At 64.1% G+C, this 112,919-nt stretch carries 107 protein-coding genes, 4 tRNA genes and 1 pseudogene (2 of these 112 only partly in view); 84 read left to right on the forward strand and 28 right to left on the reverse strand.

Going from position 1 to position 112,919, the window contains the following annotated elements; all coding sequences use genetic code 11:
• Both JN302_RS22445 and JN302_RS22450 read right to left on the reverse strand, forming a co-directional pair.
• Window positions 1-59 carry the 5' end (the start) of a DsbA family protein gene (locus JN302_RS22445; protein WP_202329231.1) on the reverse strand. It extends 748 nt beyond the left edge of the window, so the window shows 59 of its 807 coding nt (coding positions 1-59); its start codon is at window positions 57-59; its stop codon lies beyond the left edge, outside the window.
• 49 nt (window positions 60-108) lie between these two features.
• On the reverse strand, window positions 109-1,512 hold the full coding sequence (locus JN302_RS22450) for a M48 family metalloprotease (protein WP_202329232.1): 1,404 nt from the start codon (window positions 1,510-1,512) through the stop codon (window positions 109-111).
• A gap of 132 nt (window positions 1,513-1,644) precedes the next feature.
• On the opposite strand from JN302_RS22450, the gene JN302_RS22455 reads away from it, so the two are divergent.
• Window positions 1,645-2,796 (forward strand): pyridoxal phosphate-dependent aminotransferase, encoded by a 1,152-nt coding sequence (locus JN302_RS22455; RefSeq protein WP_202329233.1) that lies wholly within the window; start codon window positions 1,645-1,647, stop codon window positions 2,794-2,796.
• 89 nt (window positions 2,797-2,885) lie between these two features.
• Here the strand turns inward: JN302_RS22455 and JN302_RS22460 are convergent, their stop codons facing one another.
• Complete coding sequence (locus JN302_RS22460) at window positions 2,886-5,825, reverse strand: Rne/Rng family ribonuclease (protein ID WP_202329234.1); 2,940 nt, start codon at window positions 5,823-5,825, stop codon at window positions 2,886-2,888.
• Window positions 5,826-6,479: 654 nt separating this feature from the next.
• Between JN302_RS22460 and JN302_RS22465 the strand changes: the two genes are divergently transcribed.
• The 4 genes from JN302_RS22465 to prfB all read left to right on the forward strand — a co-directional run bounded on the left by JN302_RS22465 (window position 6,480) and on the right by prfB (window position 12,463).
• Window positions 6,480-7,697: an N-acetylmuramoyl-L-alanine amidase gene (locus JN302_RS22465; protein ID WP_244845826.1), complete on the forward strand. Its 1,218-nt coding sequence runs from the start codon at window positions 6,480-6,482 to the stop codon at window positions 7,695-7,697.
• Window positions 7,698-7,942: 245 nt separating this feature from the next.
• Entirely contained in the window at window positions 7,943-10,402 is a 2,460-nt protein-coding gene (locus JN302_RS22470) for a penicillin-binding protein 1A (RefSeq protein WP_202305225.1), read from the forward strand.
• Window positions 10,403-10,633: 231 nt separating this feature from the next.
• On the forward strand, window positions 10,634-11,104 hold the full coding sequence (locus JN302_RS22475; protein ID WP_202305227.1) for a VOC family protein: 471 nt from the start codon (window positions 10,634-10,636) through the stop codon (window positions 11,102-11,104).
• 227 nt (window positions 11,105-11,331) lie between these two features.
• A protein-coding gene (gene prfB, locus JN302_RS22480) for a peptide chain release factor 2 (protein WP_202305229.1) occupies window positions 11,332-12,463 on the forward strand; the annotation gives its coding sequence in 2 pieces (ribosomal slippage) (window positions 11,332-11,397 and window positions 11,399-12,463; 1,131 coding nt in all).
• Between the two features lie 285 nt (window positions 12,464-12,748).
• Here prfB and JN302_RS22485 read toward each other — a convergent pair.
• Complete coding sequence (locus JN302_RS22485) at window positions 12,749-14,014, reverse strand: M23 family metallopeptidase (RefSeq protein ID WP_244845828.1); 1,266 nt, start codon at window positions 14,012-14,014, stop codon at window positions 12,749-12,751.
• A gap of 531 nt (window positions 14,015-14,545) precedes the next feature.
• Here JN302_RS22485 and JN302_RS22490 point away from each other — a divergent pair.
• On the forward strand, window positions 14,546-16,870 hold the full coding sequence (locus JN302_RS22490) for a Tex family protein (protein WP_202329236.1): 2,325 nt from the start codon (window positions 14,546-14,548) through the stop codon (window positions 16,868-16,870).
• A gap of 113 nt (window positions 16,871-16,983) precedes the next feature.
• Here JN302_RS22490 and JN302_RS22495 read toward each other — a convergent pair whose 3' ends face one another.
• Window positions 16,984-17,448, reverse strand: coding sequence for a MerR family transcriptional regulator (locus JN302_RS22495; protein WP_202329237.1), 465 nt, complete (start codon window positions 17,446-17,448; stop codon window positions 16,984-16,986).
• Between the two features lie 107 nt (window positions 17,449-17,555).
• On the opposite strand from JN302_RS22495, the gene JN302_RS22500 reads away from it, so the two are divergent.
• The 6 genes from JN302_RS22500 to merB are packed head-to-tail and all read left to right on the forward strand — an operon-like array spanning window position 17,556 to window position 21,692.
• Window positions 17,556-17,951, forward strand: a complete 396-nt coding sequence (locus JN302_RS22500) for a mercuric transporter MerT family protein (RefSeq protein ID WP_244741894.1) — start codon at window positions 17,556-17,558, stop codon at window positions 17,949-17,951.
• Between the two features lie 16 nt (window positions 17,952-17,967).
• Window positions 17,968-18,264 (forward strand): heavy-metal-associated domain-containing protein, encoded by a 297-nt coding sequence (locus JN302_RS22505; RefSeq protein WP_202329238.1) that lies wholly within the window; start codon window positions 17,968-17,970, stop codon window positions 18,262-18,264.
• Between the two features lies 1 nt (window position 18,265).
• On the forward strand, window positions 18,266-18,481 hold the full coding sequence (locus tag JN302_RS22510) for a mercury transport protein (protein ID WP_202329239.1): 216 nt from the start codon (window positions 18,266-18,268) through the stop codon (window positions 18,479-18,481).
• A gap of 26 nt (window positions 18,482-18,507) precedes the next feature.
• Window positions 18,508-19,986 (forward strand): mercury(II) reductase, encoded by a 1,479-nt coding sequence (gene merA, locus JN302_RS22515; protein ID WP_202329240.1) that lies wholly within the window; start codon window positions 18,508-18,510, stop codon window positions 19,984-19,986.
• Window positions 19,971-20,834, forward strand: coding sequence for an AraC-like ligand-binding domain-containing protein (locus JN302_RS40000; RefSeq protein WP_446720673.1), 864 nt, complete (start codon window positions 19,971-19,973; stop codon window positions 20,832-20,834). The genes merA and JN302_RS40000 overlap by 16 nt, the downstream gene beginning before the upstream one ends.
• Before the next feature lie 54 nt (window positions 20,835-20,888).
• On the forward strand, window positions 20,889-21,692 hold the full coding sequence (gene merB, locus JN302_RS22525) for an organomercurial lyase (RefSeq protein ID WP_202329242.1): 804 nt from the start codon (window positions 20,889-20,891) through the stop codon (window positions 21,690-21,692).
• Window positions 21,693-21,936: 244 nt separating this feature from the next.
• On the opposite strand, the gene JN302_RS22530 is transcribed toward merB, so the two are convergent.
• Complete coding sequence (locus JN302_RS22530; protein WP_202305240.1) at window positions 21,937-22,404, reverse strand: peroxiredoxin; 468 nt, start codon at window positions 22,402-22,404, stop codon at window positions 21,937-21,939.
• A gap of 86 nt (window positions 22,405-22,490) precedes the next feature.
• Between JN302_RS22530 and JN302_RS22535 the strand changes: the two genes are divergently transcribed.
• Complete coding sequence (locus JN302_RS22535) at window positions 22,491-25,919, forward strand: YhdP family protein (protein ID WP_202329243.1); 3,429 nt, start codon at window positions 22,491-22,493, stop codon at window positions 25,917-25,919.
• Between the two features lie 44 nt (window positions 25,920-25,963).
• Here JN302_RS22535 and tyrS read toward each other — a convergent pair whose 3' ends face one another.
• Window positions 25,964-27,217, reverse strand: a complete 1,254-nt coding sequence (gene tyrS, locus JN302_RS22540; RefSeq protein ID WP_202329244.1) for a tyrosine--tRNA ligase — start codon at window positions 27,215-27,217, stop codon at window positions 25,964-25,966.
• A gap of 106 nt (window positions 27,218-27,323) precedes the next feature.
• On the opposite strand from tyrS, the gene JN302_RS22545 reads away from it, so the two are divergent.
• Entirely contained in the window at window positions 27,324-28,442 is a 1,119-nt protein-coding gene (locus JN302_RS22545) for an anhydro-N-acetylmuramic acid kinase (RefSeq protein ID WP_202329245.1), read from the forward strand.
• Window positions 28,443-29,059: 617 nt separating this feature from the next.
• Here the strand turns inward: JN302_RS22545 and JN302_RS39810 are convergent.
• A pseudogene (locus JN302_RS39810) lies at window positions 29,060-29,239 on the reverse strand (YegP family protein); the annotation flags it as partial.
• A 365-nt stretch (window positions 29,240-29,604) separates the two neighbouring features.
• On the opposite strand from JN302_RS39810, the gene JN302_RS22555 reads away from it, so the two are divergent.
• A complete protein-coding gene (locus JN302_RS22555) occupies window positions 29,605-30,960 on the forward strand; it encodes an esterase-like activity of phytase family protein (protein WP_202329247.1) in 1,356 nt (451 codons plus the stop codon).
• A gap of 193 nt (window positions 30,961-31,153) precedes the next feature.
• Here JN302_RS22555 and JN302_RS22560 read toward each other — a convergent pair whose 3' ends face one another.
• A complete protein-coding gene (locus JN302_RS22560) occupies window positions 31,154-31,828 on the reverse strand; it encodes an alpha/beta hydrolase (protein ID WP_202305252.1) in 675 nt (224 codons plus the stop codon).
• 228 nt (window positions 31,829-32,056) lie between these two features.
• Here JN302_RS22560 and JN302_RS22565 point away from each other — a divergent pair, with 228 nt between their 5' ends.
• From JN302_RS22565 to sufA, 7 genes are all read left to right on the forward strand, one after another.
• A complete protein-coding gene (locus JN302_RS22565) occupies window positions 32,057-33,220 on the forward strand; it encodes a cysteine desulfurase family protein (RefSeq protein WP_202329248.1) in 1,164 nt (387 codons plus the stop codon).
• 173 nt (window positions 33,221-33,393) lie between these two features.
• Window positions 33,394-34,911 carry a Fe-S cluster assembly protein SufB gene (gene sufB / locus JN302_RS22570; RefSeq protein WP_202329249.1) on the forward strand — a complete coding sequence of 506 codons (1,518 nt, stop codon included), beginning with the start codon at window positions 33,394-33,396 and terminating at the stop codon, window positions 34,909-34,911.
• Between the two features lie 92 nt (window positions 34,912-35,003).
• Entirely contained in the window at window positions 35,004-35,759 is a 756-nt protein-coding gene (sufC, locus tag JN302_RS22575) for a Fe-S cluster assembly ATPase SufC (RefSeq protein ID WP_202305258.1), read from the forward strand.
• A 10-nt stretch (window positions 35,760-35,769) separates the two neighbouring features.
• Window positions 35,770-37,038 carry a Fe-S cluster assembly protein SufD gene (sufD, locus tag JN302_RS22580; protein ID WP_202329250.1) on the forward strand — a complete coding sequence of 423 codons (1,269 nt, stop codon included), beginning with the start codon at window positions 35,770-35,772 and terminating at the stop codon, window positions 37,036-37,038.
• 4 nt (window positions 37,039-37,042) lie between these two features.
• Window positions 37,043-38,287: a cysteine desulfurase gene (locus tag JN302_RS22585; protein WP_202329251.1), complete on the forward strand. Its 1,245-nt coding sequence runs from the start codon at window positions 37,043-37,045 to the stop codon at window positions 38,285-38,287.
• 2 nt (window positions 38,288-38,289) lie between these two features.
• A complete protein-coding gene (locus JN302_RS22590; RefSeq protein ID WP_446720765.1) occupies window positions 38,290-38,682 on the forward strand; it encodes an SUF system Fe-S cluster assembly protein in 393 nt (130 codons plus the stop codon).
• 212 nt (window positions 38,683-38,894) lie between these two features.
• Window positions 38,895-39,284, forward strand: a complete 390-nt coding sequence (gene sufA, locus JN302_RS22595) for a Fe-S cluster assembly scaffold SufA (RefSeq protein WP_202305264.1) — start codon at window positions 38,895-38,897, stop codon at window positions 39,282-39,284.
• Between the two features lie 7 nt (window positions 39,285-39,291).
• Here the strand turns inward: sufA and JN302_RS22600 are convergent, their stop codons facing one another.
• The gene (locus JN302_RS22600) at window positions 39,292-39,783 is read right to left on the reverse strand and encodes a GFA family protein (RefSeq protein ID WP_202305265.1); all 492 of its coding nucleotides are present in this window, start codon (window positions 39,781-39,783) and stop codon (window positions 39,292-39,294) included.
• Window positions 39,784-39,963: 180 nt separating this feature from the next.
• On the opposite strand from JN302_RS22600, the gene JN302_RS22605 reads away from it, so the two are divergent.
• On the forward strand, window positions 39,964-40,287 hold the full coding sequence (locus JN302_RS22605; protein WP_202329252.1) for a TfoX/Sxy family protein: 324 nt from the start codon (window positions 39,964-39,966) through the stop codon (window positions 40,285-40,287).
• Window positions 40,288-40,338: 51 nt separating this feature from the next.
• Here the strand turns inward: JN302_RS22605 and JN302_RS22610 are convergent, their stop codons facing one another.
• The 3 genes from JN302_RS22610 to JN302_RS22620 all read right to left on the reverse strand — a co-directional run bounded on the left by JN302_RS22610 (window position 40,339) and on the right by JN302_RS22620 (window position 43,218).
• Window positions 40,339-41,844 carry a DEAD/DEAH box helicase gene (locus JN302_RS22610; protein WP_202329253.1) on the reverse strand — a complete coding sequence of 502 codons (1,506 nt, stop codon included), beginning with the start codon at window positions 41,842-41,844 and terminating at the stop codon, window positions 40,339-40,341.
• Between the two features lie 206 nt (window positions 41,845-42,050).
• Window positions 42,051-42,284, reverse strand: a complete 234-nt coding sequence (locus JN302_RS22615; RefSeq protein WP_202329254.1) for a hypothetical protein — start codon at window positions 42,282-42,284, stop codon at window positions 42,051-42,053.
• 160 nt (window positions 42,285-42,444) lie between these two features.
• The gene (locus tag JN302_RS22620; RefSeq protein WP_202305269.1) at window positions 42,445-43,218 is read right to left on the reverse strand and encodes an NAD kinase; all 774 of its coding nucleotides are present in this window, start codon (window positions 43,216-43,218) and stop codon (window positions 42,445-42,447) included.
• Window positions 43,219-43,356: 138 nt separating this feature from the next.
• Between JN302_RS22620 and JN302_RS22625 the strand changes: the two genes are divergently transcribed.
• The gene (locus JN302_RS22625) at window positions 43,357-43,761 is read left to right on the forward strand and encodes a GFA family protein (RefSeq protein WP_202329255.1); all 405 of its coding nucleotides are present in this window, start codon (window positions 43,357-43,359) and stop codon (window positions 43,759-43,761) included.
• A 61-nt stretch (window positions 43,762-43,822) separates the two neighbouring features.
• Window positions 43,823-43,898, forward strand: a tRNA-Thr gene (locus JN302_RS22630).
• A 366-nt stretch (window positions 43,899-44,264) separates the two neighbouring features.
• Here JN302_RS22630 and JN302_RS22635 read toward each other — a convergent pair.
• The gene (locus JN302_RS22635; RefSeq protein WP_202305272.1) at window positions 44,265-45,005 is read right to left on the reverse strand and encodes an IclR family transcriptional regulator; all 741 of its coding nucleotides are present in this window, start codon (window positions 45,003-45,005) and stop codon (window positions 44,265-44,267) included.
• 165 nt (window positions 45,006-45,170) lie between these two features.
• Here JN302_RS22635 and JN302_RS22640 point away from each other — a divergent pair, with 165 nt between their 5' ends.
• From JN302_RS22640 to JN302_RS22660, 5 genes are all read left to right on the forward strand, one after another.
• Window positions 45,171-45,926 (forward strand): ABC transporter ATP-binding protein, encoded by a 756-nt coding sequence (locus JN302_RS22640; RefSeq protein ID WP_202305274.1) that lies wholly within the window; start codon window positions 45,171-45,173, stop codon window positions 45,924-45,926.
• A gap of 19 nt (window positions 45,927-45,945) precedes the next feature.
• Window positions 45,946-46,662 carry an ABC transporter ATP-binding protein gene (locus tag JN302_RS22645; protein WP_446720766.1) on the forward strand — a complete coding sequence of 239 codons (717 nt, stop codon included), beginning with the start codon at window positions 45,946-45,948 and terminating at the stop codon, window positions 46,660-46,662.
• A 47-nt stretch (window positions 46,663-46,709) separates the two neighbouring features.
• A complete protein-coding gene (locus tag JN302_RS22650; RefSeq protein ID WP_202305278.1) occupies window positions 46,710-47,915 on the forward strand; it encodes an ABC transporter substrate-binding protein in 1,206 nt (401 codons plus the stop codon).
• A gap of 109 nt (window positions 47,916-48,024) precedes the next feature.
• The gene (locus tag JN302_RS22655; protein ID WP_202305280.1) at window positions 48,025-48,912 is read left to right on the forward strand and encodes a branched-chain amino acid ABC transporter permease; all 888 of its coding nucleotides are present in this window, start codon (window positions 48,025-48,027) and stop codon (window positions 48,910-48,912) included.
• Between the two features lies 1 nt (window position 48,913).
• Complete coding sequence (locus JN302_RS22660) at window positions 48,914-49,897, forward strand: branched-chain amino acid ABC transporter permease (protein WP_202305282.1); 984 nt, start codon at window positions 48,914-48,916, stop codon at window positions 49,895-49,897.
• A gap of 136 nt (window positions 49,898-50,033) precedes the next feature.
• On the opposite strand, the gene JN302_RS22665 is transcribed toward JN302_RS22660, so the two are convergent.
• Together JN302_RS22665 and JN302_RS22670 are read right to left on the reverse strand one after the other, a co-directional pair.
• A complete protein-coding gene (locus JN302_RS22665) occupies window positions 50,034-51,353 on the reverse strand; it encodes a glucoamylase family protein (RefSeq protein WP_202329256.1) in 1,320 nt (439 codons plus the stop codon).
• Window positions 51,354-51,416: 63 nt separating this feature from the next.
• Window positions 51,417-53,876, reverse strand: a complete 2,460-nt coding sequence (locus JN302_RS22670) for a phosphoketolase family protein (RefSeq protein ID WP_202329257.1) — start codon at window positions 53,874-53,876, stop codon at window positions 51,417-51,419.
• A 623-nt stretch (window positions 53,877-54,499) separates the two neighbouring features.
• On the opposite strand from JN302_RS22670, the gene JN302_RS22675 reads away from it, so the two are divergent.
• Both JN302_RS22675 and JN302_RS22680 read left to right on the forward strand, forming a co-directional pair.
• A complete protein-coding gene (locus JN302_RS22675; RefSeq protein WP_244741898.1) occupies window positions 54,500-55,090 on the forward strand; it encodes an ankyrin repeat domain-containing protein in 591 nt (196 codons plus the stop codon).
• A 42-nt stretch (window positions 55,091-55,132) separates the two neighbouring features.
• The gene (locus JN302_RS22680) at window positions 55,133-55,639 is read left to right on the forward strand and encodes a YHS domain-containing (seleno)protein (protein ID WP_202329258.1); all 507 of its coding nucleotides are present in this window, start codon (window positions 55,133-55,135) and stop codon (window positions 55,637-55,639) included.
• A 32-nt stretch (window positions 55,640-55,671) separates the two neighbouring features.
• Here JN302_RS22680 and JN302_RS22685 read toward each other — a convergent pair whose 3' ends face one another.
• Together JN302_RS22685 and JN302_RS22690 are read right to left on the reverse strand one after the other, a co-directional pair.
• Window positions 55,672-57,921, reverse strand: a complete 2,250-nt coding sequence (locus JN302_RS22685; protein ID WP_202329259.1) for an adenylate/guanylate cyclase domain-containing protein — start codon at window positions 57,919-57,921, stop codon at window positions 55,672-55,674.
• Window positions 57,922-58,040: 119 nt separating this feature from the next.
• On the reverse strand, window positions 58,041-59,681 hold the full coding sequence (locus JN302_RS22690; protein WP_202329260.1) for an EAL domain-containing protein: 1,641 nt from the start codon (window positions 59,679-59,681) through the stop codon (window positions 58,041-58,043).
• A 98-nt stretch (window positions 59,682-59,779) separates the two neighbouring features.
• Between JN302_RS22690 and JN302_RS22695 the strand changes: the two genes are divergently transcribed.
• Window positions 59,780-60,019: a hypothetical protein gene (locus tag JN302_RS22695; RefSeq protein WP_202334596.1), complete on the forward strand. Its 240-nt coding sequence runs from the start codon at window positions 59,780-59,782 to the stop codon at window positions 60,017-60,019.
• 21 nt (window positions 60,020-60,040) lie between these two features.
• On the opposite strand, the gene bhcR is transcribed toward JN302_RS22695, so the two are convergent.
• Window positions 60,041-60,868, reverse strand: a complete 828-nt coding sequence (bhcR, locus tag JN302_RS22700) for an HTH-type transcriptional regulator BhcR (RefSeq protein ID WP_202329261.1) — start codon at window positions 60,866-60,868, stop codon at window positions 60,041-60,043.
• Window positions 60,869-61,053: 185 nt separating this feature from the next.
• On the opposite strand from bhcR, the gene gcl reads away from it, so the two are divergent.
• The 3 genes from gcl (at window position 61,054) to JN302_RS22715 (ending at window position 64,979) form a co-directional block, all read left to right on the forward strand.
• Window positions 61,054-62,835, forward strand: coding sequence for a glyoxylate carboligase (gene gcl / locus JN302_RS22705; protein ID WP_202329262.1), 1,782 nt, complete (start codon window positions 61,054-61,056; stop codon window positions 62,833-62,835).
• A 179-nt stretch (window positions 62,836-63,014) separates the two neighbouring features.
• The gene (gene otnI / locus JN302_RS22710; RefSeq protein ID WP_202305298.1) at window positions 63,015-63,812 is read left to right on the forward strand and encodes a 2-oxo-tetronate isomerase; all 798 of its coding nucleotides are present in this window, start codon (window positions 63,015-63,017) and stop codon (window positions 63,810-63,812) included.
• Between the two features lie 279 nt (window positions 63,813-64,091).
• The gene (locus tag JN302_RS22715; protein WP_202329263.1) at window positions 64,092-64,979 is read left to right on the forward strand and encodes a 2-hydroxy-3-oxopropionate reductase; all 888 of its coding nucleotides are present in this window, start codon (window positions 64,092-64,094) and stop codon (window positions 64,977-64,979) included.
• Between the two features lie 85 nt (window positions 64,980-65,064).
• Here JN302_RS22715 and JN302_RS22720 read toward each other — a convergent pair whose 3' ends face one another.
• Entirely contained in the window at window positions 65,065-65,916 is an 852-nt protein-coding gene (locus JN302_RS22720; protein ID WP_202305303.1) for a TrmH family RNA methyltransferase, read from the reverse strand.
• Between the two features lie 200 nt (window positions 65,917-66,116).
• Here JN302_RS22720 and JN302_RS22725 point away from each other — a divergent pair.
• Together JN302_RS22725 and JN302_RS22730 are read left to right on the forward strand one after the other, a co-directional pair.
• A tRNA-Tyr gene (locus tag JN302_RS22725) sits at window positions 66,117-66,201 on the forward strand.
• 29 nt (window positions 66,202-66,230) lie between these two features.
• A tRNA-Gly gene (locus tag JN302_RS22730) sits at window positions 66,231-66,304 on the forward strand.
• A gap of 134 nt (window positions 66,305-66,438) precedes the next feature.
• Here the strand turns inward: JN302_RS22730 and JN302_RS22735 are convergent.
• Complete coding sequence (locus JN302_RS22735) at window positions 66,439-66,783, reverse strand: hypothetical protein (protein WP_202329264.1); 345 nt, start codon at window positions 66,781-66,783, stop codon at window positions 66,439-66,441.
• Window positions 66,784-67,088: 305 nt separating this feature from the next.
• Here JN302_RS22735 and ilvD point away from each other — a divergent pair, with 305 nt between their 5' ends.
• The 4 genes from ilvD (at window position 67,089) to JN302_RS22755 (ending at window position 71,287) form a co-directional block, all read left to right on the forward strand.
• Window positions 67,089-68,924, forward strand: coding sequence for a dihydroxy-acid dehydratase (gene ilvD, locus JN302_RS22740; RefSeq protein WP_202329265.1), 1,836 nt, complete (start codon window positions 67,089-67,091; stop codon window positions 68,922-68,924).
• Between the two features lie 324 nt (window positions 68,925-69,248).
• Window positions 69,249-70,424, forward strand: coding sequence for an elongation factor Tu (gene tuf, locus JN302_RS22745; RefSeq protein ID WP_202305309.1), 1,176 nt, complete (start codon window positions 69,249-69,251; stop codon window positions 70,422-70,424).
• Window positions 70,425-70,626: 202 nt separating this feature from the next.
• Window positions 70,627-71,103, forward strand: coding sequence for a group II truncated hemoglobin (locus tag JN302_RS22750; RefSeq protein ID WP_202329266.1), 477 nt, complete (start codon window positions 70,627-70,629; stop codon window positions 71,101-71,103).
• 108 nt (window positions 71,104-71,211) lie between these two features.
• Window positions 71,212-71,287, forward strand: a tRNA-Trp gene (locus JN302_RS22755).
• A 32-nt stretch (window positions 71,288-71,319) separates the two neighbouring features.
• Here the strand turns inward: JN302_RS22755 and JN302_RS22760 are convergent.
• The 5 genes from JN302_RS22760 to JN302_RS22780 form a co-directional block, all read right to left on the reverse strand.
• Complete coding sequence (locus tag JN302_RS22760) at window positions 71,320-72,849, reverse strand: malonate--CoA ligase (protein WP_202329267.1); 1,530 nt, start codon at window positions 72,847-72,849, stop codon at window positions 71,320-71,322.
• Window positions 72,846-74,279, reverse strand: a complete 1,434-nt coding sequence (locus JN302_RS22765; protein ID WP_202329268.1) for a malonyl-CoA decarboxylase — start codon at window positions 74,277-74,279, stop codon at window positions 72,846-72,848. Before JN302_RS22765 ends, JN302_RS22760 begins: the two co-directional genes overlap by 4 nt.
• Window positions 74,276-75,592, reverse strand: coding sequence for a TRAP transporter large permease (locus JN302_RS22770; RefSeq protein ID WP_202329269.1), 1,317 nt, complete (start codon window positions 75,590-75,592; stop codon window positions 74,276-74,278). The genes JN302_RS22765 and JN302_RS22770 overlap by 4 nt, the downstream gene beginning before the upstream one ends.
• Window positions 75,589-76,164, reverse strand: a complete 576-nt coding sequence (locus JN302_RS22775; RefSeq protein ID WP_202329270.1) for a TRAP transporter small permease subunit — start codon at window positions 76,162-76,164, stop codon at window positions 75,589-75,591. Before JN302_RS22775 ends, JN302_RS22770 begins: the two co-directional genes overlap by 4 nt.
• Window positions 76,165-76,237: 73 nt before the next feature.
• The gene (locus JN302_RS22780; protein ID WP_202314979.1) at window positions 76,238-77,203 is read right to left on the reverse strand and encodes a TRAP transporter substrate-binding protein; all 966 of its coding nucleotides are present in this window, start codon (window positions 77,201-77,203) and stop codon (window positions 76,238-76,240) included.
• Window positions 77,204-77,388: 185 nt separating this feature from the next.
• Between JN302_RS22780 and JN302_RS22785 the strand changes: the two genes are divergently transcribed.
• From JN302_RS22785 to rpoC, 9 genes are all read left to right on the forward strand, one after another.
• A complete protein-coding gene (locus tag JN302_RS22785) occupies window positions 77,389-78,051 on the forward strand; it encodes a GntR family transcriptional regulator (protein ID WP_202329271.1) in 663 nt (220 codons plus the stop codon).
• 407 nt (window positions 78,052-78,458) lie between these two features.
• On the forward strand, window positions 78,459-78,662 hold the full coding sequence (gene secE, locus JN302_RS22790; protein WP_202305317.1) for a preprotein translocase subunit SecE: 204 nt from the start codon (window positions 78,459-78,461) through the stop codon (window positions 78,660-78,662).
• Window positions 78,663-78,687: 25 nt separating this feature from the next.
• Window positions 78,688-79,215 (forward strand): transcription termination/antitermination protein NusG, encoded by a 528-nt coding sequence (gene nusG / locus JN302_RS22795; RefSeq protein ID WP_202305319.1) that lies wholly within the window; start codon window positions 78,688-78,690, stop codon window positions 79,213-79,215.
• Between the two features lie 152 nt (window positions 79,216-79,367).
• A complete protein-coding gene (gene rplK, locus JN302_RS22800; protein WP_202305321.1) occupies window positions 79,368-79,796 on the forward strand; it encodes a 50S ribosomal protein L11 in 429 nt (142 codons plus the stop codon).
• A gap of 4 nt (window positions 79,797-79,800) precedes the next feature.
• Window positions 79,801-80,499 (forward strand): 50S ribosomal protein L1, encoded by a 699-nt coding sequence (gene rplA, locus JN302_RS22805; protein WP_202305323.1) that lies wholly within the window; start codon window positions 79,801-79,803, stop codon window positions 80,497-80,499.
• 377 nt (window positions 80,500-80,876) lie between these two features.
• A complete protein-coding gene (gene rplJ, locus JN302_RS22810) occupies window positions 80,877-81,395 on the forward strand; it encodes a 50S ribosomal protein L10 (protein ID WP_202305325.1) in 519 nt (172 codons plus the stop codon).
• Between the two features lie 53 nt (window positions 81,396-81,448).
• Window positions 81,449-81,829, forward strand: coding sequence for a 50S ribosomal protein L7/L12 (gene rplL, locus JN302_RS22815; RefSeq protein ID WP_202305327.1), 381 nt, complete (start codon window positions 81,449-81,451; stop codon window positions 81,827-81,829).
• Window positions 81,830-82,081: 252 nt separating this feature from the next.
• Window positions 82,082-86,218, forward strand: coding sequence for a DNA-directed RNA polymerase subunit beta (gene rpoB, locus JN302_RS22820; RefSeq protein WP_202305329.1), 4,137 nt, complete (start codon window positions 82,082-82,084; stop codon window positions 86,216-86,218).
• 177 nt (window positions 86,219-86,395) lie between these two features.
• Entirely contained in the window at window positions 86,396-90,592 is a 4,197-nt protein-coding gene (rpoC, locus tag JN302_RS22825; RefSeq protein ID WP_202305331.1) for a DNA-directed RNA polymerase subunit beta', read from the forward strand.
• A gap of 138 nt (window positions 90,593-90,730) precedes the next feature.
• On the opposite strand, the gene JN302_RS22830 is transcribed toward rpoC, so the two are convergent.
• Entirely contained in the window at window positions 90,731-91,573 is an 843-nt protein-coding gene (locus JN302_RS22830; RefSeq protein ID WP_202329272.1) for a LytTR family DNA-binding domain-containing protein, read from the reverse strand.
• A 192-nt stretch (window positions 91,574-91,765) separates the two neighbouring features.
• Between JN302_RS22830 and JN302_RS22835 the strand changes: the two genes are divergently transcribed.
• Window positions 91,766-93,010: an acyltransferase family protein gene (locus tag JN302_RS22835; protein WP_210382564.1), complete on the forward strand. Its 1,245-nt coding sequence runs from the start codon at window positions 91,766-91,768 to the stop codon at window positions 93,008-93,010.
• Window positions 93,011-93,139: 129 nt separating this feature from the next.
• Here the strand turns inward: JN302_RS22835 and JN302_RS22840 are convergent, their stop codons facing one another.
• Window positions 93,140-93,421, reverse strand: a complete 282-nt coding sequence (locus tag JN302_RS22840; RefSeq protein ID WP_202305337.1) for a transcriptional regulator — start codon at window positions 93,419-93,421, stop codon at window positions 93,140-93,142.
• 480 nt (window positions 93,422-93,901) lie between these two features.
• On the opposite strand from JN302_RS22840, the gene rpsL reads away from it, so the two are divergent.
• The 32 genes from rpsL to JN302_RS23000 all read left to right on the forward strand — a co-directional run.
• Window positions 93,902-94,273 carry a 30S ribosomal protein S12 gene (gene rpsL, locus JN302_RS22845; protein ID WP_008837709.1) on the forward strand — a complete coding sequence of 124 codons (372 nt, stop codon included), beginning with the start codon at window positions 93,902-93,904 and terminating at the stop codon, window positions 94,271-94,273.
• 64 nt (window positions 94,274-94,337) lie between these two features.
• A complete protein-coding gene (gene rpsG / locus JN302_RS22850; protein WP_202305346.1) occupies window positions 94,338-94,808 on the forward strand; it encodes a 30S ribosomal protein S7 in 471 nt (156 codons plus the stop codon).
• A 30-nt stretch (window positions 94,809-94,838) separates the two neighbouring features.
• Window positions 94,839-96,929 (forward strand): elongation factor G, encoded by a 2,091-nt coding sequence (gene fusA / locus JN302_RS22855; RefSeq protein ID WP_202305348.1) that lies wholly within the window; start codon window positions 94,839-94,841, stop codon window positions 96,927-96,929.
• Window positions 96,930-96,993: 64 nt separating this feature from the next.
• Window positions 96,994-98,169, forward strand: a complete 1,176-nt coding sequence (gene tuf, locus JN302_RS22860; protein WP_202305309.1) for an elongation factor Tu — start codon at window positions 96,994-96,996, stop codon at window positions 98,167-98,169.
• A 70-nt stretch (window positions 98,170-98,239) separates the two neighbouring features.
• Entirely contained in the window at window positions 98,240-98,548 is a 309-nt protein-coding gene (rpsJ, locus tag JN302_RS22865) for a 30S ribosomal protein S10 (protein WP_007066362.1), read from the forward strand.
• Window positions 98,549-98,568: 20 nt separating this feature from the next.
• The gene (gene rplC / locus JN302_RS22870) at window positions 98,569-99,282 is read left to right on the forward strand and encodes a 50S ribosomal protein L3 (RefSeq protein WP_202329274.1); all 714 of its coding nucleotides are present in this window, start codon (window positions 98,569-98,571) and stop codon (window positions 99,280-99,282) included.
• Complete coding sequence (gene rplD, locus JN302_RS22875) at window positions 99,282-99,902, forward strand: 50S ribosomal protein L4 (protein WP_202329275.1); 621 nt, start codon at window positions 99,282-99,284, stop codon at window positions 99,900-99,902. Before rplC ends, rplD begins: the two co-directional genes overlap by 1 nt.
• Window positions 99,899-100,192 carry a 50S ribosomal protein L23 gene (locus JN302_RS22880; RefSeq protein WP_202305355.1) on the forward strand — a complete coding sequence of 98 codons (294 nt, stop codon included), beginning with the start codon at window positions 99,899-99,901 and terminating at the stop codon, window positions 100,190-100,192. Before rplD ends, JN302_RS22880 begins: the two co-directional genes overlap by 4 nt.
• A gap of 22 nt (window positions 100,193-100,214) precedes the next feature.
• Entirely contained in the window at window positions 100,215-101,048 is an 834-nt protein-coding gene (rplB, locus tag JN302_RS22885) for a 50S ribosomal protein L2 (protein WP_202305357.1), read from the forward strand.
• A 16-nt stretch (window positions 101,049-101,064) separates the two neighbouring features.
• Window positions 101,065-101,343 carry a 30S ribosomal protein S19 gene (gene rpsS / locus JN302_RS22890; protein WP_202305359.1) on the forward strand — a complete coding sequence of 93 codons (279 nt, stop codon included), beginning with the start codon at window positions 101,065-101,067 and terminating at the stop codon, window positions 101,341-101,343.
• 2 nt (window positions 101,344-101,345) lie between these two features.
• Window positions 101,346-101,735 (forward strand): 50S ribosomal protein L22, encoded by a 390-nt coding sequence (gene rplV, locus JN302_RS22895; protein ID WP_202305369.1) that lies wholly within the window; start codon window positions 101,346-101,348, stop codon window positions 101,733-101,735.
• Complete coding sequence (gene rpsC, locus JN302_RS22900; protein ID WP_202305371.1) at window positions 101,735-102,457, forward strand: 30S ribosomal protein S3; 723 nt, start codon at window positions 101,735-101,737, stop codon at window positions 102,455-102,457. Before rplV ends, rpsC begins: the two co-directional genes overlap by 1 nt.
• 28 nt (window positions 102,458-102,485) lie before the next feature.
• Window positions 102,486-102,899, forward strand: a complete 414-nt coding sequence (rplP, locus tag JN302_RS22905) for a 50S ribosomal protein L16 (protein WP_202305383.1) — start codon at window positions 102,486-102,488, stop codon at window positions 102,897-102,899.
• Between the two features lie 13 nt (window positions 102,900-102,912).
• A complete protein-coding gene (gene rpmC, locus JN302_RS22910) occupies window positions 102,913-103,113 on the forward strand; it encodes a 50S ribosomal protein L29 (protein ID WP_202305385.1) in 201 nt (66 codons plus the stop codon).
• A gap of 11 nt (window positions 103,114-103,124) precedes the next feature.
• Window positions 103,125-103,367, forward strand: coding sequence for a 30S ribosomal protein S17 (gene rpsQ / locus JN302_RS22915; protein WP_202305387.1), 243 nt, complete (start codon window positions 103,125-103,127; stop codon window positions 103,365-103,367).
• Window positions 103,368-103,430: 63 nt separating this feature from the next.
• Window positions 103,431-103,799 carry a 50S ribosomal protein L14 gene (rplN, locus tag JN302_RS22920; RefSeq protein WP_006205457.1) on the forward strand — a complete coding sequence of 123 codons (369 nt, stop codon included), beginning with the start codon at window positions 103,431-103,433 and terminating at the stop codon, window positions 103,797-103,799.
• Window positions 103,800-103,810: 11 nt separating this feature from the next.
• On the forward strand, window positions 103,811-104,125 hold the full coding sequence (gene rplX / locus JN302_RS22925) for a 50S ribosomal protein L24 (RefSeq protein WP_202305389.1): 315 nt from the start codon (window positions 103,811-103,813) through the stop codon (window positions 104,123-104,125).
• Entirely contained in the window at window positions 104,118-104,678 is a 561-nt protein-coding gene (gene rplE, locus JN302_RS22930) for a 50S ribosomal protein L5 (protein ID WP_202305397.1), read from the forward strand. The genes rplX and rplE overlap by 8 nt, the downstream gene beginning before the upstream one ends.
• 27 nt (window positions 104,679-104,705) lie before the next feature.
• On the forward strand, window positions 104,706-105,011 hold the full coding sequence (gene rpsN / locus JN302_RS22935; protein WP_202305402.1) for a 30S ribosomal protein S14: 306 nt from the start codon (window positions 104,706-104,708) through the stop codon (window positions 105,009-105,011).
• Window positions 105,012-105,023: 12 nt separating this feature from the next.
• The gene (rpsH, locus tag JN302_RS22940; RefSeq protein WP_202305406.1) at window positions 105,024-105,422 is read left to right on the forward strand and encodes a 30S ribosomal protein S8; all 399 of its coding nucleotides are present in this window, start codon (window positions 105,024-105,026) and stop codon (window positions 105,420-105,422) included.
• 37 nt (window positions 105,423-105,459) lie between these two features.
• Entirely contained in the window at window positions 105,460-105,993 is a 534-nt protein-coding gene (rplF, locus tag JN302_RS22945) for a 50S ribosomal protein L6 (protein ID WP_202329276.1), read from the forward strand.
• A gap of 93 nt (window positions 105,994-106,086) precedes the next feature.
• On the forward strand, window positions 106,087-106,446 hold the full coding sequence (gene rplR, locus JN302_RS22950; protein WP_202305409.1) for a 50S ribosomal protein L18: 360 nt from the start codon (window positions 106,087-106,089) through the stop codon (window positions 106,444-106,446).
• A gap of 79 nt (window positions 106,447-106,525) precedes the next feature.
• A complete protein-coding gene (gene rpsE / locus JN302_RS22955) occupies window positions 106,526-107,092 on the forward strand; it encodes a 30S ribosomal protein S5 (RefSeq protein ID WP_202305415.1) in 567 nt (188 codons plus the stop codon).
• A gap of 26 nt (window positions 107,093-107,118) precedes the next feature.
• On the forward strand, window positions 107,119-107,316 hold the full coding sequence (gene rpmD, locus JN302_RS22960) for a 50S ribosomal protein L30 (RefSeq protein WP_202305416.1): 198 nt from the start codon (window positions 107,119-107,121) through the stop codon (window positions 107,314-107,316).
• A gap of 22 nt (window positions 107,317-107,338) precedes the next feature.
• Window positions 107,339-107,815, forward strand: coding sequence for a 50S ribosomal protein L15 (rplO, locus tag JN302_RS22965; protein ID WP_202305417.1), 477 nt, complete (start codon window positions 107,339-107,341; stop codon window positions 107,813-107,815).
• 127 nt (window positions 107,816-107,942) lie between these two features.
• Window positions 107,943-109,283, forward strand: coding sequence for a preprotein translocase subunit SecY (gene secY / locus JN302_RS22970; RefSeq protein WP_202305418.1), 1,341 nt, complete (start codon window positions 107,943-107,945; stop codon window positions 109,281-109,283).
• On the forward strand, window positions 109,280-109,873 hold the full coding sequence (locus JN302_RS22975) for an adenylate kinase (RefSeq protein ID WP_202329277.1): 594 nt from the start codon (window positions 109,280-109,282) through the stop codon (window positions 109,871-109,873). The genes secY and JN302_RS22975 overlap by 4 nt, the downstream gene beginning before the upstream one ends.
• A 186-nt stretch (window positions 109,874-110,059) precedes the next feature.
• Entirely contained in the window at window positions 110,060-110,428 is a 369-nt protein-coding gene (rpsM, locus tag JN302_RS22980; RefSeq protein ID WP_202305422.1) for a 30S ribosomal protein S13, read from the forward strand.
• 138 nt (window positions 110,429-110,566) lie between these two features.
• Complete coding sequence (rpsK, locus tag JN302_RS22985) at window positions 110,567-110,956, forward strand: 30S ribosomal protein S11 (protein ID WP_202305431.1); 390 nt, start codon at window positions 110,567-110,569, stop codon at window positions 110,954-110,956.
• Window positions 110,957-111,055: 99 nt separating this feature from the next.
• Window positions 111,056-112,066: a DNA-directed RNA polymerase subunit alpha gene (locus JN302_RS22990; RefSeq protein ID WP_202305433.1), complete on the forward strand. Its 1,011-nt coding sequence runs from the start codon at window positions 111,056-111,058 to the stop codon at window positions 112,064-112,066.
• A 152-nt stretch (window positions 112,067-112,218) separates the two neighbouring features.
• Window positions 112,219-112,650: a 50S ribosomal protein L17 gene (rplQ, locus tag JN302_RS22995; protein WP_202305435.1), complete on the forward strand. Its 432-nt coding sequence runs from the start codon at window positions 112,219-112,221 to the stop codon at window positions 112,648-112,650.
• A gap of 198 nt (window positions 112,651-112,848) precedes the next feature.
• Window positions 112,849-112,919: the 5' portion of a 2OG-Fe(II) oxygenase gene (locus JN302_RS23000; RefSeq protein ID WP_202305437.1), read on the forward strand. It continues 1,054 nt past the right edge of the window; the window shows 71 of its 1,125 coding nt (coding positions 1-71); its start codon is at window positions 112,849-112,851; its stop codon lies off the right edge, out of view.

Raw genomic sequence — 112,919 nt, forward strand, 5'->3', positions numbered from 1 at the left:
GCCAGCATGGCGAAAGCGAGCGCGATGCCGCTCGCTCCCAACACTATCGCCCTTGTCATGTCAGTTCGTCCTTGTTCCTGCCGGAGAATGGCGACCGCGTCCGCGCGGTCAGCCTTTCTTCTTGCCGGGCTGCTTGTAATTGATGATGTCCTGCGCGCGCACCCAGGCCGGCGATCCGCGCTTCATCTTCATCTGGGCGCGGGCGGCGAAAACCTTCGCCTCCTTGTAGACGCCGCTGTAGAAATAGCCTTCGGCCGTGGCGAGTTCCGCCTCCGCGACCTGGCCGAGCTGGCCGTAGGCCTGGGCGAGGTAACGATAGGCGCTGATGTTCTCACGGTCGCGCTCGAGGCCCTTGTTGATCTCGTCGACCGCCTTTTCGATGGATTCCTGCTTGCCGGTGGCGAGCAGGGCCTGGCCATAGGCGACCCGCAGGATGCCGGATTTCGCAGGGTCGAGCTTGACGGCGCTCGCATAGGCCTGCGCCGCTTCGGCCGGACGGTTCGCCTTGACCAGTATGTCTCCGCGCAGCTCGTGGAAATAGGGGTTCTTCGGGTTCGCCTTGACCAGCGCGTCCGCCTTCTGGAGCGCGCTCCTGGGATTTCCGTAGAGATAGGTCGCGATGGCGTCGCCATATTGCGCGGCGAGTCCGCCGCTGCCCTTGCGGAAAATGCGCGCGGCCGCCCCCTGGCCCTGCGTATAGACGGCTATCTTCACACGCATCATGTCGTGGCGAAGCTGCAGCGCCTCGGGATCCGTCTTGTTGAAATAGGGGCTGGCCTCGGCCAGCGTCTGCAGGTTGGCGATGCGCTCGCGCGGCATCGGATGGCTGACCTGATAGGGATCGACACGCGCGCCCGAAAGGGACAGCGCGCTGGCGAAACGCTTGAAGGTGATCAGCATGCCCCTGGCCGACTGCCCGGTCGCCTCGAGATAATCGAGCGCGGAACGGTCGGCCGTGACCTCCTCGGTGCGCTGATAGCCCAGCAGCCCGCGCCGCGCCATTTCTGCGCCGCCCATGGCGAGGCCGCCGCCGGCCTGAGCGACGCCGCCGACGCCGCCGGCCGCGCCGGCCACGGCTGCACCCATGCCGAGCAGCGTGGCGACGATTGCCATGGTCTGGGCGCGGGCGAGCTGCTGGCGCAGCCGCTCCTGATGTCCGCCGGCGATGTGGCCCGCTTCGTGGGCGATGACGCCGATGATCTCGTTCGGCGTCTCGGAGGTCACCAACGCCCCGGTGTTGATGAACATGCGGCGACCGGCGACGAAGGCGTTGAAGCTCTGATCATTGACCAGGACGATGTTGATGTTGGAGCTGCCGAGCCCTGCCGCCTTCAGGATCGGGCGCGCATAGTCGCGGACCAGCGCCTCGATCTCCGCGTCGCGCACCACGGGCAGGCTCTGCGCGAGCGCCTGGCCGGCGGTGGAGACGGCGAGGCACAACGCCACGAGGCCGGCCGTCAGGCCGCGTCCGCAGCGGGCGAGCTTTGCCGAAAGAGGCGATCGTGTCTGCATGGTTGGCCGCACTGGTAGCCCACCATGGATGCAATGAAAAGGCGGAGGCAACATGAACTTGTGATCCGCACAGCAATCGGGCATTTGTGCGGCCACAGTTGAGACCGGTTCGCGCGGGAAGGCTTTACATCCATGGCTGTATCGATATCGAGGCGCGGCGACGTCGAGCCGTTTCACGCCATGGACGTCCTGGCCGAGGCCAACCGGCTGAAAAGCCTGGGACATCCGGTGATCTCCATGGCTGTCGGCCAGCCCTCCGACCCCGTGCCGGAGCCGGTGCGCGAGGCGGCGCGGCGGGCGCTGGCGGACGGCCGCATCGGATACACGGATGCGCTCGGGCTCGCCGGCCTGCGCGAGGCGATCGCCGCGCATTATCTGGATCACTATGGCGTTACCGTCGCGCCCGAGCGCGTCGTCGTGACGACGGGCTCTTCGGCAGCCTTCAACCTGGCCTTCCTCGCCATGTTCGACGTCGGCGACCGGGTGGCGGTCGCTGCGCCGGGCTATCCTGCCTATCGCAATATACTGGCCGCCCTCGGCGTCGAGATCGTCGAGATCGAGCTCGGCGGCGCCGGCTATCTGACGGCCGATCATCTGGCGATCGCGCACCGGCAGAAGCCCGTCAAGGGCGTGTTGTTCGCAAGCCCCGCCAATCCGACGGGCGCGATCATTCCGCACGATGCCCTGGCCGAACTGATCGAGACGGCCGAGCGGCTCGGTATTTCGGTGATCTCGGACGAGATCTATCACCGGCTGGCCTATTCGGCGCCCGACGTCACGGCGCTGGAACTCTCGACCGATGCCGTCGTGATCAACTCCTTCTCGAAATATTACTGCATGACCGGGTGGCGCGTCGGCTGGATGGTGTTGCCGGACGCCCTGGTGCGTCCGGTCGAGCGCATCCAGCAGAGCCTCTACATTTCCGCGCCGGAGCTTTCCCAACTCGCGGCGATCGAGGCGTTCTCGGTGAGCGACGCCCTTGATCTGGTCAAGGCGCGCTACGAGGTCAACCGTGCATTGCTGATGCGCCGGCTGCCGGAACTGGGCTTTCGCATCGCCGCGCCCATGGACGGCGCGTTCTACGCCTTCTGCGATGTCTCCGGGCTCACCAACGACAGCATGGATTTCGCGCGGCGCATGCTGGCCGAGGCCCATGTCGCCGCCACGCCGGGCCGCGACTTCGACCCGTTTGCCGGCCAGCGCTACATGCGTTTCTCCTATGCCGGCAGCAGCGAAGACATGGCGGCCGCCCTGGACCGGATCGGCCGCTGGCTCGGCAGGTAGGCGCCGGATCTACAGGGCAGGGTGTCGGCAGGACATGAAAAAGCCGGGGCAAACCCCGGCTTTTTCTGTCCCTTTCAGGATGACTCGGCTCAGAAGAAGCCCTTGCGCTGCCACCAGCCGGCCTTCTTCGGCTTTGCTTCCTCGGCAGGTATCTCGGCAACTTCGGCGACGGTGGAGGAAACCACGACGGCTTCGGCAGGCGCGGCTTCGGCCTCGGGCTTGCGCCGCGTGGCTCGGGTCCGCCGCTTCGCGGGCTCGGGCGCCGGCTCCTCCGCAACCGTTTCCGCCGGAGCCGTCTCGGCCCCGGTCGCCCCAGCCGCTGCTTCGGCCTCGGCCGCCGCGGCGGCTTCGGCTTCCGCCTTCTTGGCCTTGGCCGACTTGCGCGGCTTCCGCTTCGGCTTTTCGGGTTCCGCGACCGCCTCGGCGACGGGTTCGGCGGGGGTCTCGACAGCCTCGGCCGCGGCTTCAGCGACGCTCTCGGCAGGAGGGGCGGATTCGGCCGCCAACTCGGCGGCGTCGGCTTCAACGGCCTCTACGACGGGCTCGGACGTTTCAGGCACCTCGCCCTCGGCGGCCTCCGTCGCGGCAGTCGGCTCGCCGTCCTCCTGGCGATGGCGTCGTCCACCGCGCCGGCCGCGCCGGCGCTTCTTGCGATCGGCTGCGCCGTCGGCCTCGGCTGCCACCGTCTCCTCGCCCTCGACGTCTTCGACGTCGCCGTCCTCGGGGCTTTCGGACGTGGCGGCGACACTTTCCGCGTCGGCAGCGCGCCTGTGCTCATCGCTCGCGTCACGGTCGCGATCCTTGCCGCGCCGCCGCCGGCGCTTGCGCCGCTTGCGGTCGCCGTCTTCGCGGCGTTCGCCATGGGACGACTGCTCAGCGGCGGCCGTCTCCTCGACGTCCTCCTCCTCGACGATCTCCTCTTCAGGCTCTTCCGGCTCGACATAGGCGAGTTGCGCCGGCAGCGCCTCGGTGACGGCGGACTTCTCCGCCACCGCTCCGCGGAAGATCGCATAGTGCTGCGAGGCGACCGAATCGTCCGCTTCGAGGGTGATCGTCAGGCCAAAACGCCGCTCGAGATCAACCAGCATGGAACGCTTGTGGTTGAGCACATAGAGCGCCGTCGCCATGGGCGTGCGCACCGTGATGTGGTGGCGCGAATCCTTGAGCAGGAACTCCTCGATGGCGCGCACGACGAGCAGCGCGGTCGAGGAGTCCGAACGGACATGCCCCGTGCCGCCGCAATGCGGACAGGGCTTCATCGTCGATTCCAGCACGCTGGCGCGGATGCGCTGGCGCGACATCTCGAGAAGGCCGAAATGCGAGATGCGCCCGACCTGGATGCGGGCCCGGTCGTTCTTCAGGCAATCCTTGAGCTTCTTCTCGACCGCCCGGTTGTTCCGGTTCTCCTCCATGTCGATGAAATCGATCACGATGAGGCCGGCCAGGTCGCGCAGGCGCAGTTGCCGGGCGACTTCCTCCGCCGCCTCCAGATTGGTCTGGAGCGCGGTGTCCTCGATCGAATGCTCCCTGGTCGAGCGCCCGGAGTTGACGTCGATCGAGACGAGAGCCTCGGTCTGGTTGATGATGATGTAGCCACCGGATTTCAGCGTCACCTGAGGCTGCAGCATCCGGTCGAGCTGCGCCTCGATGCCGCTGCGCGCGAAGATCGGCGTGGTGTCGCGGAACGGCTGAACCACCTTGGCGTGGCTGGGCATCAGCATCCGCATGAAGTCCTTGGCTTCGCGGTAGCCTTCCTCGCCGGAGACGAGGATCTCGTCGATATCCTTGTTGTAGAGGTCGCGCACCGAACGCTTGATCAGGCTGCCTTCCTCATAGACGAGGGCAGGGGCAGTCGACTCGAGCGTCAGGCTGCGGACATTCTCCCACAGCCGCATGAGATATTCGTAGTCGCGCTTGATCTCGGCCTTGGTACGGCTTTCTCCCGCCGTTCGCAGGATGACGCCCATGCCTTCCGGCACGTCGAGGTCCTGCACGACCTCCTTCAGGCGCTTGCGGTCCTGGGCGTTGGTGATCTTGCGGGAGATGCCGCCGCCGCGTGCGGTATTCGGCATCAGCACCGAATAGCGTCCGGCGAGCGACAGATAGGTGGTGAGAGCCGCGCCCTTGTTGCCGCGCTCTTCCTTGACCACCTGCACCAGCAGGATCTGGCGGCGCTTGATCACTTCCTGGATCTTGTAGTGGCGCCGCATCGGCTTGCGACGATTGCGGATCTCCTCCAGCGCGTCCTCCGCGCCGACGGATTCGACCTCGCTCTCGTCGCCCTGCGCGCCGCTGATCTCCTCGACGGTGCCGCGATCCTCGTTGGCGTCGGGCGCCTCGGACACGGCGACCGGCTCGGAAACGACGTCGGCCTCGATGGAGGCGGCGATCGACGTCACCTCGCCGGACGCCGGCGCAGCTTCGCCGTCGCCGGCGTCAACGGCCGTACTCTCCTCGGTCGGCGCTTCGGCATGGTCGGCGGGGGCGTCTTGCGTTGCGGCGGGCTGATCGTCCACCAAGGCAGGCTGCTCGCTCTCCGCCGGGACGGGATCGTTCGCCTCGACATCGCCGTCGCCCTCGGTGTCCGCGACCGCCTGGGCTTCAGCTTCATCAGACGCCTCGGCGGCATCGCGACGCTCCTGGTCGCGACCGCGATGACGTCCGCCGCGGCGGCGACGCCGGTTGCGACCGCGATCGGAACGGTCGTCGCCTTCGGCGTCCTCCTCGTCGTCGACATCGTCGGCTTCGGCCTCGGCGCGCAACAGCGCCTGCCGGTCGGCGACCGGGATCTGATAGTAATCGGGATGGATTTCGCTGAAGGCCAGGAAGCCGTGGCGGTTCCCGCCATATTCGACGAAGGCGGCCTGAAGGGACGGTTCGACCCGCGTCACGCGGGCGAGATAGATATTCCCCTTGAGTTGTTTCTTGTCCTGGGATTCGAAATCGAATTCTTCGATGCGGTTACCGCGAACGACGACGACCCGCGTTTCCTCCGGGTGGGAGGCGTCTATTAGCATTTTGTTGGGCATTATGTCTTGTCTCCCCGGCAGCCGTCAGCCGAGGCTTGCGGGCTCGAAAACCCTGCCTTGAACCTGTGGGGGCGGCGATGCCGGATAATGTGCGATCCGCAGGCAACGGGCTTGACGCGACAGACAAGCGGGCCGCCGCCGGTATGGCGCGGGATTTCCCGGTCTTGTCCACAGTTGCGTCTAACGCCATCCTGCCGCCTTGCGGAACCATTTGAACCAGGCCCGGAAACCGGACCAGCTATTATGCTCTTGCCAGAGCCGGCGCGGGACGTGCCGTCCCGACCGTTTTTCCTGCTCAGGGCGTCCGCCTCGGCATCGGCCCTGAAGAAACTCGACGGATCCGCCTTTGCTCCGCCGCGAGCGGTCGGAACCGATTTTCCCGGGCCTGAGCTGCCGAAGCGGCCGGAAGAACCCGGTCCCGAGCATTGCGATGATCCGGTGTCGCTTTTATGATTTGGAGCGGGTCATGGCAACCCCGGATTTCGATGCCGGCTAGGGGAGTTCCGCAACGGCACGTCGTGTCGAAAGGCTTGATTAACCATAAGCGTCTACCAGTCGGGGATGCTTCGTGCCGGGACGGGCGAACGGGTATGGTACGGATTCCAGCGGGGACGGTAAGGCTTCATGGATAGATGGGCGGCGAGAGGGTGCGGCATGGCGATCGCCCGGTCGCTGCGCGCGTTTCTTTCGCTCGCCCTGGCCGCATGGCTCGTCGCATCGGCGTCGACCGTCGCGACCGCCGAGCCGTTGAGGGCGACCGAATACAAGATGGCGGGGGATGCGGCGCGCATGCGCCTGGTGGTCCGCTTCGATCGCGAGCCGGAGCCGAACTGGTTCCTCCTTCGCGGACCGCATCGCCTGGTCATCGACCTGCCCGAGACGAATTTCGCGATCGAGCCGCGCGAACTGAAGGCGCGCGGCCTGATCAAGGGTGTGCGTTACGGCCTGATCGGCGAGGGCAGGTCGCGGCTCATTCTGACCAGCAAGGGACCGTTCGAGGTCGAAAAGCTCGATGTCGTCCGCAATGAGAACGAGCCGGGCTACCGCCTCGTCGCCGACATCGTGGCAAGTTCGGAGAGGCGTTTCGAGGAGGCGCTCGCCGCGCAGGTGGAGACCACCGGCTCGACTCATTCCGCGCCGAAGGGCGACCGGCTGGGCACCGCCGAGGCGAGGCAGGGCAAACGCTTCACGGTTGTCGTCGACCCCGGCCACGGCGGCATCGACGGCGGCGCGGAGGGGCCGAACGGAACGGTCGAGAAGACCATCACGCTGGCCTTCGCGCTCGAGTTGAGGGCCAAGCTCGCGGCAACGGGCCGCTATGACGTCTACATGACGCGGGAGAAGGATGACTTCCTTCGGCTCGACGAGCGCGTGCGCATCGCCCGGCAGCACGAGGCCGACCTGCTGATCTCGATCCATGCCGATACGATTCGCCTGAAGGGAATCCGCGGCGCCACGGTCTACACCGTTTCCGACAAGGCCTCGGACGCCGAGGCGCAGGCCCTGGCGGATCGCGAGAACCTTTCCGACCAACTCGCCGGGATCTCCATCGAGGAGCAGGATCACGAGGTCTCCGACATATTGGTCGATCTCATCCGGCGCGAGACCCACAATTTCTCCATCCGTTTCGCGCGCTCGCTGGTCGGTGAACTGTCCGACAACATCGAGATGATCAACAATCCGCACCGTTCGGCCGGCTTCCGGGTGCTGAAGGCGCCCGACGTGCCCTCCGTGCTGGTCGAGCTCGGCTATCTCTCCAACCCGCAGGACGAAAAGCAGCTTCGCGACGCCGCGTGGCGCGGCAAAGCCATCGACGGCATCATGTCGGCGGTCTCGCTCTTTGCCGAAGCCAAGATGGGTGCGGGCGGCTGACCGCCGCGGCGACAACCGCCGCGAGTGGCAAAACGTTGCAGCGGCGTCACAGTCCGTCATATAATCGACGTCAACCGATGGGGTTTCTTGAAGCTGCCGCATTTTGCCCACAACGGCGCGACAAGAGTTGACCACCACGGACCGGGGCGGTTACGGCGCAGATCGGCTGCGAACGGATTCTTCCAGGCCGTCGTGGTCCGGGAGTCTGTCGCGACTTTGGACGGGCTCTGGAAGGTGGAGCGGGCATGATACGTCTCATCGGATATTTCTTCGGCATCGGCGTGATGCTGGCGCTGGTCGCCGCGGCTGGCGTAGGCATCTATGTCGGCGGCTTGACCAAGGATTTGCCGGACTACGAGGTGCTGGCCAAGTACGAGCCGCCGGTGACCACGCGCGTCCACGCCTCGGACGGTGCGCTTATGGGCGAATTCGCGCGCGAGAGGCGGCTCTATCTGCCGATCCAGGCGGTGCCGGACCGCGTCAAGGCCGCGTTCCTTTCCGCCGAGGACAAGAATTTCTACAACCATCCCGGCATCGACGTGACCGGGCTTGCCCGTGCCGTCGTCACCAATTTCCAGAATCTCGGATCGGGTCGCCGGCCGGTCGGCGCCTCGACCATCACCCAGCAGGTCGCCAAGAACTTCCTGCTCTCGTCGGACCAGACGGTCGACCGCAAGATCCGCGAGATGATCCTGGCCTTCCGCATCGAGCAGGCCTATTCGAAGGACCGCATCCTCGAGCTTTATCTCAACGAGATCAATTTCGGCATGGGCGCCTACGGCATCGCCGGTGCCGCGCTCACCTATTTCGACAAGTCGGTCAACGAACTGACCGTCGCCGAGGTCGCCTATCTCGCCGCGCTGCCCAAGGCGCCGTCGAACTATCACCCGTTCCGCCACACGGAGCGCGCCATCGAGCGCCGCAACTGGGTCATCGACCAGATGGTCGAGAATGGCTATGTCGAGCGCGCCGAAGGCGACAAGGCCAAAGCCGAGCCGCTCGGCGTATCGCCGCGCCGCAAGGGCACGTACCTGTTCGCCGGCGAATATTTCACCGAGGAGGTTCGCCGCGAGATCATCGCCCGCTATGGCGAGAACGCGCTCTACGAAGGCGGGCTTTCGGTGCGCACCACGCTCGACCCGAAGCTGCAGCTCATGGCGCGCAAGTCGCTGCAGAACGGCCTGATCAAGTTCGACAGGCTGCGCGGCTATCGGGGCCCGAAAGAGAAGATCGACATATCGGGCGACTGGGGCGAGGCCCTGGGCAAGGTCAAGGGCCTGGACGACGTGCCGGAATGGCGTCTGGCCGTGGTGCTGGAGAGTTCCGGCGAAGGTGTCACGGTCGGCCTGCAGCCCAAGCGTGAGGTGTCGGGCGCGCTCGAACCGGCGCGCGAGACCGGCACCATCGCCGAGGCCGACATGAGCTGGGCCATGCGCCACCTCGTCGACGGCAAGCGCGTGAAGGCCAAGTCGCCGGCCGAAGTGCTGAAGCCCGGCGACGTCGTCTTCGTCGAGAAGAAGGGCGATTCCGGCTCGGCTTACGAACTGCGGCAGCCGCCGGAGGTGTCGGGCGGCATGGTGGCGATGGACCCGCATACGGGCCGCGTTCTGGCCATGGTCGGCGGCTTCTCCTTCGCGGAATCGGAATTCAACCGCGCGACACAGGCCTATCGCCAGCCGGGCTCCTCGTTCAAGCCGATCGTCTACGCGGCCGCGCTCGACAATGGCTACACGCCTGCCTCGGTGATCATGGATGGTCCGATCACGATCACGGTCGGCACGACTGTCTGGTCGCCGAAGAACTATGACGGAAAGGCCGCCGGCCCGTCGACGCTGCGCATGGGAATCGAGCGCTCGCGCAACCTGATGACGGTGCGGCTGGCAAACGACATGGGCATGAAGCTCGTGGCCGAATATGCGGAGCGCTTCGGCGTCTATGACAAGTTGAGCCCTGTCATCGCCATGTCGCTGGGATCGGGCGAGACGACGGTCATGCGCATGGTTTCGGCCTATGCGGTGATGGCCAATGGCGGCCGGCAGATCAAGCCGTCGCTCATAGACCGCATCCAGGACCGCTATGGCAAGACAGTGTTCAAGCATGACGAGCGCGGCTGTGAAGGCTGCGTGGCGACGAGCTGGGAGAACCAGCCCGAGCCGGAGCTGATCGACAATGCCGAGCAGGTGCTCGATCCGATGACCGCATATCAGATCACCTCGATGATGGAAGGCGTGGTCACCCGAGGCACGGCGGTGACGGTGTCGGAGCTCGGGCGCCCGATGGCCGGCAAGACCGGAACGACCAACGATGAGAAGGACGCCTGGTTCATCGGCTACACGCCGAACCTCGTCGTCGGCCTCTATATGGGCTACGACAAGCCGCAAGGGCTCGGCAAGGGCTCGACGGGCGGCGGCCTCGCTGCGCCGATCTTCAAGGAATTCATGGGCGAGGCGCTCAAGGACACGCCTATCGTGGACTTCAAGGTGCCAGACGGCATGAAGATGATCGCGATCAACCGCAAGACCGGCATGCAGGCTGCCGAAGGTGCTCAAGGCACGATCATGGAAGCCTTCAAGCCGGGCACCGGTCCCGCGGACAGCTACTGGGTCATCGGCATGGGCGAGGACGGCTCGAACGGTTCCGGCGAGGCGCTTTCGCCGCAGGCCGCCAAGGCTATCCGCGACAATTCCGGCGGCGGGCTCTATTAGCAGGCGTCTCGAACTTTCGATGTGACAATCGAGAACAGCGCCGCTCTGCCGGCGCTGTTTTTGCGTGCGCCAGGCGCTCGCCGTGCATGCCCGCGCTTGACGGCTGCTTGTCCTTATTGCATAACCATTTGGTTTTAGAACTCATTGGTTATCGAATAGGCTGTCGGCGCCTCGGTGAATTGAGGTCCGCGCGCCGCGCGCAGCAAGACATCCACCATCGGGAGAGGTGACATGCAGAAAATTACTCCGTTCTTGTGGTTCGACGGTCAGGCCGAGGAGGCGATGAAGTTCTACACATCGATCTTCAGGAACGCGAAAGTCGGCAATGTCAGCCGTTACGGCGAGGGCGGCCCCGGGCCGGCCGGCAGCGTGCTGACGGCGTCGTTCGAACTCGAAGGCCTGGAATTCACGGCGCTGAACGGCGGTGCGTTCCACAAGTTCAATGAAGCCGTGTCGTTCAATGTCAGTTGCGACGACCAAGAGGAGGTCGACTACTTCTGGGACCGCCTTTCAGAAGGCGGGCAGATCCAGCAATGCGGGTGGCTCAAGGACAAGTTCGGGCTGTCCTGGCAGATCGTGCCGACGGCCTTGCCGCGGTTGCTCGGCAATCCGGATCGCGAGAAAGCCAGCCGGGTCATGCAGGCCATGCTCCAGATGAAGAAGATCGACATTGCCGCCCTGGAGCAGGCATCCGCCGTCTGACCAGACTATTGCCGTGGCCGGAGCGTGCCGACGATGAAACCGTATCGCGATGGGCGGATGAACGCCGTCCGCCCATTTCGCTTTACAGGCGGCGGACCCATCCCTATGGTCCGCGCCACTTCAACGGCCCCGGCGTCGCGTCCTGCCCGACTTTGCTGAAGCCCCGATCCGGGGTGTCGGCGATTCGGGTTGCACGACGCAGGGACAAAACCAAGAACGGGCACGCTATGCGTACGGAAACCCAAATCCTGGTCGACGAGATCAAGCAGGCCATAAGCTTGCTGAGGAGGCATCTTTGACTGGGACCAGGCAATCAAGAGACTGGACTATCTGAACAATCGCGCCGAGGACCCCAGCCTCTGGAACGATCCCCAGGAAGCGCAGAAGCTGATGCGCGAGCGTCAGCAGCTCGATGACGGCATCAAGGCGATTGGCGGGCTCGGCCAGGCGCTCGAAGACAATATCGGCCTGATCGAGCTCGGCGAGGAAGAGGGCGATTCCGGCGTCGTCGCCGAGGCGGAAGCGGCGATCCGTTCCCTGTCCGGCGAGATCAAGGCGCGCCAGATCGAGACGCTGCTGTCGGGCGAGGCCGACGCCAACGACACCTATCTCGAAGTGCATGCCGGCGCCGGCGGCACGGAGAGCCAGGACTGGGCCTCGATGCTGATGCGCATGTATACGCGCTGGGCCGAGCGGCGCGGCTTCAAGGTCGAACTGCTGGAGATCCATGACGGCGAAGAGGCAGGCATCAAGTCGGCCACGCTGCTCGTCAAGGGTCACAACGCCTATGGCTGGCTGAAGACGGAATCGGGCGTGCATCGCCTCGTCCGCATTTCGCCCTACGACAGCAATGCGCGGCGGCATACATCCTTCGCCAGCGTCTGGGTCTATCCGGTCATCGACGACACGATCGATATCGCTGTCTCCGAAGCGGATGTCCGGATAGATACCTATCGGGCGTCGGGCGCCGGCGGCCAGCACGTCAACACGACCGATTCGGCGGTGCGCATCACGCATCTTGCAACCGGCATCGTGGTGGCCTGCCAACAGGAACGCTCACAGCACAAGAACCGGGCCACGGCTTGGTCGATGCTGCGTGCGCGCCTCTACGAGCTGGAACTGCAGAAACGCGAGGAGAAGGCCAATGCCGAGGCGGCCTCCAAGACCGACATCGGCTGGGGCCACCAGATCCGTTCCTATGTGCTGCAGCCCTATCAGCTCGTGAAGGACCTGCGCACCGGCGTGGAAAGCACCAGCCCGCAGGACGTGCTCGACGGTGATCTCGATTCCTTCATGGAAGCGTCGCTGTCGCAGCGCATCGAGGGCGGCGCCGGACAGCCGATCGCCGACATCGACTGATATCAACGAACTGGATGTTGATACATCCAGTGGGGTGGATGCTGCGGCATCCACCCGGCCTCAGTCGCCGGCGCTGCCCTCCAGACCGCTTGGCTTTCACGCCACCGGATCGGCCCGAAAATCGTATTCGATTTTCGGAAAGCACGATGCGGCACCTAATAGTGGCAGAGCATCCTTCTCGCGTCCAAGTGGACGTGCGGCGCTCTGACTGGCGCGGACCACGCGGTCGCGCACTCCAACGGTCGATTTCATCGACGATCGGTATGGTCGGAAGCCGGTCGAGTATCAGAGGTACCGGCCGAGCTTTCGGCCGGTCTTCAGGAAGCGGACCGGATCGAGCGCGTCGCCATCCTTGCGGATCTCGTAATGGAGATGCGGACCGGTCGAGCGACCGCTCGAGCCGACATCACCGACGATGTCGCCGGTGGCCATCGCCTGACCGACCTTGACGCGCACCTTGGACAGATGCGCGTAGCGCGTCGAGAAACCGTTGCCGTGGTCGATCTCGACCATGCGGCCATATCCGCCGTTCCAACCCGCCTTGACTACCGTGCCGGGCGCGGCCGCCCGCGCCGGCGCTCCAGCAGGGGCGCGGAAATCCAGCCCCGAATGCATGGCCGGCATGCCGATGATCGGATCGCGGCGCACGCCGAAGCCGCTCGACACGCCCTGGCCGGGTGCCGGGTTGGCGAGCGGGAAGCGCCGGGCTTCCTTCTTCATCGCGTCGAGATGGTCGAGCGCCTCGTCCAGCTCCTTCACCCTGGTGTCGAACATGGTCGCGCTGCCGGCCGCGATCAGCGGACCGCCCACGCCCTGCTTGCCATATTCGGAATCGACCGGCAGGCCCGCGCTTTCGAGCGCTTCGGCGATGGTATCGGCGGTCTGTGAAGCATCTTGCGCGAGCGAGGTGATGCGGGCGAGCTGCTCGCTTTCGATGGCGCGCAGCGACTGGTTTATGGCCACGAACAGCCGGTCGGCATGGTCGGCGGCGGAACTGTCGTTTGCCGATCCGGTGCGCGGCGACCACAGCGCGAAAGGCGACGGCGCGGTCGTTGCAGCGGCGGCATAGGCGAGGGCGTCGGGCGCATCGAGCGTGGCTCTAAGATCGGGCTTGTCGGAAGGCACCGGAGGGGACGCATCCTTGCCCATGGACCTGGCGCGTTCCAGGATCGGGCCGATGCGGCCGTGCCGCTGGCTGAGCTGCGTCTGACGCTCCAGCAGCTCCGATACCTTGTTCTCCATCACCTGCTGGTCGAGCAACTGGCGGCTGGTGATGCGGTCGACCTGGGCACGAAGCGAGGAGATCCTGTCCTCGTAGGCCTGCTGCATGCGCGCCTGGCGCGCCGCGGCCGCGCCGATCAGATCGTCTCGCAGCACCAGATAGGATGTCGCCAGCAGATAGCCGATGGCGGCAGCGGAAAGCACGGAACCGGCAAGGGCGGCGACCCAGGGCCTGACGGTGAAGTGCCTGATCACGTCGCCATGCGCGATGATGACGGTGTGCGGCTCCTTGCGCTTGCCGAAGACGGCTGACTGACCTGGGGCTTTCACGGGACTCGACGCTTCTCAATCGTTGCGGTGACAGCGCGTCGATTACACATTGTTAGGGTTAACAAAGGCTTTTCGGCCAGAGGCCAAACGCAGCCGCGAAGCGATCCCGTGAGGCGGGGAAGCCCGCCCTTCCGGACGGGCTTCGATTTTCAGGTCGTCAGTCGAGGAACAGCCAGAGCAGAATGATGATTGGAATCGGGATGCCGAGCATCCAGAGCAGGATCGAACGAAACATGGGTTTCTCCTCGGTCAAGATATCGTCCCGCGGGCGCATCGACTGACGACGCGGCCGCGCTATCTCATTGTTCAGGCAAGGGAATCGTCCCTGAAACAGCTTCGGGCTCCAGACCCTATGCCCAAGCCAAACGCCGAAGGTTGGCCATGGTTCCGGTCTGGAAACATCGTCTTGCGCTCGAGGACGGACGAGGAGCGCTTTCCTGTGGAGGGAGATTCCGGCGCACCTCCCCACAAATGGCATTTTTGCGCGATTGAACCTATGGTCGCCGCCCGATTGTGGAACGTGGGACCGACATGGCAGCAGATATCAAACGCATCGCCGCGCTGATTGCCGGCGAGATCGGCGCGAAGCCCGACCAGGCCGCCGCGGCGATCGGCCTCCTCGATGAAGGCGCGACCGTGCCCTTCATCGCGCGCTACCGCAAGGAGGTGACCGGCGGGCTCGACGACAGCCAGTTGCGACTGCTCGCCGAGCGGCTGATCTATATGCGCGAGCTCGACGCCCGGCGGGACACGATCCTCGAATCGATCCGCGGCCAGGGCAAGCTGACCGACGAGCTTGCCGAGAAAATCGCCGCGGTGGCGACCAAGTCGGAGCTCGAGGACATCTATCTGCCTTACAAGCCGAAGCGCCGCACGCGCGCCGAGATCGCCCGCGAGCGCGGCCTCGGGCCGCTGGCCGAAGCAATCCTCGCAGACCGCAGCGCGGTGCCGGCCGAACTGGCCGCCGGCTATCTCACCGACGACGTGCCGGATGTGAAGACAGCGCTCGACGGCGCGCGCGATATCATTGCCGAATCCTTCGCCGAGAACGCCGAGTTGCTCGGTCGCCTTCGCAACTACATGAAGGACAAGGCCTTTCTGCGCGCCAGGGTGATCGACGGCAAGCAGGAGGCGGGCGCCAAGTTCTCCGACTATTTCGACCATGTCGAGCGCTGGGCAACGGTGCCGAGCCACCGCGCGCTGGCGATGCTGCGCGGCCGCAACGAGGACGTGCTGACGCTCGACATCGAGGTCGACGCCGACGACGCCTCGGCGGTCAAGCCGGTGGAGCGGATGATCCGCGAGACCTATGCGATCGGCAAGCAGGGCGCCGGCGACGAATGGCTGGCCGAGGTGGTCGGCTGGACCTGGCGGGTGAAGCTCACGCTGTCACTGTCCCTCGATCTCATGCGCGAATTGCGCGAACGCGCCGAGGACGAGGCGATCCGGGTTTTCGCGCGCAACCTGAAGGACCTGCTGCTGGCGGCACCCGCCGGCTCCCGCGCCACGATGGGTCTCGATCCCGGAATCCGCACCGGCGTGAAAGTCGCTGTCGTCGACCAGACGGGCAAGCTGCTCGACACTACCACGGTCTATCCATTTCCGCCGCGAAACGACGTTCGCGGCACCCAGGCCGAGCTAGCGACCCTGATCGTCAAGCACAGGATCGAACTGATCGCGATCGGGAACGGCACCGGCAGTCGCGAGACGGAGCGGCTGGTCGCCGACATGCTGTCGCAAATGCCGTCGCCGAAGCCGTTGAAGGTGATTGTCAGTGAGGCCGGTGCGTCCGTCTATTCCGCCTCGGAGACGGCGGCGGCCGAATTCCCGAATCTCGACGTGTCACTGCGCGGCGCCGTATCCATCGCGCGCCGGCTCCAGGACCCGCTCGCCGAGCTGGTGAAGATCGAACCGAAGTCGATCGGAGTAGGCCAGTACCAGCACGATGTCGACCAGTATCGCCTCGGCCGTTCGCTGGAGGGCGTCGTCGAGGACGCCGTGAACGCGGTGGGCGTCGATCTCAACACGGCTTCGGCCGCGCTGCTCGCTCGCGTCTCGGGCCTCGGCTCATCGCTCGCCGAGGCGATCGTGGCGCATCGCGATGCGACCGGACCCTTCGCCAGCCGCCAGGAACTGCTGAAGGTGAGCCGGCTCGGCCAGCGCACCTTCGAGCAATGCGCCGGATTCCTGCGCATCCCGAACGGCAGCGAGCCGCTCGATGCTTCAGCGGTGCACCCGGAGGCCTACGGCGTCGCCAAGAAGATCGTCGCCGCCTGCGGCCGCGACGTCCGCTCGCTGATGGGAGACAGTGCCGCGCTCAAGGGGCTCGATCCGCGCCTTTTCGTCGACGATCGCTTCGGACTGCCGACCGTGCGCGACATAATCGCCGAGTTGGACAAGCCCGGGCGCGACCCGCGGCCGGAATTCAAGACCGCGACCTTCGCCGAGGGGGTCGACGACATCAAGGATCTGAAACCGGGCATGGTCCTGGAGGGCACGGTCACCAATGTCGCGGCCTTCGGCGCCTTCGTCGACATCGGCGTGCACCAGGACGGGCTCGTCCATGTCTCGCAACTCGCTGACAGGTTCGTCAGGCATGCGCATGAGGTGGTGAAGGCCGGCGACGTCGTGAAGGTGCGCGTCGTCGAGGTCGACATCAAGCGCAAGCGCATCGGCCTCACGATGCGCAAGCACGATGACGGCGGGGCGGGCAGGCCGGAACAGAGAGGCGACAGGTCGCAGCCGCGCATGTCGCCTGGCCGGCCACCGCAGCGCTCCGACGGGGGCCGCGGGAGAGAGCAGCAGCAAGGTGCCTTCGGTGCGGCTTTCGCCGAGGCGCTCAAGCGCAAGCGGTAGGAACCCCCAGTGGTTCATGCCGGTCGCGGGCAGGGAGCCCGCGACCGCGCCGGAGCGATCACACGCCAAGGTTGCAAGTGGCGCGCGTGCTCGGCCGCATGCAATTTGCCAGTTCATCCATGAAGGCCGGGCCGACGCGGCCTTTCGCGCGAGATTGCCGACTGCTCCTGGAACAGCGCCTCGATGAGTGGACACTCCGGTCGCGCGCCGTCGTCGCATTGCGCGACCATTTCCTCGAGCACCCTCTCCATGCGCTTGAGATCGGCAATCTTCGCGCAAACGTCCGCGAGGTGGTCGGCGGCCAGGGTGCGCGCTTCCGCGCAAGGCTGATCGCGCTCATCGACGAGACGCAGCAACTCGCGGACTTCGTCGATGGAGAAGCCGAGGTCGCGCGCCCGCAGCACGAAGCGCAAGCGTCGCTCGTGCCCCGTGTCGTAGCTCCGATAACCGGCCGCCGTGCGCGGCGGCTCCGGCAGTAGGCCAATCTTCTCGTAATAGCGCACGGTCTCCAGATTGCAGCCCGTCCGCCGGGCGAGCTCGGCCCGGCGCAGGCCCTTCACCACGGCGTGATCATCCATTCGCGAAATCCCTCTTGACCCTGTAGTTGCTACAGACCGCATGGTACGGCACGGACAGGATTTCGGCAAGGAAAGCGAGATCGGACATGGATACATCGAGACCCGGAATGGCGACTATGACAACCACCGACGCGCCCGCGACGGGGCGGGACGAGGTCACACGGCAGCGCCTGGTTGCCGTCGGCGGCATTGTCGGTGCGATCGCGGCCTCGTCCTGCTGCGTTATCCCGCTCGTCCTGTTCAGCATCGGCATCGGCGGCGCCTGGATCGCCAATCTGACGGCGCTCGCACCCTACAAGCCCTTCTTCGTCGCCGGAACGGCGGGCATTCTCGGCTACGGTTTGTATCTCGTCTACTGGAAGCCGCGGCGGGCCTGCGCCGATGGCGCCTGCGTGCGCCCGGCCCGCAATCGCCTCGTGCAAGTCGCGCTGTGGTTTGCGGCGGCCCTCGTCGCGGCCGCCTTTGCCTTCGACTATGTCGCACCGCGTCTGCTCGGTGCCTGAGACCAGGGAGCCCCCTATGAAAAAGAGTTTGCATGCTCTTGCCTTGATCGCGTCGGTAGCGGCCGCGCCGTCCGCCTTCGCTGCCGAGCGCACCGTCATCTTCGCCGTCGACAACATGACCTGCGCCTCCTGCCCCTACATCGTGAAGACCTCAATGGCGGCGGTCCCCGGAGTGACGAAGGTGGCCGTCTCGTTCGAGGCGAAGACCGCGACCGTGACCTTCGACGATGCCAAGACGACCCCTGATGCCATCGCCGCAGCCAGCATGAATTCCGGCTATCCGGCACGCCCGACGCAGCAGCAAGGCAGCTGACATGAATGACCGTGACCTGATCCGCACCGGCATTGCCAGCGGCTCGGTCGCTGAGATCTGCTGCGCGAAGCTGGTCCTTGTCGTGCTTCCACCGCTTGTCGGTCCGAGCACCTGGCTTGCCCGTGCTGATTGGATGGCGCTTCCGACGGCCGTGAGCCTCGGGCTCATCGCCTGGGGCCTTTACCGGCGCCACAGCCAAGCCGCCTGCTGCGAGTAAGAGATTCACGAGGAGAGCCTGAAGCCATGAACGATTGTTGTGCATCCTCTTTTTCTCACGACAACGTAACGGCTTCCGAACCCGCGACGCTGCCGAATGGCCGAAACCATGGCTCCTACGACCTTGTGGTGATCGGCGCCGGCTCCGCCGGCTTCTCCGCCGCGATCACGGCCGCAGATCAGGGCGCCCAGGTGGCGCTGATCGGCAGCGGCACCATCGGCGGTACCTGCGTCAATATCGGCTGCGTGCCCTCGAAGACGCTGATCCGCGCCGCCGAGACGCTGCACAATGCTCGGGCCGCGGCACGTTTCGCCGGTATCACGGCCGAGGCCGACCTGAACGACTGGCGGGGAACCGTTCGGCAGAAGGACGCGCTCATTTCCGAGCTGCGTCAGGCCAAGTATGTGGACCTGCTGCCGGCCCATGACGGCATCGCCTACCGCGAAGGGCCGGCCCGGCTGGTCGATGGCGGTGTCGTGGTGAACGGCACGCGCATTCCCGCCGGTAAGATCATCATCGCGACCGGTGCCCGGCCGGCGGTTCCCGCCATCCCCGGCATCGAGACGGTGCCGTATCTCACCAGCACGTCGGCGCTCGACCTCGGGGAGCTTTCTCGATCGCTGATCGTCATCGGCGGCGGCTATGTCGGGGCTGAACTCGCCCAGCTGTTCGCTCGCGCCGGAGTCAAGGTGACGCTCGGCTGTCGCTCCAGCCTGCTGCCGCAGGCCGAGCCCGATATCGGCGCCGCGCTGGCGAGGTACTTCGCCGACGAGGGCATTAATGTCGTCTCGGGCATCGCGTACCGCGCGATCCGCAAGACCGAGAACGGCGTTTCCCTCGCGGTCGCACGGGACGGCCGGGAGACGACGATCGACGCCGATCAGGTGCTGATCGCCACCGGCCGCTCGCCCAACATCGAAGGCCTTGGCCTCGCCGAGCACGGGATCGCTCTCTCGCCGCAGGGCGGTATCATCGTCGACGACCACATGCGCACGTCCAAGTCCGGCATCTATGCTGCCGGCGACGTCACTGGCCGGGACCAGTTCGTCTATATGGCCGCCTATGGCGCCAAGCTTGCGGCAAAGAACGCCCTCAACGGCGACAGCCTCCGCTACGACAACAGCGCCATGCCGGCCATCGTCTTCACCGATCCGCAGGTGGCGAGCGTCGGGTTGACTGAGGCCGCAGCGCGCGCGGCTGGGCATGCCGTCCGTGTCTCGACGATCGGTCTCGACCAGGTGCCGCGCGGGCTCGCCGCCCGCGACACCCGCGGGCTTATCAAGCTCGTCGCCGACGCCGGCAGCGGCCGGCTGCTCGGCGCGCATGTGCTTGCGCCAGAGGGGGCGGACAGCATCCAGACGGCCGCACTGGCGATCCGGCAGGGCCTCGCTGTCGACGATCTCGCCAATATGATCTTTCCGTATCTGACCACTGTCGAGGGCCTCAAACTCGCCGCCCTGGCCTTCGAGAAGGACATGGCGAGGCTTTCATGCTGCGCCGGCTAGACCGTTGGTCCGGCGACCTGAACGGCCACGGCTGTGCGCGGTCGCTGAACGCCCTCGACGGACCGGGATTTGCGGTTCGCGAGGCCGCTTATCGTGCGGCCACCACCGTTCCGGTCGAACCGCTCCAATGGCTGGGGCTGTGCCTCACGCTCGACGGGAGCTACCAGGTGGGCTGGGGGCGAAGGCGGCTCAACTCCGGTCCGGCATCACTCATCTTCCTTCCGGCCGGCCAGGCATATGCCGCTCACATCTCGCACGAAGGCAGCCACTGCCTGACGGCGGCTATCGACCCGGCGCTGCTCCGGAACGCGTGCGACACCACCCTTGATGTCGAGCTCTTGAACACGGCACGTCGGGCGCCGCCACACTGGCTCGCCTTTCAACTGCGCCGGGAGATGGAACTGGCAGACGATCTGTCGCCTGCCTCGGTTGCGCATACGCTTGTCGCACTCCTCTCTGAACTCTTCGAGCGTCCTGGTCTCGAAGCGCGGGGCGCACCACCGCCGTGGCTGGAACGCGTGCAGGAGCAGATCCACGACGAGTTCCATCGGCACCACACGCTGGAGAGCCTGGCGCGCGCAGCCGGTGTCCGCCACGTACACCTTGCCCGCGAGTTCGGCGACGCTTCGGATGCACGATCGGCCACTACGTCCGCCAGCGACGCGTTGAGTTCGGCTGCCATCGTCTCGCGGCTTCGCTGGACCCGCTCTCCGAGATCGCTCTCGATGCCGGCTTTGCCGACCAGAGCCATTTCACCAACACGTTTCGGCGCCTGGTCGGCATGTCGCCGGGCGTGTTCCGCTCGCGCTTCTTCGAGCCTCCACGGTGGCCGAGGATGTAGGTGTTAATCCGCTTCAAGACGGGTCGCCACCACTGGGGTTAGATCCCAGCCACGCGAGGCGATGCACCGCGATTGCAAGCTCGCCGGACCGCCGGTCACCAGGCCGACGGTCATCCCGAGGCCGGTGGATTGCCCGGACGGCTCGCTTGCCGGCGTGCGTCCAGAACAGAACCTCATGACACGGAACGAGATCATAACTGCGGACGATCTGTGGGAGGCGGCATGCAGCCACTTCCCGTCGTTTTCCCGCGAGGGACAGCGGGTCGGCCTCGTGCTTCTTCAGGAGTTGGCCGGGGGCGAGCCCGTGGCCATCGCTCAGCTCGCGCAGGCGCTCGGCACGCCTTTCGAGATGGCAGAGGCGCTCGTGACAGACTCGGCACTGAGCCCGTTCATCCACAAAGGCGACGACGGCCGAATCCAGGGCTTCTACGGGCTCTCGGTGAGGCCTACGCATCACCAGCTAACGATCAATGGACGCAGATTGTGGGCGTGGTGCGCGCCGGATACGTTGCTTTACCCGGAACTTCTCCGCGGAACCGTCGCGGTCGAGACGCGGGATCCCGAAACGGGCGAGTTGGTCCGCCTCACGGTGTCGCCCGACCGCATCGAGGCCGTGAAGCCGAAGGACGTCGCGGTGTCCATACGCCGCCCGGAAGCGTGGGATGCCACGTCGGCGGCACGGATCATGGCAACCGCCTGCCATTTCAACTTCTTCTTCGCTTCGCGGGAATCGGGGGAGCGCTGGGTGGAGAAGCATCCCGAAACCGTCCTGCAGCCGCTCGACGCGATTTACGCTTTCATGAAGCGCATCAACACGCATCTCTTCAATGCGGAACTGGCCCGGCTCCGGGCGGATGCGGCGTAAGTGGAGGACGACGACTATGGCACGCGCAGGACCGATCAACCAGCGATGAGCGAGGTTCCGGGGGCCAGAGTCTAGCGCCGCCCCCGGGCTCACTGCAAAAATCGGCGCCCCTGGCGCCTTGTTGATCGGGCTTTCGGAAGGGGATGACGACCGCGCTCCCAGTGAAGCCTTCAAGGAAGTGGTTCCATACGATCCGGGCGGCGATATTCCAGCCTGGCGGCGTCGCCGCCGGCTTGCGCCGGCGTCAGAGCGCTTTGACGGCGGCCAGAACCTCTTCCACATGGCCGCGCAGCCTGACATTGCGCCAGATGCGCGCGATGGTGCCGTCAGGCGCGATGAGGAAGGTGCTGCGCACCACACCCATATATTTGCGTCCGAACATCGTCTTCTCGGCCCAGACGCCATAGGGCTCGATGGCCTTGCGCTCCTCGTCGGCGCCGAGATCGACGGTGAGCTTGTGCTTTGTCTTGAACCTGTCGTGCTTTCGCACACTGTCGGGCGAGACGCCGACGATGACGGCGCCGGCCCTCTCGAAATCGGACCGCGCTTTCGAGAACTCGATCGCTTCCGCGGTGCAGGTTTCGGTGTCGTCCTGCGGATAGAAATAGAGGACGACCGCTTTTCCGCCAAAATCTGAGAGTTTCAGGGTGCCGCCGCCGTCACGAAGCAGCTCGAATGAGGGTGCCTTCTGGCCCGTCTTCAATTCAGGCATGACAATCTCGCTCTTGGGTTACGCGCGAAGTCATGCAGTTATAATAGGGCGGCGGATTCGTCCACGGCAGGTTGGCAGGAGATTGGTTGGAGCAAGAGCTTCAAAGGCACGAAAAGGTGCGGTTCCGGCGTGAAGACATCACGGGCCTGCATACTTTTCCATCCGCCATCGGTCAGGATTTCTGGACGCCCAGGCGACCGCTGCACAGGCAGGCGCTAGGCTTCTGCGCGGGTGCGCTTGCCGCCGTCGTCGCAATAATCGCCTTCGTGGTCGGTGCCATATATTTCGTCGGCATATCGGGCATCAGCTCGGACAGCTTGCGCGGCGAGGCGGAGGCGGCGGTCGAGCGGCTGCTCGGTGCCGACGTGGTGGCGACGCTCGGGCCGGCCAGGCTCTCCTTCGACAGTTCGCGCTTCCTTGCCGTCGAAATGGATGACGTCCGCTTCGCCGTGCCTGGAACCGGCAAGGCCGATATCATCGAAGCGGGAAGCGTGCGTTTCGGCATCAGGGTATTGCCGCTGCTGAGCGGCGAGCTCAAGCTCGGCAATGCCAGGATCGCCGACGCGACGATCGCCGCCGCAGCCATGCCTGCGGGCGACGGTGTGGACTGGATGGCCCCCCTCGCCAACAAGGATGGCCTGCTCGATCCCGATCGACTGGTGGATGTGGTATTCGCAGGCGTACATCGCGCGCTCGACGTTTTTGGAGCGGGCTCGACGCGCAGCATCGAACTCGACAACATCACGGTCGCGTTTCCCGACACCGGGAGCCTGCGTCGCCTGGAAATAGCCCGGGCCTCCCTGCACCAATCGCTCACCGGCGGGCTCGTCCTGTCGGCCGAACTGGCCGTGGACGGCCGCGAGATCGCCATGGAAGGAACGGCCAGCCGCGACAAGGTAACGCGCAGGGTCGACGCGCTCGATTTCACCGTGTCTTCCCCCGGACTCGGCGTGCCTACACCGCCTGCGCCAGAGGGTGCCCAGGAGACGCGACGCGAAACCGCCATCGGTGATGTCGGGATGAAGATCACCGGGGCGGAAGGAATCGGCGGTGAGGCCTCGCGCCTGGCCGTTGCACTCACGGTGGGTGATTCCGTCGTCCGCATCGACCCGCGCAACCACAGCCTCGACGCCAGCCTCACCATGGCCGCGACGATGATCTCCGGCTCCGGCAAGCTCGAGATCGAGCGCGCGACCCTCATCTCCGGGCGCTCGCATTTCCGGTTCCACGGCGCGGTCGGACCCAAGCCGCGTTCCGATCCTGCGGAGGCTCCCGTCTATCGCTACGAACTGGTGAGCGACGGCTCGACGCTCGCACCGCCGGATTCGCCCGAGCCGTCACTCAGCCTCGTCGCCCGGCTGGGCGGGACCTACGACGCGGCTGCCCGACACCTCGAGGTCAAGGACATTGGCGTACGGACCCAGGGTGGCGAGATGCTGGGCACGGCGGCCTTCGATTTCGTCCCGGGCAAGTCTCCGGGCATGTTCCTGGCGCTAACCCTGCCGGATATGCCGGCGTCCCACGTCAAGCAACTCTGGCCATGGGTCGCGGCAGCGCCGGCGCGGCGATGGGCGCTCGGCAATCTGTTCGGCGGCCATGTCTCGGACGGCCGGCTCCAGTTCCGCGTTCCGCCCGGGCGGATCGGCAACGGCGTGCCGCTGTCGGGCGACGAGATTTCGGGCCAGTTCCGTATCGCGGGCACCCGCTTCGACCTGACGGGCCGCGTGCCGCCGATGCGCGACGCCGTCGGCACCATCGATTTCCGCGGCAACGAAGTCGACATCGCGCTTTCTTCGGGAAGCGTCTATCTTCCGAGCGGACGCACGGTCGCCGCGAGCAACGGCACGCTGACGATCCGCAAAGCCAATGTCCCCAAGGTCATCGGGGCGCTCGACATGAATGTCGCCGGCGACGCGCAAGCGGTGGCCGAACTGGCCTCCTACGAGCCGATCGATGCCATGCGTCGCATCGGCATGACGGCGGACGAATTCTCCGGCGAAGTATCCGGCAATGTGAAGGCGGACATCCCTCTGAGCAAGGCCGCGCAAGGCGAGAAGCTCGATTGGATCGTCGCGCTGGATTTCAAGAATCTCGCGCTGACGCGCGCCTTCGACGGACAGTTGGCGACCGAGGCCGACGGAACCATCACCATCGATCCGACGAAGGCCGTGATCGACGCCAAGGCCAAACTCAATGGCGCGCCGGCCGACATCGACATCGTGGAGCCGATCGGCGGCAGCGACGTAGGCCGCGCGCGCGACATCACGATCACCCTCGATGACAAGGCGCGCGAGAAGCTCGCTCCGGGCCTCTCGACGCTGGTCAGCGGTCCGGTCAAGCTCGCGTTCAGTTCCGGATCCGACAATGCCGATAGGCACATCGAGGCGGACCTGACCGGCGCCAGGCTCGACATCCCCTGGGCCGGATGGAGCAAGGGCCCCGGCGTCGCCGCCGAAGCGAGCTTCCGGATGCGGAGCACCGGCGGAACGACGACGCTTTCGGATTTCAAGCTGGGCGGAAAGTCGTTCGCCATAGCCGGCGAGATCGTGCTCAACGGAGGAGAATTGTCGTCCGCGCGTTTCGACACGGCCCAACTCAATCGTGGCGACGACGTGCGCGTCACGATCAAACGCAACGGCAAGGGCTACCAGGTCGACGTCAGGGGCAGGGCACTCGATGCCCGTTCCCTCGTCAGGCAATTCACCTCCGATGCAAAAGGCACCGAGGCGGCTTCAGGGTCGTCATCCGTGTCCGTGACCGCCGACGTCAAGTCGCTCATCGGGTTCCATGGCGAGCGGTTCTCCGACGTAAAGCTCGACTATGCCGGCAAGGGCAGCCGCGTCGTTGCCTTGAAGGTGTCGGCCGTCACGTCGGGCGGCAAGACGGTCACGGTGAGCAACGGCACCGACGGCGGCCGCCGGACGATGGAGATGCATTCGGCCGATGCAGGCGCGGTGCTGCGTTTCCTCGACATCTACCAGCATATGGAGGGCGGGACGATCCGGCTGGCGCTGTCGGGCGAGGCGGACGGTCCAATGCGCGGCCAGATGGACGCCACGGATTTCTGGGTGGTCGACGAGCCGAGGCTCGCGTCGATCGTGGCGACCACGCCCCCCGGGGACGATCGCAGCCTCAACCAGGCGGTGAAGCGCAACATCGACACTTCGCGCGTGAAATTCGAACGCGGCTTCGCGGTGATCGACAAGGCGCCGGGCAGCCTCGTGCTCGACCATGGCATGCTGCGCGGGCCGCTGATCGGCCTGATGTTCCAGGGAACGCTCTATGACAAGGCCAGCAAGATGAACATGACCGGCACGTTCATGCCGGCCTACGGGCTGAACCGGATCTTCGGCGAAATTCCGCTGGTCGGGCAGATCCTCGGAAACGGCCGCGACCGCGGGCTTATCGGCGTGACATTCCGCCTGTCGGGCGACGCCAATTCGCCGACGCTGCAGATCAATCCGCTGTCGGTGATCGCGCCGGGAATATTCCGCTCGATATTCGAGTTCCGCTGACGGCTGATCCGAGGCGTTGGAGCGATAGCCTCCAGCGTCCGCTATCAGACCGGACGGACGAGGACGTGTTTCTTCTTGCCGAGCGACAGCTTGACGACACCTTCCGGGGTGAGGTCGGCTGACGTGACCATGCGGCGGTCGTCGGAAACCGGCTGGTCGTTGAGACGCACGCCGCCGCCCTGGATCTGGCGCCGGGCCTCGCCGTTGGATCCGGCCAGCCCGGCGGTCACGAAAAGCGACAGGATTCCCGCACCGGCTTCGAGCGAGGCCGCTGGCACCTCGACCGTCGGCAGGCTCTCGGCAAGAGCCCCTTCCTCGAAGGTCTTGCGCGCCGTCTCCGCAGCCTGCTCCGCGGCCTGCCGTCCATGCAGCAAGGCGGTGATCTCGGTGGCGAGCGTCTTCTTCGCCTCGTTGATCTCGGCGCCGCCGAGGGCCTGCAGCCTGGCGATCTCGTCCATCGGCAATGTGGTGTAGAGCTTGAGGAAACGGCCGACATCGGCGTCCTCGGTGTTGCGCCAGTACTGCCAGAACTCGTAAGGGCTCAGCATTTCAGGATCGAGCCAGACCGCGCCGGACGCGGTCTTGCCCATCTTCGCGCCGGACGAGGTGGTGAGCAGCGGCGAGGTCAGTGCGAAGAGTTGCGGCGTCCCCATGCGATGGCCGAGATCAAGGCCGTTGACGATGTTGCCCCACTGGTCGGAGCCGCCCATCTGCAGCCGGCAGCCATGGCGCTTGTTGAGCTCGACGAAGTCGTAGGCCTGCAAGATCATGTAGTTGAATTCGAGGAAAGAGAGCGACTGCTCCCTGTCAAGTCGCAGCTTGACGGAATCGAAGGACAACATCCGGTTGACGGAGAAGTGACGGCCCACATCGCGCAGGAAGTTGACGTAGTTGATCGACATCAGCCAGTCGGCATTGTTGACCATCAGAGCGTCGCGCGGCCCATCGCCGAAGGCAAGGTAGGGTTCGAAGTTGCGCCGGATGCCTGCCAGGTTGGCGTCGATGTCGGCCGGCGTGAGCAGCCGGCGCGCCTCGTCCTTGAAGGACGGGTCGCCGATCATCGAGGTACCGCCGCCCATGAGCGCGATCGGGCGATGCCCGGTCTTCTGCATCCAGTGCAGCATCATGATCTGGATCAGGGAGCCGGCATGGAGGCTCCTGGCCGTCGCGTCGAAGCCGATATAGGCAGTCACGGTCTCCTTGGCGAAAAGGTCGTCGAGGCCGGTCTCATCCGAAATCTGGTGGATGAAGCCGCGCTCCGAAAGCGTGCGCAGGAAGTCGGACTTGAAGGCGGACATGGTTCGGTCTCTCGGCGGATGATCGTCTGCTGCGCCGCTCGCATGGCATAACGGCTGGCGCGCCTTTAGCATCCGCAGCCAAGGAATCACAAGGACGGCGGGCGAAATGGCTGAATTCTGCGCGATCGGACTGATGAGCGGCACATCGATGGACGGTATCGATCTTGCGATGCTGCGGACCGATGGAGATCACAAGGTCGAACGCGGCCCCGCCATGTTCGTGCCCTATGAGGCGGGATTTCGTTGTCGGATAGAAGAGTCGCTCGACGAGGCTCGGGCAATCGTCCGCCGCGAAGACCGGCCGGGCGGTCTGGCTGCGCTCGAGAAGGAGATCACGCTGAGGCACGCGGAGGCGATCGAAGCGTTCCTTCGAAACGGGGCGTCAGGCTGGGGGCGGCCAGACATCATCGGTTTCCACGGCCAGACGGTTCTTCACCGCCCGCAGATGGGCGTCACCGTCCAACTCGGCGACGGCGAACTGCTGGCGAAGAAGACGGGCTTGCCCGTCGTCTACGACATGCGGGCGAACGACATGGAGTTGGGCGGGCAGGGCGCGCCGCTTGTGCCGGCTTATCACGCAGCCGTTGCCCGGGCGCTGCCCGCGCCATTCTCCTCCCGCTCTCCGGTCGTCTTCGTCAATATCGGAGGCATCTCCAACGTGACCTATGTGGGCCGCCGCGGTGACCCCATCGCCTTCGACAGCGGGCCGGGCAATGCGCTGATCGACCAATGGGTGGCACGTGAAGGGGGGGTGCCATTCGACGCCGACGGCGTGATCGCCAGCGAGGGCGACACCGTTGCGGCGGTCATCGAGCGCTATCTCGGCAACCCGTTCTTCGAAAGAGCGGGGCCGAAATCCCTTGACCGCAACGACTTCACGCTCGACGAAGCCGAGGGGCTGGAACTGGCGGACGGAGCAAGGACGCTCGCCGCGCTGTCGGCCGAAGCTATCCTCAAATCGGCGGAGCACATGCCGGAAGCGCCCAAGCTCTGGATCGTCTGCGGCGGCGGACGCAAGAACCCGCACATCATGGCCGACCTTGGAAACAAGGCGAAACATGCCGAGGTCATCCTCGCCGAGGATGCCGGCCTGAACGGCGATTCGATGGAGGCGGAAGCCTGGGCCTATCTGGCGGTCCGGTCGACGAAGGGGCTGCCGCTCACCTTCCCCACGACGACCGGATGCCGCGAGCCCGCGCCGGGGGGCGTGACGGCAAAGCCGTAGCCGGAAGTCGCGGCACCTGGTTGATACGAGCGGGCACGGACGCTGACGTATCCATGCGACGTGGATGCCCGCGCAACCGAATGGTCGCAGTCGACGGCGGTGCCTGTCCGGCTCGCATGGCTTTCGCGCCAGGCGTGTGCCACGCGTTCACGCGCTCCACCGGTCGAGCCTGTCGACCGACGGCAAATCCTCACCCGAAAGCCGAAGTGGTCTTCGGCAGCGCATGCTCCCGCGAACACAAGACACCTGCTCTGCCCACGATAGGCATCCGGCAATCCAGAGGCGAGGGTGCTGCCAGCCGTACTCCGGCCCACGGCTCTGACGACCTGCCACATTCCCAGGAAGCGATGATGATCTTCGGGAACGGCGTCGCGAAGGAGCCGGAGTACTTCGGAGATATTGCTCAGTCGGCCTGGTTACTTCGCTGCCTTCTTCGCCTTGGGCGCGGCAGCCGGTTTGGCAGCCGCCTTGGGATTGGGCGCCGCGGCCTTGGCCGTCTTGGCCGCCGGTGCCGCCTTGGCTGCGGCAGCCTTGGCGACCGGCTTGGCCTTTGCCGCCGCCTTTGCCGCGGGCTTCTTGCCCGCCGCCTTGGCGGCCTTGGCCGGCGCGGCCTTCGGGGCGACGCTTAGGTCCTTCACTTCCGCCTCGGCCGCGTTCTTCTTGATGGAGTCGATCGACTTCATCGCCGACGCCTTCGTCTTGTAGCCTTCGGACGCAAACATGGGCTCCCCATTCCCTGCACGGAAACGGAAGCGGAACTCACCCTTCTTATCCTTGTAGACCTCGAAGCTGTGCATGAACTGTCCCCTTAAGCATTCGGGTGATTCTAGGCAAACGAAGGGTGACATGAAGCGACAACTATGTCGACCAATGAACTTCGCCCCTTCAACCGCGGATTATCACCCAGTTGCGACCGGCCCGGTGGTCGTTTCCGGAAGCATCGACAGTTTCGCCGACATTTGTTTTCAGCCCCTTGCAGTATCTCCTTTCGCTCCCCATCGGCGACGCGGCGGGGCAACAGCAAATGCGACACGACCCATGCGCCGACATCTGCACCCGGGGCTCGTGTTCCCCATCATCAAAGTTTCATCGAAGCGTCACCCGGCAGACATCGAGCCACCATAGCTAGCGGCCGTTCGATCCCTCTTGAAACGGGTTTCCAATGCGACGCTCTCTTCTCTCGGCGGCTGCCGTCATCGCTCTGACGACTGCCGCAACGGCCGACGACCAGCAGTTCAACGCCAAGCTGGTCGGCCACGCCATCCTGCCGGCGAACACGATCATCAAGGCGCCGGAGAACGCACCCGGACATCTGCAGGCCTCCGGCAAGTTCACTACGCCGGATCGTCGCCGCGCCGAGGGCCTCGGCACCGTTCCGGGCAAGGACGGCGTGCGCCCGACCGGGCTTTCGCTGCCCTTCGACGGACAGCCGGTGCAGGGCTTCTCCGGTATCAAGTCCAACGGTGACGGGACCTTCTGGTCGCTCTCAGACAACGGCTTCGGCAGCAAGATGAACTCGTCCGACGCCGCGCTGATGCTGCATCTGTTGAAATTCGACTGGAACGCCGGCTCGGTCGAACGCGTCAGGACCGTGTTCCTCACCGATCCCGAGAAGAAGGCGCCATTCCCGATCGTGCTGGAAGGCAGCGAGAACCGCTTCCTCACCGGCGCCGATTTCGACGTCGAATCCATCCAGCCGGTGGCCGACGGTTTCTGGGTCGGCGAGGAATTCGGTCCGTATCTCCTGAAGTTCGACACCGACGGCAAGCTGACCGATGTCTTCGAGACCGTCGTCGACGGCGAGCCGGTTCGTTCACCCGACCATCCGGCGCTGACGCTGCCGGCCAATCCGACCGCCAAGATTCCGGCCTTCAACCTGAAGCGCTCGGGCGGTTACGAGGGGCTCGCAATGTCGAAGGACGGCAGCAAACTCTACGGGCTGCTGGAAGGTCCGCGCTATATGGCGGACGGCGCCGTCGAACAGGTGGACGGCAAGACCGCGCTGTGCATCGTCGAGTTCGACGTGGCCGGCAAGGCCTGGACCGGGCGCAGTTGGCTCTATCCGCTGGCCGACGGCGGCGAGGCGATCGGCGACTTCAACATGATCGACGCCACCACCGCCCTGGTGATCGAGCGCGACAACGGTGCAGGGGTGGCCGGCAAGGCTTGCGCCGACGCCGCCAATCCGAAGCCGGACTGCTTCGCCAGGGGATCCAAGGTGAAGCGGATCTACAAGATCGAGATGACCGAGGAGAATGCCGGCAAGGCAGTGCGCAAGATCGGCCATATCGATCTGCTCGCGATCGCCGATCCCGATGGCAAGAAGCGCCAGGGCGGCGGCGACGGCTTCTATGACATGCCCTTCGTGACCATCGAGAATGTCGACGTGGTCGACGACAGCCACATCGTCGTGGGCAACGACAACAACCTGCCGTTCTCGGCCGGCCGTGCCATCGACAAGGCCGACGACAACGAATTCGTGCTGCTCGAAGTAGCCGACTTCCTCAAGGCCAAATAAGGTACGAGCCTCTGTCGGGAAGCGCCTTCGGCGCCGCCCGATCCGGTCACCGGCCCGTCGCGACGACGGGCCGGAAGCGTTTCCGGCCCGGGTGACCTCCGGTGTTTCGCCCTGAGCCGACGGCGGAAGGCTGCGGATGAAGGACGTCCAGCCATGCCTCGACGATACGAGCAGGCTGCTACATTGCCGGGTTCTATCTCAGGCGCTTCGGCCGCGGATCCGCCAGTTCGCCGGCGAGACGGCGATCCAGATAGTCCGCGCATTCCTCGATCAGAAGTTCGCTGTGGTTGGCGAAGAAGTGATTGGCGCCGGGAAGCGTCTTCTGCGTTATGGTGATGCCCTTCTGCGTATGCAGCTTGTCGACCAGTCCCTGCACGTCCTTGGGCGGCGCCACCTTGTCGCTGTCGCCATGGATGATCAGGCCGGATGAAGGGCAGGGCGCCAGGAACGAGAAGTCGTAGGTGTTGGGCTGCGGCGCGATCGAGATGAAGCCCTCGATCTCGGGGCGGCGCATCAGGAGTTGCATGCCGATCCAGGCGCCGAAGGAGTAGCCCGCGACCCAGCAGCTCTTGGAATCAGGATGCAGCGACTGGACCCAGTCCAGCGCGGCGGCGGCATCCGACAATTCGCCGGTGCCATGGTCGAACTCGCCCTGGCTGCGGCCGATGCCGCGGAAATTGAAGCGCAGCGTGGTGAAGTCGCGCTTCTGGAACATGTAGAAGAGGTCGTAGACGATCTTGTTGTTCATCGTCCCGCCGAATTGCGGGTGAGGGTGAAGGATGATAGCGATCGGCGCGCTCTTTTCCTTGGAAGGCTGGTAGCGGCCTTCAAGACGGCCTGCCGGACCTGCGAAAATGACCTCGGGCATGGGTACTCCACTTGGGCGGAACGCTGCGCGGGATCACCCGAGAACATCTCTCGGTGCGGCCTTGACGAGACGCAGACGGCTCCATAGAAGCTAGTTTAGAATTGTTCAAAACTGGGGGATGGAAGCCATCCCTACGAAGCGGGTAAATAGGACGGCTGACCTTGGAATATCAAGGAAATAACGCTTTCCGGCCCGCGCAGGCGAGTTGACAGGGCAAAAAGACGGAAAATGGCTGCGGAACGCGCCTATCTCGACCACAATGCCAGCGCGCCGCTTTGCGGCGCCGCGAAGGCTGCCGTGGTCGAGGCGCTCGCCATAGCGGCCAATCCGTCGTCGGTGCATAGCGAGGGCAGGGCGGCGCGGCGGATCGTCGAGGATGCGCGGCGCGATGTCGCGGCCGTGGTCGCGGCCAGGCCCGAGCATGTGGTGTTCACGTCAGGGGCCACCGAGGCGGCCTCGACGCTGCTGACATCAGACTGGCAGATGGGGCGTGGCGCCGTGCGCCTGTCGCGGCTTTATGTTTCGGCCGCCGATCATCCCTGCATCCTTTGCGGCGGCCGCTTCGCCGCGGATCAGGTCGAGACGATCGGCGTCGACGGGGATGGCGTGGTCGATTTTGCCGCGCTCGAAGCGGCCCTCGCGCGCCATGACCGCACCGCCGGCCTGCCGCTGGTGGCAATCCACGCCGCGAACAACGAGACCGGGGTGATCCAGCCCTTCCGCCGCATCGCGGAAATGACGAAGGCGGCAGGCGGCGTGTCGGTGATCGACGCGGTTCAGGCTGTCGGGCGAATTCCTCTCGATATCGCAGAGACTTGCGTGGATTATCTCATCTTGTCCTCGCACAAGATCGGCGGCCCCAAGGGCGCGGGCGCGATCGTCGCTGCCTCCGACCTGATGATGCCGAAGCCGCTGGTCGTCGGCGGAGGGCAGGAGAAGGGGCACAGGGCCGGAACGGAAAACCTGCCCGCGATCGCCGGCTTCGGCGCGGCCGCCCGCGAAGCGCTGGCGGGGCTGCCGCGCATGGACGAGGTGCGGGCCCTTCGCGACGCGATCGAGGCATTGCTGGCGGAAGGCGATGCCGGCATCGAGATATTCGGCCGCGGCGCGGAGCGCCTGCCCAATACGAGCTTCTTCGCGGTTCCCGGGCTGAAGGCCGAGACCGCGCAGATCGCCTTCGACCTTGCTGGCGTGGCGCTGTCGGCCGGCTCGGCCTGCTCCTCCGGCAAGGTGGGGCCCAGCCATGTGCTGAGGGCCATGGGGCGAGGCGACAATGCGGGTGCGCTCAGGGTGTCGATCGGGCTCTCGACGACGGAGGAGGACGTCGCGCTTTTCGGAACCGCGCTGGCCGCGATCCTGGCGCGGCGCGCGGAGAGGGTCAGGGCAGCCTGACGGCCAGGAGGACTTCCGGTCGTCGACCGGACATTTCGACGCTTTGCGGGCCGCAGCGGCGGTTTGCGGGTGAATTCCCGTCCGCAAGGCACTATATGCGAACTACGCCGCCCCTGCGGTGCCATAGTTTGAAAACGGCCGGGCCTTGACCCCGGCATGGATGGAGAACGCTGATGCCTGCTGTGCAGGAGACGATCGAGCAGGTCCGCAAGATCGATGTGGACCAGTACAAATATGGATTCGAGTCTCAGATCGAGATGGAAAAGGCCCCCAAGGGGCTCAGCGAAGACATCATCCGCTTCATTTCCGCCAAGAAGAACGAGCCGGACTGGATGCTCGAATGGCGCCTTGGCGCATATCGCCGCTGGCTGACGCTCGATGAGCCGACCTGGGCACGCGTCGAATATCCCAGGATCGATTTCCAGGACATCTACTACTACGCCGCGCCGAAGAACCAGAGCGGCCCGCGCTCGCTCGACGAGGTCGATCCGGAGATCCTCAAGGTCTATGAGAAGCTCGGCATCCCGCTGAAGGAGCAGGAGATCCTGGCCGGCGTCCAGAAGCCGGCGGCCGACGAGTTCGAGGAGGCCAACGACAATGTCTACAAGTCGGGCCGCGTCGCGGTGGACGCCGTGCTCGATTCGATCTCGGTCGTGACCACCTTCAAGGAGGAACTGGCCAAGGCGGGCGTCATCTTCTGCTCGATCTCCGAGGCGATCCGCGAGCATCCGGAACTGGTGAGGAAGTATCTCGGCTCCGTCGTGCCGACCACCGACAACTTCTATGCGACGCTGAATTCGGCCGTCTTCACCGACGGCTCCTTCGTCTTCGTGCCGAAGGGGGTGCGCTGCCCGATGGAGCTCTCCACCTATTTCCGCATCAACGAGCGCAACACCGGCCAGTTCGAGCGCACGCTGATCATCGCGGAGGAAGGTGCCTACGTCTCCTATCTGGAAGGGTGCACTGCGCCGCAGCGCGACGAGAACCAGCTTCACGCGGCCGTGGTCGAACTGATCGCGCTCGACGACGCCGAGATCAAATATTCGACCGTGCAGAACTGGTATCCGGGCGACGCGCAGGGCAAGGGCGGCGTGTACAATTTCGTCACCAAGCGCGGCGACTGCAGGGGCAGGAATTCCAAGATCTCGTGGACGCAGGTCGAGACCGGTTCGGCCATCACCTGGAAATATCCGAGCTGCATCCTGCGCGGCGACAATTCCCGCGGCGAGTTCTATTCGATCGCCGTGTCCAACGGCTACCAGCAGGTGGACAGCGGCACCAAGATGATCCATCTCGGCAAGAACACGTCGAGCCGCATCATCTCCAAGGGCATCGCCGCCGGCTTCTCGCAGAACACCTATCGCGGGCAGGTCTCGGCGCACCGCAAGGCAGAAAACGCCCGCAACTTCACCAACTGCGATTCGCTGCTGATCGGCGACCAGTGCGGCGCGCATACCGTGCCCTACATGGAAGCCAAGAACTCGACCGCCAAGTTCGAGCACGAGGCGACGACGTCGAAGATCTCCGAGGATCAGAAGTTCTACGTCATGCAACGCGGCATCCCCGAGGAAGAGGCGATCGCGCTGATCGTCAACGGCTTCGTCAAGGAAGTCATCCAGGAACTGCCCATGGAGTTCGCCGTCGAGGCGCAGAAACTCATCGGTATCAGCCTGGAAGGAAGCGTCGGCTAGGCGCTTCCCGACCCGACGACAGCCCGGCGATCAGCCGGCGACATCGACATGCAGGCGCGGCAGCGCGCCGGAACGAACAGACGGAAAACATCATGCTTGAGATCAAGAACCTTCATGCCCGCATCGTCGAGGATGGAACCGAGATCATCCGCGGGCTGAACCTCACGGTGAAGGACGGCGAGGTGGCCGCCATCATGGGCCCGAACGGATCGGGCAAGTCGACGCTGTCCTACATCCTCGCCGGGCGGGAGGATTACGAGGTGACGGAAGGCGACATTCTCTACGACGGCCAGTCGATCCTGGAGATGGATCCGGCCGAGCGCGCCGCGGCGGGCATCTTCCTCGCCTTCCAGTATCCGATGGAGATACCCGGCGTCGCGACCATGGAGTTCCTGAAGGTGGCGCTCAACTCGCTGCGCAAGGCCCGCGGCGAGGAACCGCTGAAGGTGCCTGAGCTCCTGAAGAAGGTGAAGGAGGCTGCCGGCTCGCTCGACATGGACGTGGCCATGCTGAAGCGGCCGCTCAATGTCGGCTTCTCGGGCGGCGAGAAGAAACGCGCCGAGATCCTGCAGATGAAGCTGCTGGAGCCGCAGCTCTGCGTGCTCGACGAGACGGATTCCGGCCTCGACATCGACGCGCTGAAGGTCGTGGCGGATGGCGTCAACTCGCTGCGCTCGCCCGACCGCTCGATCGTGGTCATCACCCACTATCAGCGCCTGCTCGAACACATCGTGCCCGACACGGTCCACGTGCTTTATCGCGGGCAGGTCATCAAGTCGGGCGACAAGTCGCTGGCGCTCGAACTCGAGGCGAACGGCTATGCCGGCATCATCGGCGAGGCGGCCTAGGGTGACGATCATGAACATGCATACCCAACCCCAGCGCACGGCCGCCGAGGCGGCGCTCGTCAGCGCCTTCGACGAGCGGCTGTCGCTGCTGCCCGGCGACGGCGCCGTCATGGTGAAGCGCGACGCCGCGATCGAGGCGGTCAAGGCCGGCCTGCCGACGCGACGCGTCGAATCCTGGCACTACACCGATTTCCGCCGGATGCTGACGACCGTGCCCGCGCACGACCTCACGGCCAAGCCGACGGCCCCGGCTCCGGTGCTCGAAGGCTCGACGGTCCTTGCGGTGCTCAACGGCGTCGCCGCTGCGAAGACGCCTGACATCGAAGGGGTGACCGTCACCCGTCTCGAGGACAAGCTGACAGACGGCAGTTTCGCGCCGGCTCTGGAGCTCAGCGGAAGCGACGATGCGATCGGTGCGGTGAACGCCGCCTTTGTCGCCGACGGCTATTTCGTCGACATTGCCGCCGGCGCCGCGCTCGAGAAACCGCTGGAGCTGCAGAACGTCCAGGCCGGCGGGCAGACCCATGTGCGCCTGCCGGTGCGGGTCGGCGCCGGCGCCAGGGCGACAATCGTCGAGCGCCAGACCGGCACGGGCGAGGCCTTCGTCTCCTCCGTCGGCCATCTGCTGGTCGGCGACGATGCCGAGGTGCTCTATCTGATCGTGCAGGACCAGCCTGATGGCGCGACGCATCTCGGCCAGTTCAATGCCGAGATCGGCAAGAATGCAAAGCTCACCCTGTTCGTGATGAATGCCGGCGGCAAGCTGGTGCGCCAGGAGATCCGCGTCACGGCAGCGGGCGAGGGCGGGGTGTTCACGCTGCGCGGCATCAACCTTCTGGCTGGAGACACCCACACCGACGTGACCATGGTGCTCGACCATGCGGTTCCGCATACGGCGTCGACCGAGGTGATCCGCAATGTCGTCACGGGCAAGGCGCGCGGCGTGTTCCAGGGGCGCATCAACGTCTTCCAGCATGCGCAGAAGACCGACGCAAGGATGGCATGCAACACGCTGCTGCTCTCCGACGACGGCGAGTTCTCCACCAAGCCGGAGCTCGAGATCTTCGCCGACGACGTCGCCTGCGGCCACGGTGCGACCGTCACCGAGATCGACCACAACCATCTCTTCTACCTGATGGCGCGCGGCATCGACGAGAAGACGGCACGGGGGCTGCTGGTCCGGGCATTCCTCGCGGAGGTCATCGAGGGGCTCGAAGAGGAAGAGGTCGTGGATGCGCTCGAAGAGCGGCTCGGCGACTGGTTTGCGACACACGGGTGATGCCATGAATGCGCCTGGCAAGGCTGCGGAGTTCTACGACGTCGAAGCGATCCGCCGCGACTTTCCGATCCTGTCGCGCGAGGTCTACGGCAAGCCGCTCGTCTATCTGGACAGCGGCGCCTCAGCGCAGAAGCCGCAGGCCGTGCTCGACGCGATCAGCCATGCCTACGGCCAGGAATATGCGAACGTCCATCGCGGGCTGCATTTCCTGTCCAATGCGGCGACCGACGCCTATGAAAAGGCGCGCGAGACGGTGCGGCGCTTTCTCAACGCCGGAAGCACCGAGGAGATCGTCTTCACGTCGAACACCACCTCGGCGATCAACGCCGTCGCCTATGGCTGGGGCATGCCACGCCTTGGCGAGGGCGACGAGATCGTCATCTCGATCATGGAGCATCACTCCAACATCGTGCCTTGGCATTTCATCCGCGAGCGCCAGGGCGCCAAGCTGGTGTGGGTGCCGGTCGACGATCTCGGCGCCTTCCATATCGAGGAATTCGAGAAACGGCTGACGCCGAAGACCAGGCTGGTCGCCATAACCCACATGTCGAACGCATTGGGCACGGTGACGCCGATCAAGGAGATCTGCCGAATCGCGCATGAGCGCGGCATCCCGGTGCTGGTCGACGGCAGCCAGAGCGCCGTCCACATGCCGATCGACGTGCAGGATCTGGGCTGCGACTTCTTCGTCTTCACCGGCCACAAGGTCTACGGTCCGTCGGGCATCGGGGTGCTCTACGGCCGCCGCGACATGCTGGAAGCCATGCGCCCATTCCACGGCGGCGGCGAGATGATCCTGGAGGTGACCGAGGACAACGTCACCTACAACGATCCGCCGCATCGCTTCGAGGCCGGCACGCCGCCGATCGTCCAGGCGATCGGGCTCGGAGCCGCGCTCGACTATATGGAGACGGTCGGCCGCGAGCGCATCGCCGCGCACGAGGCGGACCTGAAGAACTATGCGCATGAGCGGCTGCGCGCGATCAATTCGCTGCGCATCTTCGGCGACGCGCCCGGCAAGGGCGCCATCGTCTCCTTCGAATTGCAGGGCATCCATGCCCATGACGTGTCGATGGTGATCGACCGGGCCGGCGTGGCCGTGCGCGCCGGCACCCATTGCGCCCAGCCGCTGTTGAAACGCTTCGGCGTCACCTCCACATGCAGGGCATCGTTCGGCATGTACAATACCAGGGCCGAAATCGACATCCTGGCCGAAGCGCTTGAGAAGGCGCGGAAATTCTTCGGGTGAGCATGATGGAAGACGCTGCTACAGAGACCACGGCGACCGAGGCTCCAGCCAAGGGCGTATTCTCGGCATCGGCCATTCCCGCCGACGAACTGGCGCGGCTGACCGACGATATCGTCTCGGCGCTGAAGACGGTCTACGATCCCGAGATCCCGGCCGACATCTACGAGCTCGGCCTCGTCTACAAGGTCGACATCGAGGATGACCGCACGGTCAGGATCGACATGACGCTGACGGCGCCCGGCTGCCCCGTGGCGGGCGAGATGCCTGGCTGGGTGCAGAATGCAGTGAGCGCCGTGGAAGGCGTGTCCGACGTCGAGGTCAATATGGTGTTCGACCCGCCCTGGACGCCGGATCGCATGTCGGAAGAGGCGCAGGTCGCCGTCGGATGGTATTGAGAGTATCGACGGGCGGGTTGCATAGCGCCCGAATCTTCACCATCTTATGGCTGCGGGCCTCAATCGCCGGCGCGGTCGATCCGGATCGCGTGGCTTTTCGGGCGAAGGGGCGCGGCGCGCAGTCGTGCGCTCCGACAGTCGATATTGACCGTCGGTATTTTGGGTGAGACTGTTTCGGCGGGCCTTGAACCCGCGCGAGCGTGGAGAATGAGATGGGACGTTTCGCCGTCATGAGCCTGACCGAAAGGGCTGCGGACCGGGTGCGCGAGATCGTGGCGGACCGCGACAACGCGCACGGCATCCGCGTCGGGGTCAAGAAGGGCGGCTGCGCCGGCATGGAATACACGATCGATCTCGTGACCGAGCCGAACCCGAAGGACGACCATATCGAGCGAGACGGCGTCCATGTCTATGTGGCGCCGGAGGCCGCACTTTTCCTGCTCGGCACCGAGATGGATTTCGAGACGACCACGCTGCGCACCGGCTTCACTTTCCGCAACCCGAACCAGAGCTCCGCTTGCGGCTGCGGCGAATCGGTCGAGCTGAAGCCGGCGGACCTCAAGGCCCTCGCCGAGGCGCGGGCCGCTGCGACCGCCGCCTGAAGCGACCTCAGTCCACCCATAGTCCGCGCTGCCGGTGCCAATCGGCGATCGATTCCTCGGGATAGAGCTCGAAGGTCCGGTCGCCGTCGGCGATATCGGGCTCGACCCAGGACGCCTTGTACTTCAGCATAAGATGGACGCGTTCGGGCGCTTTCGGCAATTCGCTGTCGATCGCCGACGCGAACGGATGCACCAGCTCCGGCCACGTCGGATCGTAGAGCCAGAGTGCGGCCCCGCATTTCCGGCAGAAGTTGCGCTCGCCGGTCGAGACCTCGCAATGCGGCCGCTCATCGTCCTCGATCCGCGCCCGATACACGCCGAGGTGACGCTCTCCCTCGATCTTCAGCGTATCGGCATCGGCGCCGAGATTGATCGCGAATCCGCCGCCGCCCTGCTGCTTCCGGCAGATCGAGCAGTAGCAGAGCTGGTAGGGGACTGGGGTGTGGCTCTCCACGGAGAAGCGGACCGCCCCGCAGTGGCAGGATCCATTCAGCAGCATCGGCGCTTTCCTCCAATGATGGCGCGATGCACACTGCCACGTCTGAGTGTGGCGCGTCCATTTCGGGCACGCAGCGGGTGCTCATCTTGTCGACGTTTCGTGCTTTCCAAAATCGTTCCGATTTTGGAAAGATGCGCCGGCCAGGACAATCACCCCAGGACAATCACCGGATGAACCCCGATGGACAATGACGCTTTGCTCGATCTCTTTTCCGGCCTGGGGCCGATCCAGATCAGGAGAATGTTCGGAGGCAAGGGCATCTACCACAACGGCGTGATCATCGCTGTCGAGATCCGCGGCGAGCTGCGCCTGAAGGCGGATGGCGAAACCGAGCCGGATTTCATCGCAGCGGGCTGCACCCAGTGGACCTATACCGGCTCGCGGCACGGCAAGCTGGTCGCCATGCCTTATTGGAGCGTGCCCGACAGCGCGATGGATGATCCCGACGAGATGAAACCCTGGGCGCGCAAGGCCTATGAGGCCGGGGTGAGGGCCGGGAAATAGAGGTGCGCTGGCGCTTGCCTCGGAGCGTCGTGCAGGAATCGGCCGTGGCGGCTAAACCTTGGCCGCAACCTTCATGAAAGCCGGCACGTCGTCGCCGAAGCCGACGACCGTGTTGACGTCGTCATCGTCCCGGTGGCGGCGCGCACGATCGTCTCGACGATGTTCCGGCTTGCCCTTGCGGTCGGCATTGTCGGCGCGAATCGCGTCCTTGCGGACGCGGCGCTCCTCGACCGCTTCATGCGGCACCACATCGGGCTGCTCGGCGGCGGAGCCGGCATGGGCACGCTTTTCGCCACGCGGTTTGCGCTCGACCTCGTCCTTGCGGCCACTGCGGCGCGATGCGCCTCGGCCCCGGCGCGGGCCGTCGTCGTCGCTCTCGCTCACCACCAGGGTCGACAGATCGCCGTCGAGCCAGTCGATGTTCTTGCCGATCAGCCGTTCGATGGCGTCCAGATATTTGACGTCGGAGCGCGTGGCGATGGTGAACGACTTGCCGGAGCGCCCGGCGCGGCCGGTGCGGCCGATACGGTGGACATAGTCCTCGGCATGGATCGGCACGTCGAAATTGAAGACGTGGCTGACATCTGGAATGTCGAGTCCGCGCGCGGCGACATCGGAAGCGACGAGCAGCTTCAGCTTGCCGTCGCGAAAATTCGAAAGCATCGTCATGCGCGCGCGTTGATCCATGTCGCCATGCAGCGCGCCGGCATCGAAGTCGTACTTCACCAGCGACCGGAAGAGTTCGGAGACCTCGACCTTGCGGTTGCAGAAGATGATTGCGTTCTTGAGCCCGTCTTCCTCGGCGCGGATCAGGTTGCGCAGAACCTCGCGCTTGTCCCAGGGCTTGGGGCCCGATTTCACGAGGTGCTGGGTGATGTTGGTGGCGGTGGTCGCGGCTTTCGCCACTTCGACGCGGACCGGCGCGTGCAGAAACTGTTCGGTGAGCTTGGTGATCTCGGGCGGCATGGTCGCCGAGAAGAACAGCGTCTGGCGGGTGAAGGGGATGAGCTTGCAGATGCGCTCGATGTCGGGGATGAATCCCATATCAAGCATGCGGTCCGCCTCGTCGATGACAAGGATCTCGACCCCGGTGAGCAGCAGCTTGCCGCGCTCGAAATGGTCGAGCAGGCGGCCGGGCGTCGCGATCAGCACATCGGCGCCGCGCTCGAGCTTGCGGTCCTGTTCGTCGAAGGAAACGCCGCCGATCAGCAGCGCCATGTTGAGACGATGGTTCTTGCCGTATTTGACGAAGTTCTCCTCGACCTGCGCGGCGAGTTCGCGCGTCGGCTCGAGGATCAGCGTACGCGGCATGCGCGCCCTTGCCCGGCCCTTTTCGAGGCGGGTCAGCATCGGCAGCACGAAGGACGCCGTCTTGCCCGTGCCGGTCTGGGCGATGCCCAGAACATCCTTGCCCTGCAGGGCATGCGGGATGGCGCCAGCCTGGATCGGCGTCGGCTGCTGGTAGCCTGCGTCGGTGACGGCGGAAAGCACCTTCGGCGAAAGGCCGAGGCTTGCAAAGGTCAACGCTTCTTGCGCGGTCTGATCGTCTGAGGACAAGTGTCTGGTATCTTTGGCTGGTTGGGAGGGCCCGCCGGGGCCGTCTCCGCAAACGCTGCGCGTCTGCCTGTTGCGCAACGCGATACGGAGAAGTTAGCGATTTGTCAACACAACCTGAAGCAGGTGCGTCATCGGCGACCGCTTATACTTAATCCCGGCTTGCGGATTTTCAATGACGCACGCTGCGCCCCGGGTGCGGCGAAAGGTCATGCCAGGATGCGGGCGTTGAACCACAAGGACAGCGGGAGGTGTGCCCACCGGTCCAGGCGGTCTTCTTTCACTGGATCGGGAATGGGCTCGCGCAATGCCGTGATCGCAAACCCGGCCGCCTCCAGCGCCGCCTGCAGGGGTTGAGACCACCAGGCAAACTGCATGGCCAGGCCGCCATGTTCGTCCGCACCTTCGAAAGGTTCGCAGCCGAAATAGGTGCCGTCGAGCATGAACGGGCGTCCGGTTCAGGCCCGGCGAAACGGCCACGATCGTCAAAGGGAGACCAGCGAAAACCATGAGCGTGCCGTCCGGCTTCATCACACGGCGGATCCCATCGTCACGCGGACACGCTCGTCTCGTCGACGAAGCACGGATCGGTCGAAGCTGGCGTCAGTAGCGGAACTGCTCGGCGAGGATACGCTCGCTCCAGGAATGTCCGGCGTCGAAAAGCAGTGTCGCCGTGGCGTCGCGCGCTTCCGTCACCGTCACTTCGACGACGGATTTCACTTCGGTGTGGTCGGCAACCGCGTTCACCGGGCGCTTCTCCCCTTCCAGAATGTCGAAGCGAACGGTCGCCTTGTTCGGGAGCAGCGCGCCCCGCCAGCGGCGTGGCCGGAACGGGCTGACCGCGGTCAGCGCCAGCAGCGGCGCGTCGAGCGGCAGGATGGGGCCGTGCGCGGAGAGGTTATAGGCGGTGGACCCGGCTGGTGTCGCCACCATCACGCCGTCGCAGATCAGTTCCTCGAGCCGCACCTTGCCGTCGATCGCGATACGGACCTTCGCGGCCTGGTAGGATTGGCGGAAGAGCGACACCTCGTTGATGGCGAGTGCGGTGGCGGTGCGGCCGGCGGCATCCACCGTCTGCATCTCCAGCGGCCGGATGGTTTCGGCCACGGCCGCAGCGATACGCTCGCAGAGGCCATCTTCGCTGAATTCGTTCATCAGGAAGCCGATGGTCCCGCGATTCATGCCATAGACCTTCTTGCCCGAGCCCATGGTCTCACGCAGCGTCTGCAGCAGGAAGCCGTCGCCGCCGAGCGCGACGATCGTCTCGGCATCCTCCACACTCGCCTGGCCGTAGCGGCCGGCGAGCCGCTCGGCCGCCTCGTGTGCGTCGGGGGCATCGGAAGAGACGAAGGCGAAAATCGGCGCGGCTTTGTGCATCGTTCCTCCCGGGCCCGGCGTGATCGGGCGTCTGCCGGGTAGCATGCGGGCGCTGTTCGTGCAAAGGCCGCGCTCTCGAAGAAACCGGATTGCGCTGCGGCCGTACGGGTCTAAAGTCGACCCCATGAGGTGAATATCATGAAGATCGACGGTTCCTGCCATTGCGGCCGCATAAGCTACGAGGCCGAGATCGACCCTGACAAGGTGTCCATCTGCCACTGCACGGATTGCCAGCAGCTCTCCGGCACGGCTTTCCGGGTAAACGTGCCGGCGCCGGAAGCCGATTTCCACCTGAAATCCGGCACGCCGAAGATCTATGTGAAGACCGCCGAAAGCGGCAGGAAGCGGGCGCAGGCCTTCTGCGGCGAGTGCGGCTCGGCGATCTACGCGACATCGGTGGGCGAGGGGCCGAAGATACTCGGGCTTCGCACCGGCACGATGCGCCAGCGTGCCGAACTCGTGCCGAAGCGCCAGATCTGGTGCCGCTCGGCCGTGGGGTGGCTGGCAGATATCCCTTCCATCGAGGCGATCGAACGCGACTGAGCGGCGCGCGCCGCACAATTGACTTTACTGGCGCGACGGATGTGCTAACCGGTGCGCCGATGCCCTTGTAGCTCAGTTGGTAGAGCACCTGATTTGTAATCAGGGGGTCGGCGGTTCGAGTCCGTCCGGGGGCACCATTTCTTGATCTCACGCGAGTTCGCTGCGCTCACCGCTCCGATGGGGCGGCCTGGCCGGCCGACGGGCGGTCGCCCTTGCGAACCCTCCGGGTTCGATCCTTCGCCCCGCACCATTTCTTGATCTCACGCGAGTTCGCTACGCTCACCGTTCCGATGGGGCGGCCTGGCCGGCCGACGGGCGGTCGCCCTTGCGAACCCTCCGGGTTTGATCCTTCGCCCCGCACCATTTCTTGATCTCACGCGAGTTCGCTTCGCTCACCGCTCCGATGGGGCGGCCTGGCCGGCGGGCGGGCGGTCGCCCTTGCGAACCCTCCGGGTTCGATCCCGCTCGGATATGGCGCACCGGAATTTCCAGAAGAACACGCGTCAGCTTCTGATCAGATTCTCGACCCGTTCGGCAGCCGCCAGCAGATGCCCTACCAATGTGTCGAGATTGCCTTGCATACGGTAGAGCGGACCTGCCAGTGCAAGGCCGAAGCGGCGGTCGCCGCTGCGGATCGGAACGCCCAGGCCCATGACGTCCGGTGTCGATTCCGACCGGTCCTCGCACCAGCCGCGCTCGATGGACCGGTCCAGATCTTCGGCGAGCTCTCCGGCGTTCATCTTGGTCGCAGGCTGGATGGGCGCATAGCTTAACGATCGCAGGATGTCTTCGCGTTCTTTCGTGTCGTAAGCCGTCAGGATGGCCTTGCCGCTCGACGTCGTGTGGATGGCGCGCCGCTCTCCGACCTTGGCGAAGTAGCGGATCGGGGCGGTCGACTCCACGACATCGACATACACGACGTCGAGTTGATCGCGCACCGACAATACAGCCGTCTCGCCGGTGACGGCGGCCAGAGCCGCAAGTTCGCCGTGGACGCGCTGGACCAACGGGTCGCCCTCCATCATCGAACGCGACAGGTCGAGCAGCCGTGCCGTCGGATAGTAGCCGCCCCTCGGCTTCGTTTCGTACAGGAAGCCCCTGGCCACCAGGGTCTCGATCACATTGAACGTGCTCGACTTGGGAATTCCCAGGGCCTTGGACAGGGCCGTCAGCGTGAGAGACGTCTTTTCTCGCGCGTAGACCTCGAACAGATCCAGCACCTTGTCGATTTGCCTTACCCTCAAAGGCATTCCTCCCAGGCTTGTGTATATCTTCCAAGCTTGGGTAGTTCATAACCGTGAACTAAAATGCTTGCCAGTGAATTAGTTTGACTCGCTCACTTCCGGCCGCTACTCTTTCCGGCAATTGGACGCCAAGATCCGGCAGCGCAGGGCAAATGGGAGGATGCCATGGGTGAGGACATCATCCTGTCGGCTAACGGCCTGTCGAAGGAATTCAAGGGTTTCCTTGCCGTAGACGGCGTCAACCTGAAGGTTCGGCGCGGCACGATCCACGCCCTCATCGGTCCCAACGGCGCCGGCAAGACTACCTGCTTCAATCTGCTGACCAAGTTTCTGAGCCCGACCCGAGGAACCATCGTCTATAAGGGGCAGGACATAACCGCGCGCAAGCCGGCGGACATCGCGCGTCTCGGCCTGATCCGCTCCTTCCAGATATCGGCCGTGTTCCCGCATATGAGCGTGCTGGAAAACGTCCGGATAGCATTGCAGCGATCGAGAAACGATTCCTTTCATTTCTGGCGATCGGAGCGGGCGCTGAACGGTATGAACGGCCGGGCCCGTGAACTGGTCGATGCCGTGGGCCTTGCCGAATTCGAGGATATCGCGGCCGGCGAATTGTCCTACGGTCGCAAGCGCGCGCTCGAAATTGCCACCACGCTGGCGCTCGACCCCGAAATGATGCTGCTCGATGAGCCCATGGCCGGCATGACCGCCGAGGACGTCGACCGCATCAGTCAACTCATCCGCAGGGTCTCGAAGGACCGCACAGTCCTGATGGTGGAGCACAATCTTTCTGTCGTCTCGACCCTGTCCGACTACATCACGGTGCTCGCCCGCGGCAAGGTGCTCGCCGAAGGCGACTATCCCACGGTATCGAAGGATCCGCGCGTGCTCGAAGCCTATATCGGAGTCGGACATGCTTGATCCCGCGACGGATCGGCCGATGCCCGGCGCGGAGGCCTCGACATTGCTCACGGTCCGCGACCTGCATGCCTGGTATGGCGAATCGCATGTGCTGCACGGCATGAGTTTCGATGTCCGCCCCGGCGAGGTGGTCACGCTGCTCGGCCGCAACGGCGCCGGCAAGACGACGACGCTCAAGGCGATCATGGGCGTCATCGACAAGAAAAAGGGTTCGGTCCGCTTCCGCAATGAGGAATTGATCGGCGTCGGTTCCCGGCATATCGCGAAGAAAGGCATTGCGTGGTGCCCGGAGGAGCGTGGCATCTTCTCGAGCCTGGATGTGGAGGAGAACCTGTTGCTGCCGCCGGTGGTCGCGCCCGGCGGTTTCACGCTGGAGCAGATCTTCGAGCTTTTCCCCAATCTGAAGGAGCGGTTGCACAGCCAGGGCACCAAGCTTTCCGGGGGCGAGCAGCAGATGCTGGCCATCGGCCGGATCTTGCGGACCGGCGCGCGCCTTCTGCTGCTCGACGAGCCTACCGAAGGACTTGCCCCGGTCATCGTGCAGCAGATCGGCCTCATGATCCGGAAGCTCAAGTCGATGGGCTTCACCATCGTTCTGGTGGAGCAGAACTTCCACGCCGCCGCCACGGTCGCCGACCGTCACTACGTCGTCGAGCAGGGGCGCGTCGTGGACGAGATCGCCAACGCGGATCTCGATGCAAGCATGGACAAGCTTCATCGCTATCTCGGCGTCTGACGATTTCGACCCGCACAATTCGACCAACACACAGGGAGTGAGAGTCAATGAAGGTGCAGAAACTTGTCCTGGCGGTGGCGACAGCCGCGTTGATGACAGGCAGCGCGCTGGCGCAAGACCAGATCAGCGTCAAGCTCGGCGTGCTGAACGACCGTTCCGGCCTCTATGCCGACCTGGCAGGCGAAGGCTCGGTGGTCGCCGCGAAAATGGCGGCCGAGGACTTCAAGGCGGCCGAAAAGGGCATCGCCGTCGAGGTGGTTTCCGCCGATCACCAGAACAAGCCCGATATTGGTTCGAGCATCGTCCGGCAATGGTACGACCAGGACGGCGTGGACGTCGTCCTCGACGTGCCGACCTCGTCGGTGGCGCTCGCCGTCAGCGAGATCACCAAGGAAAAGAACAAGATCATGCTGAACTCCGGAGCCGGCTCGTCCGACCTCACCGGCAAGGCATGCTCGCCCAACACCGTCCACTGGACCTACGACACCTGGGCACTCGCCAATGGTACCGGGAGCGCGATGGTCAAGGCGGGTGGAGACACATGGTTCTTCCTGACCGCCGACTATGCCTTCGGTCATGCCCTTGAGCGCGACACCTCCGCCGTCGTCGAAAAGGCAGGCGGCAAGGTGCTCGGCGCGGTCCGCCATCCTTTCCCGGGCCAGGACTTCTCGTCTTTCCTGCTGCAGGCCCAGGGATCGGGCGCCAAGGTCATCGGCCTGGCCAATGCCGGCGCCGATACGACCAACGCCATCAAGCAGGCGGCCGAGTTCGGCATCGTGCAGGGCGGCCAGAAACTCGCCGGCCTGCTGACCTTCGCGACCGACGTCAAGGGTCTCGGCCTCGCCACGGCCCAGGGGCTGGTGATGACCGAAGCCTTCTACTGGGACCAGAACGACGGCACGCGTGACTTCTCCAAGCGCTTCGCCGAGAGGCATGGCGGCGCCATGCCGACCATGGTTCACGCCGGCGTCTACGCCTCGGTGCTCCATTATCTGAAGGCGGTCGAAGCGACCAAGAGCAAGGACACAGCTGCCGTCATGGCCAAGATGAAGGAGACCCCGTCGGAGGATCCGCTGTTCGGCAAGGGACAGATCCGTGCCGACGGCCGTCACGTGCACGACATGTACCTGTTCGAGGTCAAGAAGCCCGAAGAATCGAAGGGCGACTGGGATCTCTACAAGACCGTCGCCACCATTCCTGCAGCGGAAGCCTTCCGTCCGCTCGCCGACGGCGGCTGCAGTCTGGTGAAGTAAGACGCCAGGCGCGCCGGGAAGCACGCGCTCCCCGGCGCCCCGGTGTGGCAGGGCGCGTTCCAGCAGGAGCGCCCCTGTGCCGATCTGAGGTCTCCCGGAGCAAGGTCCGATGGCGGAAATATTCGGTATCCCGATGGCAGCGCTCTACGGCCAGTTGCTCCTCGGTTTCATCAACGGTGCGTTCTACGCGACGCTCAGCCTTGGGCTGGCGGTTATCTTCGGTCTTCTCAACATCATCAACTTCACCCACGGCGCGCAATACATGATGGGCGCGTTCGTCGGCTGGATGCTGCTCACCTATCTCGGCATAGGCTACTGGCCGGCGCTGATCCTTTCACCGCTGATCGTCGGCGCCGTCGGCATCGTGCTGGAGCGAACGATGATCTCGCGCCTGCACAAGCTCGATCATCTTTACGGACTGCTGCTGACCTTCGGGCTGGCGCTGATCATCGAGGGACTGTTCCGCAACGCATATGGTGTGTCGGGCATGGCCTATTCCCTCCCTCCGCAGCTTTCCGGCGGCGTCAATCTAGGCTTCATGTTCTTGCCGCTCTATCGCGGCTGGGTGGTCGTCGCCTCGCTCACCGTCTGCCTTGCCACCTGGTTCGTCATCGAAAAGACCAGGCTCGGCGCCTATCTTCGCGCCGCCACCGAGAACCCGACCCTGGTGCAGGCATTCGGTATCAATGTGCCGCTGCTCGTCACGCTCACCTATGGTTTCGGCGTCGCGCTCGCGGGTTTCGCCGGCGTGCTGGCCGCTCCCATCTACGCTGTCAATCCGATGATGGGCTCCAACCTCATAATCGTCGTGTTTGCCGTGGTCGTCATCGGCGGCATGGGGTCGATCCTCGGCGCCATCGTCACCGGCTTCGCGCTCGGCCTGATCGAGGGCCTGACCAAGGTGTTCTATCCGGAAGCGGCCTCGACGGTCATCTTCATCATCATGGCCATCGTGCTTCTCGTTAAGCCGGCCGGCCTGTTCGGTCGGGAGGCGTGAGATGAGCGTCGAAGCTGAACCGGTCGGCGTCGGGGCCGCCCTTGCCGATCATGCCGGCGACAGCAAGCGTCACCACAAGGCGATCTTTATCGGACTGGCTGTCCTTCTCGTGATCGCTCCGCTGGTGCTTTATCCGTTCTTCCTGATGAAGCTCCTGTGCTTCGCTCTGTTTGCGTCGGCGTTCAACCTGCTGCTGGGTTACGGCGGATTGCTCTCCTTCGGCCATGCCGCCTATTTCGGCATGGCGAGCTATGTGTCGGCGCACGCGGCCAAGGTCTGGGGGCTTCCGCCCGAACTGGCCATCGTCTCGGGCGTTGCCGCTGCCGCCGTGCTCGGCGCGCTCTTCGGATCGCTCGCCATTCGCCGGCAGGGCATCTATTTCGCGATGGTCACCCTGGCGTTTGCTCAGATGGTCTATTTCTTCGCGCTGCAGGCGCCGTTCACCGGCGGGGAAGATGGTATCCAGGCCGTGCCCCGAGGCCATCTGTTCGGCATTCTCGACCTCTCCGACGCGACGACGCTCTATTATGTCGTCGCGGCCATTTTCATGTTCGGCGTGCTCCTGATCTATCGCATCATCCACTCACCCTTCGGCCAGGTATTGAAGGCGATCCGGGACAACGAGCCGAGGGCGATCTCGCTCGGCTACCGCGCCAATCACTACAAGCTCGCCGTATTCGTGCTTTCGGCCACGCTCGCCGGGCTGGCGGGCGCTACAAAGGCAATAGTGGTGCAGCTCGCGTCGCTGACCGACGTTTACTGGGGCATGTCGGGGGAGGTCGTGCTGATGACGCTGCTGGGCGGCATGGGCACGGTGTTCGGGCCGATGCTGGGCGCTGCAATCGTCATCACCATGCAGAACTATTTTGCCAATCTCGGAGCATGGGTCACCGTGATGCAGGGTGTGATTTTCGTCCTCGGTGTGCTGCTGTTTCGCGAGGGTATTGTCGGCGTCCTTTCGAAGTGGCTGAAAAAGTCCCTTTGACCCGCAGGGCCTACCGGCGCACGGTGCCCTGGCGACGCAGGAGGTGAACGGCGAAAGCCGCGCGGCCGCGCCAGCCGTGACGGCTGAAACTCGATCGGAACGCTGCGTACTCTTGGACGGGGAGGGCTGGTGCAATTTACAGCCAACCGCCCGAGAACCCGGCCTGACGCAAACCCCTCAGCATTGGTTGGCAGCGGCGCATGATGTTCCACAGGAGGCCTGTCCGGTAGTTCTCGATCATGAGGACGACCGGGCCCTGATCGATCCCGAAATGATAGGGGCTCACCCACCATCCGGTGGGACTGCCTTCCACTTCGAAAGTCCGGTTGAAGGAGGGCTTGAACCCGTAGAGCCGGTGCGCGCCGAGAGGCATCACGGAAAAATGCCGGACGGTCGGGATGACTATCTCAGGAGCGAACGGCAACGACGCGAGAACGACCCATGGCGACACGGTCCCGTCATCGGGCCCGTAAGGAACTCCGCGGGCGATGTAGTCGAAAAACTCGCGCTCTACGCCGTCAATGGTCCGCTTGCACCACCCGGGACCATCGCTGGCGGTGAACCCCCAGCAGTGTTCCCCGTAGCCGACGAACTCCCTGGGATTGCGAACGGCATATTCCTGCTGCACGAACGTGGCCTGGCGACTGTTTTCGAAATAGTCCGACTGACGCTCGCGCATGAATGCATCCCGGATTCCCCTGAAATCGACCCACATATGCGAAAGCTGGTGGGTGAAGAGAGGGCCGCAGTAGAGGAGTTCGCGGTCGTAGATTTTCCTCCATTGGTAGCTGGAGGTATAGGCCACATAGCTCTCCGGCGGCAGCGGGTGGCTGGGAGAGCCCAGGCCGAGAATGTACAGCAGCAGGCCCTCGTCATATCCGCGCCAGCGATAGGGGATGAACCCGTTCTCGGGCCGCCAGCCATGGGTCAGGGTCGCCTCGCCGTTGCGGGCCCAGTTCCAGTCGGCCCTCTCATAGAGAGAGTTGGCGATCTGCCGGATTTCCGCTTCGTCCGCGGTGTCGCGATCGAAATAGGTCGCCACCGTCAGGGCGCCAGCGAACAGGAACGCCGAGTCGATGGTGGACAGTTCGCATTGCCAGACGCGACGGCCGGTTTCGATATCCAGAAAATGATAGAAGAAGCCCTTGTAACCTGAGGCGTCGGGCTCCGGTCCCTGAGGACATTCCAGCAGATAACGCAACCGCTTGCGGGTTATCTTGGCCGCAAATTCGCGGATGATGACACCGCGTTCCACCACGACGGGGATCGTCGCCAGGGCCATGCCGAGCGCGGCGATGCTGACCGGAGCATTCGGCTCCGTCTTGTCGCGAACCAGGCCGTTGTCGGGGTTCGTCTCGTGCAGATAGTAAAGCAACGTCGTGAATTGCAGCCGGCCCAGTTCCGCATCGGTCGGAGCCCGGTCCAGGTCGATTTCTACCGACAGAGGTCTGCGCATCGGGTCCCGGGAAGCCTCCACCTTACATCGGCCAATGCCTTGGTCGACCGCGTCAAAATCCCTTCAGAGATTGTCTCCCTCGGTCGAGGTTGCCGCATACGATCCGGCGGCGCTCCCCAGCCCCCATCTCCAGCCGCTGATGTCAGGCATGTCGTCGCCGTGTTTCTCGATGTATTGCCTGTGATCGATCAGCTTGTCGTGGATGGCCTGCTTGAAGTAGGCTGCCCGCGCCCCGAGCTGGGGCAGGCGGTCGATCACGTCCTCCACCAGATGGAAACGATCGAGCTCGTTCAGCACGACCATGTCGAAGGGCGTCGTCGTGGTTCCTTCTTCCTTGTAGCCGCGCACATGGAGGTTGTTGTGGTTGGTCCGTCGATAGGTCAATCGATGGATCAGCCAGGGATAGCCGTGGAAAGCGAAGATGATCGGCTTGTCCTTGGTGAACAGGGCGTCGAAGTCGCGGTCCGACAAGCCGTGAGGGTGCTCGTCGGCGGGCTGCAGCTTCATCAGGTTCACGACATTGATGACCCGTACCTTCAGTTCAGGCAGGTGCTTGCGGATCAGTTCCACCGCGGCCAGGGTCTCGAGCGTCGGAACGTCGCCGCAGCAGGCCATGACAACGTCAGGCTCGGAGCCCTTGTCGTTGCTCGCCCAGTCCCAGATGCCGAGCCCCGCCGAACAATGCTTGACGGCCTGGTCCATGGTCAGCCATTGCGGGGCCGGCTGTTTGCCGGCCACCACGACATTGACGTAGTTGCGGCTGCGCAGGCAGTGGTCGGTCACGGACAGAAGCGTGTTCGCGTCGGGCGGCAGATAGACCCGGATCACCTCCGCCTTCTTGTTGACGACGTGGTCGATAAAACCCGGGTCCTGATGGCTGAAGCCGTTGTGGTCCTGCCGCCAGACATGGGAACTGAGGAAATAGTTCAGCGAGGCGATCGGCCGGCGCCACGGGATGTGATTGCACACCTTCAGCCATTTGGCATGCTGGTTGAACATCGAGTCGATGATGTGGATGAAGGCTTCATAGCAGGAGAAGAAGCCGTGCCGTCCCGTCAGCAGATACCCCTCGAGCCATCCCTGGCACTGGTGTTCGCTCAGCACTTCCATGATGCGGCCATCCGGCGCCAGGTGGTCATCCTCCGGATAGATCTCCGCCATGTAGCATCGGCTGGTGACCTCCAGCACGTCCTGCCAGCGGTTCGAGTTGTTCTCGTCAGGGCTGAACAGCCGGAAGTTTCCGGTCTCGAGATTGGCCGCCATGACGTCCCGGAGGAACCTGCCCATGACACGAGCCGACTCGGCGATGGTTTCGCCGGGGCTCGGTACGCTGACTGCGTAGTCGCGAAAGTCGGGCATGCGGAGATCGCGTAGCAGAAGGCCGCCATTGGCATGGGGATTGTCGCTCATGCGGCGATGGCCGGTCGGGGCGAGGGAAGCAATTTCGGGCTTGAGGCAGCCGCTATCGTCGAACAATTCCTCGGGCCGGTAGCTCTTCATCCACCCTTCGAGAATCCGGATATGCTCCGGCTTGTCCATCTCGCCCATCGGGACCTGGTGCGAGCGCCAATAGTCCTCGCATTTCTTGCCGTCGATTTCGGCGGGGCACGTCCATCCCTTGGGCGTGCGAAAGACGATCATCGGCCAGGCCGGGCGCGTCACCTTGCCGTCCTCGCGTGCCTCCGCCCAGATGCGCTTGATCGACGCGGAGGCGGTATCGAGCGCTTCGGCCAGTTGCCGATGGACGTCGGCAGGCTCCCTGCCTTCGACGAACAAGGGCGCGTAGCCCATACCCTCGAAGAATTTCCGCAGTTCGTCCCGCGGGATACGGGCGAGGAAGCAGGGGTTCGCGATCTTGTAGCCGTTGAGGTGGAGGATGGGCAGCACGCAGCCGTCCCGAGCCGGGTTCAGGAACTTGTTTCCCTGCCATCCCGTCGCAAGCGGGCCGGTCTCGGCCTCGCCGTCGCCGACGATGCAGGTCACGATCAGGTCCGGGTTGTCGAAGGCTGCGCCATAGGCGTGGCTGAGGGCATATCCCAGTTCTCCGCCCTCATGGATGCTGCCGGGCGTTTCCGGCGCGACATGGCTCGGAATCCCGCCGGGAAAGCTGAACTGCTTGAACAGCCGCTGCATGCCCTCCGTGTCCTGACCGATGTTCGGATAGACTTCGCTGTAGGTTCCTTCGAGATAGGCGTGCGCGACGAGGGACGGTCCGCCATGGCCCGGGCCGATGACATAGATCATGTTCAGGTCTTCGCGCTTGATGAGCCTGTTGAGGTGGACATAGAGCATGTTCAGCCCCGGCGACGTGCCCCAGTGGCCGAGCAGGCGCGGCTTGATGTGCTCGCGCCTCAACGGTTCCTTCAGCAGGGGATTGTCGAGGAGATAGATCTGACCGAGCGACAGGTAGTTGGAGGCCCTCCAATAGGCATCCATCGCCTGCAGTTCGTGGCTCGAAAGCGGGCCGCCTTGATCCCTGGCGGAAGCATGTTTGTCGGCGGCTGCAATCTTGGACGATGCCATCGGAACCCTCCTAACAACAGTTCGAGACCGTTCAAAGCAAGAGAACCAGCCAAGCGGATAGGCTCGGCACACTCCATGCCGGTCCTCCAGCGGCAAGCATTGTGCGAACATACCGTGACATTCGAGCGAACAGCTTGCGGGCTTCAGCGCCAAGGCATCGCTTGGCCAACCAACGATCGGCGCTCAAGCTGGCTCTTCACCAGTCGACCGATCGCACCTTGATAAGACTCAAGCATATTTCACGGCTTGCGTCACTGCGATCTTGACCGAGGGCGGCCAGCGGCGAACTCAGGCGCCCTGAACGCGATCTACGAACAGGAGGCAGGTGGCCGCACCCGCGACCCCATGAACCCGACCCGGCCAAGGAGCCTCATGGTTAGTGGGGTTCCTCCCTCTGCCATCATGTCGTGCATCCGTTGAGATTTTCGCGAGTATATTGCCCTCAGTTTGATCGCGATATTTGAGATCCGGTTGCGCGAACGATCAGGTGATTGCAATTGTCGATATATAGGAACTGGGAAGAATCCTATTTCCTTTGTATTATTGCTTCAGTTCGATCGCGCGTGATAAGATTCCATAAATCGTTCCTGTTCCCGACAGGCGTCGGGGGTGGAGGATTTGCCGTGAAATCTCTTCTTGGCGCTGTGATCGGGTTGGTTGTCATCACGTCGTCCGCCTTGGCCGGCCCGCTGCACGATGCGGCGCGTCAAGGTGATGTCGATCGCGTCCGGCAGTTGCTTGACCAGGGCGTAGTCGTCGCTGAACTCGATGAAGCCGGCGATCCGGCTCTTATCATCGCATCCCTGGCCGGACGCGCCGGTGTCGTGGCATTGCTGTTGGAGCGCGGCGCCGACATCGAAATCAGAAACAAACATGGACTGACGGCGCTGCATGCGGCGGCATATGGCGGAAACATGGATGTTATAGAACTGCTCGTCGCCAAGGGCGCGGCAGTGAACGATACGGCGAATTTCTACAAGATGTCGCCGCTGCATGCTGCCGCCGAGGAAGGCCATGCCGAAGTCGTGGCGTTTCTGCTGGCGAACAAGGCCGAGGTCGAGGCGCAGGAGCGAAACGGTTATACGCCCCTCAGCCAGGCCGGATGGCGCGACCACTGGGATGCCGCCGATCTGCTCATGAAGGCAGGCGCGGTCTGCCAGAAAGCGGATCTGGTCGGCGACCGGCTCTATGCGGAGTGCACCAAGCGGCAATAGCGCCCGCTTCGACGGAAGCGTGGCCGAGCCACGGAGGTAACCATGTTCAGATCAAGCAGGATCGCCTCGGCGGCGGCGTGCGGGGCCTTTTCGATCGCGTTGCTGGCGTCCGTCGTCCAGACCGCCTCGGCCGACGAGGTTGTGAATACGGGCTATTTCGGCAATGTGGCCATCAAGGGCTACGACCCGGTGAGCTATTTTACCCAGAACGAGGCGGTCCAGGGCTCGCCCGAATTCACCTATCGTTGGCTGGGTGCGGACTGGCATTTCGTCAGCGCCGAAAACCGCGACATCTTCAAGGCCGATCCGGTCAAATATGCCCCGCAATATGGCGGCTATTGCGCAGACGGCGTTTCGTTCGGAACGATCACCACCAATATCGATCCGAAGGCCTGGCGCATCATCGAGGGCAAGCTCTATCTGAGCTACGATCCCGGAACGGCGGAAGGCTTCGAAAAGACCCCGGAGAAGGTCGTCGATTCCAAGAAACACTGGCCCGAGGTCGAGCAGGCGCTCGTCGCGGAGAAGGCTCGCGAAAGCGCCCAGTAGGTTCGGGAATAGCCGGACCAGGGTTTACAGCGTCAGCTGCCGAGCGAGAAGAACTTCAGCGACATCGGTGTGACGTGGACATAGGCCATGCCGGGCTCTTCCGCGCCGGTATTGCGGTACACATAACCGCAGGCGAGGCGGTCCAGGAAGTAGCCTTCGAACTTCTCGCAGAGCCTGTCGTCATGGATTTCGAAGGTCCCGGTGATGTTGGTGTTGGCGCTGCGATAGGCGGTGTTCCCGCCCTTGCCGAAATACTGGATGAAGTCCGTTCCGTTCTTGTGCTTGCCGATCCAGGTCTTGTCGTCGGCCAACTCCGCCAGATCCGTTGCTGCTAACCGGTCGCCTTGCTGTCCGTTGAAGCCGAACGGCCATTCCGGAATGCCGGCCTTGTCGAGACCGGCGAGGTGGTAGAGCCGGTCTTCTTCGGTCCAGTAGTCGTAGAGATAGCTGTAGTAGGTCAGATTGCTGTCAGGAAACAGCTCCAGCAGCTTCGCCGTTTCCTGCTTGCCCCGCTGCATCTCGCCTTGTCGGACGTAGGCGGCAGCCAGATATTCATGCGCAGGTTCGGCTTTTGGCAGCGCGTCGGCCGCCGCCGCCAGGATCGGGACGGCGCGTTCGTTGTCGCGCCCCAAATAGTAGACGACACCGGCGAGCAGCTTGAAGCTGGGCGGCGGCGTCGGTTCGAGCCGGAGCGATTTGTCCAGTGCCGTCAGTGCCTGGTCATGCCTGCCCGCCTGGGCCAGGATCAGGGCCAGGTTGCAGAATGCCTCTGCATCGTTCGGCTGCAGTTCGACCGCCCTGTTCGCCGAGTCGATCGCCTCGGCCTGGCGGCCGTCGACGAGTTGCAGAAGAGCGAGGACGGTGTGCGCGCGAGCGTTGTCGGGGTCGAACTTCAAGGCTTGCCCCGCCGCGTCATAGGCGATCTTGCGCGCTACGGCGGCAGACCAGAGGAAGTTGTAGTCGTTGCGCCAGACATCGACCGCAATGCGGGCAATGCCGGCATGGGCCTCGGCAAAGGTCGGGTCGAGGTCGATCGCCTTTTGATAGAAGGATAATGTTCGACGATAGGTCTCGACGTCGCTGTACAGGAATCCCTCGTGCTCTGCCCGCAGATAGTAGTCGTAGGCCTCGAGATTCGCCGTAGGGATGCGCGCAAGATGGTCGCGTTCGCCATCGCTCAACTTCACCGCAAGCGCGGAGATGATCTTGCCGATCACCTCGTCCTGGACTGCGAAGATGTCGGCATATTCGCGGTCATAACGTTCAGCCCACATGGAAAGCCCGGTCAGGGCGTCGATCAGCTTGACATTTATCCTGAGCCGCGTGCCTGCCTGTTGCAGCGTGCCTTCGAGGACGAAATGGACCCCGAGTTCGGCCGCAATCTCCTGGATCTTGTCGGCCGAATTCCGGAGCGCGAAGACAGAATGCCGCGCTATGACGAAGAGGCCCGACACTTTCGACAGTTCGGTGATGAGGTCGTCGGTCAAGCCCTCGGCAAGATGATCATGTTCGTCGTCACTGCTGACATTGATGAAGGGCAACACGGCAATGGAGGGCTTGTCCGGGAGCGGGTATGCGACCCGCTCGACGGTCTCCGGTGGGCTTGACCTCCATGGTTGCCACCAAAGCAAGCCGCCGGCCGGCACCAGAAGCAGCATCGCGATAGCCGTGGCGGCGAGAATGGGGCGAGAGGAGCCGCCGGCTGCGGCGACCGCAGGCGAGGGTGGCGGAACCTTCACGACTGGGGTCATCAGAGCCTCGGCTTTTTCGTCGAGCCTGATGCGGTACATGGTGACGGGATCGGCGATGTTCTTGACGTGCTTTTCCCCGAGATTTTCGAAGGTGAGGTCGAGCTTGCCCTTGACCTGGCTGAAGGCGGTGCCCGAGAGGTTGATGCCGCCCGGGTCGGCCAGTTCCTCGGTGCGTTTCGCGACATTCACGCCGTCGCCATAGATGTCTCCGTTCTCGTGGACGATGTCGCCGATGTTGATGCCGATACGGTACCGGTACTGCCGGTCTTCGGGGATGCCGGAGTTCTCCGCGCGTAGCGCCAGCTGCACTTCAACCGCGAAGCAGACGGAGTCCACGACGCTCGCGAACTCCATCATCGCGCCATCGCCTACAAGAGCAGCCACGCGGCCGTGATATTGGGCGGCGCGCGGATCGAAAATGTCGCTGCGATGCCTTCGGAACGTTGCCAGCGTCAGCTGCTCGTCCACACCTGTGAGGCGCGAGTAGCCTACCATGTCGAAGGCAAGGACCGCGGCCAGCCGACGTTCCATGCGCAATTCTCCCTGGACGGGAGATTACCTGACGGACACTGGAAAATCCATGACAGCTGCCAGTAGCGCCATCCGCGAATACTTCGCCGCTGTTTGGGCGTCGCGGTGCGCCGCCTGTTTCAGGCGACGATCCTGGAAGCGCCGGGACCGGCGATGGCGGTCGCCTCGATGGAGGCTGGCTGCGGCTCGTGGTCGGCCAGGAACGCGGCAAAGCGGTCGATCGCCAGCGGCCGCGAGATGAAATAGCCCTGGGCGTGATCGAGCGGCGTCGCCCAGCGGCGCAACTGCGCCAGGCGTTCCGCCGTCTCGACGCCCTCGATCACCATGGCCCTACCGGTGGCTCGTATCATCTCGACAGCGTGCACGAGCATTTGCGCCGTCAGGCTGCCGTCGGGCGCAAGCGCGAAGGCCCTGTCGAGTTTCACCCCGTCGACGGACAGCGTCGCCAGGTTGGCCATGTTGGAATAGCCGGCGCCGAAGTCGTCGATATAGATGTCGATGCCGGCGCGCCTGAGTTCCTCGATCTCGCGTTGCGCGCTGTCGGCCTGGATGGCGCCGCTTTCGACGATTTCCAGGGTGATCTCGAAGCGTTCCCGGGCCTGGTCGAAGATCGAGAAGATCTCCCGAAGCGTGTCGCCGTCGAGATCGCGCGGGAAGATGTTGAAGTTGACCCGGAGCCGTACCTGGTCAGGCAGCGAGGAAAGCTCCTCGAAGGCGCGCTGCGCGACAAGGCTGGTGAAGCGCCGGGTCAGATCGTAGCGTTCGACGATGCCGATGAATGCATCGGGAAAGAGGATCGTGTCGTCGACATCGCGCCATCGGGCCAGCACCTCGCAACCCGAAACCCTGCCGCTCTCCAGGTGGATTATCGGCTGATAGGCCAGAACGATCGAGCCCGCGTCCAGATGGCGGCGGAAGCGCGCTTCGAGCGACCAGTAGGCGCGGATCAGCCTGCTGCCCTGGGCTGCGACCCATGCCGCGACCAGGGCCGCGCCGACGAGGGCGACCAGGAAACGCTTCCATTCCGCTGCGAGAATGTCCGCGAGCCTGGCCCTTGCGGCCACGCATTGCAGGCCGGACCCGCCGCACTGGCGCAGGACGAATGCTCCGGCGTGGAGCGGCGACCAGGCGGAGCCGGACGCGAGCCGGTTTTCGTGATGCTCGTTGATCCCGGGAGTGCCGCTGCGATGCCACCAGGAATTGTCCGGCGCGGCAAGACCTGTCTCCAGCTCCACCCATGGATGAAACGGCGTGACGATCTGTTGCTTCGGAACCACCACGGCGAAAGGCTCGCTCAGCGCAATCGTCCCGTGCAGCCCATCGAGCCTCAGGAAACCCAGATCGCGGTCGAGCCATATCGCCACACCGTCCGCCGTGATGTCGGGCGCGCCCAGCGCAACCGGCGCGGCGAGACGTGGTGCCGATATCGAACACCGGACGACGCCGTCAGGGGCATAGATGAACTCGCTGAGGCCATCGGGCAGGAAGGCGACCTTGCGCAACTGGCTGCCGAACGCGGGTGAGCAGGGCTCGGCGGTCACATCCTTGTGCAGCATGGCAAAGGTGTTGCGGACATTCTCGTCGAGACGCTCGAAACGCTCAAGCGCGCTGCCGATCTCGGCGCGCATGACGATGCCGACCTGGCGCGCGGCGACAATGCCGATCAGGCCAAGCACGAAGGCGAAAGCGGCTGCCCAGATCGCGGCGACGATGAGCCGGCGATGGCCCGCGGATATGAAAACGCTGACGAGCTTCGCCATGGCATGTCCTAACCCCGCCCTATTGGACACGACATTCTTCAAGGCCTGGTTAATCCCGACGCCGATGACGTCGGCCCGAGTGGTGGGTCCGGCCGGACATGAATTCGCCAAACCGGCGAGGCATAAGCTGGGGGCCGGGCAAGGATGCCCGGCTTTCGCCGGGGCTCATCATGATCAGGCTCGTCGTCATAGCGCTTCTTGTCGTTCTCGTCTGGTTCTGGGCCCGTCAGGTCATAGGCTGGGCGAGGTCGAGGTCCCTCGACTGGAGCGGAATTGTGTTCGCGCTGGGTTTCGTGGCGCTTGCGTTCTATCTCCGGCACGTGACCGGGATCGGCTGAGGCGCTGGCCGCGCTTTGTGCTCAACCGGCCGGCGGAGTCGTGCCGCCGATCAGCCGCGTCACCTCGGCCGCCGCGCCATGCACCAATGGCCCGAGTTCGGCGAGCCGCTCGACCGTCACGCGCACGGTCGGCCCGGAAACCGAGATTCCTGCGACCGGCTCCGCGAACTCGTTGAAGATCGCCGCCGCGACGCAGCGCATTCCCGGGTGTCGTTCCTCGTCGTCGACCGACCAGCCACGCGACGCGATCTCGTCGAGGTCGCGGCCGAGCGCCGACGCATCGGCCAGAGTCTTCTGCGTATAGGCTTCGAGCCCCGCGCCTCGGACGATCGCCGCGACACGCTCCCGCGGCAGATGCGCGAGGATCGCCTTGCCGATTCCGGAGGCATGGAAGGGGCTGCGCGTGCCGGGGCGGAAGAAAGCCCGGATCGCCTGATGGGTCTCCACCTGGCTGACGAAGACCACGCAGTCGTCCTCCGCGACACCGAGATTAGCCGTCTCTCCGGTCTTCTCCATCAGTTCCTGCATCAGAGGGCGCGCGCGATCGGCCAGCTTGCGGCGCCGCAGGAAGGCGGAGCCGATCCGATAAGTGCCGACGCCGATCGACCATAGCTGGTCGGTACGGTCGAACTCGACCATCGCGTGGTTCTCCAGCGTGGTCAGCATGCGATAGGCGGTGGAGGCGGCGAGCCCGGTCCGGGACGCCACCTCGCTCAGCGACAGGCCGTTCCCTTCGGCAACGACGGCAAGGATGCGCAGCGCCCGGTCGAGCGACTGGACGGAGCCTGCATCTGCCGGCGCATTGAAGGAGCGAGGGCGTCCGCGCTGTCGTTTTTCGATCATTTCCATTTTCTCACTATAGAAAAATTTTTCGGTCCATGGAAATGGGCGGAAGCTGAAAAACCAAAAACCGTTGGGAATCAATTTGAAGCCGAATTTTTCGCTATTTGGAAAATTATTTTGGAAAAATTGAAAAATGACAAGACTGCTGGCATGCTCCGGTCATCACCAAAACCGGAAACGGAGGGAGGCCCATGGCCAGGATGCGCGCCGTCGACGCGGCGGTTCTCGTGCTTGAAAAGGAAGGGATCTCGGCGGCGTTCGGTGTGCCGGGCGCCGCGATCAATCCGCTCTACTCGGCACTGAAGGCGAGGGGCACGATCCGCCATATCCTGGCGCGTCATGTGGAGGCGGCCTCGCATATGGCCGAAGGTTATACACGCGCCAAGGCCGGCAATATCGGGCTGTGCATCGGCACATCAGGTCCGGCCGGCACCGATATGATCACCGGGCTCTATTCGGCGTCGGCGGATTCGATCCCCATCCTGTGTATCACCGGACAGGCGCCGCGCGCCAGGCTGACCAAGGAAGACTTCCAGGCCGTCGACATCGCTGCGATCGCAGGCCCCGTCTCCAAATGGGCCGTGACCGTGATGGAGCCCTACCAGGTGCCGATGGCGTTGCAGAAGGCGTTCCATCTGATGCGCTCGGGCCGCCCCGGTCCGGTTCTCATCGACCTGCCGCTCGATGTGCAACTGGCCGAGATCGAATTCGACATCGAGACCTACGAGCCGCTGCCGGTCTCGAAACCGGCGATGACGCGCGCCCAGGCCGAGAAGGCGCTGGCGATGCTGAACGAGGCCGAGCGGCCGCTGATCGTCGCCGGCGGCGGCATCATCAACGCCGATGCCTCGGATCTGCTGATCGAATTCGCCGAAATCACCGGCGTGCCCGTCGTTCCGACGCTGATGGGCTGGGGCGCCATCCCGGATGACCATCGGCTGATGGCCGGCATGTGCGGCCTGCAGACGTCGCATCGCTACGGCAACGCCACCATGCTCGCTGCCGACTTCGTGTTCGGCATCGGCAATCGCTGGGCGAACCGCCACACCGGATCGGTCGAGAAATATACGGCCGGCAAGAAGTTCATCCATGTCGATATCGAGCCGACACAGATCGGCCGTGTCTTTGCGCCCGATTTCGGCGTCGTGTCCGATGCCGGCGCGGCGCTGAAGGTGCTGCTCGACGTCGCCACCGACTGGCGCCTGGCCGGGAGGCTGCGCAACTGGGCCGACTGGTCGAAAGAATGCCGTGAGCGCAAGAAGACGATGAAGCGCAAGACGCATTTCGACCAGGTGCCGCTGAAGCCGCAGCGCGTCTATGAGGAGATGAACAAGGCCTTTGGCCGGGACACCTGCTATGTCTCGACCATCGGGCTGAGCCAGATCGCGGGCGCGCAGTTCCTGCACGTCTACAAGCCGCGGAACTGGATCAATTGCGGTCAGGCCGGACCGCTCGGCTGGACGCTGCCGGCTGCACTGGGCGTGCGTGCCGCCGATCCCGCGCGTGAAATCGTGGCGCTCTCGGGCGACTACGACTTCCAGTTCCTGATCGAGGAACTGGCCGTCGGCGCCCAGCACAAGCTGCCCTACATCCATGTCGTCGTGAACAACGCCTATCTCGGCCTGATCCGCCAGGCCCAGCGCGGTTTCGCCATGGATTTCGAGGTCAGCCTCGCCTTCGAGAACATCAATCGTACCGGCGACGCCGAACCGGGTTACGGCGTCGACCATGTCGCGGTCGCCGAGGCGATGGGCTGCAAGGCCATCCGGGTGAAGAAGCCGGAGGAGTTCGCCGGCGCCTTCAAGGAGGCGCGGCAACTGATGGAACGATATCAGGTGCCGGTCGTGCTCGAATTCATTCTGGAACGCGTGACCAACGTCTCAATGGGTACCGAGATCGACGCTATCGTGGAGTTCGAGGAACTCGCCGAAAAGAACGAGGACGCGCCGACGGCCATCGCGCTGCTCGACTGATACCCAACGGTCGATAACATCGACCGTTGGAGCGCGCGACCGCGCGCCGCGCCTGCTGGCGCGAAAGCCAAGCGGCCCGGATGGGGCGCGCCGGCGATTGAGGTGGCGTGGATGCCTTAGCATCCACGCCCACTGGATGTGTCAACATCCAGTGGAATTGGAATAAGAGGACCAGGAACATGCCGCGCTTTTCAGCCAATCTCTCCATGCTCTTCACCGAGCACGATTTTCTCGACCGCTTCGAAGCGGCCGCGCAAGCGGGCTTCTCCGCGGTCGAATATGTCGGCCCCTACGACCATGCGCCCGAAGTCGTCGCGGCAAGGCTCAAGAAGAACGGGCTGACACAGGCGCTGTTCAACCTGCCCCCGGGCGACTGGGGCAAGGGCGAGCGCGGGATCGCCGTGCTGCCCGACCGCACCGACGAGTTTCGCCGCGGCGTCGACACCGCCATCCTCTACGCCAAGGCGCTGGAGTGTCCGCAGGTCAACTGCCTCGCCGGTATCGCGCCTGATGGCATCGGCCGCGAGGAACTCGAGGCGGTCTTCGTCGCCAACCTCAACTACGCGGCCGCCAGGCTGAAGGAGGCCGGCATCCGGCTGCTGATCGAGCCGATCAACACCCGCGACATTCCGGGTTTCTTCCTGAACACGTCGCGGCAGGCGCTGGACGTCATCGACCGCGTCGGGTCGGACAACCTTTATCTGCAATACGACATCTATCACATGCAGGTCATGGAGGGGGATCTCGCCCGGACGATCGAGGAAAATCTCGGCCGCATCGCGCATATCCAGCTCGCGGACAATCCCGGCCGTCACGAGCCGGGGACGGGCGAGATCAACTATCCGTTCCTTTATGCGCATCTCGACCGGCTGGGTTATGCAGGTTGGGTGGGCGCCGAATACAAGCCCAAGGCGGGCACGGATGCCGGGCTCGGCTGGTTCGAAGGCTTCAGGGGCAAGGGGAGTGCGGCGGCTTAGGTCGAGGCACGCTGCGCATTTCTTGGTAGCATAGACCTTCAACTTTGATCGTCGCGCTGCCCCTCATCCGGCTGCCGCCACCTTCTCGCCGCAAGCGGGGAGAAGACCGCTGCCTTTGGCGGTTTCGCCAATCGTCGAGGCTGGAGAATGAGCGCTGTCGCGGCGGCAGCCGGATGAGGGGGCGGCGCCGATGGTTTGAGATTCTCGCTCGGCCGTCCATCTTTTGGGAGGAAAGCCAGGCAGGCGAGGCGTCGCAGACATTCTTGAAAGGACACGACAATGGAAACGATCGGCTTCATCGGGCTCGGCATCATGGGGGCGCCGATGGCGGGACATCTTCTCGACGCGGGCTATCCTGTCGTCGCCAGCGATCATCGCAGCCGGCCGCCGCAATGGCTGGTGGACAAGGGACTGAAGATCGTCAGCGGACATGACGCGGTCGCCCGGGCGGCCGAAATCGTCATCACGATGGTGCCCGACACGCCGCAGGTGCGCGAGGTGCTGTTCGGAGAGGGCGGTGTCGCTGCCGGCCTCGCCAGGGGCAAGCTCGTCATCGACATGAGTTCGATGTCGCCGATCGAGACGAAGGAGTTCGCGCGACAGATCAACGCGCTCGGCTGCGACTATCTCGACGCTCCGGTTTCTGGCGGCGAGGTCGGCGCCAAGGCTGCATCGCTGACGATCATGGTCGGCGGCAGCGAGGCCGCCTTCACGCGGGCGAAGCCTGTCTTCGAGAAGATGGGCAAGAACATAACGCTGGTCGGCGACAACGGGGTCGGCCAGACCACCAAGGTGGCCAACCAGATCGTCGTGGCGCTCACCATCGAGGCGGTCGCCGAGGCCTTGGTCTTCGCTTCCAAGGCGGGCGCCGATCCCGCAAAGGTACGTCAGGCGTTGATGGGCGGGCTTGCCGCTTCACGCATCCTCGAAGTGCACGGGGAGCGCATGGTCAAGCGCACCTTCGCGCCTGGCTTCCGCATCGAACTGCACCAGAAGGATCTGAACCTCGCGCTGGAAGGGGCGAGGGCGCTCGGCGTCTCGCTGCCGAACACCTCGACCACGCAGCAGCTCTTCAACTCCTGCGCCGCGAATGGCGGAGCGAAGGAGGATCACTCGGCGCTGGTGCGGGCGTTGGAGCGTATGGCTGGGCATCAGTTGGGTGAATGAGAGTATTAGCGAATAGCGAATAGCGAATAGCCAGTAGCGAATAGGGGAAGGAGAAAGGGCTTGCGCGAGAGGCAAGACCCAGTTGCTACTCGCTACTCGCTAGGAATTTCCTTGCCGCATAGAGCGCGACGGCCGCCGCATTCGACACGTTGAGCGAGCGGATGGCGCCGGGTATGTCGAGCCGCGCGAGCGCGGTCACCGTTTCGCGCGTTTTCTGACGCAGGCCCTTGCCTTCCGCGCCCAGCACCAGAGCGATGCGGCCGCCGGCGAAGGTTGCCTCCAGCTCGGCCGGCCCGTCCGAATCGAGGCCGATCGTCCGGAAGCCGGCCTCGTGGAGCTGGCCGAGCGCATCGGCGAGATTCTTCACCTCGATCAGGTCGATATGTTCGAGCGCGCCGGAAGCCGATTTCGCCAGCACGCCCGATTCATGCGGGCTGTGCCGCGACGTGGTGATCAGCGCCCCGGCGCCGAAGGCCACGGCCGAGCGCATGACGGCGCCGACATTGTGGGGATCGGTCACCTGGTCGAGCACGATGACGAGCGGCGTTTCGCCGAGCGCCGACAGCGCCTTCGGCTTCAACGGCTCCGCCTCGAGGAGGGCGCCCTGGTGCACCGCCTCGCTGCCGGTGATTCTGTCGATCGCCCTGGGTTCGACGAGCTCGCTCTCGAAGGGCAGGGCGGCGAGGTCGGCGATTCCCAACCGTTCCTGGGCGTTGCGCGTCACCAGCAGCTTGCGGATCCTGCGCCTGGGATTGTCGAGCGCTGCCCGCACTGTATGGAGGCCATAGAGCCGCACCAGCCCGTCGGCAGGATGTTCCGCGGGTGCCACCACGGGGCGCGGCCGCGGCGCACCACCGCTCTTGAAGTCGCGATGGGCGCGGCGCAGCCGGGCATAGTGTGTGTCCTTGGGCGTGCCGGTTTTGTTGTCCTTGCTCATGGCGACTTCTATAGCGGCGCTACGTGCCCTTGGATATGGCGGCTGGAACCGGCATCGTGGAAATTCCCGATTGTTTGTGCCTGGCGTGGTTGACAGCCCGGAGGCTTGTCGCCATAAGGCGCATCGCGGATTTGAGGAAGGCTTCGGCCGACACCCGAACCCCGCGAAAATGCCTCGTTGCATGGCTCCGGCGGCAGACTGGAGAGGTGCCCGAGTGGTTAAAGGGGACGGACTGTAAATCCGTTGGCTCAGCCTACGTTGGTTCGAATCCAACCCTCTCCACCACTGCCGGCCCGGAAGCCTTGGAACGCGACGCGGGTATAGCTCAATGGTAGAGCAGCAGCCTTCCAAGCTGAATATGCGGGTTCGATTCCCGCTACCCGCTCCAAGGCATCCTTTTGAAAATGTTGCTGTTCCTTAGTCGATCATAAGCGGCGTTTCAGCGCCGCTCCACCGCCTCGGCTTCCCCGCCCGTCGTCGCAGATGTTCGGGACGTCGCCGAAGGGCGAACCCCATCAGTGGTCAATCGCGGTCGTCATCGAAATCGTCATCATCGTCATCGAGGTCGTCGTAGGGGTCGACGTCTTCGGGATCCACGAACTTCAAGGGATCTACGACAGGGACCAGGAAGACGCGGGACAGGCTGGCGGTTTCGCGGCCGGCTTCCCAGGCCTCGACCTCTCCAGGAAGCGCTTCCCGCAAGTGGATTTCGGATTTTCCGTCCCAAAGCGGCTGAGCATTGCTCTGGAGCACGTACAAGTCCCCGAGGAATTCTCTGTCTGCCAGCCGCTCCTCTGCCGCCTGGCTGTTCGCGGCATCGAAGGCGAAGATCGCGCGCTGGGCGATTTCAGCCACATACACGGTCATCGTCGGCCCTTTCCTGGAACCGTGATCGGAGCGGGGATCGCGCTCCGATGGCGATGTGCATCTGTTCGCGCATCGTAGCCCGGAAGCTGCATGGACACCATATGCCAATGCGTGCCCGATGCCCTTGCCCGAGGCTGCGTTTGCGAGGCGGTATGCGGCAGGACGGCTATCCGCCCGGCGGCGCCGATATCCTTCTCTCGGGCCGATGCCTGCGCCAGGGGGGCCTTCGCCAATGCTTGCGGTCTGGACATCGACGCCGGACCGCAAGTAAATCTCGTGTCGACAAACGCTCGAGATTGGAAGACATGCCCGCTTATCGCTCACGCACCACCACGCACGGACGCAACATGGCCGGCGCGCGCGGCCTCTGGCGCGCCACCGGCATGAAGGACGCCGATTTCGGCAAGCCGATCATTGCTGTGGTCAACTCCTTCACCCAGTTCGTGCCGGGCCATGTACACCTCAAGGACCTCGGCCAGCTCGTCGCTCGCGAGATCGAGGCGGCAGGCGGCGTCGCCAAGGAGTTCAACACCATCGCCGTCGATGACGGCATCGCCATGGGCCATGACGGCATGCTCTATTCGCTGCCGTCGCGCGAGATCATCGCGGATTCGGTCGAATACATGGTCAATGCCCATTGCGCCGACGCCATGGTCTGCATCTCCAACTGCGACAAGATCACGCCCGGCATGCTGATGGCGGCGCTGAGGCTCAACATCCCGACGGTGTTCGTCTCGGGTGGTCCGATGGAGGCCGGCAAGGTGGTGCTTGCCGGCAAGACCCACGCGCTCGACCTCGTCGACGCCATGGTGGCGGCGGCCGACGATCGGGTGAACGACGAAGACGTCAAGGTGATCGAGCGTTCGGCCTGCCCGACCTGCGGATCTTGCTCCGGCATGTTCACCGCCAATTCCATGAACTGCCTGACCGAGGCGCTCGGCCTGTCGCTTCCGGGCAACGGCTCGACGCTCGCCACCCATGCCGACCGCAAGCGCCTGTTTGTCGAGGCGGGGCATCTGGTCGTCGATCTGGCCCGTCGCTACTACGAGCAGGACGACGAGAGCGCCTTGCCGCGAACGATCGCCTCGAAGGGCGCGTTCGAGAATGCCATGGCGCTCGACATCGCCATGGGCGGCTCGACCAACACCGTGCTCCACATACTGGCGGCCGCGCATGAGGCGGAGCTGGATTTCACCATGGCCGACATCGACCGGCTATCGCGCAAGGTGCCTGTGCTGTGCAAGGTCGCACCGGCCAAGTCCGACGTGCACATGGAGGATGTGCATCGCGCAGGCGGCATCTACGCCATCCTCGGCGAACTCGACCGCGCCGGCCTTCTCAATCGCGACTTGCCGACCGTCCATTCCGAGTCGATCGGCAAGGCGATCGAGCATTGGGACATCGCGCAGACCAAGAGCCAGAAGGTCCGCGACTTCTTCCTGGCCGCGCCCGGGGGTGTGCCGACGCAGGTTGCCTTCAGCCAGGAGCGGCGCTGGGACGATCTCGATCTCGACCGCGAGGCCGGTGTCATCCGCAACGCCGAGCATCCTTTTTCGCGCGACGGCGGGCTGGCCGTGCTCAAGGGTAATCTGGCCATCGACGGCTGCATCGTGAAGACGGCCGGCGTCGACGAGAGCATTCTCAAATTTTCCGGTCCGGCGCGGGTCTTCGAGAGCCAGGACGCGACGGTGAAGGCGATCCTGTCGAACAAGATCAATCCGGGCGACGTGGTGGTGATCCGCTACGAGGGACCACGTGGTGGGCCCGGCATGCAGGAAATGCTCTATCCGACGAGCTATCTGAAATCGAAGGGCCTCGGCAAGGCCTGCGCGCTCATCACCGACGGGCGCTTCTCGGGCGGAACGTCGGGCCTGTCCATCGGCCATGTCTCACCCGAGGCGGCCGAGGGCGGCGTCATCGGGCTCGTCCGCGAGGGCGACCTCATCGAGATCGACATCCCGAACCGGACGGTCAATCTCGCGGTCGCCGATGACGAGATCGCGCGCCGTCGCGCGGCCCAGGATCCGGCCGGATGGAAGCCCGCGGAAAAGCGGGAGCGCCGGGTGACGACCGCGCTCAAGGCCTATGCGGCCTTCGCCACCAGCGCGGCGAAAGGCGCTGTGCGCCAGTTGCCGGAATAACGGGAATGGAAGGTAGCGGGCACCGAACACGCGGCGCCCGCCTGGCTCGTCAGCCAGGTTTCGGCTTTCCCGTTTCCGGACCACGCGTTTCGGTCCGGGAGCGGTCGTTCTTCATGAGCGACCGACAGGAGCAGATCAGGGGTGGTGGAGGCCCTTGCCCCGGAACGCGGGATGCCTACATCGGTTCCATATTCCATCCCGGTCGACGGTTCGGTCCCGACGGTCGGGCGCCGTCGCCAAAAGATGCTTGTGTTTTTCGGCCTTTGTCGCTAATCGCCCGCACTCAGGACCGAACTGAAGCCCAAGCCGCCCAAGGAAGAGACTATGGCCAAAGGTAAATTCGAGCGTACGAAGCCTCATGTGAACATTGGAACGATCGGTCACGTCGACCACGGGAAGACGTCGCTGACGGCTGCGATCACGAAGTTCTTCGGCGAGTACAAGCCGTACGACCAGATCGACGCTGCGCCCGAGGAGAAGGCGCGCGGCATCACGATCTCGACGGCGCATGTCGAGTACGAGACGCCGAACCGGCACTACGCGCATGTCGACTGCCCCGGCCACGCCGACTATGTGAAGAACATGATCACGGGTGCGGCGCAGATGGACGGCGCGATCCTGGTGGTTTCGGCCGCCGACGGCCCGATGCCGCAGACGCGCGAGCACATCCTGCTGGCCCGCCAGGTCGGCGTTCCCTCGATCGTGGTGTTCCTGAACAAGGTCGACCAGGTCGACGACGCCGAGCTGCTCGAGCTGGTCGAGCTCGAGGTTCGCGAGCTGTTGTCGAAGAACGAGTTCCCCGGCGACGACATTCCGATCGTGAAGGGCTCCGCGCTTGCCGCGCTGGAGGACTCCAACAAGGAGATCGGCGAGGACGCGATCCGCAAGCTGATGGAAGAGGTCGACCGCTACATCCCGACGCCGAACCGTCCGATCGACCAGCCGTTCCTGATGCCGATCGAGGACGTGTTCTCGATCTCGGGCCGCGGCACGGTGGTGACGGGGCGCGTCGAGCGCGGCATCATCAAGGTCGGCGAGACGGTCGAGATCGTCGGCATCCGTCCGACGACGTCGACGACGGTGACCGGCGTGGAGATGTTCCGCAAGCTGCTCGACCAGGGCCAGGCGGGCGACAACATCGGCGCGCTGCTGCGCGGCGTCGACCGTGAGGGTGTGGAGCGCGGCCAGATCCTGTGCAAGCCGGGTTCGGTGACGCCGCACACGAAGTTCAAGGCCGAGGCCTACATCCTGACGAAGGAAGAGGGCGGCCGTCATACGCCGTTCTTCACCAACTACCGTCCGCAGTTCTATTTCCGCACGACGGATGTGACCGGCATCGTGAAGCTTCCGGAAGGCACCGAGATGGTGATGCCGGGCGACAACATCACGGTCGACGTCGAGCTGATCGTGCCGATCGCCATGGAAGAGAAGCTGCGCTTCGCCATCCGCGAAGGCGGCCGCACCGTCGGCGCTGGTATCGTGGTGTCGATCACCGAGTGATCGAAATCAGGCAGGAATGACGACATAGGGCGGCTTCGGCCGCCCTATGCTTTTGGGCAGTCTTCCAAACCGCCGCGGCGACTGCCACATGGACGCGGGCCTGGGCAGGCCAGCGTGGATTCGCTCACGCCTCACCAGCCCAGACTTGCCGCTGGTTTTCGTCCGAGAACCAAGGCTTCGAACCGGCCAGGAGGAGGAACGGATGCCCGACGACGTCCCCACGCTTTACCAATGGGCTGGCGGTGGCGAGGCGCTGGGGCGCCTGACGCGAACCTTTTACGACAAGGTGCTCGCGGACGAACTGCTTGAACCGGTGTTCCGCAATATGTCGCCGGATCATCCCGGGCATGTCGCCGCCTTCATCGGCGAAGTGTTCGGCGGACCCAGGACCTATAGCGGGAGCCTCGGCGGCCATCGCGCCATGGTCATGCACCACCTCGACCGGCATCTCACCGAACCGCAGCGGCGGCGCTGGGTCGAGCTGCTGGTCGATGCCGCCGACCATGTCGGCTTGCCCGACGACCCGGAATTCCGCTCGGCCTTCATGGCCTATGTGGAATGGGGGACACGGCTGGCCAGGATAAACTCCGAGTTCGGGCCCGATCACCAACCCGCCGAAGAACCCATGCCGCAATGGGGCTGGGGCGTTCCCGGCGGACCCTACCAGCCGCAGGAATAGAAAATCGGGGTGCCATGCGGTTTGTTTTGCACAAGCTGACGAAGCGCTCTTTACAGGACGCGCGGAAGCCCTTAGGAAGCGGCCCTGCCGTGCTTCGAGCACAGCGTTAGGGGTATAGCTCAGTTGGTAGAGCGGCGGTCTCCAAAACCGCAGGTCACAGGTTCGAGCCCTGTTGCCCCTGCCACTCCAAAGCCTTTTCCCCGCGCCGGCCAGCCACTACTTCGAACGGCCGGCAAGGTCCGAATAAAGATCGGAAAACTCCTCGCGCAATCGGGCCTTCTGCACCTTGCCCATCGTATTGCGAGGCAGATCGTCGACGAAGATGACCCGCTTGGGCTGCTTGTAGCGGGCAAGGCGATCCGTCAAAGCACCGAGCACTGCCTGCTCGTTCAGGGAAACGCCGGACTCGCGTACCACCACGGCGGTCACGCCTTCACCGAAATCGGGGTGCGGCACACCGATGACGGCGCTCTCCACAACGCCCGGCACCAGGTCGATCTCCGCTTCCACTTCCTTCGGGTAGATGTTGTAGCCGCCCGATATGACGAGATCCTTTCCTCGCCCGACTATGTGGACATAACCGCGCTCGTCGATCCTGCCGAGGTCTCCGGTGATGAAGAAGCCGTCTTCACGGAACTCGGCCTTGGTCTTTTCCGGCATGCGCCAGTATCCTTTGAACACGTTCGGTCCCTTGACCTCGATCATGCCCGTCTCGCCGTCGGCGACGGGACTGCCGCTCTCGGGTTCGGTGACGCGCAGCGACACGCCCGGCAGCGGGAAGCCGACGGTTCCGGCTACCCGGTCCCCCTCATAAGGATTGGACGTGTTCATGTTGGTCTCGGTCATGCCGTACCGTTCGAGGATGGCATGGCCGGTCTTTTCCGCGAAGGTCCGGTGCGTCTCGGCGAGAAGGGGCGCGGAGCCCGACACGAACAGCCGCATTGCGGCCGCCGCTTCGCGGGTCAGCCCAGGGTGCTGGACGAGCCGGACATAGAATGTCGGCACGCCCATCATGCAGGTGGAAGTCCGCATAAGCCGCAGCGCCTCGTCCGCGTCGAACTTCGGCAGGAAGTACATGGACGCCCCTGCCAGCAGGACCACGTTAGAGGCGACGAACAGTCCATGGGTGTGAAAGATCGGCAGCGCATGGATCAGCCGATCGGCGCGGCTGAAGCGCCAGTAGTCCTTCAGCGTCCTCGCATTCGACAGAAGATTGTCGTGGGTCAGCATCGCGCCCTTGGAGCGGCCGGTGGTGCCCGACGTGTAGAGGATCGCCGCAAGGTCGTCCGGAGCGCGCGCGACGTTCGTAAAGTCCGGTTCCGCGTTGGCGGCGAGCTCGACAAGCGAACCGCCTCCGGCTTCGTCCAGCGTTTCGACGCGTGCCCCGTATCGCTGCGCGATGGGGAGGATGCCGTCGCGGGTCTTCGGCGTCATGACGACCAGCCGCGGCTCCGCGTCACCGATGAAGTAGTCGAGTTCGGCAAGCGTGTAGGCCGTGTTGAGGGGAAGGTAGACTGCGCCCGCGCGTACACAGGCGAGATAGAGCATCAGCGCCTCCGGGCTCTTTTCAACCTGCACCGCAACGCGGTCGCCCGGCTCGATGCCGAGCTTCACCAGCGTCGACGCAAGCCGGCCGGAAAAAGCGAGCATGTCGTCGTAGGTCCAGAATCGGCCGTCGACCGTCTCGATGAAAACTGCCTCCGGCGTCGCGGCGGCGCGGATCGCGTCGAACAGATGATTGCTCATTCGGTGAATTCCCTATTCCCTTTCGCTCCCGAATTGCCGCCTCGGGTGGTCGCCGTTTCCTTCTCCCATTTGGCCAGGCTGCGCGATGCCTTCGCCGGTGGTACTAGACGCCGGATCGACGGCGTGGCGACGACCTCGCCCTTGTCGGCGAAAGCCTCGTGATTGGTTTCGATGTCATCGAGTTTGTAGAGGTAGTTGACCATCAGCCCGTGCGCCTGGCTCATCGCGCGCGCGGAGCGGTCGGCAAGGAAGTTTATGCGCTCCAGGCGCGCGCCGTTGCCCAGATGGAAACGCGCCACCGGGTCGACGATGCGCCCGTCGGCCGACCTGGCCCGCAGGAAGTACCATGCGGTCGCAGTTGTCAGGATCGGCTGGAGCGCAGCCACAGCCTCTGTCTCGTCTGGCCAGTTCGGGTCGTCGAGCATGTTCAGTTGAGACCTGTCGGCGCTCGCCAGGGCGTCCGAAACCTCGGCGCGCCGTTCGCGGGCGAGCCATTGCGCAAAGCCGGGAACAGGCGACAGCGTGACGAACGTATCAAGCTTCGGCAACTCGCGGCGCAGATCCTCCACCACCTGCTTGATCAGGAAATTGCCGAATGAAATGCCGCGCAGACCCTCCTGACAGTTGGAAATCGAATAGAAGACAGCAGTCGTGGCCTCGTTGGCGCGGATGGGCGCGCGATCCTCGCGCAGCAGGTCGTCGATCCGGGCGGGTATCTCCCGCGTCAACGCCACCTCGACGAAGATCAGAGGGTCGTCGACAAGCTGCGGATGAAAGAAGGCGAAGCAGCGCCGGTCCTCCGGCGCAAGGCGGCGGCGCAATTCGTCCCAGCCGCTGATCTGATGAACCGCTTCGTAGCGGATGATCTTCTCCAGGATGTCGGCCGGCGTCGACCAGCTTATCGGCCTGAGCACAAGGAAGCCCCGATTGAACCACGACCCGAACAGATGGGCGAAGTCCGCATCAACCGCCTGCAGGTCCCGATCCTCGGACTTGAGCTTCAAGAGCACTTCCCGCATCCGTACGAGCGTGGCAATGCCGTTAGGAGCAAGGTTGAGGCGGCGGATCAACTCCTGACGGCGCGGCTCGGCGGCCTCGTGCAGCTCGAGCAGCGCAGAAGCGCTGCGGCTCGCGCGGTAGGCCTCGATCGCCTTTTCGAGACGCTCGATCCGAGGGCCGAAGCGGGTCAGCAACATGCGCATGAACTCGCGCTGGCTGTCGATGTCGAAAGCATTCCAGCGATCCAGTATGTCCTTGGCCAGCGCCATGCCGGAGGCTTCGCCCTTGCTCGAAAGCAGGGCTTCGCAACGCGTCTCCATCGTGCCGACCGCGTGCGGCCCGTTCCCCCGTTGCGTTCCGAGCGAGAGGAAGCGCCGTCCGCGATCGGTGATCGTCTGCAGCATGTCTCCGAAAAAGGAGGACGTGTTCATTGGACGGTTCCCATCATCTGGTTCGGCAGCCAGGTCGCGATTTCGGGGAAGATGCAGAGGACGGCGATGGCCAGGAACATGACGAGCACGTAGGGCAAGGCTCCCCACAGGATGTCCCTCGTCGGGACGGTCGGCGCTATCGCGTTGATGACGAAGAGGTTCAGGCCAATCGGCGGTGTGATCAGCCCGACTTCCATGTTGATGGTCAGGATGATTGCGAACCAATAGGGGTCGAATCCCGCCTGTGTGACAATCGGAAACAGCATCGGCGCGGTCATGACGATGACCGCGACCGGCGGCAGGAACATGCCCGCAACCAGGAGAAAGATGTTGACGACCAGCATCAGCACCCAGGGGTTCACATCCATGCCGGCGATGGTGCTGGCGACCGTCTGGGTGATGAAGAGCGATGACAGGGCGAAGGCGAACAGTTCGGCGGCAGCCATGATGATCATGATCATGACGCTTTCGCGCATGGCGGATCCGAATATGTTGGCGATGGGCCGGGTCCGGAACAGCCGGTAGCTCAGGATGACGACGACGAGGGTGAGCAAAGCGCCGGCGCCGGCCGCCTCGGACGGCGTGGCGATGCCGCCGTAGAGCACGTAAAGCGTGCCTGCGATGATCAGCAGGAAGGGCAGGACGCGGGGCGTCGCTTCCAGCCTTTCCCTCAGCGTGTATCGCACGGCGCGAGCATCGAATTCGTAGCCTTTGCGCTTGCAGTCTATGATCGCCCATACCATGAACATCACGGTCAGCATGATCCCCGGCACCACGCCGGCCATGAACAGCCGCCCGATGGATGTTTCGGTGGCGATGCCGTAGACGATCAGCGTGACCGACGGAGGGATGAGGATGCCGAGCGTGCCGCCGGCCGCGATCGATCCGGCGGCGACGGTCGTCGGATAGCCGCGGCGAAGCATTTCCGGGATGCCCATCTTGCCGATGGCGGCGCAGGTCGCCGGCGACGAACCGGTCATGCCGGAGAAGATCGCGCATGCGCCGATGTTCGACAGGACAAGGCCGCCTGGAATGCGGTTCAGCCAGCGGTCCAGGGAACTGTACAGATCCGATCCGGCCGGCGACGAGGCAACCGCGGCTCCCATCAGCACGAACATCGGGATCGACACATAGGCAAGGTTTGCGATGCCGGAAAACATCGTGTCGCCGAGCACATAGAAGATGGCGGTACCGCTTTGCGCGAACAGGGCGACGAAAGCCGCAAGCCCAAGCGCGAAGGCGATGGGCATGCCTGTTGCCAGCAATACGAAAAGACACGCTACGATCATGAGACCGGCAAGGGTCGGGCTCATCGCGAATGCTCCTTTGCGTGCGTGTTCGAATCCGGCTTCAAGGCCGGCGTTTCCCCGACGATCGCCGCATGAGCGTCATGCGGCCCGGCGTCGGCCCTCCCAAATGTCAGGATCTGGGCGAAATACTGCAGGCAAAGGACGGCGAATCCGACCGGCAGGGCTGCCAGAGGCACCCAGAGAGGCGGACCCCATACGCTCGAATGCTTCCAGTTGCCAACCCATGCCTCGTGGAATTGCACCCATGTGGCGACGAGCATTATGAGGCAGAAAACCAGGCCGAGAAGGCTGCCGACCAGTCTGAGGTACCATCGAGCATCATCGGCGACGAGCATCTCCACGACGTCGACGCCGACATGTCCACCCTTCATGAGCACGTAGGGCGCGCCGAGAAAAATCGCGGCCGTAGCGGAGAACACGACGAAGTCGGTCTGCCAGATTGTCGGCAGTCTGAATACGTAGCGCATGAAGATCATCTGGCAGACAACGAGCATTGCCGCGATCATCAGCAGGGTGGACAGGACAGCGAGCGCGCGGGACAGTCCGGCGATCGCCCTTACATAGGCATCGACCATTGGACGCTTCCTTGTCGGTGAAGCGGGCGGCGGCGAGGGATCTGCCGATCGGATCGTCGCCACCCGCCGTCGCTTATTCCACGGCCAGGGCCTTTTCGATCAGTTGGTCGCCGCCGGGTACGTTGGCGGCAAATTTCTTGTACGAGGACTGCTTCGCAATCTCCAACCAGGCATCGTAGTCGGCCTTCGACATTTCGACGACCTCGACATTCGCTTTCTTGTACGTGTCGACCATGATCTGGTCGCCCTTGCGGACCTCTTCGTTGAAGAAGGCCTCGGCCTTCTCGCCCGCCGCAAGGATCGCCTTCTGTTGAGCTTCGTTCAGGCCCTGGAAGACCTTCTTGGACATCAGCACCGGCTCGTACATGAACCACAGCGCGTTCTCGCCTGGCGCGGTGAGACATTTCGCCTGTTCAAAGAGGCGGTAGGAGACGAAACTCGCGGAAGAGGTGTTGGCCGCGTCAAGCACGCCGGTCTGCATGCCGGTATAGATCTCCGACGAGGGCATGGATGAGATCGATGCGCCGGCCGCTACCAGCATCTCTTCGAAGGCCGGCCCGGCGGCCCGGATGACCTGCCCCTTGACCGTCTCGGGCGCGGTGATGCAGCCCTTTTTTGAAGCGAACGCGCCCGAGAGCCAGGCATCGGAGATTACGATCGCGCCGGCATCATCGATGATCTTCTTGATATCCTGCATGAATTCGGAATCGTTGAGCCGCAAGGCCCGGTCGAAGTTCCCGACCAGTCCCGGCATGAGCGTCGCCGAGAACTCCGGATGACGTCCCGATGCATAGTCCAGCGGGAAGGACGTCAGGTCGAGCAGGCCGCGGGTCACCGCGTTCCACTGGTCATTGGGCTTGTATAGCGAAGAGCCCGGGAAGACCTGGATCTCCAGTCCGACATTGGCCGCCGCGACCTCGCGGGCGATGATCTGCACCATCTCGTCGCGGATGTCGCCCTTGCCGCCGGGAAACTGGTGGGATGCCTTGAGCACCGTTTGGGCGGAAGCCTCGGTGCCGGTGAAACTGCCGAGAAGCATCGCCGTGGAGATGCAAAGCGCTCTGATGGACTGTCGCAATTTTTCCTCCCTTTGGTTCCGGCCTCCCGCCGGCTGTTTGAATTGGAGGTGATTTTGCACGCACTGTCAACCGAATTGTATGCATCGGCGGCTGAATTGCATTTTTTGCACTTGCGGGAAATCGCGAAACGCAGCAGAATTTCTGCATGAAGATCAATCAATCGAGTCGGTTGAAGGCCCAGATCGAGGAGGAGATCGCCACCGGCGCCCTGCGGCCGGGAGAGCGTCTTGACGAGGCCTCGCTTGCCGCCCGCTTCGGTGTTTCGCGCACGCCCATACGCGAGGCGCTGCAGCAGCTTTCGATCGCCGGCCTCATCGAGCATCGCCGCCACCGCGGCGCTGTCGTTAGTGCGCCCGATCCGAAGCAGTTGCTCGAAATGTTCGAACTGATGGCGGAACTCGAGGCAATCTGCGCGCGGCTGGCGTCGCGCCGCATGCTCGTCTCGGATGAGGTGCAGTTGAAGAAGACGCTCGAATCATGCCGGCTCGCAGCCGAGTCCGGGGATACGGATGCCTATTACTACGAGAACGAGCGCTTCCATCAGGCGATATACACGGCCAGCGGCAACACCTTCGTCGCCGAGCAGGCGATGGCGCTGCACAAGCGGCTGGCGCCGTTCCGCCGCCTTCAGTTGCGTGTCCGCAACCGCATGCAGACGTCGTTCTCTGAACACAAGTCCATCGTCGAGGCGCTGACCGAGGGCGATGGAGACCTTGCGGCGTCGCGTGCCTATGCCCATGTGGCAGTGCAGGGCGAGCGCTTCGCCGACCTGATCGCGTCGATCAACCGGGCGGCAGCGCGACAGTAGGTCGACTCAGCCCCCTTGGCGGTGACCAATGAAACCGGACAATTCGTGTGCTACCTAACCCGGACAACTCGTGTGCTTACGACACCGATTGCATATCAAGCTTGCCAAAACGCGACTTTTGAGGCATAAGCACGCCATAGCCGGGAAGGGACGACTGGATGGTTCCATGCTGGCGCTTTGACAATAAAGCGGATTGTTCACACTTGCATGTGTCGGGAATCGGCTTTATGTAACCAGAACGGACACGCGGCGCGTGGAGCTGAGAGGTCAGCTTTACGCGCCCGAAATGCATGGACGGATACGGTGCGCTGATTCGCGCAGGGTTTCGTATCCATGCGGCATCTCCCGGTCGACGGGATCATCCAGAAGGCCTGCGGCGACGACGGGCCTCGACAGCAGAGCGGCACATGGCATCGAAGACCACCAACCCCTTTACCTTCCTCCAGCAGGTGAGGTCGGAGACCCAGAAGGTGACCTGGCCTTCGCGGCGCGAGACGATGATCTCGACGCTGATGGTCCTGGCCTTTGCGGTGATCGCGTCGATCTTCTTCTTCGCCGCCGATCAACTCATGGCGTTCGCGATCGAGCAGATCCTCGGCATTGCGCGATAGACCGGCGACTACGGGGAGTATCTGAATGACTGCGCGGTGGTACATCGTCCACGCCTACTCGAATTTCGAGAAGAAGGTCGCCGAGGACATCGAGAACAAGGCCAAGCAGAAAGGCCTGTCCGACCAGATCGAGCAGATCGTCGTTCCGACCGAAAAGGTCGTCGAGGTGCGTCGCGGCCGCAAGGTCGACGCCGAGCGCAAGTTCTTCCCGGGCTATGTGCTGGTGCGCGCCAACCTGTCCGACGCCGTGTTCAGCCTGATCAAGAATACGCCGAAGGTGACCGGTTTCCTGGGCGATTCCAAGCCGGTGCCGATCACCGACAAGGAAGCCGAGCGCATCCTTCACCAGGTGCAGGAGGGTGTCGAGCGGCCGAAGCCGTCGGTCACCTTCGAGATCGGCGAGCAGGTGCGCGTGTCGGACGGGCCTTTCGCCTCGTTCAATGGCTTCGTCCAGGAGGTGGACGAGGAGCGTTCGCGCCTCAAGGTGGAAGTTTCGATCTTCGGGCGTGCCGTGCCCGTCGATCTCGAATTCGGACAGGTCGAGAAGGGCTGATCCGAACGCCCGCGCCGGAACGGCGATCGGGCTTGGCGGCTTTCATGCCGCCTGAACTGGTGGGAGGGGCAGGCGGCTGTGGCCGGCCGTCCAATCCGAACCACCACACTGCAACCGCCGGTCATGCCGGCACGATATAAGGCAGACAAGAGATGGCTAAGAAGATTGCGGGCCAACTCAAGCTCCAGGTAGCCGCGGGTTCGGCGACGCCGTCGCCCCCGATCGGTCCTGCGCTTGGTCAGCGTGGCATCAACATCATGGAATTCTGCAAGGCGTTCAACGCGCAGACGCAGGAGCTGGAAAAGGGATCGCCGATTCCTGTCGTGATCACCTACTATCAGGACAAGTCGTTCACCTTCGTCATGAAGACGCCGCCGGTGAGCTACTTCCTGAAGAAGGCCGCCAACCTGAAGTCGGGCTCGAAGGAGCCGGGCAAGTCGAAGGCCGGCCAGATCAGCCGCGACAAGGTGCGAGAGATCGCCGAAGCGAAGATGAAGGACCTGAACGCGAACGACGTCGAGGCGGCCATGCGCATGGTCGAGGGTTCCGCCCGCTCGATGGGCCTGGAAGTGGTGGGCTGAGACGATGGCAAAGATTGCAAAGCGTGTAGCCAAGTCCCGCGAGGGCATCGATCCGAACAAGGCCTACAGCCTGGCTGAGGCCGTGGAGGTCCTGAAGTCGCGCGCCACCGCCAAGTTCGACGAGACATTCGAAGTCGCGATGAATCTCGGCGTCGACCCGCGTCATGCCGACCAGATGGTCCGCGGCGTGGTGAACCTGCCGAACGGCACGGGTCGTACCGTGCGCGTGGCCGTGTTCGCCAAGGGCGACAAGGCTGACGAGGCGCGTGCCGCCGGTGCCGACGTGGTTGGCGCGGAGGATCTGGTCGAGACCGTTCAGAAGGGCACGATCGAGTTCGATCGCTGCATCGCGACGCCTGACATGATGCCGCTGGTCGGTCGGCTGGGCAAGGTTCTCGGCCCGCGTGGCATGATGCCGAACCCCAAGGTCGGCACGGTGACGACCGATGTCGCCGCCGCCGTCAAGGCCTCCAAGGGCGGCGCGGTCGAGTTCCGCGTCGAGAAGGCCGGCATCGTTCATGCCGGCGTCGGCAAAGCCTCCTTCGACGCCAAGGCGATCGAAGAGAATGTGCGCGCCTTCACCGACGCGGTCACCAAGGCGAAGCCGGCAGGCGCCAAGGGCAACTACGTGAAGAAGGTGTCGCTCACCACCACGATGGGCCCGGGCCTAAGGCTCGATATATCGAGCCTCGCGGCGTCCTGAGACGCTGGTTGAGGATCAGGTCGCAAGGCCTGATCCTGCTGAAAGAATTCCGGGCCGCAAGGCCCGGATTCCGGGAGCCGAGAGGCTTCCGGATATCCTGTCCGAGATTGCAGGCGGTCCAAGGTGACCCTGGGCCTTAATTCGAATGGGCCTGCATGAGACGGGTGAAGACCCGACAAAGGAGCTAATGCTCCGATGAAAGGTTCGAACCGTGTTGGCCTTTTGTCAGCGCTCCGTCCGGGAAGCCGGTCGGTGTGGCGAAAGGGGGCAGGATCCTCGAGCGCCGTTCGGGAGATCCAGGAGTGGATGGCCCGCCCGGCAAAAGGCAACCCGATGGTCGTTTCGAGAATGAGACGGCCGTCAACTGGAGATAGGCAGTGGACAGAGCGGAAAAACGCGAACTCGTCACGGGCCTGAACGATGCGTTCAAGAGCGCTGGTTCAGTCGTCGTGGCCCACTATGCCGGTATCACCGTCGCGCAAATGAACGATCTTCGCACGAAGATGCGTCAGGCCGGCGGCACCGTCAAAGTCGCGAAGAACCGTCTCGCCAAGATCGCTCTTCAGGGCACGGAATCCGAAGGCATCATCGAGCTGTTCAAGGGACAGACGCTGATCGCCTATTCGGACGATCCGATTGCGGCTCCGAAGGTCGCTTCCGATTTCGCCAAGGGGAATGACAAGCTGGTCATTCTCGGCGGCGCGATGGGACCGACGGCTCTCGATGCCGATGGGGTGAAGGCTCTCGCCACGCTCCCGTCGCTCGACGAGCTCCGCGCCAGGTTGGTCGGCATGATCGCCACCCCGGCTACCCGGATCGCCCAGATCGTCAATGCGCCCGCGGCTTCGGTCGCGCGCGTCATCGGCGCCTATGCCCGGAAGGACGAGGCGGCATGAGGCCGTTCCTCGCTGTCACCAACACCTGTTCGAACTTTTGAAGGAAGTGAAAAATGGCTGATCTCGCCAAGATCGTAGATGACCTTTCGAGCCTGACCGTCCTCGAGGCGGCCGAGCTGTCGAAGCTCCTGGAGGAGAAGTGGGGCGTTTCGGCCGCCGCTCCGGTGGCTGTCGCCGCCGTTGCCGGTGGTGGCGCCGCCGCTGCTGCTCCGGCTGAGGAAAAGACCGAATTCGACGTCATCCTCGCCGACGCCGGCGCCCAGAAGATCAACGTCATCAAGGAAGTGCGCGCCATCACCGGCCTCGGCCTCAAGGAAGCCAAGGACCTGGTCGAAGGCGCTCCGAAGCCGGTCAAGGAAGCCGTTTCCAAGGCCGACGCCGACAAGTTCAAGGCCCAGCTGGAAGCAGCCGGCGCCAAGGTCGAGTTGAAGTAAGACATTACGGTTTCGGCGGGCGGCGAAGCCGTCCGCCGATCCCGGCACGGCGCCGGGCCCGAGAACCGGGGCGATGTTTGGGGAACCCCTTTCCTGAGGGTCGGGACGGCCTTCAGGAAACGGGTTTTCAGCCGTTTCGAACCGCCGCCGAAAGGCAGCGAGCGGATTGGAAGAAGATCGCCGCGACGGCGGTCACGAGTTGCAAGGCGTGCCTGGCGAGGCGCGCCCCAAGAAAGGCAGCAAGGAGCGACGATGGCCCAGACCCAGACTTTCAACGGTCGCAGGCGCGTACGCAAGTTCTTCGGGAAGATTCCGGAGGTTGCGGAGATGCCGAACCTTATCGAGGTTCAGAAGGCATCCTATGATCAATTCCTGATGGTCGAGGAGCCCAAGGGCGGGCGTCCCGACGAAGGCTTGCAGGCCGTTTTCAAGTCGGTGTTCCCGATCCAGGACTTTTCCGGCACCTCGATGCTGGAGTTCGTGAAGTACGAGTTCGAGGCGCCGAAGTTCGACGTCGACGAGTGCCGCCAGCGCGACCTGACCTATGCTGCCCCGCTGAAGGTGACGCTGCGCCTGATCGTGTTCGATCTGGACGAGGATACCGGCGCGAAGTCGATCAAGGACATCAAGGAGCAGGACGTCTATATGGGCGACATGCCGCTCATGACGTCGAACGGCACCTTCATCGTCAACGGCACCGAGCGCGTGATCGTATCGCAGATGCACCGCTCGCCCGGCGTCTTCTTCGACCACGACAAGGGCAAGTCGCACTCCTCGGGCAAGCTCCTGTTCGCCGCGCGGGTGATCCCCTATCGCGGCTCGTGGCTGGACATCGAGTTCGACTCCAAGGACGTCGTGCATGCCCGCATCGACCGCCGCCGCAAGATTCCGGTGACGTCGCTGCTGATGGCGCTCGGCATGGACGGCGAGGAGATCCTGTCCACCTTCTACAACAAGATCGCCTACAAGCGGTCGGGCGACCATTGGCGCATCCCCTTCAACGTCGACCGCTTCCGCGGCCTGAAGGCTGTGGGCGACCTGGTCGACGCCGACACCGGCGAGATCGTCGTCGAGGCCGGCAAGAAGATCACCGCGCGCCAGGCCAAGCAACTCGCCGAAAAGGGGCTGAAGGCGATCAAGGCGACCGACGACGATCTCTACGGCAGCTACCTGGCCGAGGACGTCGTGAACTACGCCACCGGCGAAATCTATCTCGAGGCCGGCGACGAGATCGACGAGAAGACCCTCAAGGTGCTCAACGAGGCCGGCGAGGAAGAGATCCAGATCCTCGACATCGACCACATCAATGTCGGCGGCTACATCCGCAATACACTCGCCGTCGACAAGAACGAGAGTCGCCAGGACTCGCTGTTCGACATCTACCGGGTGATGCGTCCGGGCGAGCCGCCGACGCTGGAGACTGCGGAGGCGATGTTCAACTCGCTGTTCTTCGACGCCGAGCGCTACGATCTTTCGGCCGTCGGCCGCGTCAAGATGAACATGCGTCTCGAGCTCGACGCCGCCGACACGGTGCGCGTGCTGCGCAAGGAGGACATCCTTGCCGTGGTCAAGACGCTGGTCGAGTTGCGCGACGGCAAGGGCGAGATCGACGATATCGACAATCTCGGCAACCGCCGGGTGCGCTCGGTCGGCGAGCTCATGGAGAACCAGTACCGCGTCGGCCTCTTGCGCATGGAGCGCGCGATCAAGGAACGCATGTCGTCGATCGAGATCGACACGGTCATGCCGCAGGACCTGATCAACGCCAAGCCGGCCGCGGCCGCCGTGCGCGAGTTCTTCGGCTCCTCGCAGCTCTCGCAGTTCATGGACCAGACCAACCCGCTGTCGGAGATCACCCACAAGCGGCGCCTCTCGGCGCTCGGACCGGGCGGTCTGACGCGCGAACGCGCCGGCTTCGAGGTGCGCGACGTGCATCCGACGCATTACGGCCGGATTTGCCCGATCGAGACGCCGGAAGGCCCGAACATCGGCCTGATCAATTCGCTGGCCACCTTCGCGCGCGTCAACAAATACGGCTTCATCGAGAGCCCGTATCGCAAGATCGTGGACGGCAGGCTGACCAACGAGGTCGTCTATCTCTCGGCGATGGAGGAGGCCAAGCACTTCGTGGCACAGGCCAATGCCGAGCTCGACGCCGAAGGCCGCTTCAAGGACGAGTTCGTCATCTGCCGCAACGCCGGCGAGGTGATGATGGCGCCGCGCGAGAACGTCGACCTGATGGACGTCTCGCCGAAGCAGATGGTGTCGGTCGCGGCCGCGCTGATCCCGTTCCTCGAGAACGACGACGCCAACCGCGCGCTGATGGGTTCCAACATGCAGCGTCAGGCCGTGCCGCTGGTGCGGGCCGAGGCTCCGTTCGTCGGCACCGGCATGGAGCCGGTGGTCGCCCGTGACTCCGGCGCCGCGATAGCGGCGCGCCGCGGCGGCATCGTCGACCAGGTGGACGCGACCCGTATCGTCATCCGCGCGACCGAGGATCTCGATCCCGGCAAGTCTGGTGTCGACATCTACCGGCTGATGAAGTTCCAGCGCTCGAACCAGAACACCTGCATCAACCAGCGTCCGCTGGTGAATGTGGGCGACCGGATCGAGAAGGGCGACATCATCGCCGATGGCCCGTCGACGGACCTGGGCGATCTGGCGCTCGGCCGCAACGTGCTCGTGGCCTTCATGCCGTGGAACGGCTACAACTACGAGGACTCGATCCTGCTCTCCGAGCGTATCGTCGCCGACGACGTCTTCACCTCGATCCACATCGAGGAATTCGAGGTGATGGCCCGCGACACCAAGCTCGGACCCGAGGAGATCACGCGCGACATTCCGAACGTTTCGGAAGAGGCTCTCAAGAACCTCGACGAGGCCGGCATCGTCTATATCGGCGCCGAGGTGCAGCCGGGCGACATCCTGGTCGGCAAGATCACGCCGAAGGGCGAGAGCCCGATGACGCCGGAGGAGAAGCTCCTGCGCGCCATCTTCGGCGAGAAGGCCTCCGACGTGCGCGACACCTCCATGCGCATGCCGCCCGGCACCTTCGGCACGGTCGTCGAAGTGCGCGTCTTCAACCGCCACGGCGTGGAGAAGGACGAGCGCGCCATGGCGATCGAGCGCGAGGAGATCGAGCGTCTCGCCAAGGATCGCGACGACGAGCAGGCGATCCTTGACCGCAACGTCTACAGCCGCCTGAACGACATGCTCGTCGGCAAGGAGGCGATCGCGGGGCCGAAGGGCTTCAAGAAGGGCACGACGCTTTCCAAGGAGATCCTGGACGAGTATCCGCGCTCTCAGTGGTGGCAGTTCGCCGTCGAGAACGAGAAGCTCCAGGGAGAACTCGAGGCTCTGCGCGGCCAGTACGACGACTCCAAGAAGGCGCTCGAACAGCGCTTCATGGACAAGGTCGAGAAGGTGCAGCGCGGCGACGAGATGCCGCCCGGCGTCATGAAGATGGTCAAGGTCTTCGTGGCCGTGAAGCGCAAGATGCAGCCCGGCGACAAGATGGCCGGCCGCCACGGCAACAAGGGCGTGGTGTCGCGCATCGTCCCGGTCGAGGACATGCCGTTCCTCGAGGACGGCACGCATGCCGACATCGTGCTCAACCCGCTGGGCGTTCCGAGCCGCATGAATGTCGGCCAGATCCTGGAGACGCATCTGGGCTGGGCCTGCGCCGGGATGGGCAGGAAGATCGGGCAGCTCATCGAGGCCTACAAGCAGAGCGGCGACATCAAGCCGCTGCGTGAGACCATCGAGAGCGTGATCCCGGCCAACGACCGCAACGAGCCGGTCCGCGACTACGACGACCAGAGCATCATCCGGCTCGGCGAGCAGATGAAGCGCGGCGTGTCCATCGCGACCCCGGTGTTCGATGGCGCGCACGAGGTCAACATCAACGAGATGCTCGAGCAGGCCGGCCTGCATACCAGCGGTCAGTCGACCCTCTATGACGGGCGCACCGGCGAGCCGTTCGACCGAAAGGTGACGATGGGCTACATCTACATGCTCAAGCTTCACCACCTCGTGGACGACAAGATCCACGCGCGTTCGATCGGCCCCTACAGCCTGGTCACCCAGCAGCCGCTGGGCGGCAAGGCGCAGTTCGGCGGCCAGCGCTTCGGCGAAATGGAGGTCTGGGCGCTGGAGGCTTACGGCGCTGCCTACACGCTGCAGGAGATGCTGACGGTGAAGTCGGACGACGTGGCCGGCCGCACCAAGGTCTACGAGGCGATCGTGCGCGGCGACGACACGTTCGAAGCCGGCATTCCGGAGAGCTTCAACGTTCTCGTCAAGGAGATGCGCTCGCTCGGCCTCAATGTCGAGCTCGAGAACACCAAGCTCGACGAAAGCCCGGCGCGTCTGCCCGACGCCGCCGAGTAACGGAAAGAGCGGCGCGCCACGGTCCTTGCCGGGCGCGCCGCATGTTTCCCGGCCGGCGGGCCGGATGGAATGATCGCGTGACCGGGCCTGCGCGGCGGAATTGCGGGCGGATCACGGAATGGGCGTCACCGCCCGATAGTATCGAAGAGGGATTTCGGTCCCCACAAGGAGAACGGCATGAACCAAGAGGTCATGAATCTCTTCAACCCCCAGGCGCCGGCGCAGGTGTTCGATTCCATCCGGATATCGCTCGCGTCGCCCGACAAGATCCTGTCCTGGTCGTTCGGCGAGATCAAGAAGCCGGAGACGATCAACTATCGCACCTTCAAGCCGGAGCGCGACGGCCTGTTCTGCGCGCGCATCTTCGGTCCGATCAAGGACTACGAGTGCCTGTGCGGCAAATACAAGCGCATGAAGTACAAGGGCGTCATCTGCGAGAAGTGCGGCGTCGAGGTCACGCTGTCGCGCGTCCGGCGCGAGCGCATGGGCCATATCGAGCTCGCCGCTCCGGTCGCCCACATCTGGTTCCTGAAGTCGCTGCCCTCGCGCATCGGCACGCTGCTCGACATGACGCTGAAGGATATCGAGCGGGTCCTTTATTTCGAGAACTACATCGTCACCGAGCCCGGTCTGACGGATCTGAAGCAGCATCAGCTTCTGTCCGAGGAAGAGTACATGATCGCCGTCGACAATTACGGCGAGGATTCCTTCACGGCCATGATCGGCGCCGAAGCGATCCATGACCTGCTGGCAGGCATGGACCTCGAGAAGATCGCCGGCGAGTTGCGCTCGGAGTTGGCCTCGACCACGTCGGAGCTGAAGCAGAAGAAGCTGCTCAAGCGGCTCAAGGTCGTCGAGAACTTCATGGAATCCGGCAACCGTCCGGAGTGGATGATCATGAAGATCGTCCCGGTCATCCCGCCGGATCTGCGCCCGCTCGTGCCGCTCGACGGCGGCCGCTTCGCGACGTCGGACCTGAACGATCTCTATCGCCGCGTCATCAACCGCAACAACCGCCTGAAGCGGCTGATCGAACTGCGCGCTCCGGGGATCATCATCCGCAACGAGAAGCGCATGCTGCAGGAGGCCGTCGACGCGCTGTTCGACAACGGCCGCCGCGGCCGCGTCATCACCGGCGCCAACAAGCGTCCGCTGAAGTCGCTGTCCGACATGCTCAAGGGCAAGCAGGGCCGGTTCCGCCAGAACCTGCTCGGCAAGCGCGTCGACTATTCCGGCCGCTCGGTCATCGTGACCGGTCCGGAGCTCAAGCTGCATCAGTGCGGCCTGCCGAAGAAGATGGCACTCGAGCTGTTCAAGCCCTTCATCTATGCCCGCCTCGACGCGAAGGGCTACTCCTCGACCGTCAAGCAGGCGAAGAAGCTGGTCGAGAAGGAGAAGCCCGAGGTCTGGGACATCCTTGACGAGGTGATCCGCGAGCATCCGGTGCTTCTTAACCGCGCGCCGACGCTGCACCGCCTCGGCATCCAGGCGTTCGAGCCGACGCTGATCGAGGGCAAGGCGATCCAGCTCCACCCGCTGGTCTGCACCGCCTTCAATGCCGACTTCGACGGCGACCAGATGGCGGTGCACGTGCCGCTGTCGCTCGAAGCGCAGCTCGAAGCCCGCGTGCTGATGATGTCGACCAACAACATCCTGCATCCGGCTTCCGGCGCGCCGATCATCGTGCCGTCGCAGGACATGGTTCTGGGCCTCTATTATCTCTCGATCGTCAACCAGAACGAGCCGGGAGAGGGCATGGTGTTTGCCGACATGGGCGAGCTCCAGCACGCCCTGGAGACCAAGGCGGTCACGCTGCACGCCAAGATCAAGGGCCGCTTCCGCACCGTGGACGCGGAGGGCAATGTTGTGTCGAAGATCCACGACACGACGCCCGGCCGCATGATCATCGGCGAACTCCTGCCGAAGAACCACAACGTGCCCTTCGACATCGCCAACCAGGAGATGACCAAGAAGAACATCTCCAAGATGATCGATACGGTCTATCGCCACTGCGGCCAGAAGGAGACGGTGATCTTCTGCGACCGCATCATGGCGCTCGGCTTCAGCCATGCCTGCCGGGCCGGTATCTCGTTCGGCAAGGACGACATGCTGATCCCCGACACCAAGGAGAAGCTGGTGAGCGAGACCGAGGCGCTCGCGAAGGAATACGAGCAGCAGTACAATGACGGCCTGATCACCCAGGGCGAGAAGTACAACAAGGTCGTCGACGCCTGGGCCAAGTGCTCGGAAAAGGTCGCCGACGAGATGATGGGCCGCATCAAGGCGGTCGAGTTCGACGCCAACGGCCGCCAGAAGCCGATGAACTCGATCTACATGATGTCGCATTCCGGCGCGCGTGGCTCGCCGACCCAGATGCGTCAGCTCGCCGGCATGCGCGGCCTTATGGCCAAGCCGTCGGGCGAAATCATCGAGACGCCGATCATCTCGAACTTCAAGGAAGGCCTGACCGTTCTCGAGTACTTCAACTCGACCCACGGCGCCCGCAAGGGCCTCGCCGATACCGCGCTGAAGACGGCCAACTCCGGCTATCTGACGCGTCGTCTCGTCGATGTCGCGCAGGACTGCATCGTCAATGCGACCGACTGCGGCACCGACAAGGGCCTGACCATGCAGCCGATCGTCGACGCCGGCCAGATCGTCGCCTCGCTCGGCCAGCGCATCCTCGGCCGTACGGCGCTCGACGACGTGACGCATCCGGTTTCGGGCGAGGTCATCGTCAAGGGCGGCCGCCTGATCGACGAGCGCGACGTCGACGCCATCGAGAAGGCCGGAATCCAGTCCGTCCGCATCCGCTCGGCGCTGACCTGCGAGGTCAGGACCGGCGTCTGCGCGGTCTGCTACGGCCGCGACCTGGCGCGCGGTACCCCGGTCAATATCGGCGAGGCTGTCGGCGTCATCGCCGCGCAGTCGATCGGCGAGCCGGGCACGCAGCTCACCATGCGTACCTTCCACATGGGCGGCACGGCGCAGGTCGTCGACCAGTCGTTCCTGGAAGCCTCGTATGAGGGCACGGTGCAGATCCGCAACCGCAACGTCGTGCGCAACTCCGACGGCCACCTCGTGGCGATGGGCCGCAACATGGCGGTCCTCATCCTCGACGAGGCCGGCAAGGAGCGTGCGACGCACCGCGTCACCTACGGCTCGCGCGTCTATGTCGACGACGGCGACAAGGTGAAGCGGGGCCAGCGTATCGCCGAGTGGGACCCGTACACCCGTCCGATCCTCACCGAAATCGAGGGCCGGGTCATGTTCGAGGATCTCGTCGACGGCATCTCCGTCCAGGAGACGGCCGACGAGTCGACCGGCATCACCAAGCGCGAGGTCATCGACTGGCGGTCCACGCCGCGCGGCTCGGACCTCAAGCCGGCGATCACGATCCAGGACGCCAAGGGCAAGATCGGCAAGCTGTCCAAGGGTGGCGATGCCCGCTTCCTGCTCTCGGTCGAGGCGATCCTCTCGGTCGAGCCGGGCGCGCATGTCCGTCCCGGCGACGTGCTGGCGCGCATCCCGATGGAAAGCGCGAAGACGAAGGACATCACCGGCGGTCTGCCGCGTGTGGCCGAGCTCTTCGAGGCACGCCGTCCGAAGGATCACGCCATCATCGCCGAGATCGACGGCACGATCCGCTTCGGCCGCGACTACAAGAACAAGCGCCGCATCATCATCGAGCCGCATGACTCGACACTGGAGCCGGTCGAATACCTGATCCCGAAGGGCAAGCCGTTCCATCTCCAGGACGGCGACGCCATCGAGAAGGGCGACTACATCCTCGACGGCAATCCGGCGCCGCACGACATCCTGGCGATCAAGGGCGTGGAGGCTCTGGCTTCCTACCTCGTCAACGAGATCCAGGAGGTCTACCGGCTGCAGGGCGTGTTGATCAACGACAAGCACATCGAGGTGATCGTTCGCCAGATGCTGCAGAAGGTCGAGATCACGGAGCAGGGCGACTCGACCTACATCCCGGGCGACCATGTCGACGTGATCGAGCTCGACGAGATCAACGAGCGCCTGATCGAGGACGGCAAGAAGCCGGCCGCCGGTCAGCCGGTGCTGCTCGGCATCACCAAGGCCTCGCTGCAGACGCCGTCCTTCATCTCGGCCGCCTCCTTCCAGGAGACGACCCGGGTGCTCACCGAAGCGGCGGTGGCCGGCAAGACCGACATGCTGCAGGGCCTGAAGGAGAACGTCATCGTCGGGCGTCTCATCCCGGCCGGCACCGGCGGCACGATGGCCCAGATCCGGCGCATCGCGACCTCGCGCGACGAGCTCATCCTCGACGAGCGCCGCAAGGCCTCGGGTGTGGAGGTCGCCGAACCGATGCTCACCGACATGTCGACCGCCGCGCAGTAGCGCGGCCGACCTGACCAGACCCAAGCCGCCGGGGCGACCCGGCGGCTTTTTTCTTATGCTGGGGCCGAGGCTTGATGCCAGCGGGCACAGGATGCTGAGACATACGAGCCGCGTGGCTGCTGACGCATCCGCGCGACCTCAGTCGGCCGCCAGAATATGCCGGTATCGGCGCGAGCCGCGCAGCTCTGTCCCATCGGCCATACGGATGCGAAAATCGCCGTCGCGTAACGGCGCGACCTCTACCACCTTGTCGCGGTTGACGAGGCAGGAGCGGTGGACCTGCACGGCGTCGATGCCGGTCTCCGACAGTTGCTGGGTGAGGGCGGCGAGGCTGATGCGAGCCAGATGGTTCTTGCCGTTGGCGCGCAGGTCGACGTAGTTGCCGGCCGCCCGTGCCCATTCCAGCGACCGGGCGTCGAGCCAGATGGTGCGGCCGCCGCATTTGAGCGTCAGCCGGCCGGTGGCGCCTGCATCGGCCTTCGCGGCTTCTGCATCCTGCCGATGTTCTTCGATGCTTCGCACCAGGCTGAGCACCAGCAGGATCGCGGCGTAGGGCAGGATGTCCTTGCGATACTCGTAAAGACTGTCGTTCACCACATTGTCGAAGAATGTGTAGTCGTAGCCGAGCAGCACCGCGAAGACGAGCTTGCGAAGCAGGATCATGCCGCCGACATGCAGGATCGAAAAAACGGCGCTTCCCAGGGCGTGAACGAGCAAGGCTTTCGGCCAGGAGTCGGGCGTGAACGGCGTCCGGCGCTCGAGTCTGGCGACCAGCGGAACCAGCAGGACGAGCACGGAAACGCTGGTCAGTTCGAGAATCCATGGCACGCGCGGGTCGAGCGGCACGCCGGTGCGTTCTGCGTCGGTGATCATCGACGCAGCGTTGATCAGTGCGACTACTGGGAAGAAGAAGGCGGATATGACGAGTCCGCGTCGCGCCACGCGTTCGTCGATAAGGGCATCGGACGGATCGGCCGTCATCCGATCACCCGACGAACGGATGACGCGCTGGTCCGCCGCTTGTCACCTGCGTGCCGCCATTCGTCCCTGACGCTACCGTAGCCGCCGGCCTCCGGTCCCGCGGGACCGCCGCTCATCCCATCGCGCTTGGGTGCAGAAACGCGCCGTCTAAGATCGCCGTCATCGGAAACGGCATCTCGAAAGGCGATCATGATGTCCATCGAAGCATTGCGGGTGCGCCATGTGGCTGCGTCCCCGGAGGGACGGAGGCACGATCTCGACTGGCTCCGGGTCCTGGCTTTCGGCATGCTGATCTTCTACCATGTGGGCATGTTCTACGTGACCTGGGATTGGCACGTTAAGAGCCCCAGCGCGTCGAGCTTTTTCGAACCGGCCATGCTGCTCGTCAATCCCTGGCGCCTGGCATTGCTGTTCTTCATCTCCGGCGTGGCAATTCGCTTCGCGACGGACAAGGTGCCGCTCCGGCGGTTCCTGCCGAAGCGCGTCCTGCGGCTCTTCATCCCGATCGTCTTCGGCATGCTTATCGTGGTGATGCCGCAGGCCTATGTCGAGATGCGCTTCAAGGGTGAAACCGAGGTCGGCCTGTGGCGTTTCTTCATCGACTACGCCACATTCCGGCAGGACTTCTCGATCATCACCCCGACCTGGAATCATCTCTGGTATGTCGTCTATATCCTCGTCTATACGCTGCTGCTCGCACCATTCCTGACAGTGCTGCGGCGCCTTTCCGGCCGACCGGCCGGGGCGCTGCTGTCGTGGATCGGGGCGCGGCCGCGACTCTATCCCTTGGTGCTGCCGGCCTTGCCTTTCCTCGTCTATCGGCTGGTACTCGACCCCTATTTCCCCACGACCCATGCCCTGGCCGACGACTGGGCGAACCATGCGCACAATCTGACGATCCTGCTCTACGGCTTTGTGGTGGCAAAGAATCAGGTCTTCTGGCGCCTCGTCGACAAGACCTTCGCGACCGCGGTCGTGCTTGCGGTGTCGCTCGGCATGCTGTCGCTGGCAGTGAGGCTTGGCTGGACAGGCGTTCCGCCTGACGAGATGCTGCAGACGGCCGTTCGAATCGGTCGTATTTTCTACGCTTGGGCTGTCATCGTCGCGTTGCTGGGCCTCTCACAGCGGTGGCTCGATCGGCCGGGCACGGCGCTTCGTTATCTGACGGATGCGGTGTTTCCATACTACATCCTGCATCAGACCATCATCGTCGTCCTTGGCTATTGGCTGATCCCCTACCGTCTTCCCGCTCTTGAGGAGGCGGCAATCATCATCGGCGCGACCCTGTCTGGCTGCGTTCTGGGCTACGAGGTCATTCGCCGCGTGCTGGTGCTTCGGCCGTTGTTCGGATTGCCGTGGCGCCGGAACTCGGATCGCAACGGTGTAGCCATCGAAGGCGGACTTGCGCCTGCGGGACTGCGCAGCCCGTCGTGCTGATGCGTCAACCGTCGCGCGGCTCGGAGTGGTCCCGAGGCTGCTTGTTCCAGGCAGGGCTGCCTCCGCACGGAGCCGGTCCCACCTCGTATTTGACAGAGCGGCCCGGTGGACTGGGCGCCGACGGCCCGCTCAGTTCTTCTCGTCGAAAGTGACGATCGAAACCTCGCCTTCGAGTGCACCCTGATAGGCCGAGAGATGCGGCTCCTCGTCGGGAATGCCGTCCATATCGCCGATCTGGTCCAACTCGGCCTCGGCATAGCCTTCGCGCGACAGAGCGTCGAGCGCCATGCGGACGGCGGAATCGTCGTCAGGCGCGACGAGCATCACATGCACGCCCTCGGGCCTGCTGCCCTTCCGCTTCCAGATTCGGCCCGTGATGATCGTCACGGAGCTTGCTTCGTTGTCGTTCATGTCGGTGATTCCTCCGCAAAGGTCCGCCGTCGAGGAGATTCGTGGCCTCGTCCCAGCCTTTTCGCACGAACGGGCCGGACGAGACAGCTTTGAGCGTGACATAATATGTTTTGCGCCAATGGTGCGGCGCAACAATATTGCGCGTGCCTGCTGCATGGCTGCCGGGCCGCTATTTCGGCCCGATATTTGGGGCTCCGGGGTTGACGGGCCGAGATGTTGCGAGTATGACCCGCCGCGTCTGAGCCGATGTGAGGCTTTCCCTTCCAGGGCGTCGCGCCTAGGAGTTTGCCTCAAACAGGGTTCGTTTTACGAGCGAAAAGACATTTCCGGCGTGCATGAAGCGGCTTCCGCTTCCTCTGCGATTTGTTCGGGCAAGACCGCGAAGGAGCGGTTTCGGCCCGAATTTGCGTATGGAAAGACCGCTTGAAACGGCCCGAAGCGGGCTTGCGACACGAGATTGAGAGACAAGAGGAAGGTTTAATGCCTACCGTAAACCAGCTGATCCGCAAGCCGCGCATTGCGCCGGTGAAGCGCAACAAGGTTCCGGCCATGCAGGCCAACCCGCAGAAGCGGGGCGTTTGCACGCGCGTCTATACCACGACGCCGAAGAAGCCGAATTCCGCGCTCCGCAAGGTGGCGAAGATTCGCCTCACCAACGGTTTCGAAGTGATCGGCTACATTCCTGGCGAGGGTCACAACCTCCAGGAGCACTCCGTCGTCATGATCCGCGGCGGCCGCGTGAAAGACCTTCCGGGTGTGCGCTACCACATCATCCGCGGCGTGCTCGACACCCAGGGTGTGAAGAACCGCAAGCAACGCCGTTCGAAATACGGTGCGAAGCGTCCGAAGTAAGGGTTTCCCGGCTTCGGCGCTTTTTTGTTCTGCGCCAGGCCGTCGATAGCGAGAGACGAGAAATATGTCCCGACGTCACAGTGCAGACAAGCGCGAGATCAACCCGGATCCGAAGTTCGGCGATCTGGTTGTCACCAAGTTCATGAATGCCGTCATGTATGACGGCAAGAAGTCGGTCGCCGAGACGATCGTCTACGGCGCGCTCGACCAGGTCCAGGCCAAGACCAAGCAGGAGCCCGTCGCGGTTTTCCATCAGGCGCTCGACAATGTCGCGCCGCACGTGGAAGTGCGCTCCCGCCGCGTCGGCGGCGCGACCTATCAGGTCCCCGTCGATGTCCGTCCGGAGCGTCGCCAAGCCTTGGCCATACGCTGGCTGATCGCCGCTGCTCGCAATCGCAACGAGTCGACCATGGTCGATCGTCTGTCGGGCGAACTGCTGGATGCGGCCAACAACCGCGGCACGGCCGTCAAGAAACGCGAAGACACCCACAAGATGGCGGAAGCCAACCGCGCTTTCGCGCACTACCGCTGGTAAGCGCGAACGAACGACTGAGAGGCACCTCCCATGGCTCGCGAATACAAGATCGAAGACTACCGCAATTTCGGTATCATGGCGCATATCGACGCCGGCAAGACCACGACCACCGAGCGCATCCTGTATTACACGGGCAAGTCGCATAAGCTCGGCGAGGTGCACGACGGCGCCGCCACCATGGACTGGATGGAGCAGGAGCAGGAGCGCGGCATCACGATCACGTCCGCGGCCACCACGACCTTCTGGAAGGGTCGTGACGGCAAGCAGCGCCGCTTCAACATCATCGACACGCCCGGCCACGTCGACTTCACCATCGAGGTCGAGCGTTCGCTGCGCGTGCTCGACGGCGCCATCGCGCTGCTCGATGCCAATGCCGGCGTCGAGCCGCAGACCGAGACGGTGTGGCGTCAGGCCGACAAGTATCATGTCCCGCGCATGATCTTCTGCAACAAGATGGACAAGATCGGCGCCGACTTCTACCGCTCGGCCGAGATGGTCAAGTCGCGCCTCGGTGCGACCGCCGTCGTCGTCCAACTGCCGATCGGTGCGGAGAGCGAGTTCAAGGGCGTCGTCGATCTGATCGAGATGAAGGCGCTGGTGTGGCGCGACGAGAGCCTGGGCGCGGCCTGGGATGTCGTTGAAATCCCCGCCGACATGCAGGCCAAGGCCGAAGAATATCGCGAAAAGATGATCGAGACCGCGGTCGAGGTCGACGAGGCTGCGCTCGAGGCTTACCTCGAAGGCAACATGCCGTCGAACGATGAGCTGCGCGCGCTGATCCGCAAGGGCACGATCGCCGTCAAGTTCTTCCCGATGTTCTGCGGCTCCGCCTTCAAGAACAAGGGCGTGCAGCCGCTGCTCGACGGCGTCGTCGACTTCCTGCCGTCGCCCGTCGACGTTCCCGCGATCAAGGGCATCGATCCGAAGACGGAGGCCGAGATCGAGCGTCATTCGTCGGATGACGAGCCGCTCTCGATGCTGGCTTTCAAGATCATGAACGACCCGTTCGTCGGTTCTCTGACCTTCTGCCGCATCTATTCGGGCAAGCTCAACAAGGGTGTGTCGCTCGAGAACACGGTGAAGGGCAAGAAGGAGCGCATCGGCCGCATGCTGCAGATGCACTCGAACTCGCGCGCCGACATCGAAGAGGCATATGCCGGCGACATCGTCGCGCTGGCCGGCCTCAAGGAGACCACCACCGGCGACACGCTCTGCGACCCGACGAAGCCGGTCATCCTGGAGCGCATGGAATTCCCCGAGCCGGTCATCCAGATCGCGATCGAGCCGAAGACCAAGGGCGACCAGGAGAAGATGGGCCTCGCGCTCAACCGCCTGGCTGCCGAGGATCCGTCCTTCCGCGTCAAGTCGGACGAGGAGTCGGGCCAGACCATCATCGCCGGCATGGGCGAGCTTCACCTCGACATCATCGTCGACCGCATGAAGCGCGAGTTCAAGGTCGAGGCCAATGTCGGTGCGCCGCAGGTGGCCTATCGCGAGACGATCACCCGCACCCACGAGCAGGACTACACCCACAAGAAGCAGACCGGCGGCACGGGCCAGTTCGCTCGCGTCAAGATCCTGTTCGAGCCGAACTCCGAGGGCGAGGACTTCCTGTTCGAGTCCAAGATCGTCGGCGGCGCGGTTCCGAAGGAATACATCCCCGGCGTCGACAAGGGCCTGCGCAGCGTGCTGTCGTCCGGTCCGTTCGCCGGCTTCCCGATGATCGGCGTCAAGGCGACGCTGCTGGACGGCGCCTTCCACGACGTCGACTCGTCGGTGCTCGCCTTCGAAATCGCCGGCCGCGCCTGTATCCGCGAGGCCGCGCCGAAGCTCGGCGTGCAGTTGCTGGAGCCGATCATGAAGGTGGAGGTCGTGACGCCGGAAGATTACGTCGGCAACGTCATCGGCGACCTGAACAGCCGCCGTGGCCAGATCCAGGGCCAGGAGACCCGCGGCATCGCCGTCGTCGTGAACGCGATGGTGCCGCTGGCCAACATGTTCAAGTACGTCGACAGCCTTCGTTCGATGTCGCAGGGCCGCGCCCAGTACACGATGCAGTTCGACCACTACGAGCCGGTCCCGACTGCTGTCGCGCAGGAAGTCCAGAAGAAATACGCGTAAATCGACGGATTGCGCAGAACCTTAATTCAACGCCCTAACGGGCTGACAGGAATGGAGAACTCACATGGCCAAAGGTAAATTCGAGCGTACGAAGCCTCATGTGAACATTGGAACGATCGGTCACGTCGACCACGGGAAGACGTCGCTGACGGCTGCGATCACGAAGTTCTTCGGCGAGTACAAGCCGTACGACCAGATCGACGCTGCGCCCGAGGAGAAGGCGCGCGGCATCACGATCTCGACGGCGCATGTCGAGTACGAGACGCCGAACCGGCACTACGCGCATGTCGACTGCCCCGGCCACGCCGACTATGTGAAGAACATGATCACGGGTGCGGCGCAGATGGACGGCGCGATCCTGGTCGTTTCGGCCGCCGACGGCCCGATGCCGCAGACGCGCGAGCACATCCTGCTGGCCCGCCAGGTCGGCGTTCCCTCGATCGTGGTGTTCCTGAACAAGGTCGACCAGGTCGACGACGCCGAGCTGCTCGAGCTGGTCGAGCTCGAGGTTCGCGAGCTGTTGTCGAAGAACGAGTTCCCCGGCGACGACATTCCGATCGTGAAGGGCTCCGCGCTTGCCGCGCTGGAGGACTCCAACAAGGAGATCGGCGAGGACGCGATCCGCAAGCTGATGGAAGAGGTCGACCGCTACATCCCGACGCCGAACCGTCCGATCGACCAGCCGTTCCTGATGCCGATCGAGGACGTGTTCTCGATCTCGGGCCGCGGCACGGTGGTGACGGGGCGCGTCGAGCGCGGCATCATCAAGGTCGGCGAGACGGTCGAGATCGTCGGCATCCGTCCGACGACGTCGACGACGGTGACCGGCGTGGAGATGTTCCGCAAGCTGCTCGACCAGGGCCAGGCGGGCGACAACATCGGCGCGCTGCTGCGCGGCGTCGACCGTGAGGGTGTGGAGCGCGGCCAGATCCTGTGCAAGCCGGGTTCGGTGACGCCGCACACGAAGTTCAAGGCCGAGGCCTACATCCTGACGAAGGAAGAGGGCGGCCGTCATACGCCGTTCTTCACCAACTACCGTCCGCAGTTCTATTTCCGCACGACGGATGTGACCGGCATCGTGAAGCTTCCGGAAGGCACCGAGATGGTGATGCCGGGCGACAACATCACGGTCGACGTCGAGCTGATCGTGCCGATCGCCATGGAAGAGAAGCTGCGCTTCGCCATCCGCGAGGGCGGCCGCACCGTCGGCGCCGGTATCGTCGTCAGCATCACGGAATAATCGGAAAAATAAGAACGATCTGACGCGGGCGCGGCAAGGCCCGCGCCGCGGCAGAACAAGGAATAGACGCATGAACGGACAGAATATCCGCATTCGCCTCAAAGCGTTCGACCACCGGGTGCTCGACGCCTCGACGCGCGAAATCGTGTCGACCGCCAAGCGCACGGGCGCCAACGTCCGCGGGCCCATTCCGCTGCCGACGCGGATCGAGAAGTTCACGGTCAACCGTTCGCCGCACATCGACAAGAAGAGCCGCGAACAGTTCGAAATGCGCACGCATAAGCGCCTGCTCGACATCGTTGATCCGACCCCGCAGACCGTCGACGCTCTGATGAAGCTCGACCTCGCTGCCGGCGTCGACGTCGAGATCAAGCTCTAAGGCGCGGGAAGGATGAACCCATGCGTTCAGGTGTAATCGCACAGAAAATCGGGATGACGCGCGTCTACAACGACGCTGGCGAACACATCCCGGTCACCGTTCTCCGCATGGAGAACTGCCAGGTCGTGGCGCAGCGCACGCAGGAGAAGAACGGCTATACGGCCGTGCAGCTCGGCGTCGGCCTCGCCAAGGTGAAGAACACGTCGAAGGCGATGCGCGGCCACTTCGCGACCGCCTCCGTCGAGCCCAAGGCGAAGCTCGCCGAGTTCCGCGTCTCCCCCGACAACCTCCTCGATGTCGGCGCCGAGATCACGGTGGACCACTTCGTGCCAGGCCAGAAGGTCGACGTCACCGGTTCCTCGACCGGCAAGGGTTTTCAGGGCGTCATGAAGCGCCACAATTTCGGCGGCGGTCGCGCCACGCACGGCAACTCGCTGTCGCACCGCGTGCACGGCTCGACCGGCCAGCGCCAGGACCCCGGCAAGGTGTTCAAGGGCAAGAAGATGGCCGGCCACATGGGGAGCACCCGCGTGACCACGCAGAACGTCGAGGTCGTGTCGACCGACACCGATCGCGGTCTGATCCTCATCCGCGGCGCGGTGCCGGGCACGAAGGGCGCATGGATCCTCGTCCGTGACGCGGTCAAGGCAGCGCTTCCGGCGAATGCGCCGAAGCCGGCCGCCATCCGCGCCTCACAGAAGAGCGAAGCTCCGGCCAAGGAAGGGGCGGAATAATGGACGTCAAGATCACCACGCTCGGCGGCAAGGAAGCCGGCCAAGTGAAGCTCTCGGAAGAGATCTTCGGTCTGGAGCCGCGCGAAGACATCCTGCAGCGCGTCGTGCGCTGGCAGCTCGCCAAGAAGCAGCAGGGCACCCACCAGGCGAAGGGCCGCGCGGACATCGCGCGCACCGGCGCCAAGATGTACAAGCAGAAGGGAACGGGCCGCGCCCGTCACTCTTCGGCGCGCGCTCCGCAGTTCCGCGGCGGCGGCAAGGCTCACGGCCCGGTTGCCCGCAGCCACGAGCACGACCTGCCAAAGAAGGTCCGCGCTCTCGGCCTCAAGCACGCGCTTTCGGCCAAGGCAAAGTCGTCGAGCCTCATCATCGTCGATGAACTGACGCTCGCCGAGGCCAAGACCAAAGCGCTGGTCGCCAATTTCGCGACGCTCGGCCTGACCAACGCTCTGGTCATCGGCGGTGCGGAACTCGACCGCAACTTCAAGCTGGCGGCGACCAACATCCCCAACATCGACGTGCTGCCGATCCAGGGCATCAACGTCTACGACATTCTGCGCCGCGGCACGCTGGTCCTCTCGAAGGCCGCCGTCGAGGCACTCGAGGAGCGCTTCAAATGACGGACCTTCGACACTACGACGTGATCGTCAGCCCGGCCATCACTGAGAAGTCGACCATGGCTTCCGAGCATAACCAGGTCGTCTTCAACGTCGCCAAGAAGGCGTCGAAGCCGGAGATCAAGGCTGCTGTCGAGGCGCTGTTCGGCGTCAAGGTGACGGCCGTCAACACGCTCGTCCGCAAGGGCAAGGTGAAGCGCTTCCGTGGCACCGTCGGTCAGCAGAGCGACGTGAAGAAGGCGGTTGTGACACTGGCCGACGGCCAGTCGATCGACGTCGCCACGGGCCTCTGATCTAAGGGGCGAGGATAGAACCATGGCACTCAAGAAATTCAAGCCGGTCACCCCGAGCACCCGCCAGCTGGTCATCGTCGACCGCTCGGGCCTCTACAAGGGCAAGCCGGTCAAGGGCCTGACCGAGGGTCTCACCTCGTCGGGCGGCCGCAACAACTACGGTCGCGTCACCGCCCGTTTCCAGGGCGGCGGTCACAAGCGCGCCTATCGCATCGTGGACTTCAAGCGCCGCAAGCTCGACGTGGTCGCGACGGTTGAACGCCTTGAATACGATCCGAACCGGACCGCCTTCATTGCGTTGATCAAATACGCCGACGGCGAGCTGAGCTACATCCTGGCCCCGCAGCGTCTGGCTGCCGGCGATCAGGTGGTGGCCGGCGAGACCGTCGACGTGAAGCCGGGCAACGCTATGCCGCTCGCTTCCATGCCGGTCGGCACGATCATCCACAACATCGAGCTGAAGCCGGGCAAGGGCGGCCAGATCGCCCGCTCCGCCGGCGCCTATGCCCAGCTCGTCGGTCGTGACCAGGGCATGGCGATCCTGCGACTCAACTCGGGCGAGCAGCGCGTCGTGCACGGCTCGTGCTTTGCCACCGTCGGTGCCGTGTCCAATCCGGACCACGGCAACATCAATGACGGCAAGGCCGGCCGCAGCCGGTGGCGTGGCAAGCGTCCGCACAATCGCGGCGTCACCATGAACCCGGTCGACCATCCGCACGGCGGCGGTGAAGGCCGCACTTCGGGCGGCCGCCACCCGGTCACGCCGTGGGGCAAGCCAACCAAGGGCAAGAAGACGCGGTCCAACAAGGCGACCGACAAGTTCATCCTGCGCTCGCGCCACCAGCGCAAGAGCTAAGAAGAGGTAACGCCAAGTGACTCGTTCAGTTTGGAAAGGCCCCTTTGTCGACGGCTACCTTCTGAAGAAGGCAGACAAGGTTCGGGAAGGCGGCCGCAATGAGGTGATCAAGATGTGGAGCCGCCGCTCCACCATCCTGCCGCAGTTCGTCGGCCTCACCTTCGGTGTCTACAACGGCCAGAAGCACGTTCCCGTCTCGGTGAACGAGGACATGGTCGGTCATAAGTTCGGTGAATTCGCTCCCACCCGCACCTATTTCGGCCACGGGGCGGACAAGAAGGCGAAGAGGAAGTAACGATGGGCAAGGCCAAAGCTCCGCGCAGGCTTGCTGACAACGAGGCACGTGCCGTCCTGCGCACGGTTCGCGTCAGCCCGCAGAAGCTGAACCTGGTTGCCGCGCTGATCCGCGGCAAGAAGGTCGCGACCGCGCTCGCCGATCTGGAATTCTCGCGCAAGCGGATCGCTGGAACGGTCAGGAAGACGCTGGAATCGGCGATCGCCAACGCAGAAAACAACCATGACCTGGATGTCGATGCGTTGGTCGTGGCCGAGGCTTACGTCGGCAAGTCGATCGTCATGAAGCGGTTCCATGCGCGTGGCCGTGGCCGCGCCAGCCGCATCGAGAAGCCGTTCTCGAATCTGACGATCGTCGTCCGCGAAGTCGAAGAGAAAGGGGAGGCCGCCTGATGGGCCAGAAAATCAATCCGATTGGCCTCCGCCTCGGCATCAACCGCACCTGGGATTCGCGCTGGTACGCGAATACCGGCGAATACGGCAAGCTGCTGCACGAAGACATCAAGATCCGCGAGTACCTGAAGAAGGAACTCAAGCAGGCCGCGATCTCCAAGGTCGTGATCGAGCGTCCGCACAAGAAGTGCCGGGTGACGATCCACGCCGCGCGTCCGGGTCTGATCATCGGCAAGAAGGGCGCCGACATCGAGAAGCTGCGCAAGAAGCTGACCGAGATGACGCAGTCCGAGACGCACCTCAACATCGTCGAGGTGCGCAAGCCGGAGATCGACGCGACTCTGATCGCGCAGTCGATCGCCCAGCAGCTCGAGCGCCGCATCGCCTTCCGTCGCGCCATGAAGCGCGCCGTGCAGTCGGCCATGCGTCTCGGCGCCGAGGGCATCCGCATCAACTGCTCGGGCCGTCTCGGGGGCGCCGAAATCGCGCGTATGGAATGGTACCGCGAAGGCCGCGTGCCGCTGCACACGCTGCGCGCTGACGTTGACTACGGCACGGCCGAGGCACAGACCGCCTACGGCATCTGCGGCGTGAAGGTGTGGGTGTTCAAGGGCGAGATCCTCGAGCATGACCCGATGGCTTCGGAGCGCCGCGCGGCCGAGGGCGATCACAGCCACGCCGGTGAGCGCAGCGAACGCAGCCGCCGCCGCGAAAACGCCTGAGCGGCAATAGGAATTCGGAGTTAGCAAGATGCTGCAGCCAAAGCGCACAAAGTTCCGCAAGCAGTTCAAGGGACGCATCCATGGCGCCGCCAAGGGCGGCACCAACCTGGATTTCGGCGGCTTCGGGCTGAAGGCGATGGAACCCAACCGCGTCACCGCGCGCGAGATCGAGGCGGCCCGCCGCGCGATCACCCGCGAGATGAAGCGCCAGGGCCGTGTCTGGATCCGCGTGTTCCCGGACGTGCCCGTCACCTCGAAACCCACCGAAGTCCGCATGGGCAAGGGCAAGGGCGCGGTCGACTACTGGGCCTGCCGGGTGAAGCCGGGCCGGGTCATGTTCGAGATCGACGGCGTTCCGGAAGAGACGGCACGCGAAGCCCTGCGCCTCGGCGCGGCCAAGCTCTCCGTCAAGACGCGCTTCATCCAGCGCATCGCAGAGTAAGGAAGGGCTGATCATGAAGGCTTCTGACATCAGGGCGAAGACCCCAGACGAGCTGAACGACGAACTCGCCAGCCTCAAGAAGGAGCAGTTCAACCTGCGCTTCCAGAAGGCGACCGGCCAGCTCGAGAAGACAGCACGCGTGAAGCAGGTCCGTCGGGACATCGCGCGCATCAAGACCATCGCGGCCGAAAAGTCGGCCGGCAAGAAGGCTTAAGGGACAAGACCATGCCAAAGCGCATTCTGCAGGGCGTCGTCGTCAGCGACAAGAACGAGAAGACGGTCGTCGTCAAGGTCGAACGGCGCTTCACGCATCCCGTGATGAAGAAGACCGTGCGCCAGACGAAGAAGTACAAGGCGCACGACGAGAACAACACCTTCAAGGTCGGCGACGTGGTTTCCATCGAGGAATCCAAGCCGATCTCCAGGGACAAGCGCTGGGTCGTCGTCACCGACGCCTCGTCGCAGTAACGAAATTTCGGATAAGCCGGGGAGGGCGATGGCCACTCCCCATGAAGAAGAAGGCGGCCAGTCATGATTCAGATGCAAACAAACCTCGACGTCGCGGATAATTCCGGCGCGCGTCGTGTCATGTGCATCAAGGTGCTCGGCGGCTCGAAGCGGAAGTACGCCTCAGTCGGCGACATCATCGTCGTGTCGATCAAGGAAGCGATCCCGCGCGGCCGCGTGAAGAAGGGTGACGTGATGAAGGCGGTCGTGGTTCGCACGGCCAAGGACATCCGCCGGCCCGACGGCAGCGTGATCCGTTTCGACAAGAACGCGGCCGTGCTCGTCGACAACAAGAAAGAGCCGATCGGCACCCGCATCTTCGGGCCGGTTCCGCGCGAGCTTCGCGCCAAGAACCACATGAAGATCATCTCGCTCGCGCCCGAAGTGCTGTAAGGAGCCGGAAAATGCAGAAGATTCGCAAAGGCGACAAGGTCGTCGTTCTGGCCGGCAAGGACAAGGGCCGCACCGGCGAGGTGCTGCGCGTCCTCCCCAAGGAGGACAAGGCGGTCGTTCGCGGCGTCAACCAGGTTCACCGCCATCAGAGGCAGACCCAGTCCCAAGAGGGCGGGATCATCACGAAGGAAGCGCCGATCCACCTGTCGAACATCGCGCTGGTGGACCCCAAGGACGGCAAGCCGACCCGCGTCGGCTTCAAGGTCCAGCAGGACGGCACCAAGGTTCGAGTCGCGAAGCGCTCGGGAGAAGTCATCAATGGCTAAGGCAGCAACCTACGAACCGCGCCTGAAGAAGGTCTACAACGAGACCATCCGCAAGGCGCTCCGCGAGCAGTTCAACTACGACAACGAGATGCAGATCCCCCGCATCGACAAGATCGTGCTGAACATGGGCGTCGGCGAGGCGACGGCCGATTCGAAGAAGCCTTCGGTCGCCGCCGAGGATCTCGCGCTGATCGCCGGCCAGAAGGCCGTCGTGACCCGCGCGCGCAACTCGATCGCCGGCTTCAAGGTCCGCGAGAACATGCCGATCGGCGCCAAGGTGACGCTTCGCAAGGAGCGCATGTACGAGTTCCTGGACCGCCTGGTGAATATCGCGCTGCCGCGCGTGCGCGACTTCCGCGGCCTGAACCCAAAGAGCTTCGATGGCCGTGGCAACTACGCCATGGGCATCAAGGAGCACATCGTGTTCCCCGAGATCAACTACGACAAGGTCGACCAGATCTGGGGAATGGACATCATCGTTTGTACGACTGCCAAGACGGACGACGAGGCCCGGGCGCTGCTCAAGGCCTTCAATTTCCCCTTCCGGCAGTAACGGCAGCGAGAAAAGGAAGAATCTGAAATGGCAAAGACCAGCTCAGTCGAGAAGAACAACCGGCGCCGGAAGCTCGTGGACCGCTACGCTGCCAAGCGTAAGGCCCTGAAGGACACCATCATGGACCAGAGCAAGCCGATCGAGGAGCGCTTCCGCGCCCAGTTGAAGCTTGCCGCGCTGCCCCGCAATTCAGCGAAGGTGCGCATCCGCAACCGCTGCGAAGTCACCGGCCGCCCGCGTGCCTTCTATCGCAAGCTCAAGATGTCGCGCGTCGCTCTGCGCGAGCTGGGCAACAACGGCCTGATCCCGGGCCTGGTCAAGTCGAGCTGGTAAGGAGGGCGACACATGTCCATGAATGATCCTCTCGGCGATATGCTGACCCGCATCCGCAACGCCTATGGCCGCCGCAAGACCAAGGTGTCGACGCCGGCGTCGCGGCTGCGCGCCCGCGTGCTTGATGTGATGAAGGCTGAAGGCTATATCCGCGACTACAGCCAGGTCGAGTTCGACAACGGCAAGGCCGAGATCGAAATCGAGCTCAAATACTACGAGGGCCAGCCGGTGATCCGCGAGATCGCCCGCGTGTCCAAGCCCGGCCGCCGCGTCTACGTGTCGGTCAAGTCGATCCCGCAGGTCGCCAACGGTCTCGGCATCTCGATCCTTTCGACCCCGAAGGGCGTGATGACCGATCACGAGGCGCGCGAGCAGAACGTCGGCGGAGAAGTCCTCTGCCAGATCTTCTGATCGGCTGGACATAAGAAGAAAGAACGAGGACAAGACCATGTCTCGTATTGGCAAGAAACCCGTCCCGGTCCCGCAGGGCGTTACCGCGACCGTCGCCGGCCAGACCGTGACGGCCAAGGGCCCTAAGGGCGAGCTGAAGTTCGTCGTCAACGACGAGGTGCTGGTCAAGCTGAACGACAGCGAGATCGCCGTCGAGCCGCGCGACCAGTCGAAGGATGCCCGCTCCAAGTGGGGCATGTCGCGGACGCAGATCGTCAACATCCTCGAAGGCGTGAAGAACGGCTTCGAAAGGAAGCTCGAGATCAACGGCGTCGGCTATCGCGCCGCCATGCAGGGCAAAAATCTGCAGCTGGCTCTTGGCTTCAGCCACGACGTCGTCTACGAGACGCCGCAGGGCATCACCATCGCCGTGCCGAAGCCGACGGAAATCGTCGTCTCCGGCATCGACAAGCAGCAGGTCGGTCAGGTCGCTGCCGAGATCCGCAAGTATCGCGGCCCCGAGCCTTACAAGGGCAAGGGCGTGAAATATGCCGGCGAGAAGATCGTCCGCAAGGAAGGCAAGAAAAAGTAACGCCGCGGTGCATGGTCGCGGGAAGCCCTTGCTCAGTAGAAGAGTGGGCTTACCGCACATGGCCATCCCGGATTATCAGGCAAGGAAAGAACCATGGCTTCGAAGGAATCCACCCAGCGCCGCGCCCAGCGCGTGCGGCGTCAGCTCAAGAAGGTCGCCGGCGATCGCCCGCGGCTCTCGGTCTACCGTTCGTCGAAGAACATCTACGCCCAGATCATCGACGATTCGAAAGGCCACACGCTGGCCGCCGCCTCGACACTCGAGAAGGACGTCAAGGGCTCTCTCAAGACCGGCGCCGACACTGCTGCCGCCGCCGCGATCGGCAAGTTGCTCGCCGAGCGCGCCGCGAAGGCCGGCGTGAAGGACGTCGTCTTCGACCGTGGACCCTACATCTATCACGGCCGCGTCAAGGCGCTGGCCGATGCAGCTCGCGAGGGCGGCCTGAACTTCTGATTTTCGCCGCGGGCGGTCCGGCAGGGGACGCCCGCATTTTCAAGCAACCGTGCTTCCGGAAAAGAACAAGGACTAGGATATGGCACAGGATCGTAGGGACGGCGGCCGCGAGCGCAGCCGTGACCGTGAAGAGCGCGACAGCGAGTTCGTCGACAAGCTCGTACACATCAATCGCGTCGCCAAGGTGGTGAAGGGCGGCCGTCGCTTCGGCTTTGCCGCGCTCGTCGTCGTCGGCGACCAGAAGGGCCGGGTCGGTTTCGGCCACGGCAAGGCACGCGAGGTGCCGGAGGCCATCCGCAAGGCGACCGAGTCGGCCAAGCGCGACCTGATCTTCGTGCCCCTGCGCTCGGGCCGCACGCTGCATCACGACGTCGAAGGGCGCTGGGGCGCCGGCAAGGTGCTGCTGCGCGCAGCCAAACCCGGTACGGGCATCATCGCCGGCGGCCCGATGCGCGCCGTCTTCGAGACGCTCGGCATGCACGACGTCGTCGCCAAGTCGATGGGCTCGTCGAACCCCTACAACATGGTTCGCGCCACGTTCGACGCGCTGAAAAGCCAGCTGCATCCGAAAGACGTCGCTGCCCAGCGCGGCATCAAGTATTCGACGCTCCAGGCCCGCCGCGGTGCCGCGGTCGCCGAGGAATAGTCCGCGGCTGATCAAGGAATACGACCATGGCTAAGAACAAGAGCAAGACGATCACCGTCGAACAGATCGGCAGTCCGATTCGTCGCCCGAAGGAACAGCGCGCGACGCTGGTCGGCCTCGGCCTCAACAAGCTGCATCGCAAGAGCACGCTGGAAGATACGCCCTCCGTGCGCGGCATGATCGCTTCCGTGCAGCATCTCGTCCGCGTCGTGGACGAGGCCTGAACCGTAGCGCAGGAGAACGACAATGAAACTCAACGAACTGCGTGACAAGGACGGCGCAACCAAGTCGAGGAAGCGACTTGGGCGCGGCATCGGCTCGGGCTCGGGCAAGACCGCAGGCCGCGGCGTCAAGGGTCAGAAGGCGCGTTCCGGCGTAGCCATCAACGGCTTCGAGGGCGGCCAGATGCCGCTCTATCGCCGCCTGCCCAAGCGCGGCTTCAAGAACCTCTTCGCGAAGGACTTCAACACCGTGTCGCTCGCCCGCATCCAGGCGGCGGTCGACGCGAAGAAGCTCGATGCCAACGAGACCGTGACGGCCGAGGTCCTCGTCAAGGCCGGCGTCATCCGCCGCGTCAAGGACGGCGTGCGGATCCTCTCCGACGGAGAACTCAAGGCGAAACTCTCCTTCGACGTGGCCGGCGCTTCGAAAGCAGCCCTCGAGAAGATCGAGAAGGCCGGCGGATCGGTGAAGCTGCCGGAACCGGCGGCCGCCGCCGAATAAACGGCTTCGAACGAGCGGCGGTAGAGATACCGCCGCTTGCATGTTTGCCGTCCGGAGCCTATCTCGGGCTTCGGTGACACGCGTTGCGACCCGGGGACGGCGCGCGTGACCTAGCGGAGAATTTCTGATGGCATCGGCTGCTGAGCAACTCGCCTCCAACCTGAATTTCGCAGCCTTCGCCAAGGCTGAAGACCTCAAGAAACGCATCTGGTTCACGCTCGGCGCGCTTCTGGTCTATCGGCTGGGCACCTACATTCCGATGCCGGGGATCAATCCCGATGCCTTCGCCCAGGCCTTCCAGCAGCAGAGCGGCGGCGTTTTGGGGATGTTCAACATGTTCGCCGGCGGCGCCGTCGAGCGCATGGCGATCTTCGCACTGGGCATCATGCCCTACATCTCGGCCTCCATCATCATGCAGCTCATGACGTCGGTCATCCCGACGCTCGAAGCGCTGAAGAAGGAAGGCGAGCAGGGCCGCAAGATCATCAACCAGTACACGCGCTACGGCACGGTGCTGCTGGCCATAGTCCAAGCCTATGGCATTTCGGTCGGCCTCGAAAGCGGCAGCGGCATCGTCACGGATCCGGGCTGGTTCTTCCGCCTCTCCGCAGTCATCACGCTGGTCGGCGGAACCATGTTCCTGATGTGGCTCGGCGAGCAGATCACCGCGCGCGGCATCGGCAACGGCATTTCGCTGATCATCTTCTCGGGCATCGTTGCCGGCCTGCCTTCCGCGATCAGCCATACGCTCGAACTCGGCCGCACCGGCGCCCTGTCGACGGGCATCATCCTGGCCATCATCGTTCTGGCGGTGGCGATCATCGCGGTCATCGTGTTCTTCGAGCGTGCGCAGCGCCGGCTGCTGATCCAGTATCCCAAGCGTCAGGTCGGCAACCGGATGTTCCAGGGCGATACGTCGCACCTGCCGCTGAAGCTCAACACGTCGGGCGTCATTCCGCCGATCTTCGCGTCGTCGCTGCTGCTCCTGCCGGCAACGCTTGCAGGCTTCTCGAACACCACCACCCTGCCGGGATGGGCCAACACCGTGCTGGCCGCGCTGGGCCACGGCCAGCCGCTCTATATGGCGCTCTATGCCGCCATGATCGTCTTCTTCGCCTTCTTCTACACGGCGATCGTGTTCAACCCCAAGGACACGGCCGACCAGTTGAAGAAGCATTCGGGCTTCATTCCGGGCTATCGCCCAGGCGAGCGTACGGCCGAGTATATCGACTATGTGCTCACCAGGATCACCGTCATTGGTGCAATTTACCTCGTCGTCATCTGCATGATACCGGAGTTCCTGATTTCGGCGACCGGCGTGCCCTTCTACCTGGGCGGAACGTCGCTTCTCATCGTGGTGAGCGTCACGCTCGACACGGTGGCGCAAATCCAAGGCCACCTGATTGCCCACCAGTATGAAGGGCTGATCAAGAAGTCGAAGCTCCGGGGGGGCAAGAGAGGAAGATGAGGCTTATACTGCTTGGACCGCCGGGAGCCGGCAAGGGAACGCAAGCGCAGAGACTGGTCGAAAGATACGGTATTCCGCAGCTCTCCACGGGAGACATGCTGCGGGCTGCGGTGGCCGCCGGAACCGAGGTGGGCAAGCGCGCCAAGGCGGTAATGGATGCCGGCCAGCTGGTGTCGGACGAAATCGTCAACCAGATCGTGTCGGATCGTGTCGATGCGCGGGACGCGGCCAGAGGTTTCATTCTCGACGGCTTTCCAAGAACGGTTCCGCAAGCCGAAGCGCTCCGCGACATTCTGGCCGGCAAGGGGCAGAAGCTCGACGCCGTGATCGAACTGAAGGTCGACGAATCGGCTCTGCTGGAGCGCATGAAGAAGCGCGTGGCGGACACGGTCGCAGCCGGCGGCAAGGTTCGAGCCGACGACAATCCGGAATCCTTCAAGCTGCGGCTCGACGAGTATCGCGCGAAGACCGCGCCGCTCTCGGCATATTATGCAGGGACCGGCGAACTGAAGACCGTCGACGGCATGGCCGACATCGACGCAGTGACTGCCCAAATCGCCGGCATCCTGTCAATGGCCGCGGCAAAATAGTAGGGAATGGTCGGTTGACTAAAGCCCAACTCTGGACTATAGCGGCCCGTCCTCCGATCAGGTACAACGTCTCCGGCTCATTGGGGCAGGCGACGTTTTTTTGACAGGACCCCGCAAGGGCCGGCCTCCACCGGACGCGGGAACACAACAATACCGCCGGCACGTCCGGCCCACATGGAGAAGAGAATGGCCCGCATAGCAGGCGTCAACATCCCGACCAACAAGCGCGTCGTCATTGCGCTGCAATATATCCACGGCATCGGGCCGAAGTTCGCCCAGGAAATCACGGAGAAGGTCGGTATTCCGGCCGAGCGCCGCGTCAACCAACTCACCGACGCCGAAGTGCTCCAGATCCGCGAGACGATCGACCGCGACTATCAGGTCGAGGGCGATCTGCGCCGCGAAGTCTCGATGAACATCAAGCGGCTGATGGACCTCGGCTGCTATCGCGGTCTGCGCCACCGCCGCTCGTTGCCCGTCCGCGGCCAGCGTACGCACACCAATGCTCGCACCCGCAAGGGCCCGGCCAAGGCGATCGCCGGCAAGAAAAAGTGATTTGGTGAATAGTGAATGGTCAATGGTGAATGGTGAAACGCCGCGTAGGTTTTCCGTCATTCACCATTTCACCATTCACCATTCACTGGTGTAGCCGCTGGCACTACGGCGGTGTAGAGATCAACTGGAAGGACTATCATGGCCAAGGAAGCCACACGGGTTCGCCGCCGCGAACGCAAGAACATTTCGTCGGGTGTCGCCCACGTCAACTCGACGTTCAACAACACGATGATCACCATCACCGACGCGCAGGGCAACGCGATCGCCTGGTCGTCGGCCGGTGCCCAGGGCTTCAAGGGCTCGCGCAAGTCGACCCCTTTCGCCGCCCAGGTTGCTGCCGAAGACGTCGCCAAGAAGGCGCAGGAGCACGGCATGCGCATGCTCGAGGTCGAGGTCTGCGGCCCCGGCTCCGGCCGCGAGTCCGCGCTGCGCGCCCTGCAGGCCGCGGGCTTCACCATCACGTCCATTCGTGACGTGACCCCGATCCCGCACAATGGCTGCCGGCCGCGCAAGAAGCGTCGCGTCTAATTCGACATCCAAACTGAAGGAGCGCCGCCAGGGCGCTCTTTCATGTTTCCAGATCGCCCGTCACGATTGGATGGTGGCGGGGAACCGGAAGGACAACAGATGATCCAGAAGAACTGGCAAGAACTGATCAAGCCGAACAAGATCGACTTCTCGTCGAAGGGCAAGACCCTGACGATGCTGGTCGCCGAGCCGCTGGAGCGCGGCTTCGGTCTGACGCTCGGCAATGCGCTCCGCCGTGTGCTGCTGTCGTCGCTGCGCGGCGCCGCTGTCACCGCGGTGCAGATCGACGGCGTGCTGCACGAATTCTCCTCGATCGCCGGCGTGCGCGAGGATGTGACCGACATCGTGCTCAATATCAAGGAAATCGCCATCCGCATGGAAGGCGATGGACCCAAGCGAATGGTCGTGCGCAAGCAGGGACCGGGTGCAGTCGTAGCAGGCGATATCCAGACCGTCGGCGATGTCGAGATCTTGAACCCCGACCACGTGATCTGCACGCTCGACGAGGGCGCCGAGATCCGCATGGAGTTCACCGTCGACACGGGCAAGGGCTATGTGCCGGCCGAGCGCAATCGCGCCGAAGACGCTCCGATCGGGCTCATCCCGGTCGACAGTCTCTATTCGCCGGTCAAGAAGGTCTCCTACAAGGTCGAGAACACCCGCGAGGGCCAGGTTCTCGACTACGACAAGCTGACCATGACGATCGAGACCAACGGCTCGGTCTCGGGCGAAGACGCGGTGGCATTCGCTGCCCGCATCCTGCAGGACCAGCTCGGGCTGTTCGTCAATTTCGAGGAGCCGCAGAAGGAAGTCGCCGCCGAGGCCGTCACCGAGCTCGCCTTCAACCCGGCGCTGCTCAAGAAGGTGGACGAACTGGAGCTGTCGGTCCGTTCGGCCAACTGCCTGAAGAACGACAACATCGTCTATATCGGCGACCTCATCCAGAAGACCGAGGCGGAGATGCTGCGCACTCCGAATTTCGGCCGCAAGTCGCTCAACGAGATCAAGGAAGTGCTGGCGGCCATGGGCCTGCATCTCGGCATGGAAGTGCCGGATTGGCCGCCGGAGAACATCGAAGACCTCGCCAAGCGTTACGAAGACCAGTATTGAGAATGCAACTGGTGGGTAGCGAATGGTAAAATGGTGAATGGTCCCAAGGGCCGGCCGGAGCGCAAAGACGATCATCGTCTGCTTCCATTCACCATTCGCTATTCACGAATTGAAACATCGGGCGCCAAGCCCAAAACACCAGGAGAAGAGCCATGCGTCACGGATTTGCCGGCCGCCGGTTCGCCCGCAGTGCAAGCCACCGCAAAGCGATGTTCGCCAATCTCGCCGCCTCGCTCATCGAGCATGAGCAGATCGTGACGACGCTGCCGAAGGCGAAGGACCTGCGTCCGATCGTCGAGAAGCTGGTCACGCTCGGCAAGCGTGGCGACCTGCATGCCCGCCGTCAGGCGATCGCCCAGATCGGCAACGAGCCGCTGGTGAAGCGCCTGTTCGACACGATCGCTCCGCGCTATGCGCAGCGCAACGGCGGTTATCTGCGCATCATGAAAGCCGGCTTCCGCCATGGCGACAACGCGCCGCTCGCGGTCATCGAGTTCGTCGACCGCGACGTCTCGGCCAAGGGTGCGGCCGACCGTGCCCGCGTCGAGGCCGAAGGCGCCGACACGGAAGCCGCCGCGGCCTGACAACCGTTGAACGTCTTCAAGTGCTCAAGGGGCCTCGCGGCCCCTTTTTGCGTCTGGCTATGGGTCACACCGATTTTCGGGCCGATGCGGTAGCGGCCGGCCAGTTGGACACGGGCGACAACCCCGCGGCGCGCCTGTTTCCACCAGCCCAGGTCTTCGCTAAGACTCGCCGGGTGAGATAGCAGACCGGGGGAACATATGCCCGAATACCGTCGACTCGATGCCGGTGATCCCGCGCCGTGGTTCACCCAGCGCTCGACCACAAGCCC

The organism is Mesorhizobium sp. L-8-3 (assembly GCF_016756615.1).
In the GTDB taxonomy this organism is placed as follows: Bacteria; Pseudomonadota; Alphaproteobacteria; order Rhizobiales; family Rhizobiaceae.

Bases quoted from the DNA above. Each gene is read 5' to 3' on its own strand.
- JN302_RS22450 (WP_202329232.1), bottom strand. From the start codon at position 1,512: ATGCAGACACGATCGCCTCTTTCGGCAAAGCTCGCCCGCTGCGGACGC.
- JN302_RS22455 (WP_202329233.1), top strand. From the start codon at position 1,645: ATGGCTGTATCGATATCGAGGCGCGGCGACGTCGAGCCGTTTCACGCC.
- JN302_RS22460 (WP_202329234.1), bottom strand. From the start codon at position 5,825: ATGCCCAACAAAATGCTAATAGACGCCTCCCACCCGGAGGAAACGCGG.
- JN302_RS22465 (WP_244845826.1), top strand. From the start codon at position 6,480: ATGGCGATCGCCCGGTCGCTGCGCGCGTTTCTTTCGCTCGCCCTGGCC.
- JN302_RS22470 (WP_202305225.1), top strand. From the start codon at position 7,943: ATGATACGTCTCATCGGATATTTCTTCGGCATCGGCGTGATGCTGGCG.
- JN302_RS22475 (WP_202305227.1), top strand. From the start codon at position 10,634: ATGCAGAAAATTACTCCGTTCTTGTGGTTCGACGGTCAGGCCGAGGAG.
- JN302_RS22490 (WP_202329236.1), top strand. From the start codon at position 14,546: ATGGCAGCAGATATCAAACGCATCGCCGCGCTGATTGCCGGCGAGATC.
- JN302_RS22495 (WP_202329237.1), bottom strand. From the start codon at position 17,448: ATGGATGATCACGCCGTGGTGAAGGGCCTGCGCCGGGCCGAGCTCGCC.
- JN302_RS22500 (WP_244741894.1), top strand. From the start codon at position 17,556: ATGGCGACTATGACAACCACCGACGCGCCCGCGACGGGGCGGGACGAG.
- JN302_RS22505 (WP_202329238.1), top strand. From the start codon at position 17,968: ATGAAAAAGAGTTTGCATGCTCTTGCCTTGATCGCGTCGGTAGCGGCC.
- JN302_RS22510 (WP_202329239.1), top strand. From the start codon at position 18,266: ATGAATGACCGTGACCTGATCCGCACCGGCATTGCCAGCGGCTCGGTC.
- merA (WP_202329240.1), top strand. From the start codon at position 18,508: ATGAACGATTGTTGTGCATCCTCTTTTTCTCACGACAACGTAACGGCT.
- JN302_RS40000 (WP_446720673.1), top strand. From the start codon at position 19,971: ATGCTGCGCCGGCTAGACCGTTGGTCCGGCGACCTGAACGGCCACGGC.
- merB (WP_202329242.1), top strand. From the start codon at position 20,889: ATGCACCGCGATTGCAAGCTCGCCGGACCGCCGGTCACCAGGCCGACG.
- JN302_RS22530 (WP_202305240.1), bottom strand. From the start codon at position 22,404: ATGCCTGAATTGAAGACGGGCCAGAAGGCACCCTCATTCGAGCTGCTT.
- tyrS (WP_202329244.1), bottom strand. From the start codon at position 27,217: ATGTCCGCCTTCAAGTCCGACTTCCTGCGCACGCTTTCGGAGCGCGGC.
- JN302_RS22545 (WP_202329245.1), top strand. From the start codon at position 27,324: ATGGCTGAATTCTGCGCGATCGGACTGATGAGCGGCACATCGATGGAC.
- JN302_RS22555 (WP_202329247.1), top strand. From the start codon at position 29,605: ATGCGACGCTCTCTTCTCTCGGCGGCTGCCGTCATCGCTCTGACGACT.
- JN302_RS22560 (WP_202305252.1), bottom strand. From the start codon at position 31,828: ATGCCCGAGGTCATTTTCGCAGGTCCGGCAGGCCGTCTTGAAGGCCGC.
- JN302_RS22565 (WP_202329248.1), top strand. From the start codon at position 32,057: ATGGCTGCGGAACGCGCCTATCTCGACCACAATGCCAGCGCGCCGCTT.
- sufB (WP_202329249.1), top strand. From the start codon at position 33,394: ATGCCTGCTGTGCAGGAGACGATCGAGCAGGTCCGCAAGATCGATGTG.
- sufC (WP_202305258.1), top strand. From the start codon at position 35,004: ATGCTTGAGATCAAGAACCTTCATGCCCGCATCGTCGAGGATGGAACC.
- sufD (WP_202329250.1), top strand. From the start codon at position 35,770: ATGAACATGCATACCCAACCCCAGCGCACGGCCGCCGAGGCGGCGCTC.
- JN302_RS22585 (WP_202329251.1), top strand. From the start codon at position 37,043: ATGAATGCGCCTGGCAAGGCTGCGGAGTTCTACGACGTCGAAGCGATC.
- JN302_RS22590 (WP_446720765.1), top strand. From the start codon at position 38,290: ATGATGGAAGACGCTGCTACAGAGACCACGGCGACCGAGGCTCCAGCC.
- sufA (WP_202305264.1), top strand. From the start codon at position 38,895: ATGGGACGTTTCGCCGTCATGAGCCTGACCGAAAGGGCTGCGGACCGG.
- JN302_RS22600 (WP_202305265.1), bottom strand. From the start codon at position 39,783: ATGCTGCTGAATGGATCCTGCCACTGCGGGGCGGTCCGCTTCTCCGTG.
- JN302_RS22605 (WP_202329252.1), top strand. From the start codon at position 39,964: ATGGACAATGACGCTTTGCTCGATCTCTTTTCCGGCCTGGGGCCGATC.
- JN302_RS22615 (WP_202329254.1), bottom strand. From the start codon at position 42,284: ATGCTCGACGGCACCTATTTCGGCTGCGAACCTTTCGAAGGTGCGGAC.
- JN302_RS22620 (WP_202305269.1), bottom strand. From the start codon at position 43,218: ATGCACAAAGCCGCGCCGATTTTCGCCTTCGTCTCTTCCGATGCCCCC.
- JN302_RS22625 (WP_202329255.1), top strand. From the start codon at position 43,357: ATGAAGATCGACGGTTCCTGCCATTGCGGCCGCATAAGCTACGAGGCC.
- JN302_RS22640 (WP_202305274.1), top strand. From the start codon at position 45,171: ATGGGTGAGGACATCATCCTGTCGGCTAACGGCCTGTCGAAGGAATTC.
- JN302_RS22645 (WP_446720766.1), top strand. From the start codon at position 45,946: ATGCCCGGCGCGGAGGCCTCGACATTGCTCACGGTCCGCGACCTGCAT.
- JN302_RS22650 (WP_202305278.1), top strand. From the start codon at position 46,710: ATGAAGGTGCAGAAACTTGTCCTGGCGGTGGCGACAGCCGCGTTGATG.
- JN302_RS22655 (WP_202305280.1), top strand. From the start codon at position 48,025: ATGGCGGAAATATTCGGTATCCCGATGGCAGCGCTCTACGGCCAGTTG.
- JN302_RS22660 (WP_202305282.1), top strand. From the start codon at position 48,914: ATGAGCGTCGAAGCTGAACCGGTCGGCGTCGGGGCCGCCCTTGCCGAT.
- JN302_RS22665 (WP_202329256.1), bottom strand. From the start codon at position 51,353: ATGCGCAGACCTCTGTCGGTAGAAATCGACCTGGACCGGGCTCCGACC.
- JN302_RS22670 (WP_202329257.1), bottom strand. From the start codon at position 53,876: ATGGCATCGTCCAAGATTGCAGCCGCCGACAAACATGCTTCCGCCAGG.
- JN302_RS22680 (WP_202329258.1), top strand. From the start codon at position 55,133: ATGTTCAGATCAAGCAGGATCGCCTCGGCGGCGGCGTGCGGGGCCTTT.
- JN302_RS22685 (WP_202329259.1), bottom strand. From the start codon at position 57,921: ATGGAACGTCGGCTGGCCGCGGTCCTTGCCTTCGACATGGTAGGCTAC.
- JN302_RS22690 (WP_202329260.1), bottom strand. From the start codon at position 59,681: ATGGCGAAGCTCGTCAGCGTTTTCATATCCGCGGGCCATCGCCGGCTC.
- JN302_RS22695 (WP_202334596.1), top strand. From the start codon at position 59,780: ATGAATTCGCCAAACCGGCGAGGCATAAGCTGGGGGCCGGGCAAGGAT.
- bhcR (WP_202329261.1), bottom strand. From the start codon at position 60,868: ATGGAAATGATCGAAAAACGACAGCGCGGACGCCCTCGCTCCTTCAAT.
- gcl (WP_202329262.1), top strand. From the start codon at position 61,054: ATGGCCAGGATGCGCGCCGTCGACGCGGCGGTTCTCGTGCTTGAAAAG.
- otnI (WP_202305298.1), top strand. From the start codon at position 63,015: ATGCCGCGCTTTTCAGCCAATCTCTCCATGCTCTTCACCGAGCACGAT.
- JN302_RS22715 (WP_202329263.1), top strand. From the start codon at position 64,092: ATGGAAACGATCGGCTTCATCGGGCTCGGCATCATGGGGGCGCCGATG.
- JN302_RS22720 (WP_202305303.1), bottom strand. From the start codon at position 65,916: ATGAGCAAGGACAACAAAACCGGCACGCCCAAGGACACACACTATGCC.
- JN302_RS22735 (WP_202329264.1), bottom strand. From the start codon at position 66,783: ATGACCGTGTATGTGGCTGAAATCGCCCAGCGCGCGATCTTCGCCTTC.
- ilvD (WP_202329265.1), top strand. From the start codon at position 67,089: ATGCCCGCTTATCGCTCACGCACCACCACGCACGGACGCAACATGGCC.
- tuf (WP_202305309.1), top strand. From the start codon at position 69,249: ATGGCCAAAGGTAAATTCGAGCGTACGAAGCCTCATGTGAACATTGGA.
- JN302_RS22750 (WP_202329266.1), top strand. From the start codon at position 70,627: ATGCCCGACGACGTCCCCACGCTTTACCAATGGGCTGGCGGTGGCGAG.
- JN302_RS22760 (WP_202329267.1), bottom strand. From the start codon at position 72,849: ATGAGCAATCATCTGTTCGACGCGATCCGCGCCGCCGCGACGCCGGAG.
- JN302_RS22765 (WP_202329268.1), bottom strand. From the start codon at position 74,279: ATGAACACGTCCTCCTTTTTCGGAGACATGCTGCAGACGATCACCGAT.
- JN302_RS22770 (WP_202329269.1), bottom strand. From the start codon at position 75,592: ATGAGCCCGACCCTTGCCGGTCTCATGATCGTAGCGTGTCTTTTCGTA.
- JN302_RS22775 (WP_202329270.1), bottom strand. From the start codon at position 76,164: ATGGTCGATGCCTATGTAAGGGCGATCGCCGGACTGTCCCGCGCGCTC.
- JN302_RS22780 (WP_202314979.1), bottom strand. From the start codon at position 77,203: ATGCTTCTCGGCAGTTTCACCGGCACCGAGGCTTCCGCCCAAACGGTG.
- JN302_RS22785 (WP_202329271.1), top strand. From the start codon at position 77,389: ATGAAGATCAATCAATCGAGTCGGTTGAAGGCCCAGATCGAGGAGGAG.
- secE (WP_202305317.1), top strand. From the start codon at position 78,459: ATGGCATCGAAGACCACCAACCCCTTTACCTTCCTCCAGCAGGTGAGG.
- nusG (WP_202305319.1), top strand. From the start codon at position 78,688: ATGACTGCGCGGTGGTACATCGTCCACGCCTACTCGAATTTCGAGAAG.
- rplK (WP_202305321.1), top strand. From the start codon at position 79,368: ATGGCTAAGAAGATTGCGGGCCAACTCAAGCTCCAGGTAGCCGCGGGT.
- rplA (WP_202305323.1), top strand. From the start codon at position 79,801: ATGGCAAAGATTGCAAAGCGTGTAGCCAAGTCCCGCGAGGGCATCGAT.
- rplL (WP_202305327.1), top strand. From the start codon at position 81,449: ATGGCTGATCTCGCCAAGATCGTAGATGACCTTTCGAGCCTGACCGTC.
- rpoB (WP_202305329.1), top strand. From the start codon at position 82,082: ATGGCCCAGACCCAGACTTTCAACGGTCGCAGGCGCGTACGCAAGTTC.
- rpoC (WP_202305331.1), top strand. From the start codon at position 86,396: ATGAACCAAGAGGTCATGAATCTCTTCAACCCCCAGGCGCCGGCGCAG.
- JN302_RS22830 (WP_202329272.1), bottom strand. From the start codon at position 91,573: ATGACGGCCGATCCGTCCGATGCCCTTATCGACGAACGCGTGGCGCGA.
- JN302_RS22835 (WP_210382564.1), top strand. From the start codon at position 91,766: ATGTCCATCGAAGCATTGCGGGTGCGCCATGTGGCTGCGTCCCCGGAG.
- JN302_RS22840 (WP_202305337.1), bottom strand. From the start codon at position 93,421: ATGAACGACAACGAAGCAAGCTCCGTGACGATCATCACGGGCCGAATC.
- rpsL (WP_008837709.1), top strand. From the start codon at position 93,902: ATGCCTACCGTAAACCAGCTGATCCGCAAGCCGCGCATTGCGCCGGTG.
- rpsG (WP_202305346.1), top strand. From the start codon at position 94,338: ATGTCCCGACGTCACAGTGCAGACAAGCGCGAGATCAACCCGGATCCG.
- fusA (WP_202305348.1), top strand. From the start codon at position 94,839: ATGGCTCGCGAATACAAGATCGAAGACTACCGCAATTTCGGTATCATG.
- tuf (WP_202305309.1), top strand. From the start codon at position 96,994: ATGGCCAAAGGTAAATTCGAGCGTACGAAGCCTCATGTGAACATTGGA.
- rpsJ (WP_007066362.1), top strand. From the start codon at position 98,240: ATGAACGGACAGAATATCCGCATTCGCCTCAAAGCGTTCGACCACCGG.
- rplC (WP_202329274.1), top strand. From the start codon at position 98,569: ATGCGTTCAGGTGTAATCGCACAGAAAATCGGGATGACGCGCGTCTAC.
- rplD (WP_202329275.1), top strand. From the start codon at position 99,282: ATGGACGTCAAGATCACCACGCTCGGCGGCAAGGAAGCCGGCCAAGTG.
- JN302_RS22880 (WP_202305355.1), top strand. From the start codon at position 99,899: ATGACGGACCTTCGACACTACGACGTGATCGTCAGCCCGGCCATCACT.
- rplB (WP_202305357.1), top strand. From the start codon at position 100,215: ATGGCACTCAAGAAATTCAAGCCGGTCACCCCGAGCACCCGCCAGCTG.
- rplV (WP_202305369.1), top strand. From the start codon at position 101,346: ATGGGCAAGGCCAAAGCTCCGCGCAGGCTTGCTGACAACGAGGCACGT.
- rpsC (WP_202305371.1), top strand. From the start codon at position 101,735: ATGGGCCAGAAAATCAATCCGATTGGCCTCCGCCTCGGCATCAACCGC.
- rplP (WP_202305383.1), top strand. From the start codon at position 102,486: ATGCTGCAGCCAAAGCGCACAAAGTTCCGCAAGCAGTTCAAGGGACGC.
- rpmC (WP_202305385.1), top strand. From the start codon at position 102,913: ATGAAGGCTTCTGACATCAGGGCGAAGACCCCAGACGAGCTGAACGAC.
- rpsQ (WP_202305387.1), top strand. From the start codon at position 103,125: ATGCCAAAGCGCATTCTGCAGGGCGTCGTCGTCAGCGACAAGAACGAG.
- rplN (WP_006205457.1), top strand. From the start codon at position 103,431: ATGATTCAGATGCAAACAAACCTCGACGTCGCGGATAATTCCGGCGCG.
- rplX (WP_202305389.1), top strand. From the start codon at position 103,811: ATGCAGAAGATTCGCAAAGGCGACAAGGTCGTCGTTCTGGCCGGCAAG.
- rplE (WP_202305397.1), top strand. From the start codon at position 104,118: ATGGCTAAGGCAGCAACCTACGAACCGCGCCTGAAGAAGGTCTACAAC.
- rpsN (WP_202305402.1), top strand. From the start codon at position 104,706: ATGGCAAAGACCAGCTCAGTCGAGAAGAACAACCGGCGCCGGAAGCTC.
- rpsH (WP_202305406.1), top strand. From the start codon at position 105,024: ATGTCCATGAATGATCCTCTCGGCGATATGCTGACCCGCATCCGCAAC.
- rplF (WP_202329276.1), top strand. From the start codon at position 105,460: ATGTCTCGTATTGGCAAGAAACCCGTCCCGGTCCCGCAGGGCGTTACC.
- rplR (WP_202305409.1), top strand. From the start codon at position 106,087: ATGGCTTCGAAGGAATCCACCCAGCGCCGCGCCCAGCGCGTGCGGCGT.
- rpsE (WP_202305415.1), top strand. From the start codon at position 106,526: ATGGCACAGGATCGTAGGGACGGCGGCCGCGAGCGCAGCCGTGACCGT.
- rpmD (WP_202305416.1), top strand. From the start codon at position 107,119: ATGGCTAAGAACAAGAGCAAGACGATCACCGTCGAACAGATCGGCAGT.
- rplO (WP_202305417.1), top strand. From the start codon at position 107,339: ATGAAACTCAACGAACTGCGTGACAAGGACGGCGCAACCAAGTCGAGG.
- secY (WP_202305418.1), top strand. From the start codon at position 107,943: ATGGCATCGGCTGCTGAGCAACTCGCCTCCAACCTGAATTTCGCAGCC.
- JN302_RS22975 (WP_202329277.1), top strand. From the start codon at position 109,280: ATGAGGCTTATACTGCTTGGACCGCCGGGAGCCGGCAAGGGAACGCAA.
- rpsM (WP_202305422.1), top strand. From the start codon at position 110,060: ATGGCCCGCATAGCAGGCGTCAACATCCCGACCAACAAGCGCGTCGTC.
- rpsK (WP_202305431.1), top strand. From the start codon at position 110,567: ATGGCCAAGGAAGCCACACGGGTTCGCCGCCGCGAACGCAAGAACATT.
- JN302_RS22990 (WP_202305433.1), top strand. From the start codon at position 111,056: ATGATCCAGAAGAACTGGCAAGAACTGATCAAGCCGAACAAGATCGAC.
- rplQ (WP_202305435.1), top strand. From the start codon at position 112,219: ATGCGTCACGGATTTGCCGGCCGCCGGTTCGCCCGCAGTGCAAGCCAC.